At 73.2% G+C, this 115,343-nt stretch carries 97 protein-coding genes and 6 pseudogenes (1 of these 103 running past the window's edge); 53 read left to right on the top strand and 50 right to left on the bottom strand.

Annotated elements, in window-relative coordinates; all coding sequences use genetic code 11:
* From GL259_RS06265 to GL259_RS06245, 5 genes are all read left to right on the top strand, one after another.
* Positions 1-56: the 3' portion of a hypothetical protein gene (locus GL259_RS06265; RefSeq protein ID WP_159529957.1), read on the top strand. 178 nt of this gene lie to the left of the window's left edge; 56 of the gene's 234 nt are visible here — the last part of the coding sequence; the start codon falls outside the window, past its left edge; it ends in the stop codon at positions 54-56.
* Positions 57-148: 92 nt separating this feature from the next.
* On the top strand, positions 149-2,965 hold the full coding sequence (locus GL259_RS06260) for a SpoIIE family protein phosphatase (protein WP_159529955.1): 2,817 nt from the start codon (positions 149-151) through the stop codon (positions 2,963-2,965).
* Between the two features lie 290 nt (positions 2,966-3,255).
* Complete coding sequence (locus GL259_RS06255) at positions 3,256-3,861, top strand: LysE family translocator (RefSeq protein ID WP_159529953.1); 606 nt, start codon at positions 3,256-3,258, stop codon at positions 3,859-3,861.
* Position 3,862: 1 nt separating this feature from the next.
* Positions 3,863-4,603 carry a phenylalanine--tRNA ligase beta subunit-related protein gene (locus GL259_RS06250; RefSeq protein ID WP_159529951.1) on the top strand — a complete coding sequence of 247 codons (741 nt, stop codon included), beginning with the start codon at positions 3,863-3,865 and terminating at the stop codon, positions 4,601-4,603.
* A 58-nt stretch (positions 4,604-4,661) separates the two neighbouring features.
* The gene (locus GL259_RS06245; protein ID WP_159538421.1) at positions 4,662-6,173 is read left to right on the top strand and encodes a PLP-dependent aminotransferase family protein; all 1,512 of its coding nucleotides are present in this window, start codon (positions 4,662-4,664) and stop codon (positions 6,171-6,173) included.
* Positions 6,174-6,302: 129 nt separating this feature from the next.
* Here GL259_RS06245 and GL259_RS06240 read toward each other — a convergent pair whose 3' ends face one another.
* The 3 genes from GL259_RS06240 to GL259_RS06230 are packed head-to-tail and all read right to left on the bottom strand — an operon-like array spanning position 6,303 to position 10,629.
* Positions 6,303-8,366: a cupin domain-containing protein gene (locus GL259_RS06240; RefSeq protein WP_159529949.1), complete on the bottom strand. Its 2,064-nt coding sequence runs from the start codon at positions 8,364-8,366 to the stop codon at positions 6,303-6,305.
* Positions 8,363-9,307, bottom strand: a complete 945-nt coding sequence (locus GL259_RS06235; RefSeq protein WP_159529947.1) for a metallopeptidase TldD-related protein — start codon at positions 9,305-9,307, stop codon at positions 8,363-8,365. The genes GL259_RS06240 and GL259_RS06235 overlap by 4 nt, the downstream gene beginning before the upstream one ends.
* Before the next feature lie 23 nt (positions 9,308-9,330).
* Entirely contained in the window at positions 9,331-10,629 is a 1,299-nt protein-coding gene (locus GL259_RS06230; protein ID WP_159529945.1) for an MFS transporter, read from the bottom strand.
* A 738-nt stretch (positions 10,630-11,367) separates the two neighbouring features.
* Between GL259_RS06230 and GL259_RS39300 the strand changes: the two genes are divergently transcribed.
* The 6 genes from GL259_RS39300 to GL259_RS06205 all read left to right on the top strand — a co-directional run bounded on the left by GL259_RS39300 (position 11,368) and on the right by GL259_RS06205 (position 18,439).
* On the top strand, positions 11,368-11,496 hold the full coding sequence (locus tag GL259_RS39300; RefSeq protein ID WP_279578620.1) for a hypothetical protein: 129 nt from the start codon (positions 11,368-11,370) through the stop codon (positions 11,494-11,496).
* A gap of 96 nt (positions 11,497-11,592) precedes the next feature.
* Positions 11,593-13,452, top strand: coding sequence for a radical SAM protein (locus tag GL259_RS06225; protein ID WP_159529943.1), 1,860 nt, complete (start codon positions 11,593-11,595; stop codon positions 13,450-13,452).
* On the top strand, positions 13,439-14,416 hold the full coding sequence (locus GL259_RS06220; RefSeq protein WP_243762262.1) for a DUF692 family multinuclear iron-containing protein: 978 nt from the start codon (positions 13,439-13,441) through the stop codon (positions 14,414-14,416). Before GL259_RS06225 ends, GL259_RS06220 begins: the two co-directional genes overlap by 14 nt.
* On the top strand, positions 14,389-15,153 hold the full coding sequence (locus GL259_RS06215; RefSeq protein ID WP_159529939.1) for a hypothetical protein: 765 nt from the start codon (positions 14,389-14,391) through the stop codon (positions 15,151-15,153). The genes GL259_RS06220 and GL259_RS06215 overlap by 28 nt, the downstream gene beginning before the upstream one ends.
* The gene (locus GL259_RS06210; RefSeq protein WP_159529936.1) at positions 15,150-16,373 is read left to right on the top strand and encodes a hypothetical protein; all 1,224 of its coding nucleotides are present in this window, start codon (positions 15,150-15,152) and stop codon (positions 16,371-16,373) included. Before GL259_RS06215 ends, GL259_RS06210 begins: the two co-directional genes overlap by 4 nt.
* Positions 16,370-18,439, top strand: a complete 2,070-nt coding sequence (locus tag GL259_RS06205) for an HEXXH motif-containing putative peptide modification protein (protein WP_159529934.1) — start codon at positions 16,370-16,372, stop codon at positions 18,437-18,439. The genes GL259_RS06210 and GL259_RS06205 overlap by 4 nt, the downstream gene beginning before the upstream one ends.
* Positions 18,440-18,641: 202 nt before the next feature.
* Here GL259_RS06205 and GL259_RS06200 read toward each other — a convergent pair whose 3' ends face one another.
* The 3 genes from GL259_RS06200 to GL259_RS06190 form a co-directional block, all read right to left on the bottom strand.
* Positions 18,642-19,646 carry a MerR family transcriptional regulator gene (locus GL259_RS06200; RefSeq protein ID WP_159529932.1) on the bottom strand — a complete coding sequence of 335 codons (1,005 nt, stop codon included), beginning with the start codon at positions 19,644-19,646 and terminating at the stop codon, positions 18,642-18,644.
* A gap of 6 nt (positions 19,647-19,652) precedes the next feature.
* Positions 19,653-20,321 carry a HEAT repeat domain-containing protein gene (locus GL259_RS06195; protein ID WP_159538419.1) on the bottom strand — a complete coding sequence of 223 codons (669 nt, stop codon included), beginning with the start codon at positions 20,319-20,321 and terminating at the stop codon, positions 19,653-19,655.
* A gap of 308 nt (positions 20,322-20,629) precedes the next feature.
* Positions 20,630-21,391 carry an SDR family NAD(P)-dependent oxidoreductase gene (locus tag GL259_RS06190; RefSeq protein WP_159529930.1) on the bottom strand — a complete coding sequence of 254 codons (762 nt, stop codon included), beginning with the start codon at positions 21,389-21,391 and terminating at the stop codon, positions 20,630-20,632.
* A gap of 140 nt (positions 21,392-21,531) precedes the next feature.
* Between GL259_RS06190 and GL259_RS06185 the strand changes: the two genes are divergently transcribed.
* Both GL259_RS06185 and GL259_RS06180 read left to right on the top strand, forming a co-directional pair.
* Positions 21,532-22,191, top strand: a complete 660-nt coding sequence (locus GL259_RS06185; protein WP_159529928.1) for a TetR/AcrR family transcriptional regulator — start codon at positions 21,532-21,534, stop codon at positions 22,189-22,191.
* A gap of 129 nt (positions 22,192-22,320) precedes the next feature.
* Positions 22,321-22,920 carry a TetR/AcrR family transcriptional regulator gene (locus GL259_RS06180; protein ID WP_159529926.1) on the top strand — a complete coding sequence of 200 codons (600 nt, stop codon included), beginning with the start codon at positions 22,321-22,323 and terminating at the stop codon, positions 22,918-22,920.
* A 13-nt stretch (positions 22,921-22,933) separates the two neighbouring features.
* Here the strand turns inward: GL259_RS06180 and GL259_RS06175 are convergent, their stop codons facing one another.
* Complete coding sequence (locus tag GL259_RS06175) at positions 22,934-23,953, bottom strand: SMP-30/gluconolactonase/LRE family protein (RefSeq protein WP_159529924.1); 1,020 nt, start codon at positions 23,951-23,953, stop codon at positions 22,934-22,936.
* Positions 23,954-24,122: 169 nt separating this feature from the next.
* Here GL259_RS06175 and GL259_RS06170 point away from each other — a divergent pair, with 169 nt between their 5' ends.
* Positions 24,123-25,910 (top strand): NAD(P)/FAD-dependent oxidoreductase, encoded by a 1,788-nt coding sequence (locus GL259_RS06170; protein ID WP_159529922.1) that lies wholly within the window; start codon positions 24,123-24,125, stop codon positions 25,908-25,910.
* Positions 25,911-25,999: 89 nt separating this feature from the next.
* Here GL259_RS06170 and GL259_RS06165 read toward each other — a convergent pair whose 3' ends face one another.
* Entirely contained in the window at positions 26,000-27,202 is a 1,203-nt protein-coding gene (locus GL259_RS06165) for an MFS transporter (protein WP_159529920.1), read from the bottom strand.
* Between the two features lie 92 nt (positions 27,203-27,294).
* Here GL259_RS06165 and GL259_RS06160 point away from each other — a divergent pair, with 92 nt between their 5' ends.
* From GL259_RS06160 to GL259_RS06150, 3 genes are all read left to right on the top strand, one after another.
* Positions 27,295-27,900 carry a TetR/AcrR family transcriptional regulator gene (locus tag GL259_RS06160; RefSeq protein ID WP_159529918.1) on the top strand — a complete coding sequence of 202 codons (606 nt, stop codon included), beginning with the start codon at positions 27,295-27,297 and terminating at the stop codon, positions 27,898-27,900.
* A gap of 62 nt (positions 27,901-27,962) precedes the next feature.
* Entirely contained in the window at positions 27,963-28,838 is an 876-nt protein-coding gene (locus GL259_RS06155; RefSeq protein WP_159529916.1) for an IS5 family transposase, read from the top strand.
* Between the two features lie 84 nt (positions 28,839-28,922).
* Positions 28,923-30,107, top strand: a complete 1,185-nt coding sequence (locus tag GL259_RS06150; protein WP_159528761.1) for an IS701 family transposase — start codon at positions 28,923-28,925, stop codon at positions 30,105-30,107.
* Between the two features lie 286 nt (positions 30,108-30,393).
* On the opposite strand, the gene GL259_RS06145 is transcribed toward GL259_RS06150, so the two are convergent.
* Complete coding sequence (locus tag GL259_RS06145; RefSeq protein WP_159529914.1) at positions 30,394-30,903, bottom strand: DinB family protein; 510 nt, start codon at positions 30,901-30,903, stop codon at positions 30,394-30,396.
* Positions 30,904-31,408: 505 nt separating this feature from the next.
* Between GL259_RS06145 and GL259_RS06140 the strand changes: the two genes are divergently transcribed.
* A complete protein-coding gene (locus GL259_RS06140) occupies positions 31,409-32,146 on the top strand; it encodes a hypothetical protein (RefSeq protein ID WP_159529912.1) in 738 nt (245 codons plus the stop codon).
* A 434-nt stretch (positions 32,147-32,580) separates the two neighbouring features.
* On the opposite strand, the gene GL259_RS06135 is transcribed toward GL259_RS06140, so the two are convergent.
* The gene (locus GL259_RS06135) at positions 32,581-33,549 is read right to left on the bottom strand and encodes a WYL domain-containing protein (protein WP_159529911.1); all 969 of its coding nucleotides are present in this window, start codon (positions 33,547-33,549) and stop codon (positions 32,581-32,583) included.
* 97 nt (positions 33,550-33,646) lie between these two features.
* Here GL259_RS06135 and GL259_RS06130 point away from each other — a divergent pair, with 97 nt between their 5' ends.
* The gene (locus tag GL259_RS06130) at positions 33,647-34,006 is read left to right on the top strand and encodes a VOC family protein (RefSeq protein WP_159529910.1); all 360 of its coding nucleotides are present in this window, start codon (positions 33,647-33,649) and stop codon (positions 34,004-34,006) included.
* 361 nt (positions 34,007-34,367) lie between these two features.
* Here GL259_RS06130 and GL259_RS06125 read toward each other — a convergent pair whose 3' ends face one another.
* Positions 34,368-35,171, bottom strand: a complete 804-nt coding sequence (locus GL259_RS06125; protein WP_159529909.1) for an SDR family oxidoreductase — start codon at positions 35,169-35,171, stop codon at positions 34,368-34,370.
* Between the two features lie 593 nt (positions 35,172-35,764).
* Between GL259_RS06125 and GL259_RS06120 the strand changes: the two genes are divergently transcribed.
* Positions 35,765-36,292 (top strand): DUF6228 family protein, encoded by a 528-nt coding sequence (locus tag GL259_RS06120; protein ID WP_243762261.1) that lies wholly within the window; start codon positions 35,765-35,767, stop codon positions 36,290-36,292.
* A 155-nt stretch (positions 36,293-36,447) separates the two neighbouring features.
* On the opposite strand, the gene GL259_RS06115 is transcribed toward GL259_RS06120, so the two are convergent.
* Both GL259_RS06115 and GL259_RS06110 read right to left on the bottom strand, forming a co-directional pair.
* Positions 36,448-37,080 carry a response regulator gene (locus GL259_RS06115; protein ID WP_159529908.1) on the bottom strand — a complete coding sequence of 211 codons (633 nt, stop codon included), beginning with the start codon at positions 37,078-37,080 and terminating at the stop codon, positions 36,448-36,450.
* 448 nt (positions 37,081-37,528) lie between these two features.
* The gene (locus tag GL259_RS06110) at positions 37,529-37,870 is read right to left on the bottom strand and encodes a transposase (protein ID WP_159529907.1); all 342 of its coding nucleotides are present in this window, start codon (positions 37,868-37,870) and stop codon (positions 37,529-37,531) included.
* Positions 37,871-38,270: 400 nt separating this feature from the next.
* Between GL259_RS06110 and GL259_RS06105 the strand changes: the two genes are divergently transcribed.
* From GL259_RS06105 to GL259_RS06095, 3 genes are all read left to right on the top strand, one after another.
* Positions 38,271-38,597 carry a CU044_2847 family protein gene (locus GL259_RS06105; RefSeq protein WP_159529906.1) on the top strand — a complete coding sequence of 109 codons (327 nt, stop codon included), beginning with the start codon at positions 38,271-38,273 and terminating at the stop codon, positions 38,595-38,597.
* Positions 38,594-42,910, top strand: a complete 4,317-nt coding sequence (locus tag GL259_RS06100) for a trypsin-like peptidase domain-containing protein (protein WP_159529905.1) — start codon at positions 38,594-38,596, stop codon at positions 42,908-42,910. Before GL259_RS06105 ends, GL259_RS06100 begins: the two co-directional genes overlap by 4 nt.
* 121 nt (positions 42,911-43,031) lie before the next feature.
* Positions 43,032-43,565 (top strand): 2'-5' RNA ligase family protein, encoded by a 534-nt coding sequence (locus GL259_RS06095; RefSeq protein WP_159529904.1) that lies wholly within the window; start codon positions 43,032-43,034, stop codon positions 43,563-43,565.
* Here the strand turns inward: GL259_RS06095 and GL259_RS39515 are convergent.
* Positions 43,517-44,617, bottom strand: coding sequence for a hypothetical protein (locus GL259_RS39515; protein ID WP_347814616.1), 1,101 nt, complete (start codon positions 44,615-44,617; stop codon positions 43,517-43,519). The genes GL259_RS06095 and GL259_RS39515 overlap by 49 nt on opposite strands.
* Positions 44,618-44,679: 62 nt before the next feature.
* On the opposite strand from GL259_RS39515, the gene GL259_RS06080 reads away from it, so the two are divergent.
* A complete protein-coding gene (locus tag GL259_RS06080; RefSeq protein WP_347814615.1) occupies positions 44,680-44,919 on the top strand; it encodes a hypothetical protein in 240 nt (79 codons plus the stop codon).
* An 84-nt stretch (positions 44,920-45,003) separates the two neighbouring features.
* Here the strand turns inward: GL259_RS06080 and GL259_RS06075 are convergent, their stop codons facing one another.
* Complete coding sequence (locus GL259_RS06075; protein ID WP_159529902.1) at positions 45,004-45,552, bottom strand: RICIN domain-containing protein; 549 nt, start codon at positions 45,550-45,552, stop codon at positions 45,004-45,006.
* 687 nt (positions 45,553-46,239) lie between these two features.
* On the opposite strand from GL259_RS06075, the gene istB reads away from it, so the two are divergent.
* The gene (istB, locus tag GL259_RS06070) at positions 46,240-47,466 is read left to right on the top strand and encodes an IS21-like element helper ATPase IstB (protein WP_159529900.1); all 1,227 of its coding nucleotides are present in this window, start codon (positions 46,240-46,242) and stop codon (positions 47,464-47,466) included.
* 816 nt (positions 47,467-48,282) lie between these two features.
* Here istB and GL259_RS06065 read toward each other — a convergent pair.
* On the bottom strand, positions 48,283-50,412 hold the full coding sequence (locus tag GL259_RS06065) for an MMPL family transporter (RefSeq protein WP_159529898.1): 2,130 nt from the start codon (positions 50,410-50,412) through the stop codon (positions 48,283-48,285).
* A gap of 268 nt (positions 50,413-50,680) precedes the next feature.
* Between GL259_RS06065 and GL259_RS06060 the strand changes: the two genes are divergently transcribed.
* Positions 50,681-51,256 carry a DUF4383 domain-containing protein gene (locus GL259_RS06060; RefSeq protein ID WP_159529896.1) on the top strand — a complete coding sequence of 192 codons (576 nt, stop codon included), beginning with the start codon at positions 50,681-50,683 and terminating at the stop codon, positions 51,254-51,256.
* A gap of 24 nt (positions 51,257-51,280) precedes the next feature.
* Positions 51,281-51,418 (top strand): annotated as a pseudogene (locus tag GL259_RS38600) (IS5/IS1182 family transposase); the annotation flags it as partial.
* Between the two features lie 192 nt (positions 51,419-51,610).
* Here GL259_RS38600 and GL259_RS06055 read toward each other — a convergent pair.
* Positions 51,611-52,273 (bottom strand): response regulator transcription factor, encoded by a 663-nt coding sequence (locus tag GL259_RS06055; protein WP_159529894.1) that lies wholly within the window; start codon positions 52,271-52,273, stop codon positions 51,611-51,613.
* Entirely contained in the window at positions 52,270-53,397 is a 1,128-nt protein-coding gene (locus GL259_RS06050) for a sensor histidine kinase (protein ID WP_159529892.1), read from the bottom strand. The genes GL259_RS06055 and GL259_RS06050 overlap by 4 nt, the downstream gene beginning before the upstream one ends.
* Positions 53,398-53,626: 229 nt before the next feature.
* Between GL259_RS06050 and GL259_RS06045 the strand changes: the two genes are divergently transcribed.
* The gene (locus GL259_RS06045) at positions 53,627-54,004 is read left to right on the top strand and encodes a DUF6223 family protein (protein ID WP_159529890.1); all 378 of its coding nucleotides are present in this window, start codon (positions 53,627-53,629) and stop codon (positions 54,002-54,004) included.
* Positions 54,005-54,266: 262 nt separating this feature from the next.
* Here the strand turns inward: GL259_RS06045 and GL259_RS06040 are convergent, their stop codons facing one another.
* From GL259_RS06040 to GL259_RS06020, 5 genes are all read right to left on the bottom strand, one after another.
* Entirely contained in the window at positions 54,267-54,875 is a 609-nt protein-coding gene (locus GL259_RS06040; RefSeq protein ID WP_159529888.1) for a dihydrofolate reductase family protein, read from the bottom strand.
* Positions 54,876-54,957: 82 nt separating this feature from the next.
* The gene (locus GL259_RS06035; protein ID WP_159529886.1) at positions 54,958-56,511 is read right to left on the bottom strand and encodes a transporter; all 1,554 of its coding nucleotides are present in this window, start codon (positions 56,509-56,511) and stop codon (positions 54,958-54,960) included.
* Positions 56,508-56,846: a hypothetical protein gene (locus GL259_RS06030; protein ID WP_159529884.1), complete on the bottom strand. Its 339-nt coding sequence runs from the start codon at positions 56,844-56,846 to the stop codon at positions 56,508-56,510. The genes GL259_RS06035 and GL259_RS06030 overlap by 4 nt, the downstream gene beginning before the upstream one ends.
* 418 nt (positions 56,847-57,264) lie before the next feature.
* Positions 57,265-57,849, bottom strand: coding sequence for a DinB family protein (locus GL259_RS06025; protein ID WP_159529882.1), 585 nt, complete (start codon positions 57,847-57,849; stop codon positions 57,265-57,267).
* 261 nt (positions 57,850-58,110) lie between these two features.
* Entirely contained in the window at positions 58,111-60,906 is a 2,796-nt protein-coding gene (locus tag GL259_RS06020; protein WP_159529880.1) for a LuxR family transcriptional regulator, read from the bottom strand.
* Between the two features lie 178 nt (positions 60,907-61,084).
* Here GL259_RS06020 and GL259_RS06015 point away from each other — a divergent pair, with 178 nt between their 5' ends.
* Both GL259_RS06015 and GL259_RS06010 read left to right on the top strand, forming a co-directional pair.
* A complete protein-coding gene (locus GL259_RS06015) occupies positions 61,085-61,999 on the top strand; it encodes an MBL fold metallo-hydrolase (RefSeq protein ID WP_159529878.1) in 915 nt (304 codons plus the stop codon).
* A 22-nt stretch (positions 62,000-62,021) separates the two neighbouring features.
* Entirely contained in the window at positions 62,022-63,512 is a 1,491-nt protein-coding gene (locus GL259_RS06010) for a carboxylesterase family protein (protein ID WP_159529876.1), read from the top strand.
* 267 nt (positions 63,513-63,779) lie between these two features.
* Here GL259_RS06010 and GL259_RS38595 read toward each other — a convergent pair.
* Positions 63,780-63,875 (bottom strand): annotated as a pseudogene (locus GL259_RS38595) (IS6 family transposase); the annotation flags it as partial.
* Between the two features lie 234 nt (positions 63,876-64,109).
* Here GL259_RS38595 and GL259_RS37595 point away from each other — a divergent pair.
* The 5 genes from GL259_RS37595 (at position 64,110) to GL259_RS05990 (ending at position 68,851) form a co-directional block, all read left to right on the top strand.
* Positions 64,110-64,271, top strand: coding sequence for a hypothetical protein (locus GL259_RS37595; RefSeq protein ID WP_166461432.1), 162 nt, complete (start codon positions 64,110-64,112; stop codon positions 64,269-64,271).
* A 462-nt stretch (positions 64,272-64,733) separates the two neighbouring features.
* Positions 64,734-66,224, top strand: coding sequence for a serine/threonine-protein kinase (locus tag GL259_RS06005; protein ID WP_208026441.1), 1,491 nt, complete (start codon positions 64,734-64,736; stop codon positions 66,222-66,224).
* Between the two features lie 280 nt (positions 66,225-66,504).
* Positions 66,505-66,969 (top strand): hypothetical protein, encoded by a 465-nt coding sequence (locus GL259_RS06000; protein WP_159529874.1) that lies wholly within the window; start codon positions 66,505-66,507, stop codon positions 66,967-66,969.
* Complete coding sequence (locus GL259_RS05995) at positions 66,966-68,141, top strand: zinc-dependent alcohol dehydrogenase (RefSeq protein ID WP_159529872.1); 1,176 nt, start codon at positions 66,966-66,968, stop codon at positions 68,139-68,141. The genes GL259_RS06000 and GL259_RS05995 overlap by 4 nt, the downstream gene beginning before the upstream one ends.
* 11 nt (positions 68,142-68,152) lie before the next feature.
* Positions 68,153-68,851 carry a phosphodiesterase gene (locus GL259_RS05990; protein ID WP_159529870.1) on the top strand — a complete coding sequence of 233 codons (699 nt, stop codon included), beginning with the start codon at positions 68,153-68,155 and terminating at the stop codon, positions 68,849-68,851.
* Positions 68,852-68,907: 56 nt separating this feature from the next.
* On the opposite strand, the gene GL259_RS38590 is transcribed toward GL259_RS05990, so the two are convergent.
* A complete protein-coding gene (locus GL259_RS38590; protein WP_243762260.1) occupies positions 68,908-69,315 on the bottom strand; it encodes a hypothetical protein in 408 nt (135 codons plus the stop codon).
* 91 nt (positions 69,316-69,406) lie between these two features.
* Positions 69,407-70,453: pseudogene (locus tag GL259_RS05985) on the bottom strand (MFS transporter); the annotation flags it as partial.
* A gap of 35 nt (positions 70,454-70,488) precedes the next feature.
* On the opposite strand from GL259_RS05985, the gene GL259_RS05980 reads away from it, so the two are divergent.
* The 3 genes from GL259_RS05980 to GL259_RS05970 all read left to right on the top strand — a co-directional run bounded on the left by GL259_RS05980 (position 70,489) and on the right by GL259_RS05970 (position 74,781).
* A complete protein-coding gene (locus GL259_RS05980; RefSeq protein ID WP_243762259.1) occupies positions 70,489-72,087 on the top strand; it encodes a CocE/NonD family hydrolase in 1,599 nt (532 codons plus the stop codon).
* A gap of 234 nt (positions 72,088-72,321) precedes the next feature.
* On the top strand, positions 72,322-72,990 hold the full coding sequence (locus GL259_RS05975) for a TetR family transcriptional regulator (protein ID WP_159529868.1): 669 nt from the start codon (positions 72,322-72,324) through the stop codon (positions 72,988-72,990).
* Between the two features lie 186 nt (positions 72,991-73,176).
* Complete coding sequence (locus GL259_RS05970; RefSeq protein ID WP_166461625.1) at positions 73,177-74,781, top strand: MDR family MFS transporter; 1,605 nt, start codon at positions 73,177-73,179, stop codon at positions 74,779-74,781.
* 125 nt (positions 74,782-74,906) lie between these two features.
* On the opposite strand, the gene GL259_RS05965 is transcribed toward GL259_RS05970, so the two are convergent.
* The 3 genes from GL259_RS05965 to GL259_RS05955 all read right to left on the bottom strand — a co-directional run bounded on the left by GL259_RS05965 (position 74,907) and on the right by GL259_RS05955 (position 78,958).
* Positions 74,907-75,338, bottom strand: coding sequence for a TIGR03618 family F420-dependent PPOX class oxidoreductase (locus GL259_RS05965; protein WP_159529866.1), 432 nt, complete (start codon positions 75,336-75,338; stop codon positions 74,907-74,909).
* Positions 75,339-75,469: 131 nt separating this feature from the next.
* Positions 75,470-77,659 carry an RNA polymerase recycling motor ATPase HelR gene (helR, locus tag GL259_RS05960; protein ID WP_159529864.1) on the bottom strand — a complete coding sequence of 730 codons (2,190 nt, stop codon included), beginning with the start codon at positions 77,657-77,659 and terminating at the stop codon, positions 75,470-75,472.
* 69 nt (positions 77,660-77,728) lie between these two features.
* Positions 77,729-78,958 carry a glycosyltransferase gene (locus GL259_RS05955; protein WP_208026600.1) on the bottom strand — a complete coding sequence of 410 codons (1,230 nt, stop codon included), beginning with the start codon at positions 78,956-78,958 and terminating at the stop codon, positions 77,729-77,731.
* 275 nt (positions 78,959-79,233) lie between these two features.
* On the opposite strand from GL259_RS05955, the gene GL259_RS05950 reads away from it, so the two are divergent.
* Positions 79,234-79,452 (top strand): EF-hand domain-containing protein, encoded by a 219-nt coding sequence (locus tag GL259_RS05950; protein WP_159529860.1) that lies wholly within the window; start codon positions 79,234-79,236, stop codon positions 79,450-79,452.
* Positions 79,453-79,629: 177 nt separating this feature from the next.
* Here the strand turns inward: GL259_RS05950 and GL259_RS05945 are convergent, their stop codons facing one another.
* Positions 79,630-81,054: a Gfo/Idh/MocA family oxidoreductase gene (locus GL259_RS05945; RefSeq protein WP_159529858.1), complete on the bottom strand. Its 1,425-nt coding sequence runs from the start codon at positions 81,052-81,054 to the stop codon at positions 79,630-79,632.
* 342 nt (positions 81,055-81,396) lie between these two features.
* Between GL259_RS05945 and GL259_RS05940 the strand changes: the two genes are divergently transcribed.
* Entirely contained in the window at positions 81,397-82,455 is a 1,059-nt protein-coding gene (locus tag GL259_RS05940; RefSeq protein ID WP_159529856.1) for a right-handed parallel beta-helix repeat-containing protein, read from the top strand.
* A gap of 47 nt (positions 82,456-82,502) precedes the next feature.
* Positions 82,503-83,531, top strand: a complete 1,029-nt coding sequence (locus GL259_RS05935; protein WP_159529854.1) for a methyltransferase — start codon at positions 82,503-82,505, stop codon at positions 83,529-83,531.
* A gap of 87 nt (positions 83,532-83,618) precedes the next feature.
* On the opposite strand, the gene GL259_RS05930 is transcribed toward GL259_RS05935, so the two are convergent.
* The 7 genes and pseudogenes from GL259_RS05930 to GL259_RS05900 all read right to left on the bottom strand — a co-directional run bounded on the left by GL259_RS05930 (position 83,619) and on the right by GL259_RS05900 (position 88,924).
* Positions 83,619-83,954, bottom strand: coding sequence for a TcmI family type II polyketide cyclase (locus GL259_RS05930; protein WP_159529852.1), 336 nt, complete (start codon positions 83,952-83,954; stop codon positions 83,619-83,621).
* A 28-nt stretch (positions 83,955-83,982) separates the two neighbouring features.
* Complete coding sequence (locus GL259_RS05925) at positions 83,983-84,465, bottom strand: SRPBCC family protein (protein ID WP_159529850.1); 483 nt, start codon at positions 84,463-84,465, stop codon at positions 83,983-83,985.
* Between the two features lie 2 nt (positions 84,466-84,467).
* Positions 84,468-84,727, bottom strand: a pseudogene (locus GL259_RS05920) (acyl carrier protein).
* A gap of 25 nt (positions 84,728-84,752) precedes the next feature.
* The gene (locus tag GL259_RS05915; protein ID WP_159529848.1) at positions 84,753-86,000 is read right to left on the bottom strand and encodes a ketosynthase chain-length factor; all 1,248 of its coding nucleotides are present in this window, start codon (positions 85,998-86,000) and stop codon (positions 84,753-84,755) included.
* Positions 85,997-87,265: a beta-ketoacyl-[acyl-carrier-protein] synthase family protein gene (locus GL259_RS05910; RefSeq protein ID WP_159529846.1), complete on the bottom strand. Its 1,269-nt coding sequence runs from the start codon at positions 87,263-87,265 to the stop codon at positions 85,997-85,999. Before GL259_RS05910 ends, GL259_RS05915 begins: the two co-directional genes overlap by 4 nt.
* Positions 87,262-87,729: a cupin domain-containing protein gene (locus GL259_RS05905; protein WP_159529844.1), complete on the bottom strand. Its 468-nt coding sequence runs from the start codon at positions 87,727-87,729 to the stop codon at positions 87,262-87,264. The genes GL259_RS05910 and GL259_RS05905 overlap by 4 nt, the downstream gene beginning before the upstream one ends.
* 70 nt (positions 87,730-87,799) lie before the next feature.
* Positions 87,800-88,924, bottom strand: coding sequence for a SchA/CurD-like domain-containing protein (locus tag GL259_RS05900; protein WP_159529842.1), 1,125 nt, complete (start codon positions 88,922-88,924; stop codon positions 87,800-87,802).
* Between the two features lie 232 nt (positions 88,925-89,156).
* On the opposite strand from GL259_RS05900, the pseudogene GL259_RS05895 reads away from it, so the two are divergent.
* Positions 89,157-90,898: pseudogene (locus GL259_RS05895) on the top strand (FAD-dependent monooxygenase).
* Positions 90,899-90,922: 24 nt separating this feature from the next.
* Here the strand turns inward: GL259_RS05895 and GL259_RS05890 are convergent.
* Both GL259_RS05890 and GL259_RS05885 read right to left on the bottom strand, forming a co-directional pair.
* On the bottom strand, positions 90,923-91,891 hold the full coding sequence (locus GL259_RS05890; protein ID WP_159529840.1) for a hypothetical protein: 969 nt from the start codon (positions 91,889-91,891) through the stop codon (positions 90,923-90,925).
* A 161-nt stretch (positions 91,892-92,052) separates the two neighbouring features.
* Positions 92,053-93,498, bottom strand: a complete 1,446-nt coding sequence (locus tag GL259_RS05885; protein WP_159529838.1) for a glyceraldehyde-3-phosphate dehydrogenase — start codon at positions 93,496-93,498, stop codon at positions 92,053-92,055.
* Positions 93,499-93,986: 488 nt separating this feature from the next.
* On the opposite strand from GL259_RS05885, the gene GL259_RS05880 reads away from it, so the two are divergent.
* Both GL259_RS05880 and GL259_RS05875 read left to right on the top strand, forming a co-directional pair.
* The gene (locus GL259_RS05880; protein WP_159529836.1) at positions 93,987-95,165 is read left to right on the top strand and encodes a Cmx/CmrA family chloramphenicol efflux MFS transporter; all 1,179 of its coding nucleotides are present in this window, start codon (positions 93,987-93,989) and stop codon (positions 95,163-95,165) included.
* Positions 95,166-95,442: 277 nt separating this feature from the next.
* Positions 95,443-95,847 (top strand): SseB family protein, encoded by a 405-nt coding sequence (locus GL259_RS05875; RefSeq protein WP_159529834.1) that lies wholly within the window; start codon positions 95,443-95,445, stop codon positions 95,845-95,847.
* 35 nt (positions 95,848-95,882) lie between these two features.
* Here GL259_RS05875 and GL259_RS05870 read toward each other — a convergent pair.
* From GL259_RS05870 to GL259_RS05850, 5 genes and pseudogenes are all read right to left on the bottom strand, one after another.
* Positions 95,883-96,271, bottom strand: a pseudogene (locus tag GL259_RS05870) (MarR family transcriptional regulator).
* A 281-nt stretch (positions 96,272-96,552) separates the two neighbouring features.
* Positions 96,553-97,584, bottom strand: a complete 1,032-nt coding sequence (locus tag GL259_RS05865) for a LacI family DNA-binding transcriptional regulator (protein WP_159529832.1) — start codon at positions 97,582-97,584, stop codon at positions 96,553-96,555.
* Positions 97,581-98,486 (bottom strand): carbohydrate ABC transporter permease, encoded by a 906-nt coding sequence (locus GL259_RS05860; RefSeq protein WP_159529830.1) that lies wholly within the window; start codon positions 98,484-98,486, stop codon positions 97,581-97,583. Before GL259_RS05860 ends, GL259_RS05865 begins: the two co-directional genes overlap by 4 nt.
* A complete protein-coding gene (locus GL259_RS05855) occupies positions 98,483-99,469 on the bottom strand; it encodes a sugar ABC transporter permease (RefSeq protein ID WP_159529828.1) in 987 nt (328 codons plus the stop codon). The genes GL259_RS05860 and GL259_RS05855 overlap by 4 nt, the downstream gene beginning before the upstream one ends.
* Entirely contained in the window at positions 99,466-100,782 is a 1,317-nt protein-coding gene (locus GL259_RS05850) for an extracellular solute-binding protein (RefSeq protein ID WP_159529826.1), read from the bottom strand. The genes GL259_RS05855 and GL259_RS05850 overlap by 4 nt, the downstream gene beginning before the upstream one ends.
* A gap of 181 nt (positions 100,783-100,963) precedes the next feature.
* On the opposite strand from GL259_RS05850, the gene GL259_RS05845 reads away from it, so the two are divergent.
* From GL259_RS05845 to crcB (GL259_RS05820), 6 genes are all read left to right on the top strand, one after another.
* A complete protein-coding gene (locus tag GL259_RS05845; protein ID WP_159529824.1) occupies positions 100,964-102,985 on the top strand; it encodes a beta-galactosidase in 2,022 nt (673 codons plus the stop codon).
* Between the two features lie 114 nt (positions 102,986-103,099).
* Positions 103,100-104,662: an arabinogalactan endo-1,4-beta-galactosidase gene (locus tag GL259_RS05840; protein WP_159529822.1), complete on the top strand. Its 1,563-nt coding sequence runs from the start codon at positions 103,100-103,102 to the stop codon at positions 104,660-104,662.
* A gap of 261 nt (positions 104,663-104,923) precedes the next feature.
* Entirely contained in the window at positions 104,924-105,181 is a 258-nt protein-coding gene (locus GL259_RS05835) for a winged helix-turn-helix domain-containing protein (RefSeq protein ID WP_166461431.1), read from the top strand.
* 193 nt (positions 105,182-105,374) lie between these two features.
* Positions 105,375-105,818: a fluoride efflux transporter CrcB gene (gene crcB / locus GL259_RS05830; RefSeq protein ID WP_159529818.1), complete on the top strand. Its 444-nt coding sequence runs from the start codon at positions 105,375-105,377 to the stop codon at positions 105,816-105,818.
* Positions 105,815-106,195, top strand: coding sequence for a DUF190 domain-containing protein (locus tag GL259_RS05825; RefSeq protein WP_159529816.1), 381 nt, complete (start codon positions 105,815-105,817; stop codon positions 106,193-106,195). The genes crcB (GL259_RS05830) and GL259_RS05825 overlap by 4 nt, the downstream gene beginning before the upstream one ends.
* Complete coding sequence (gene crcB, locus GL259_RS05820) at positions 106,192-106,566, top strand: fluoride efflux transporter CrcB (protein WP_159529814.1); 375 nt, start codon at positions 106,192-106,194, stop codon at positions 106,564-106,566. The genes GL259_RS05825 and crcB (GL259_RS05820) overlap by 4 nt, the downstream gene beginning before the upstream one ends.
* A gap of 58 nt (positions 106,567-106,624) precedes the next feature.
* Here crcB (GL259_RS05820) and GL259_RS05815 read toward each other — a convergent pair whose 3' ends face one another.
* The 3 genes from GL259_RS05815 to GL259_RS05805 form a co-directional block, all read right to left on the bottom strand.
* Positions 106,625-107,806, bottom strand: coding sequence for a serine hydrolase (locus GL259_RS05815; protein ID WP_159529812.1), 1,182 nt, complete (start codon positions 107,804-107,806; stop codon positions 106,625-106,627).
* Positions 107,807-107,897: 91 nt separating this feature from the next.
* Positions 107,898-109,043, bottom strand: a complete 1,146-nt coding sequence (gene rho / locus GL259_RS05810; protein WP_159529810.1) for a transcription termination factor Rho — start codon at positions 109,041-109,043, stop codon at positions 107,898-107,900.
* 413 nt (positions 109,044-109,456) lie between these two features.
* Positions 109,457-109,855, bottom strand: coding sequence for a nuclear transport factor 2 family protein (locus GL259_RS05805; RefSeq protein WP_159529809.1), 399 nt, complete (start codon positions 109,853-109,855; stop codon positions 109,457-109,459).
* Between the two features lie 69 nt (positions 109,856-109,924).
* On the opposite strand from GL259_RS05805, the gene GL259_RS05800 reads away from it, so the two are divergent.
* The 3 genes from GL259_RS05800 to GL259_RS05790 all read left to right on the top strand — a co-directional run bounded on the left by GL259_RS05800 (position 109,925) and on the right by GL259_RS05790 (position 112,119).
* Entirely contained in the window at positions 109,925-110,488 is a 564-nt protein-coding gene (locus tag GL259_RS05800) for a PadR family transcriptional regulator (RefSeq protein WP_159529808.1), read from the top strand.
* Between the two features lie 4 nt (positions 110,489-110,492).
* Positions 110,493-111,221 carry a class I SAM-dependent methyltransferase gene (locus GL259_RS05795; protein ID WP_159529807.1) on the top strand — a complete coding sequence of 243 codons (729 nt, stop codon included), beginning with the start codon at positions 110,493-110,495 and terminating at the stop codon, positions 111,219-111,221.
* A 76-nt stretch (positions 111,222-111,297) separates the two neighbouring features.
* Positions 111,298-112,119, top strand: a complete 822-nt coding sequence (locus GL259_RS05790; RefSeq protein ID WP_159538415.1) for a thioesterase family protein — start codon at positions 111,298-111,300, stop codon at positions 112,117-112,119.
* Here the strand turns inward: GL259_RS05790 and GL259_RS05785 are convergent.
* The 3 genes from GL259_RS05785 to GL259_RS05775 form a co-directional block, all read right to left on the bottom strand.
* Positions 112,026-112,820: a GntR family transcriptional regulator gene (locus tag GL259_RS05785; protein WP_159529806.1), complete on the bottom strand. Its 795-nt coding sequence runs from the start codon at positions 112,818-112,820 to the stop codon at positions 112,026-112,028. The two genes, GL259_RS05790 and GL259_RS05785, sit on opposite strands and share 94 nt — an antisense overlap.
* Positions 112,821-112,951: 131 nt before the next feature.
* Entirely contained in the window at positions 112,952-114,118 is a 1,167-nt protein-coding gene (locus tag GL259_RS05780; protein ID WP_159529805.1) for a serine hydrolase domain-containing protein, read from the bottom strand.
* Positions 114,119-114,233: 115 nt separating this feature from the next.
* Positions 114,234-115,202 carry an acetylxylan esterase gene (locus GL259_RS05775; protein ID WP_159529804.1) on the bottom strand — a complete coding sequence of 323 codons (969 nt, stop codon included), beginning with the start codon at positions 115,200-115,202 and terminating at the stop codon, positions 114,234-114,236.
* Between the last annotated feature and the right edge of the window lie 141 nt (positions 115,203-115,343).

Genomic DNA, 115,343 nt, shown 5'->3' with positions numbered 1-115,343 from the left:
TCCACGTGGTCTCCGTGCCGAGGGAACGCGAGGACGTCCGGCACGCGTCGGCATGACGGTCCCGGCGGTCCCGGCGGTCGTGGCGGTGCCGGTCCGGTTTCGGCTCCGGCTGTCGCTTCCGGCGTGCAAAGCGATGTAGAAAGTGGCCATGGAAGGAAAGCGGTCATTCCGCCCGAAACGACGGTCGCGAGACCGCTTCGACCCGCGCGAAACCGGCGGCTCGCGTCGCGGTTCGAGGCTGGGGCCGCGTTCCCTGCTGAGCCCGCGCACCACGGCGGGGCAAGCGTTCCTGTTGCAGATCGCGACCGTGTTGCTGCTGGTCGGAGCCGCGACGGCGGCCTTGGTGATCCAGGCCGACGGTGACAGTGAGAGAGAGGCCGAGCGCGTGTCGGTGACGGCGGCCGCATCCTTCGCGAACGCCCCGGGCACCGCCGAGGCGCTGGACGCCCGGAATCCGACGGCCGTCCTGCAGCCGCGCGCCGAAGCCGCCCGTCAGAGAGCGGGCGTGGACTTCATCGTGGTCCTGGACACCGAGGGTGTCCGCATCACCTACCCCGACCCGAAGCAGATCGGGAAGAAGTTCGTCGGCACCATCGAACCGGCGCTGGAGGGCCGCACCGTCGTCGAGGAGGCCGGCGGACCGATGCTGCCCGCCGGCGGGGGAACGGCCGTGCAGGCCGTGGTCCCGGTGACCGGCGCCGACGGTTCCGTGGTCGGCCTGGTGTCCGCCGGGATCACGGTGGAGAACGTGGGCGACATGGTCGAACGGCAGCTGCCGATCATCCTCGCCGCCGGCGCGGCCGCGCTCGTGCTGTCCACCGCGGGGGCGGCCCTGGTGTCGAGCCGGCTGTGGCGGCAGACGCGCGGCATGGGCCCGGCGGAGATGACCCGGATGTACGAGCACCACGACGCGGTGCTGCACGCCGTGCGGGAGGGCGTGCTGATCACCGAGGCGGAAGGGCGGGTGCTGCTGGCCAATGACGAGGCCCGACGGCTGCTGGACCTCCCGGCGAACACGGAGCGGCGCCGGGTGGCGGACCTGGGGCTGGACGAGGAGATGACGCGGCTGCTGGCGTCGGACGAGCCGGTCACGGACGCGGTGCGTCTGGTCGGGGACCGGCTGCTGGCGGTGAACAAGCGGTCCACGGCCCCGCACGGGGGACAGGCGGGCAGCGTGGTGACGCTGCGGGACAGCACGGAGCTGGCGACCGTGACCGGGCGGGCGGAGGTGGCACGGGAGCGGCTGAAGCTGCTGTACGACGCGGGGGTGCGGGTGGGCACCACGCTGAATGTGACGCGTACCGCTCAGGAACTGGCGGAGGTGTCCGTGCCGAGGTTCGCCGACGTCGTCACCGTGGAGCTGTCGGACTCCGTCCTGCGGGGCGAGGAGCCGCCCGGCGCGGTCACGGAGTTGCGCCGTACCGCCGTCCACGGCCGGGAGGGCGACTACGGCCTCTCTCCCGTCGGCGAGCTGATCCGGCTCTCGCCCGCCGGCCCCGGCGCCGCCGCGGCGGCCAGCCACCGGGCGGTCCTGGAGACGGATCTGAGGGCGTCCGACGACTGGCGGGCACGGGACCCCGAGCGCGGGCGACGGGTGCTGGAACGGGGCGTCCACTCCCTCGTCGTGGCGCCGATGCGGGCGCGGGAGGCACTGCTGGGAGTGGCGCACTTCTGGCGGGCGGGCTCCTCCGCACCGTTCGAGGAGGAGGACAAGTCCTTCGCCGAGGAGCTGACCGCCCGTGCGGCGATCGCCATCGACAACGCCCGCCGCTACACCCGCGAGCACGCCATGGCCGTCACCCTGCAGCGCAGCCTCCTGCCCCGGGGCCTGCCCGAGCAGAACGCGCTGGAGGCGGCCTCCCGGTACCTGCCGGCCCGGGCGGGGGTGGGGGGCGACTGGTTCGACGTCATCCCCCTGTCCGGCGCCCGTGTGGCGCTGGTGGTCGGCGACGTCGTCGGCCACGGCCTGCACGCCGCGGCCACCATGGGCCGGCTGCGTACCGCCGTGTACAACTTCTCCACCCTGGACATGCCGCCCGACGAGCTGCTGGGCCATCTGGACGAGCTGGTGGCCCACATCGACACCCACGAGGCCGCCGCCGAGGAACAGGACGGACAGGAGATCACCGGGGCCACGTGCCTGTACGCCGTCTACGATCCCGTCTCCGGGCAGGTGACCGCCGCCACCGCCGGCCACCCGGGGCCCGCTGTCGTCCACCCGGACGGGAGCGTGACCTTCCCCCACCTGCCGGTCTCCCCGCCGCTGGGCCTGGGCGCGGCCCTGCCCTTCGAGGCCGCGGAGCTGACCCTGCCCGAGGACTCGAAACTGGTGCTCTACACCGACGGGCTGATCCACGACCGGAACCGCTACCGCGACCTGGACACCGGCCTGGAGGCACTGCGCGCCGCCCTGACGGGGTCCGACCGCACCCCGGAGGCCACCTGCACGGCGGTGATCGAGGCCATGCTGCCCGCCCAGCCGAGCGACGACATCGCGTTGCTCGTGGCCCGCACGCGGCGCCTCGACCCCTCGGACTTCGCCGAGTGGGAGGTGGCCCGCGACCCCGCGGCGGTGGCGCCGGTCCGCGCCGCCTGCGCCCGGCAACTGGCGGACTGGGGTCTGGACGACATCAGCTTCACCACCGAGCTGATCCTCAGCGAGCTCATCACCAACGCCATCCGCTACGGAGGCGCCCCGATCACGGTGCGGCTGATGCGCGGCCGGAGCCTGATCTGCGAGGTGTCCGACGGCAGCAGCACCTCGCCCCGCCTGCGCCGGGCCAAAACCACCGACGAGGGCGGCCGCGGCCTGTTCCTCGTCGCCCAGTACGCCGAGCGCTGGGGCACCCGCTACGTCCCCGCGGGCAAGGTCATCTGGACCGAGCAGTCCCTTCACGACGGTGCGGCGGAACCCGGGAACCTCGGCGACGCCCTGCTCGACCAGTGGGACGACGAAGCCTTCTGACGAGGACGGTGCCCGGGCCGGAACCCGGTGGCGGAACGCGCGCGAGGGGCTGCTCCGCCCTCCCGAGGTGTCCGCGCCGCCGCTTCCCGGCCGCGACGCCCTCGGGACGCCCCTCGCACCGGGGACCCGGGAACGGCGAGCCGGTCCGGCCGCGGGCGGTGCGTGCGACGGGGCGTACCGCGCCCGCCGGCCCGGCCCTTATGGACCAGTCGGCCCGGCACGCTTTGGCCCTGTCCACCGGACCACGACCGGGACAGGGTGGGAGGACCCCGAATCTCGCGGAGGTCTCCTTGAGCATCGCATTCCTGCTGACCACCTTGGCCGTGGTGGTCACCCCCGGCACCGGCGTGGTGTACACCCTGGCCGCCGGACTGTCCCACGGCCGCCGGGCGAGCGTGGCCGCCGCGCTCGGCTGCACCCTCGGCATCGTGCCGCACCTGGCGGCGACGGTCACCGGACTCGCCGCGCTGCTGCACACCAGCGTCCTCGCCTACGAGGTGGTGAAGTACCTCGGCGTCGGCTACCTCCTGTACATGGCGTGGGCGACGCTTCGCGACGAGGAGGCCCTGGCCCCCTCAGGGGAGGCCGAGCCGCGGCCGGCGGCCCGTGTGATCGCCTCCGGGGTACTGGTCAACCTCCTCAACCCGAAGCTCACGGTGTTCTTCGTCGCGTTCCTGCCGCAGTTCGTGCCCGCCGAGGAGTCCGGCTCCCTCGGCGTGATGCTCGAGCTCGGCGCCGTCTTCATGGCGCTGACCTTCGTCGTCTTCGCCGCGTACGGGACGTGTGCCGCCGCCGTACGCCACCGTGTCCTGGCCCGGCCGAGGGTGATGACCGGCATCCGCCGTGCGTTCGCCGCGTGCTTCGTGGGCCTGAGCGCGTGGCTGGCGGTGGCGTGAGATGCGCTTCCGGCACGCGGACGCGATCTGGTCCGACCACCCCGCACTCGTCGCCGGCGCGCTCCGGGCCAGCGGCGTCGACGCCGCCGCCGACGTCGGCCCACGCGTCGCCGAGTACACCGCCCGTGCCGCGGCCCGGCTGGCCGGTTCCGGCGAGAGCCGGTTCCCCGAAGTGCTGGCCTGGCGGCGGGCCTTCTCCCGGATGGGGCTCAGACCGACGCAGTACCGCTGCGCCTCGGAGTCGCTGCTGCGGAGGTTGAGGAAGGAGGGGGAACTGCCCCGCATCCATCCGGTGGTCGACCTGTGCAACGCGATCTCGGTCGCCTACGCGGTCCCGGTGGCGGTCCTCGACGCCGACCGCATCACCGGCCCCCTGCTCGAGGTGCGCCACGCCCGCGGCGACGAGCACTACACGACCTTCGGCGGCGCCACCGAACACCCCGCACCCGGCGAGGTGACCTTCGTCGACTCCGCCGGACGGGCGCACGCGCGCCGCTGGACCAACCGGCAGAGCGGCCACTCCGCCGTCGGTGAGCGCACCCGCCGGATCCTGGTGGTGGCGGAGGCCCTGCACGACGGCGGAGCCGAGGCCGTGCCGGAGCTGTTGGGGACCGTGGCCGAGGAGCTGGCGGCGCACTGGCCGGCCGACCCCGTGGCGGCCGTCCTCACCCCGTCCGCACCGGAGTTCGTCTTCGGCGGTGAGGAGCCCGGGCGGGCGCGCCCGGGCCGCCGTGGCCTGTGACACCATCGGCCCGGTGGACGAGGGAGGACGGGCAGCGGGCGCGACGGCCGCCGTGCCCATGACGGCAGCCGAGTCGCCGGGCCGCGGATCCCCGGCCCACGGCTCCGATTTCCTGCAGCTCGGCGCCGGCGACGTACCCGCCGACGGCAAGGCGGACTGGCTGGTCCGGCGGCTGCGGCAGGCGATAGCCGACGGCCGGCTGGGGGTGGGCAGCAGGCTGCCGCCCACCCGGGTGCTGGCCGCCGAACTGCGCGTCTCGCGCGGGGTGGTCACCGAGGCGTACCGGCGGCTGGCCGAGGACGGCCACGTCGAGGGGCGCCGGCGCGGTGGGACGGTGGTGGTCGCGGCACCTCCCCCGCGGCCGGTGGCGCCCTCCGGGACCGGACCGTCCCGGGGCCCGGCGCCGGTCGCCGCCGACCGGGCCGTGCCGGGCACGCTGTTCGCCGGCGAGCCCGGCGCCGGCGTCTTCGACGCGCTGCGCGCCGCCCCCGCGCGCATCGACTTCACCCCCGGCCGGCCCGACCTCACGGTGTTCCCCCGCGCGGCCTGGCTGCGCGCCGAACGGGCCGTGCTCGCCGGGCTGTCCGCCGAGGACCTCGGCTACGGCGACCCCCGCGGCGCCCCACGGCTGCGCCGCGCCGTCGCCGACTGGCTGGCGTCCGGCCGCGGCATCCGGGTGGAGCCGGACGACGTGCTGATCGTCGCCGGCATCGCGCAGGCGCTCACGCTGCTGCACCCCGCGCTGCGGGCGGACGGCATCGACGGCGTCGCGCTCGAGGACCCCGGTTCGCTCGGCACCCGCCAGCACCTGCGGAACGGCGCCCTGGCCACCCCGCCGGTGCCGGTCGACGACGGCGGCGTGCGCGTCGACGCACTGCGCGCCACCGGCGCCCGCGCGGTGCTGCTCACGCCCGCCCACCAGTTCCCCACCGGCGTGGTGACCAGCGGCGAGCGCCGCCGCGAGCTGCTGCTCTGGGCGAGGGACGGCGGGCTGATCGTGGAGGACGACTACGACGCGGAGCACCGCTACGACCGGCCGCCGGTGCCCGCGCTGCGCGCGTTGCTGGCCGACCGGGTGTGCTACATGGGCAGCGTGTCCAAGCTGCTCGCGCCCGCGCTGCGGATCGGCTGGGTGGTGCCGCCGCCCCGTTACCGCGACGCGCTGACCGACGCGAAACGCTTCGCCGACCTGGGCAGTGCCGTGCTGCCGCAGCTGGTGCTCGCCCAACTGATGCGGTCCGGCGACCTGGAGCGGCATCTGCGGCTGCTCCGCGGCCGTCACCGGCGGCGCCGCGACGCGATGATCGGCGCCGTCGCCGAGCACCTGCCGGGCGCGGTCGTGCACGGCGCGGCGGCCGGCCTGCACCTGACCGTCACGTACGCGCCGGAGGTGCCCGACACCGAACTCGCCGCCGCCGCGCTCGCCCGGGGCGTGAAGTGCCAGCCGCTGTCGTGGCACCGGCAGCTCCCCGGCCGCCCCGGCCTCGTCCTCGGCTACGCGGCCACCCCGCCCGGGGTCATCGCCGAAGGGGTGGCGACGCTCGGCGAGGCGCTGCGCGGCCTGGCCTGACACCGCGCTCGGACGGGAGGCCACCGACGCTGTCCGCCGGCCCGGGCGGGGACATCCCCGGGCCACGGGGCGGTCGGACCACGCGGGGGCGCGGCGGCCGGCCCACGGACATGCTGCCGGGCCTCCCCGTCACCCGGGCCGGTGGGACTGCGCGGACAACCCGGCGAGCAGCGTACGACCGTGGGAGGTGAGACGCCCGTCGCGCCGCAGGGCGGCGAGGGACCCGGCGACCCGTCCGGCCAGGTCCGGGGCGGACGCCGGCGAGTCGTGACGCCGCAGGAACTCCAGCTCGTTCACCGCCGCGTACGTGTCCCGCAGCAAGGCGGCGGCCGGCACGCCGGCCCCGGCGGAGGAAGGGTGCACGAGGGCACCCGGCTCCTCGCTCAGGCGGTACAGGTCGGTGAGCGCGTCGTGGCGCGCGCACGCCGCGGCCCGGCACAGGTGCCGGGCGGCCTGCACGGGGTCGCTGCCGCCCACGACGGCCGCGCCGCGGAAGGCGGGCGCGCTCTCGGGCAGCGGGGCGTTCGCCGGGGCGAGCCGGCGCAGGGAGTCGCGGATGTCCTCGGCGGCCGGCGCCCAGACCTTCTCGACCAGGGCCAGGGCCTGCGTCACCGTTGCCAGGAACGCGTCCAGGGGCTCCCCGGCCGGCGGGTGCGGATACCGGTGGCCGGCCGGGTGGAAGGCGGTGTACCAGGAGTGCGCGGGCAGCACGTAGGGACCGTCGTCCGCGAGGGCCGGCATCGCGCGCACCCGCGGGCCCGCGGTCTCACCGGTCAGGTCCGTCAACGGCAGCCGCACTCCACCGACTTCGGCGTGGAGTGCGTCCACCCGCACCGTGACCGTCCCGTCCGTCCCGTCCGGCGCGACCGTCCCGTCCGCCGCCTCCGGCAGCCCGATCACCCGGCCGGCCGACGGAAGGGCCAGTTCCTCCGGGCCGCTGAGGGCGGCCACCAGCGACGCGCCCGGTTCGAGCACCCGGTGCCGGATCAGTTCGGGCAGGCAGAACGCCGTGAGGTGACCGAGCAGTGTGTCCGGGGTGCGCCGGTAGCCGGCCGTGCGCTCGCGCTCCGCCTGCCGCACCCAGGACGTGACCTCGGGGTTGCGGCACCAGGCCAGGAGAACCGGGTGCGGCAGCCGCGTGAGCCCGTTCACCACCGCCTGGACGGACGCGGCGAGCCGGGCGTCCCCGCACACGCCCGCCCGGTCCCGCGCCAGTACGAGCAGCCGTTTGAGGTACCGCTTGGCGACGAGGGGGCCCAGCCGGGCGGTCGCCTCTCCGGGCAGCGCCGCGTCCTCGAGGCCGACCGGGGGCCCGGCGGTGGAGAACAGCGGCTTGATCGGTGTGACGTCGACCGTCACGGGGTCGACCCGGGCGGGCTCCGGGCGGGCCGGGCGCAGTTCGGGACGGTGGTGGGCCACCGCGTGCCGGCGGGCCTCCCGCCACCGGGCCAGGACGCGCCGGCGCACCGCCGGGTCCGCGAGCGTGTCGAGGAGTTCGTCGAGGGCCCGCTCGTCCGGGACGGCCGGCAACGGTGCGGGGTGCCACCACTGCCGGAGTCCGGACAGTTCCTCACGGAGCACCGGCCAGAGTTCGGTGAGCGGGGTGAGCAGGTTGCAGGTCATCGTCAGGGAGAGGGAACGGCCGGTCGAGGTGCCCCAGTGCGGGTGGAAGAGCGGGATGTACAGCAGGTCGCCGGCCTCGACGACGAACTCCTCGTAGTCGTCGGTCAGGTAGAACTGCCCCGAGATCGTCGGATCCTCCAGGACGCGCCGGCGCCGGTCCGCCTCCGGGACGGCCGCGGGCGAGCCGACGCGCCAGACCTTGCTCCCGTCCTGCTGGAGGGTGAAGTTGTCGTCGTAGTCGAAGTGACAGCCGATGCTGCCGGGCGCGTGGGTGCGCGAGACGTCGAAGGTGACCCTCGGCCATCCCAGCCTGGCCTGCAGTTCACCGGCGCGCCCGGCCAGCTCGGGGCTCACCGCGTCGGCCCCCTTGACGAACTCGATGCGCCCCGGGTCGCAGGCGAGCCGGTCGGGTGCCCGCTCACGGACCTGCGCGACGATCGCGTCCGCCTCCTCGTAGCTCAGCGTCCGCTCCAGGAGGTCGTGCGCGCCGCCCTTGACGAACAGCGGCTTCCGGCGCCAGTACTCGGCCAGGAACCGTTCGTAGCTCAAGCCCCTCACGAACTCCGTCATGGTGTTCCTCCGTCCGGATAGAGCAGCAGGTCGTCGAAGAGCAGGTACGGGGCTTCCAGGGAGACCGGGACCTCCTGGCCCTTCTTGGCGCAGCGGTGGTACGGGTCGTTCATCACCACGCGGTCGCCGATGCCGCGCAGCCTTCTCATGAGCTGCGCCTTGCGGCCGCGTATCACCAGGTCGGTGTACACCTCCCCGGTGACGCGGCCGTCGCGGATCCGCCGGGCCCAGGCGGGTTTGAGCAGGACGTACTCGCGCACCGAGCCGCCCTCGCGCGGGGCGCCGAGCAGGAACCCGTCCGCGACCGACGCGATGAGGTCCTCGGCGCGGTGTTCGCCCGGTCCCACGCTCAGCACGCCCATCCGGGGGAGCGCGTCGCGGGCCCCGGGGGCGCGCCGGCCGTGACCGTTGCCGCCGGCCGGGCCCGGGTGGGCGCGGCTGGTCAGCAGCCCGCTCCAGCGGCCGTCCTCGACGAGCCGGACGGGGACCGCCGCCACGCCCTCGTCGTCCCGGACGTAGGATCCGCAGTGCCCCGGCCGGGTGGGGTCGTCGGTCACCGTCAGCGGGACCCCGGTCCAGCGGTCCCCGAGGGCGACACCCAACCGGTGCCCGTACTCGGCGTAGTTGTCGGCCTCGCTGGTGTGCCCGATGCACTCGTGCACGGCGATGGCGGCCATCAGCGGCGTCATCACCACGGGGGCGGCCGTCCGGGCGGGCAACGGGCTGGACGCCCGGACGGCGGCCAGGTCGGTGCGGAGCGAGTCCAGCCCCTCGGACAGCAGCACCGCGCGCAGACCGGCCGCGTCCGGCGAGCGGGCGCCCCACTGGACGAGGCCCTTGCCCTCGTGGGTCACCAGCACGGCCCAGCCCGTGGTGTCCTTCTCCACCTTGACCCGCATCCCGGGCAACGCCTCGCACAACGCGGTCAGTCCGGCGGTCACGGACCGCGTCCCGGCCGTGGTGCTCATTCGGCCGCGCCGGTCCCGGCGGCGGGAGCCACCTGGCCGGCGGCCTGCTTCGCGCCGTCTGCCGGGGGCGGCTCGGCGCCGGGTCCGCCCAGGGTCGCCACGTCACGCACGGCCAGGGGCAGCAAGGCGGTCACGAAGACGACGGCGCCGGCGACGGCCATCGCGGTGACGGCCTGCTGCGCGCCCACCACCAGCAGACCGGCCAGCATCTGCCCGGCCGGCATCCCGACGAAGGAGGCGAAGAAGTCGAGGGCGAAGACGCGGCCCAGGAGCGCACGGGGGACGTGCCGCTGGATGGCGCTCGTCTTGAGCACGTCGAAGAACTGCACCCCCGCGCCCCCGAGGGCGAACAGCGCGACGAGCAGGGGGAGGGACGAGGTCACCGAGAAGGCGAGGCAGGCCACGCCGAAGAGGCCGATCGCGGCCAGCGCCCACAGGCCCGGCCGCCGGAACAGCTTCTGCAGCAGGCCCGCCGCCGCCGCGCCGCCGATGCCGCCGAGGGCGAAGGCGGACAGCACGAACCCGTATCCGGCCGGGCCGCCGAGCCGGTCGTCGGCGATCAGCGGGACCAGGACGAACCAGGGGCCGACGGCGAACAGCACGTGGACGACGGCCATCGTCTCGAGCGCCATCAGCCAGCGCATCCGGACCACCACCCGGATGCCGGCGACGGCCTCGGCGAACATCGACTCCTCGCGCCGGCCGGCGGGCTGGCGCCGCGCGCCCATCCGCCGGCCGACCATGAGCAGGGTGAGCGAGGAGACGGCGAAGGTCGCGGCGTCGACCCACAGGGCGTTGCGGGGGCCGACCGCCGCCACCAGCAGACCGGCACCGGCCGGGCCGACGACCTGGCCGATGTTCTTCAGCATGTTCGTGGCGGCGTTGGCCTGCTCCAGCACCTGTTCGGGCACGAGGGAGGGCACGACGGAGTCGTAGGCCGGCTGGAAGATCGACTCGCCGGCGCCCATCAGGAAGGTGATGAGGGCCAGCGTCCACAACGGGGCGCCGTTGCCCAGGGCGATGAGCAGCAGCACCGCGGCGAGCCGGACCACGTCGCTGGACATCATCAGGCGGAGCTTGTCCATCCGGTCGGCGAGCACGCCGCCCACCAGGATGAGCAGCGCGAGCGCGCAGAACCGGGAGCCGAAGACCACGCCGAGCGAGAAGGCGGACTCCTCCCGGCCCAGCGCCAGGGCGACGACGGCCATGGGGAACAGCTGATCACCGATGATGCTGACCAGCTGGCCGGACCACAGCCAGCGGTAACCAGGATGCGAGAAGGGCCCACGCCCCACGATTCCCCCTCGATGGATCGCCTCGGTGACCGGCGCGGCTCGCGTCGCGCCGGCATTCCCAGGGCCGCGTCAGAACTGTTTTCGGCCGACACGTTCAGGACAGTCGCTCCGTGATGGTGCCGGCCGAGCTTACGGGGCGGTGCACGCGTCTGTCACGGCATTCCGTGTTCGGCCCCCGTGGTGCGGCGGGCATTTTCACCCATCACGGTGCAAGGGAGTTCCCGTAATTGTTGAATTCTGTTCCACTGGCGGATAGTGGTCGTTGACAGTCCCGAAAAGCCTATCTAGCGTCTTCGTCCCAGGAGCTCGTCCGCCGGGCTTCGACGGGGGCGTCGTACGTGGTGCGATGCGAGACCATGGGGGGCTTTCCTGTGATTCCTGCTGCTCCACGGCGTGCGAAGACGCGGCGCCGACTGCGCGAACCGCGGGTCCGGCCGGGTCTTCACGCCGGGTCGTGAGCGCGGCGCTCCAACGGCTCCTTTCCGCGCGCCGCCGCACCGGTGCGGCCGGACCTTCACCGATCGCATCCCTCATTGAAATCGCCGGACGGCTGCACGGCCGGGAGTGGGAACACCCGCGGTGCCGGCAGTCCGACGGCGTCTCGAACCTCTTCGGGATTCTCCGGAAACGGAATTAGGGATTCTCCGAACGCGGAGTTTCACCGGGGAGAGGAAATACTCCGTTGTGGGGTCCGGTGTGTCCGCACGCTGTCCCTCGCCTGTCGAGAAAGGAATTGCCATGAACGAAGAGCAGATCCAGCAGGACGTGAACGAGGACCTGCTGACCGAGCTGGACGGCCTCGAGGTCGTCGAGGCCGCCGAGCTCCAGGACGGCGCGGCGTTCCACGCCTTCCGTTTCGCCGTCTGATCCACGGCCGCGGCCGGCGAGCGGGTCCCCGGAAAGGGCCCGGCTCGCCGGCCACGGCGCCCGGACCGAACCCCGCCGGCCCGACGAGGAGGAGCGGTGCGTCAGCGGACACCTCAGGCAGCGGTGCACCTGGTCTTCCCCGGGGTGACCGAGGCACGTCTGTTCCCCTACCTCAGCCTGCCCATGCTGGTCGCCTACCTGCGCCGGCACGGAGTGACGGCGCTCCAGAGCGATCTCAACATCGCGCTGACGCACCGGCTCCTGGACCCCGCGGTGCTGGGAGAACGGCTGCGGCTGGGCGGACTGGACGAGTTCGACGAGGCGCTGCTGTCCTTCGCGGTGGAACGGCAGGAGCTGCTGCACCGGACCGTCGTCCGCAAGCAGAGCACGTCGTTGCCGTTCGAGGTCGGTTTCCGGCTGGTCAACAACGTGCTGGACATCATGCTGCGGGGGAGCGTGCTGACCCGGCAGGCGACGAGCCTGTCCGAGGTGTTCCGCCTCGCCGAGTCGCAGGCCCCGGCCGGTGACCTCGCCGCCCACGAGCACGACGAGCTGACCCTCGGCCTGCTCCCGGACGACCCGCCACGCGTCCTCGGTGTCTCCGTCGCGTACTTCAGCCAGCTCGTGCCCGCCTTCCGCATGGCGCGGCTGGTGAAACAGCGGGCTCCCGGGACGATCGTCGTCCTCGGCGGACAGCAGCTGATGATGCGCGGCGCGGAACTGGCCGCCATGCCCGAGACGTTCGGCCACGTCGACGCCCTCGTCACCACCCAGGGCGAAGCGGTGCTGCACCGGCTGGCCGAAGCGGTCGAGGCGGGCCGCCCGATCCACGAAGTGCCCGGACTGGTGACCGCGCGCGGCAGTTCTCCCGCGCCGGAGCACCACATCGCGGACAACCCGCCGCCCGAGTTCGACGGCCTGCCCTTCTCCTCCTACCTGAGCCCCGAGCCGCAGCTCCCCCTCATCTCCTGCGTGGGCTGCTACTGGGGACGCTGCACGTTCTGCTCCTACGGCAACCGCAGCCGAGGCCGGTACCAGCAGCTCACCCAGGAGCAACTCGCCGACCACGTGGAGCACGCCCTGCGCCGGACGGGCGCACGCTTCGTGGCGTTCGTGGACGAGAACTGCAACCTGCGCCTCGTGCTCGGCGCGGCCGAGCTGGTGCGCGCCCGCGGTCACACCTTCACCTGGTCGACCCGGAACCGGCTGGAGCCCCTGCTCGCCGACCGCGCCTTCGTGCGGCGCATGCACGACGCCGGGTGCCGGCTGATGAGCGTCGGCTACGAGACCAACTCCCAGCGGCTGCTCGACCTCGTCGACAAGGGCGTGCGGGCGGACCTGTACCAGCGGATCGTCGAGGTGCTCGACGAGTCGGGCATCGTGCTGCGGCTCAGCGTCATGGGCGGCCTGCCGGGCGAGACGGCGGAGGAGGCCCGGGCGAGCAGGGAGTTCCTCGTCCGCAACTCGGCCCGGCTCGGCATCGACGCCGCACAGATGATGATCGCCGAACCGACGTCGCTGCTGGCCGCCGAGCCCGGTCACCGCACCGGACTGACGCTGGCGGACGGTGACGAGCTCCAGTCCAACAGCGGCTTCAGCTATCTGGCCGGGCGGCACGGCAGGGTGATCGACTACGAGGGCCCCACCCGCGAGGAACGGGCCGACTGGCTGCGCGAGACGGTGCGCGTGGTGCTGCCGGGCAAGAACGACGAGAAGCACCCGCGGTGGAAGAAGGCCGACGGTGCGAAGCCGGCCGACGAACTGGTGCTGCACCCCTGGGTCGTGCCCGTGCGGGGACGCCTGATCGACCTGCGCTGGCGCATGCGGTACGGCATCGGGCCCGGACACGTCACCCTCCGGGCGTCCGGCGCGTCGCGCCGGCTGACGGCGCGCACCGAACTCGGCCGCAGACTGCTGGGCCTGCTGAAGGAGGCGGATGTCGGTGACCACAGCTGAACCCACGGCGCACCCGGGCAGGGCGGGCCGCCCCGAACGCCGGGGACTGGGCGCCGGGATGGACCTTCCCTGGGGAGCGCCGATCGGTTTCGACCCGGACGACCCCGGCCCCAACGAACGCGTCCGCAACTTCCTCGCCCGTCACGGCGCCGACTACGCCTACTACGCCTTCGCCTTCCAGCCCCGCGGGCCGGTGCCGCTGCTGGCCGGGCACTACCTGGAGCCCTACCGGCGCCTGATGGAGCAGCTTCCCGCCGGCACCCCGGTCGCCCTGCACCAGACCATGCTCAACCTGGGCACCGTCGAGCCCTACGACCGCGGCCCGGTCTACGAGTTCACCAACGAGCTGCACCGGCACTTCGACTGGCAGTGGGTCGTCGAGGACCTGGGGATGTGGTCCCTCGGCGGCATACCGATGCCCTACCCCCTGCCGCCCTACCTGGTGGAGGAGAACGTCCCCCACGTCGCGGCCGGCATCCGCGAGGCGATGCGGGAACTCGACCCGGTCCTGCGGGTCGAGTTCCCGGGCTTCACCGACGGTGTCACGGTGGTGGTGGGCGACATGGACGCCTACGACTTCTTCCGCCGGGTCGCCGAACTCAGCGGCACCGACGTCACCCTGGACGTGGGGCACCTGCTGAGCTGGCGGTGGTGGCGGGGCGAGCGGGGAGCCGGTCTGTACGCGGACCTGGACAGGCTGCCGCTGGCGCAGTGCACCGAACTCCACCTGTCCGGCTCGGCGATCAGCCGCGACCGCTTCCTGGACCTGCACCACGGTGTCCTGCTGGACGAGCAACTGGTCCTGGCGGAACGGCTCCTGGAGCTGTGCCCCCGGCTGGAAGCGGTCACCTACGAGGACCCCAACTACGACAGGTCGGGCCGGATGGTGCCGAAGAGCCTTCCCAACCTCGAACGCCTGAGGAAGTTGGTGAACCAGTGGGCAGCGGCGAACTCGTCGAACTGAACCGTGCGTTCAAGCACCGGCTCAGCTACCCGAGCCCGCGGCGCACCGGAGGAGTCGACGGCGTCGGCCCGGTGGACCCGGCCGCCCCGGCCGCACTGCGCGAGGTGGACGTCGAGCAACTGGCCAGGGTCTCGCACGAACTCACCCAGGGCATCGCACAGGGCGCGATCGGCGGTGTACCGCTGCGCGAGCACTTCGAGCACAGCCTGCGGGCGCTGTACCCGGACCGGCACAACGCGGGGCAGCGCGCGGTGGCGGAGTTCCTGCGCGGGCACCACTGCTCCGACGTCGACATGCTCGGCCTCCGGCGCGGCCGGTCGGTGACCGAGGCGTTCGGGGAATTCCTGCTCGACCGGGCCGGCCGCGGCACGGACACCGCCCTCCTGGTCGAGCGGGAACTGCTGGCCTCGCTGGTCAAGACCCTGGCCAGGCACCCGGAGCCGGGTTTCCTCATCCGCCACCCGCACCTGCGCCGCACCGGCGAACGGTCCTGGGCCGCCTGGACGGACGGCGTCCGGCTGCTGCGCGACCCGGACCGTGAGCCGACGGCACCGACCGTGTTCGTGGCCTGCGGGGGCCGGTACTTCACCGGCGGGCTGAGCGTCCCCCTGGTCGCCGCCCTGCTGTGGGGCACCGAACCCCGGCCGGGCTGGCTGCGGGCCTGGACGGCCGGTGAACGCGCCGAGCGGGTCGGCCGGGCCCGTGCGGTGCTCCGAGGGAAAGGACTCGTCCCGTGATCGCACTGCACGAGGAACACGGCGAGGTGGTGGCGAGCTGGGTGCGGCTGGGCTACCGCTCGGAGTCGGTCGTCTGCTTCGACCGGCACCTCGATCTCAAGCCGCTCGCCCGGGCGGCGGCCGCACGGCTGGAACACCTGGACGGCGAGGGGCCGATCGGGGCCGAGAACCGCCGACTGCCCATCAGGGAAGTGGCGGGCAGCTACGGCCTGGACGACTTCTACGCGGCCGGCGCCGCGCTCGGCCTGGTGTCGAGGCTCACGTGGGTGCGGGCCACCCGGGAGGCGGACTCGCCGGCCGCCAGGCGCAGACTGCTCGGTGCGCTCAGTGCGATCGCGGCCGAGCCCGACGTCCTCGACGCCACCCGCTTCGACGAACTGGGCGCGCTGCACACCCGCGTCTGCGGCCTCGACCTGGTGATCCACACCCCCGCCACCTTCGGCGCCGGCGCCCAGGACCCGCACAGCCGGGTCGACCTCGACCTGGACTGGTTCGCCGACGTGCGCACCGGGCAGGACCACCAGCCGGACGAACTCCTGGACCTGCTGGACCGGCACGGCCTGCTCGGCAACGTCGACTCCATGACGTACTCGGTGCGCAGCGGCTTCCTGCCGGAGGCCCGGCGCGATCTCGCCCCGGCCCTCGCCGGCGCACTGGGACGCGGGACGCTGCAGCGCGAGCGGGACGCGATCCCCCTGCCGGAGGCCACCTTCACCGCCCTGCGGGGCGAAGGCGGCGGCCCCGTGCCGCTCGACCGGTACGAGGCCGAGCTGTCGCCGCTCGGCCCGGTCGGCACGGCCCTGCTGGGCCTGCTGCACCTGCGCACGTCGGGCGACGTCGACCAGGCGGGCCGGTGCTGGCACGAGGCGGCGGAAGCGGGCTGCCGCTCTTCCTGGCTGGCGTACGGAATCGGCCTGTCCCACTACCGGACGGAGTCCTTCGCGGCGGCCGGGGAGTGGTTCTGCCGTGCCACCGGGGAGCGGACGGACACCATCGAGGTCAAGTCCTCCTTCCTGGCGGCGCTGTGCACCCTGCGGACCGGGGCGTACGAAGAGGCCCATCGCGCCCTCCTCGAGTTCGCCGGCAGCCATCCGCTCCACGCCGACGCGGCCCGGCTGGCGGCCGGTCTCGGCGACCGTCTGGGAATCGAGCGGCAGCCGTGGCTGTCGCGGCAGATCGACGCGCAGCAGCAGCTGCTCGGGAAAGGAGCGGCAGGATGAACGCAACCGCGGCGCAGCGGCCGCAACCGCTGGCAGTGCTCGACGAGGAGTTCTTCGACGCCCGGTGGCGCCGTGAACCCGTCGTCCTCCGCGGCGCGGCGGGGATGTTCCTCGCCCCGGCGCCCGGCCGCGAGGAGGTCAGGGCGCTGGCCACCGCCACCACCGGGGTGCGGACGGACGGCCGGTCCATCTGGTTCCTCGAAGCGCTGCGCGAGGGACTGCCGGGTGTGGCCGCACTGTGCGCGGCGGCCCGGGAGAAGTTCGACTGGGACGACGTGTGGTGCGACGTGTTCCTCACCGAGGGCAGCTCCTCGATCGGCTCGCACATCGACAACAGCGACAACTTCACCATCCAGCTGGAGGGCGAGAAGCGGTGGCGGCTGGCCTCGCCCGCCACCCTGGACCCGGAGCAGCGGCGGCTGCGCATGCTCGGTGAACCCGGCGTGGGCGACGCCCCGATGCCGCAGGACGGTCCGTCGCGGGACACGCTGGAGTTCACCCTCGGTCCCGGTGACGTCCTCTACATCCCGCTGCTGTGGCGGCACTGGGGCGTCTCGGCGGGCGACAGCCTCAGCGCCAGCCTGGTGGTGAACGCCAGGACGGTCTGGCAGGCGCTGCACCGCACGCTGAGCGCCGAACTGCGGCACGAGGAGCCGTGGCACCGGCCGCTGCCGGTCGGGCCCGGAACCGCCGAGCTGAGGAAGGCACGGCTGACCGAGGCCGTCACGGCGCTCGGCAGCAGCGGCGCACTCGAGCGGACCAGGAGAAAGGCGGAGAGGGAAGTGGCGATGCGCGCGGCACGGGGACCGGTCGACAGGCTCGACATCGACATGACGACGGTGAAGCGGTTCATCGCCTCGGCGCCCGAACCCCCGGTGGACGGGTTCGTCCTGCCCGGCGGCCCGCCGGACAGCGCCGCGCCGCTCAACGCGCTGCTCGCCCGGAAGAACCTGAGGGACCTGCTGAAGCTGATGCTGCGGCGCTTCACCCTGGCCGCCGGCGAGACGGAGCGCGAGCTGTACCAGGCCTGCGCGCGGGCGCTCACCGCTTCCTCCGGGACCGCTCCGGAGGCGTTGCTGGCCGGCCCCGACATCACCTCGTGGATCGCGGTGGCCAAGCAGGGCCCGAGCGACCTGCCCGTCGCCCGGCAGGAGGACCCGCTCGCCCACCGGCTCGCGTTCTTCCTGCTGCCCGAACTGGCGGCGGTCGCCGGCGCGGTGCCGGTCCCCGAGATCCGGGTCCTCGCGGACCGCGACGGGGGACTGGCCGTCCCCCGGCTGGGCCGTGCGGTCACCGCGCGCTCGGCGACCGGCACCTGGTCGCTGAGCGTCGCGGCGGACGGTGCCGTCATCGCCCGGGACGGCGGCGGCACCACCGTCGCCCTGTCCGAGGACGGGCCCGGCACGGGGGCGTTGGGACGCGTCCTCGACGGCCCCTGGATCGTGCCCGCCCCCTCCCACTGGCTGGACGAGCACCTGCCGCCGACCGAGGTGCTGCCCTCCGTCGAGCCGGCGGACGTGGCCCGCTTCCACGACGAGTTCACCGAGGCCGCGGAACTGCTGCGCGCGGTGTGGCCGGAGGCCTGGGAGGAGACGCGGTCGTGCGTCGAGCGCCTGCTGCCCATGCCGTGGGCCGGGCTGCGGCCGCACAACTACAGCATCCACGCCTTCCGCGGCCAGATCGTCAGCAGTCCCCGTCCGGCGCTGATGGCGGCGCAGACGCTGGTCCACGAGACGGGCCACAACCGGATGAGCACGCTGATCGACCTGATGCCCCTGTGCTCCAATCCCGAGGACCGGGCCGTCAGCCCCGTGGTGAACGCCGACCGGCCGCTGACCGCCGTCTTCCACGGCTGCTACTCCTTCGCCCGGGAGATCCACCTCACCTCACTGCTGATCGACAAGGGCGTCCCCGAGGTGCCCACCACCGACATCCGCGGGTACCTCGCGCACCGCACCGAGATCGTCCGGGCCGCGTGGGCCCTGCTGCACGAGCGAGCGCGGCTGGAACCGGTCGGCGCGGCGATCCTCGCGGAAGTGGAGCGGATCCTGGACCGACTGGCCTGATCCGATGCCGCCGGGCCGCGCGCGGCCCGGCGGCACCGGCGCCCGCCGTCGCGGCGGAAGGGGACGACCGCCGCTCACCGAGCACTTCGGGGCGCCGGCGGGGCGGGTGGTCCGCCGGCCGGGGGTGGGACGCAGGTCCTGGGCCGCGGGCGGCGAGGGCAGCACGGCCCCGTCCCCCACCCGGCACCCCGGGAAAGGCCCGTCACCGTGTGCCGCGCAGCTCGAGGACGTAGGCCGCGGTGAGCGCGACGACACGGTCGTCGTCGTGGGACAGGTCCGCCAGGGCGCGGGACGCCGTGTCCCCCGGAACGTCGGCGAGCGCCTGTGTCAGCCGTCGGCGGGCGGGCGCGGCGAGGGTGCCGTCGGCCAGGCGGTCGACGAGCCCGGTGGCGATCCGGTCCGCCGACCCGGGATCACCCGCCAGCGTGCTCAGCGCGTCGGCCGCGTCGACGTCGTTCACCTCCTCGACGATCATGTCGATGAGCGTCGGGACCGCGTCGGCCACGTGGCGTGCCCCGAGCGCCAGGGCCGCGCTCCTGCGGACCGCGACGTCGGAGTTCGCGAGGGCGTCCCGCAGCACCGCGGTCGCCTCGTCGTGGGGGAGCTCGGCGATGGACCGGACGGCACGTTCCCGCACCTCGGCCAGGGGCGAGCCGAGGCCCTCCGCCAGCAGTGCCAGTCCGCCGTCGCCCGAGCGCGCCAGGGCCCAGCGAAGGGCCCCGGCGACGTTCGGGTCCGTCTCGCTCAACACCGCCTCGACCAGGGCCTCCACCGGCACCGGTACTTCCGCGGCCGAGGACAGGGCCGCGCGCTGGCGCTTCCCGGTGCTCTCCGAGTTCAGGGCCTGGAGGAGAGCGACGGTCTGGAGGACGTCCTTCCAGTCGGCGGGTTCCGCCGCACCGATCCGGCGGAGCCGCGTGAGCAGCTCCGTCTCACGCGCGATGCGTTCCCGCGTCCGGCGGACGAGGTCACCGACCAGCTCCGAGGGCGTGAAGCCGGGATCGTCCAGCGCGCGCCCGACCTCACGCAGCGACAGCCCCAGCGACCGCAGGCTCTCGATGTGGAAGATCCGCCGGATGTCCTCCCCGGAGTACTCCCGGTAGCCGGCCTCGGTACGGCCCGTCGGGCGCACCAGGCCGAGCGAGTCGTAGTGCCTGAGCATGCGGGCGCTGACCCCGGACCGCCGTGCCACCTCACCGATCAACACCGCCCGTCAACCCTCCTGGCCGGCCGGCCCGAGGGCGACGATGCGCTTCGCCTCCTCGATCGCGAACCCGGATCCGGCATCCGGGTCGCGCAACAGCCGCTCCGTGGCGATCGCGTGTTCGCGCACGCGGGGGTCGGAAGCCGTCATCGCGGTCTCCAGGACCTGCGTGATCACCTCGCCGAGCGCGGTCAGCGCCCGGCTGAGGCTCAGCCACGTCTCGCGTTCGCCGCGCCCGAGCTGTGTCGCCAGCACTCCGGCCAGTCGCGGTTTCTCCTCCTCGGGCACGAGTACGACCGCCGCCCGCCAGGCGCTCCGCGCCACCTCGTCGTCGGGGTCGGTCAGAAGCGCCCGTGTGATCGCCGGCCACGCTCGCCGGTCCCCGATCTTGGACAGCGTGTGCAGGGCCTGGCTTCGTGCCTGCGCGCGCTCCGAGCGGAGTTCCTCGAGGAGCTTCGGGACCGTCGTCGACGACGCGTGGCGGGTGAGTGCCCAGGTGAGCATGTCGCGCACGTGGAAGTCGGGCTCGACCGCGCATCGTCCGACGAGCGTGCCGACGGACCGCGGGTCCGCGGCCGTGCCGACCGCCAGCGCCGCTCTCAGCCGTACCGCCGGGTCGCCGTGCTCCAGCCCCTCCAGCGCCCGCACCGTGTTCGTGTGCTCCCTCGCCATGGCCATCGCGACCACCTCCTCGGCTGCAGTCAAGACCTTGTCACCGTGTCAAGGTCAAGCCGGCCGCACCGGGGACGGCCGGCCGCACCCGGACGGGCGAGGACGCGGACGCGCGTCTTGCGCACCTCGCGCACCCGCGGCGGTCTCACGGAGCGGTCCGGCCGGTTCGGGGACCCCCCGGCCGACAGGGGGGCCGTCCGGTCGGCCAGGAGACCGCCCGGCCGGCCAGGAGACCGCCCGGCCGGCCAGGGAACCCCCCGGCCGGCTGGTCAGGAACCGCCCGGCCGGCCAGGGAACCGGCCGCCCGGGAGCGGTCAGACCGCCGCCCAGCCGTCGTCCACCGGCAGGATCGCTCCGTTGATGTTGCTCGCCGCGTCCGAGGCGAGGAACAGGATCGCGGCGGCCTGCTCCTCGGGCTGGGCCAGGCGGCCGAGGTTGACGAAGTGGGGGCCGAGCGCCGCGGGACCGTGCCCGGCCGGGTCGGCGTCGACGACGATGCCGGTGGCGGTGCCTCCCGGGGCGATGGCGTTCGCGCGGATGCCCTGCTTGCGGTACATCACCGCGAGGTTCCTGGTCAGCCCGACCACGCCGTGCTTCGAGGCCGTGTAGGCGGCGCCCGCCGCGCTGCCCCGCAGGCCGGCCTCGGAGGCGGTGTTGACGATGGCGCCCCTGCCGGCCGCCAGCATGTGCGGCAGCACGGCGCGGGTGAGCAGGAAGGGCGCGGTCAGGTTGACCCGCAGGACACGCTCCCACTGCGCGTCGGTCACGTCCGCCAGCGCCGTCATCCCGTCCATGATCCCGGCGTTGTTCACCAGGACGTCCACGCCGCCGAAGCGCTCGACGGCGGTCCGGGTCACCCGGTCCACGACGTCCCGGTCGCCGAGGTCGCCGGTGACGGCGACCCCGGTGCCACCGGACTTCTCCACCGCCTCGACCGTCGACGCGGCGCCCTCGGCGTCGATGTCCGCGACCAGGACCCGGGCGCCCTCGGCGGCGAAGGCCAGGGCGGCGGCACGGCCTATCCCCGACCCGGCCCCGGTGACGATGACGCCGCGTCCGTCGAATGCGCCGGCCATGAAGCTCTCCTGTTCGTCGTGCGGGGCCCCGGTCACCCCGGGCGCCATCACCGTACGACTTATTGTCGCTGAGTGACATGAACTCGTGGTGGAAGATTCCCGAGAGCTCGATCACACGATCAACGCAGCCGGAGGAACCGATGACCGCACCCCGTGGCCGCACGGGACGGCCGCCCCTGACCGAAGCGCGCAGGACCGAGATCCGGCGGGAGATCGCCCGGGCCGCGGTGGACCTGTTCGTCACCCAGGGCGTCGCGTCCACGACCGGCGAACAGATCGGCCGGGCCGTCGGCCTGTCGGCGCGCACCGTGTGGCGCTACTTCCCGAGCAAGGAGAGCTGCGTGAGGCCGCTGTTCTCGGAGGGCATCGACACGATCGCCGCCTTCCTGCGGGAGTGGCCGCCCGGCCGGCCCCTGGAGAAGGCCCTGGACCGGTGGCTGACGACGGGGCAGGGCATCGCCGGCGGCCCGGACCGGGCCACCGTCGGCGCCCTGGTCCGGCTCACCCGGACCGAGCCCGGGCTGCGCGCCGTCTGGCTCCAGACCTACGACGAGGCGGAGCCGGCCTTCGCCCGCGCCCTGGCCGAACGGGCCGGGCTGCCGGCCGACGACCTGAGCGTGAGGATCCGTGCGGCGATGTTCAACGCGGCCCTGCGCGCGGCGGTCGAGCACTATGCCTGGCGCGGCGATCCCGCCGAGGGCGAGTACGCGGCGGAGGAGGGCGAAGGCGCCGCCGCCGCGGCCGTGTTGGAAGCGACCCTGCGCCAGGCCCTCGCGGTCGCCGCGGAGGGGGTCGGGTAGGACCGCGGGGCGGGAGGGCAGCGGCTCGTACCGGGTGCTGCCTGCCGGGTACGTGAGTGCGGGGTGCCGGAGGCCGGGTGCCGCGCACCGGGTACCGGGCCCCCGGCGTCCCCCCGTTACCCTGTCCGGATGACCCAACGCCCCACGTCGGACGAGCCGAGGCCCGCGAACCGGGGACCGGGGGCCGCCGCCGGCAACCGGGCCGCTCTGGTCACCGCCGCCCGGGAGATCTACGCGGTGCACGGTCTGGACGCTCCACTGTCCGGGATCGCGCGCAGGGCCGGGGTCGGGCAGGGCGTGCTGTACCGGCACTTCCCCGATCGCAACGCCATCGCGGCCGCGGTCCTGGAGGAGAACGTGCGCCAGATCGAGCAGGCGGCGGACGCCGAGGACGCGACCCTCGCCGGGGTTCTGGGAGTGGTGACCTGGCACCTGACGCAGTCGGCGGCTTTCATCGGCCTCCTGCACGCCGACGGGGTCAGCGGCCGTTTCCACGCCCACGCGTTCGCCCGGGACCTGTCCGAGCGGGTCGAGCGCGCCCTGCGGCGGTGCCTGCCGGACGGGCACCGCCTGGGTGCTCCGGACGCGCCGGACGACCTCATGCTCGCCGTCGCCATGGTCTCCGGAGCCGCCACCGGCCCCACTCGCGAGGAGCGCGAGCACCGGGCGCTGGCGGCCTGGCGGCTGCTCGGCGTCACGGTGGGACCGGTGCGGCCCTTCGAGGGGTGAGGGCCGGGCGGCGTCAGCCGCCGTTGGACTGCCGTACGCCCTCCGCGAGTGCGTCGAAGGTGTACAGGTACCCGCCGGCGGGTCCGCTGACGGTCATGTACGCCCTGGTCCCGCCGGGCGTGATCGCCACGTTGGTCGCCGACTCGAGTCCTTCGGCGCGGGCCGGGACCTCCACCGTCGCGAGGCGTTTGCCGTACCGGTCGTACACGGCCATCGCGGGCCGGCCGTGCAGCGCCTGGTACAGGTTGCCGTCCGCGTCCACGGCGATCGAGTCGGCCTGGGCGACGCCGCCGTCGACGCGGACGGCGGTGTGCCGGCCGGTCGCCCCGGCCCGCTTGCCGACGGGAAGGTAGGAGATCCGGTTCTCCGTCAGCTCGCTGATCCACAGCCCGCGGTAGCCGATGTCGAACGAGATGCCGTTCGTGGCGGCGAGACCGTCGGCCAGGACGGTGGCGTCCCCGCCGTCGCGGTCGATGCGCACCACGCGGCCGCGCGCCTCGCCCTCGGACAGGCCGAGGGAGTCGCTGACGTACAGGTCGCCGTCCCGGTCGAAGGCGATGTCGTCGGGCTGCATCCGGGCGCCGTCGACCTCGCCGGTGAAGAAGGTGCGCCGGTCGCCGCCGCCGGGGGCCAGGGAGACGATCTCGCCGTGGGCGAAGTCGGACAGGTAGAGCCGGCCGTCGTGCGGGCTGAACTGGGCCGAGGTGTAGGCCCCCCGGCTGTCGGTGAAGACCTTCCGCACCGTCTTCTTCCGGACGTCGACGCGCATCACCTTCGGCTCTCCGGCGGGTGCGGTGACGTCGACGACGACCAGCCGGCCGTCCTCGCCGAAGACCGGGCCCTCCAGCAGGGTCATTCCGGTCTCCTCGTGGACCGTGGTCAGTCGCATGAACCGGTGGGCGGTGACGGTCCCGTCCGGGCCGGGGGACGTCGCCCCGTCGCCGGGAGTGCGCGTGTCGGTGCCGCATCCGGCCAGGGCCAGGGTGCCGAGCGTGGCGAGCACGGCCAGGGACCGGTTCCGGAGTCGTCGCATGGGGGTCGCTCTTCCTGTCCGAAGGTCGTCGTGCCCCCGCACTCTAACCGGACAACACTGTCCGGTTGTTGCTACGGTGCGTCAAGGCCGTCCGGTTCCAAGGCGGTTCGGCAGCTCACGGACGGACCGGTCCGCGCACGGCAGACGGAGAGAAGTGAGGTCCCCCCACATGACGTCCCCCCAGGCGCCGGCCCCCGACGAACTCGCGGTGCTGCGGCAGCGCTACCGCCGCGAGCGTGAGCGGCGCATACGGCCCGACGGCCCGCGCCAGTACCTCGACGCCGACGCCGAGTCCGGCTTCTGCGCCGCCGACCCGTACGTGGGCGAGGTGGCAGGGCGCGAGCCGCTGCGCGACACCGTCGACGTGGCTGTCATCGGCGGCGGGTTCGGCGGCATCCTCGCCGGGGCGCGGTTGCGCCGGCAGGGCGTGGAACGCGTCCGCGTCGTCGACAAGGGCGGTGACTTCGGCGGCACCTGGTACTGGAACCGGTACCCGGGCGTCCACTGCGACATCGAGTCCCACGTGTACCTGCCGATGCTCGACGAGACCGGATACGTACCGGAGTGGAAGTACTCCCCGGGCGAGGAGATCCGGCAGCACGCGGTGCGGATCGCGCAGGAGTCCGGCCTCTACGCGGACGCCCTGTTCTCCACCACCGTCACCGAGCTGACCTGGGAGGAGAGCTCCCGCACGTGGATCGTGGCCACCGACCGCGGCGACGCGTTCCGGGCGACGTACGTCATCACCGCCACCGGCACCATGACCGAGCCGAAACTGCCGGGGATACCCGGCATCGGGGACTTCGGGGGGCGCACCTTCCACACGTCCCGCTGGGACTACGCCTACACCGGCGGCGGCCCGGGCGGCGGCCTGACCGGGCTCGCGGACAAGCGCGTGGGCGTCGTCGGCACCGGCGCCACCGGCGTGCAGGTCATTCCGATGCTGGCCGAGGACGCGGGACACGTCTACGTCTTCCAGCGCACCCCCTCCACGGTGGACGTGCGCGCCAACCGCCGCACCACGGCCGGGGACGTCGGCGCGGACCGCGAGGGCTGGGCCCGCGAGCGCCGCGAGAACTTCCTGCGCGTCGTCTCGGGCGGGGCGTTCGACGAGGACCTCGTGGCGGACGGATGGACGTCGTCGGCACCCCTCCTGGAGAAGCTGCTGCCGAGCTTCCGGCGCACCGGTGACCGGGAGGCCTTCGAGGCCGCCTACGAGGTCGCCGACGCCGCCAAGATGAACGAGGTGCGCGCCCGCGTCGAGCGGACGGTCACGGACCCGGCGACGGCGGAGAAGCTCAAGCCCTGGTACCGGTACGCCTGCAAGCGCCCCACCTTCTCCGACACGTACTACCCGGCGTTCAACCGGAGCAACGTCACCCTGGTCGACACCGCCGACACCCACGGCATCGAACGCGTCACCGGGAACGGCGTCGTGGTCGGCGGGACCGTGTACGAACTCGACTGCCTGATCTTCGCCACCGGATTCTCCGTCGGCGTCTCCGGCGTCCACTCCGGCAAGCTGCCCGTCCACGGCCGGGGAGGAACCCGGCTGCTCGACGCGTGGGCACGGCACGGCGTCCGCACCCTCCACGGCTTCACCAGCAACGGCTTCCCGAACCTGATCCGGATGGGTTCCCTGCAGAACGCCAGCAGCGTCAACTTCACCCACGTCCTGGACGAGCAGGCCGTGCACGCCGCCGCCCTCGTCGCGGCAGCCGAGGCCGGGGGCGCCCTCGTCGAACCGTCCCGCGAGGCCGAGGACGCCTGGCTCGCCACCCTGGCCGAGGGCGCCCCCGACCACGAGTGGTTCCACGCCGAGTGCACTCCCGGCTACTACAACCGCGAAGGACGCGGGCGCCCGAACGGCCCGGCCGCCTACCCGCACGGCGCCCCCGCCTTCCACGAACTCCTGCGCCGCTGGCGGGAGGAGTCCATGGACGAGGCGCTCTCCTAGGGCCTGTTTGGAATGTTGCATTGGGGAGTGCGGGCTGCCCGGGCGCCGGATTCCTTCTCCGGTGCCCGGGCAGCCTGAGTGGCTCTCGGTCAGCGCACGGCGTCATTGGTACGGGCGGTCCGGATCGCCAGGGCGGCGAGCAGGGCGCAGGCGCCACCGAGCCAGAGCGAGCCTTGGAGCGTGAGCGTGTCGACGATGATGCCGCCGGCCAGCGCGCCGAAACCGATGGACAGGTTGAACACCGCCACCCACAGCGAGGAGGCCGCTTCCACCGCTTGCGGAGCGGCCTTGATCATCCAGGTCTGGAGGCCCACGGACACACCACCGAAGGCCAGACCCCAGATGATCAGCAGGATGGCGCCGCCGATTGCGGTCCGGCCCAGGAGCAGGAAGAGCGGCATCGCGGCCGTCATGGCCACGGCGATGGCCAGCACGCTGCGGTGCACGTGGCGAGAGAGCGCCGCACCTGCGACAAAGTTGCCGATCATGCCGGCCGCACCGAACCCGAACAGCAGCGGACCGACATAGCGCTCATCGATCCCCGACAGATCCTGCAGCGCCGGGCTGACGAATGTGTAAGCGGCAAAGTGGCCGAACACGAGGAGCACCGTCGCGATGACGCCGACGCGCACGCCCGGGTTGCGGAGCTGCTCCATCAGTAGGTTGGGGCGGATGTTCTGGGAGGCGACCAGCCGCGGCAGTACCGCGAGCAGGGCGATCAGGGTCACCAGCGCCAGGGCGCTGAGCGCGCAGAAGGCGATGCGCCAACCGGTCAGGTCGCCGACCAGGGTGCCGAGCGGGACGCCGAACACGTTCGCGGCTCCGACGCCGCCGAAGATGATCGCGGTGGCGCGTGGCACGTCCGCAGACGCAACGAGCCGGACCGCCAGGCCGGCGGCGACCGCCCAGAAGCCGCCTACCGCGATGCCGACCAGCACTCGGGAGCCCACCAGCACTGCGAAGTTCGGCGCCAGGGCGGAGCCCAGGTTCGCGACGGTCATCAGGGCCATCAGCCCGAGCAGCAGGATGCGTCGGTCCAGCGCCCCGACGACCATCGGGACCAGCGGTGCCGCGAACCCGGCGACGATGCTGGGCACCGTCACCATTAGTCCTGCCGTCCCCTCGGAGACCGACAGTGCGGACCCCACTGAGGTCAGCAGACCGATCGGCAGTTGCTCGGCGGTCACCAGCAGGAAGGTGCCCAGCGCCACCACGGCCACCGCCATCCAGCGGCTCTGATCCGGCGTCCCTGGTTCCTGTGTCCGGGTGGGGGTCTGTTCTGCGGTCGTCAACGGATCCTCCTCCAGCAATTCGGGAGCGATCGCTCCCGAACTGGGACCCTAGTATGGGAGCGAACGCTCCACAAGTCGGGTAAGGTGAAGTCATGGCACGCCCACGACAGTTCGACGAGCAGGAGGCGGTCACCGCAGCGACCGAGCTGTTCTGGCGGCGCGGTTACCACGCCACTTCGGTCCGCGACCTGGGTGACGAACTGAAGCTCACGCCCAGCAGCCTGTATCGGACGTTCACGGACAAGCACACGCTCTTCCTGCGCGCGCTCGACCACTACCGGGCCACCGAGTCCGCGGAGGCCCGCCGACGTCTGGACGCGAGTGACCGCCCGGTTCGTGAGGTGCTGCGGGAATGGATGCTGTGGCTGGTGACCTGCCCAGCCGCCGGCGAGTCCGGCCGCGGCTGCTTCGTAATTAACACCGCCACCGAACTCGGCACCACTGACGCCCAGGTCCAAGAGCGGACCGAGGCTGCGTTCGCGGTCACCCGGCAGGCCCTGCATGCGGTACTGGCCGAGGGGCGGGAGCGAGGCGAACTGTCCACCGATTTCGACATCGACGGAGCCGTGGAGTCGCTGTTCACGACAGTACTCGGCCTGCGGGTGCGGGAGCGCGCCGGTCACGACCTGGGGCGCCTGACCACCGCAATTGATCTTGCGATCCGAGCTCTGGGGGCCGAACCCGCGCAACCCGCCTGACGGCAGCGGGAGATGCGAGAGCCAGTTCGGAGCGCTGATCACCCCCGGTGCATCATCACCCGGTGAGCCGTGGAGACCTGACAGACCAGCAGTGGGGGCGTCTGGAGCCGCTGCTACCGCCGCTACCGTCGAGGGGACGCCCGCCCAGGGGGCGCCGCCAGGTGTTCAACGCGATCTGGTGGCGGTCCAGGACCGGCTCGCCGTTGCGGGACATCCCCGAGCGGTACGGACCGTGGGCGACGGCGTACGCAGTCTTTCGCCGCTGGCAGCGAGACGGCGCCTGGGCCCGGATCCTGGCAGCGTTGAACGCTACCGCCGATGCCGACGGGATCCTGGATTGGGAGGTGTCGATCGACTCCACCGTCTGCCGGGCCCACCAGCACGCTGCAGGAGCCCGCAAGAAAGGGGCTTGCGTGCCCGCGATGCCGGAATCGCTGGTGAGCGTCGAGCCCGACGACCATGGTCTCGGCCGCTCCCGCGGTGGCCTGACCAGCAAGGTCCACCTGGCGGTCACCGCCTCGATGCACGTGCTGGCCGTCATCGTCACTGCCGGACAGCGCGGGGACGCCCCACAGTTTCCACCGCTGATGCAACGCATCCGTGTGGACCGCCCGGCCGGTGGACGCCCACGCACCCGGCCCGACCATGTGTTGGCTGACCGCGCCTCTTCCTCACGCGCGATCCGCTCTGACCTGCGCCGCCGCGGCATCGCGCACACGATCCCGGAGAAGCAGGGCCAGGCCGGACACCGCCTCCGACGCGGTTCGGCCGGTGGACGACCTCCAGGCTTCGACGCGGAGCGATACAAAGCCCGGCACGAGGTCGAGTGCCGGATTGGGCTGTTGAAGCAGGCCCGAGGCGTAGCGACGCGCCACGACAAGCTCGCCTGCCGATACGAGGCCACCATCCAGGTCACCTTGATACGCCAGTACCTGTGAGCGGACCGAACACATCTCAAACAGGCCCTAGTACTGCAACGGTGCTTGCCGTGACTGTTGGCCAGGTGGGTCGTTGGTGTGGTTATGGGTGGGGACCTTGCTGATGTCAGGTTGTGGGCAGGTGAGCTGGACGCTCTGCATGAGCGGTTCGTGCACCGGTTCAGCAGGTCGGAGCCGCGGGAGTCGGCGCTGGCCTATATGCGGGGGCTGATCGCTCCGCTGCAGCGCAAGAACGGCTGGACGCTGGCGGAGGAGGCCGGTCATGAGGGTCCGGACCGTATCCAGCGGATGCTGAACCGGATCGAGTGGGACGCCGATGAGGTCCTCGACGACGTGCGGGACTACGTCGTCGAGCATCTCGGCGACCAGGACGCGGTGCTGATCGTGGACGACACCGGCTTCCTGAAGAAGGGGACGCGCTCGGCCGGGGTCCAGCGGCAGTACTCCGGCGCGGCCGGGCGGACGGAGAACTGCCAGGTCGGCGTCTTCCTCGGCTATGCGACCGCTCGCGGCAGGACGTTGATCGACCGCCGGTTGTATCTGCCCACGTCCTGGACGGAGGACCGGGAACGGTGCCGGCGGGCCGGCATCGGCGACGAGGTGGCCTTCGCCACCAAGGTGGCCATGGCCAAGGCGATGGTCCGCCGCGCGATCGCCGATCGCATCCCGTTCCGGTGGGTGACCGCGGACGCCGCCTACGGCTTCTCCAAGGGCTGGCGCTCCGAGCTGGAGCAGGCGGACGTCTTCCACGTCATGGCCACCACCCGCCACGACACCGTCGTCACCCGGTGGTCCATCGATCACTCCGTCCACGAGTTGTTTCCCGGCCTGCCGCGGCAGAAGTGGAAGCGCCGTTCCTGCGGCGAGGGCGCCCACGGCCGGCGGATCTACGACTGGGCCCGCGTCGAGGTGAGGCCCTGGCACCGCGAGGACCGCCGGCACTGGGTGCTGGCCCGCCGCAGCGTCAGCCGCCCCGAGGAGATCTCCTACTACATCGCCTACTGCCCGGCCGGCACGACCCTGGACGAGCTGATCCGCATCGCGGGCAGCCGCTGGGCGATCGAGGAGTGCTTCCAGAGCGCGAAGCAGGAGTGCGGCCTGGACGACTACCAGGTCCGCCGTTATCCCGGCTGGCACCGCCACATGACCCTGGCCATGGCCGCCCACGCCTGCCTGACCGTCCTGCGCGCCCGCCAGCTGGATGCGGAGAAAGCAGAAACGGATCCTCCCAGCTCATCCACCTCAGCCTCGCCGAGATCCGACGCCTGATCACCCGCCTCACCAATCGCCGGCCCACCCCGGTCGATCACATCCTGCACTGGTCGACCTGGCGACGACGACGCCAGCACCAAGCCCGCGTCAGTCACTACAAGCGACGCGGACACAGTCCCTGAACTGGTCAGCAATCAACACAAACACCGTTGCAGTACTAGTACCGCGACGGTGCCCGCTCCGACTGCCGGCCGCTTCCAGGGGCGGCGCCCGCGCCCATCGGGTGCGCGGGCGCACAGGACGGCCGGACGGACCCGGGCCGCCGTGGCCGGGGGCGGCGGACTCAGGCGCCCACGGTCCCGTCGACGCCCTCACGCAGGAAGTCCGCGTGCCCGTTGTGGCGGCCGTACTCCAGGAGCACGTGCATCATCACCATCCGCAGCGATACCTCCCGGCCCCATCGCGGCTGATGTCCCACCTGGTCCAGGGACTCCGCCTCGCGCTCGATACGGCGCGAGTTCTCCACCTCGGCCTCCCAGGCTCCGAACGCCTCGTCCCTGGTCGACGCGCTCGCGTCGTACGCCGCCTGGAAGTCGATCTCGTCGGACCAGACCATGGGCGCGTCGTGGTCCTCGAACACCCGACGGAACCAAGCACGCTCCACCTCCGCCATGTGCCGCACCAGGCCGAGCAGCGAAAGCGTGGACGGCGGCATCGGCCGCCGTCGCAACTCCTCGTCGGTGAGACCTTCGCACTTCATGGCGAGGGTCGCGCGGTGGTAGTCGAGGAAGGCCCGCAGCGTGTCGCGTTCGCTGCCACAAGTGGGCGGTGCTGTGCGGTTGTCGGTGGTCACTGCTTGTGCTCCTCACCCGTGCCTGCGTCGAGGGCCGGTACCCGCTCCCGTCGGCTGTCCCCTGCGAGGGCCGCAACCGGACCTGATTGTCCCCACAGAGGCCGCCGAACGCAGCCACCGGAAAGGCCCATTGGCCCCCGCAGCCGCACCTCCTGCTCGGAATCGAGCATTCGGGCGTCACCGCACCCGTACGGGCCGCCGCCCGGCCGGCCGAGGAAGCACGTGGGCGGTTGCACCGCGCGGACGCCGGATCAACCGGCCTCGCACGTCCACTGCCGGGCGACCGCGCCGGTCGCAGCCTCGACGAGTGGCGGTGGCCGGAGGTGCCGGCATGCTGACGTCTCCCCGGATGCCCTGCCCCGCGGCCCGGCCGGAGGTAGGGTGCGGATGTGCGTTGATCTCCCGGGCGGCGGCCCCGTGCAGCCGCGGACGGTGCGGGGCGCCTCTCGAAGAAGGGGCCGCTCCGGCAGGCACACCTGTCGTCACCTCAGCGGAGATCCCCACCATGACTGCTCAGCAGCCTCTCACCTACGACGCGCTCGTCGAACTCGCCACCGCTGATCCAGCCGTCGTCGGCCTCGTCCTCAAGGGTTCCCGAGCCCACGACGGCATGATCACCCGGCACTCCGACCACGATCTGTACGTGGTCGTCGCCGATGACGCCACGACCGGCCTCACCCGGTTCGCGGGCCACCGCACCACCGAGCTGGACCTCGTCATCGTCTCCCTCACCGGGTTCCGCGCAGCCGGAATGCCCGGTTTCGAGCGCTACGCCCTCGCCCGAGCCCGGATCGTGCTCGACCGGCTCGACGGAGGCATCGCCCGGATCCTCGCCGACAAGGCCCGCCTGGGCGCCGATGAGGCGTTCCAGAACGCCAGTGGCTGGCTCGACGCCTACGCCAACTCGCTCTACCGCTCCGTCAAGAACCACCGGGACGGCCAGGTCCTCGCCGCCCGCCTCGACGCCGCCGACAGCATCCGGTTCCTGCTCGAGCTGCTCTTCGCGCTCGACCGCCGCCCCCGCCCCTACAACAAGTACCTCGAGTGGGAGCTTGACCGGCACCCGCTTCCGGGCTGGGACACCGAGGTGCTGCTCCGCGCCGTGGACCGCGTCTCGGCAACGGGCGACGTGTCCCTGCAGCGACACCTGTTCACCTCCGTCGAGGCGGCGGTCCGAGAGGCCGGGCACGGCGAGGTACTGGATGCATGGGGCGAGGACCTGGACCTCATGCGGCCGCAGTGAGGGGGCGGGGAGGCTCCCCGCGGCCGGGCTCGCAACCGGTACCCGGGTACGGGCTTACCGTCGGAGGTGTCCCCGCCCGCACCGGGCGCGGAGATGACGACGGGAGTGGTCACCATGACGGATCCGGACCGGGTGCCGCGGTCCTGCAGGCTGTCCACCACCGAGCGGCCGCTGCGGGTCGGGGAATTCGACGCGTTGTTCGCCGGCCGGCTGGCCGGTGCGGACCGGCCGGCGAGGTCCTCGCTGTCACGGGCAGGGGCGGCGTCCGCGAGGTGGGTCCACCGGCAGGCTCCACCTGAGTGCGGACGGCCGCTGCCGCCCGCTCTCCCTGATCGTCCGACCGCTCGAAGCCGTCCCGGGCGGTCGCCGCTCGCCACGACGAGCGCGGCCACGTCTTCGCCGGCACAGCCGCAACAGCAGCACTCGCCCTTCGGCTAGGAACCCGACCGCCCGGACGGATCCTGGGCGTACCGGTGAAGGATCCGTGCCGCGAGCTCGCGGATCCGGTCGCGGGCTTCGGGGGGATCGGTCACGGTGAGGTCGTCCGCGAAGGGCAGCAACTGGCGCACGTCCTCGATCTCCCGGCACGCCACCGTGATCGTGACCTCCTCGCCCTCACGGGACCGCACGGTCAGACGGGAGCCGAGGATGCGCCCGGCACGATCGAGCTGGCGGGCGGCGAGCCGTGCGTGTACCCGCACGGCATCGACCGTCTCCCAGCGCGAGGTCAGTTCCGTCACCACGTCGGCGAGGGTCGTCCCGGGGCGCAGCCGGCGCGGGGCGCGCATCGGCCGCCAGTCGACGAGCCGTTCGAGGGCGTACAGCCGGGGGACTCCCGAGCGGTCGGCGACGAGGTACCACCGGCCCGCTTTGGCCAGGAGACCGTACGGATCGACGACCTGCCAGGCCGGCTCGACCTCTTCGGAGCGCCGGTAGCGGATGCGCAGCCGCACGCCGCGGCGTACGTCACCGACGACGGCGCTCGGATCGGCCCCCTCGGCGTCCCGGCCGAACCAGGGTCTGTTGTCGGTGGTGACGACGGCGCTGATCGGCAGGCGAGACGTCGCCGGCTGTGGTCGTGCGGCGACCTTCGCGCGGGCCCGGCGGCTCTCGGCACCGGCGCCCAGCTGGTGTCGCTGCTCGTCGTCCAGGCCGTGGAGCGCGAGGTGGTCGCGCTCGGCCGGAGTGAGCCGCGAGGTGTCGAGTGCGCCGCCGGGCAGCAGCGTCACCCCGCCCCAGCGGCCGCGCTCGACCAGTACCGGAAACCCCGCCTCCTGCAGCCACCGCAGGTCTCTCAGCACGGTGCGCACCGAGACCCCGAGCCGGTCCGCGAGATCGGCCGCGGTGACGGCCTCTCGGGTCTGGAGGGCCAGCAGCAGGGAGAAGAAGCGATCCGGGGTCATGACGCCGAGCGTCTCACGGGAACACGACAGGATCTGTCATGTATGACCGGCAGACTCCTCTCGTCCGGATCGACCGGAAGAACCGGAGGAGCCGCTCATGGCAGTCCCGAACATGGTCATCGTCTACGTCTCCGACGCACCGGCGTCCGCCCGCTTCTACGCGGAACTGTTCGACATCGAGCCGAGTTTCGAAACACCCCGGTTCGTCTCGTTCCGCCTCACCGACGGGTTCGACCTGGCCCTGTGGAGCGGGGTCCCGGACCGTTTGACGGCGCCGCGCACCAGTGAACTGTGCGTGACCGTGGACGGCGGTCCCGAACAGGTCGACCAGCAGTTCCAGGACTGGACCGCGAAGGGCGTCAGGACGGTGGAGGAACCCCACGACGAGGTGTTCGGCCGCACCTTCGTCGTCGCCGACCCCGACGGCAACCTGATCAGGGTGGCACCCGTCGACTGACGCGTCGGGCCCGCCAGGGCGAGGCGCCGCCGCAGCCGGGGGAGCACGACGGGACGAGACGGATGCCGTCCGGCCGCACCCGGATGCGTACGGGCTCGGGCCGGGCGGCCGCCGCGCGGTCAGGAGGGCACACTCGCCGGCCCCGGGGATCCACGAAGCCCACGCCCGCCCCGGCCCGTTCCCCTGGGCCCGGCGAAGCGCCCCGGAACCGGCGGAGGCCCGGATGCGCCCCGAGCCGAGGAGAAGCCCGGGGCACGACGGAAACGGGCCGGGGCGGCTCCAGGGCGGTTCTCCACGCCCTGCGGCTCAGGGGCACGCCGGGCTCGACGGCAGCCGTCCGCGGGGGTGGGTGCGGGGCCGGTCAGCCGCCTCCCCGGCGGGCCGCCGTGCGGATCGCCAGTTCCGCCTCCGCCAGGGCGGTGATCGGGGCCGGGTCCTCGAGCCCCGGTACGCACACCACCTCTCCGGCGTCCAGAGCGGCCAGCGAGGCGTCGACCACCTGGTCCACGGGCATGCCGCCCTCCTCGTGCACGGACTGCTCACGCCCCCGGACCGGCTCGTCACCGCGCGAGCGGTGGAACTCGGTGGCGGTCAGACCGGGACACAGCACCTGGACGCGCAACGGGGTGCCGGCCAGTTCGGCGGCGAGGGTGCGGGTGAAGGTGACCACGTAGCCCTTGGTGCCGCCGTACACCGCGCGCTCGGGCAGCGGATGCGGCGGCAGCGCCCCGGCGAAGGCCAACTGCGAGGCCACGTTGACCAGGGTGCCGTGCCCGCGTTCCAGCATGGCCGGGACCGCCGCCCGCGTCAGCGCGGTGACGGCGAGGACGTTGACGCCGAGGACCTTCGTCATGAGTTCCGGTTCGAGTCCGGCGAACGGACCGTAGCCGTTGATCCCCGCGTTGTTGAGGAGGAACCCGATGTCGTCGCCCGCCGCACGCCGCGCCACCCGTGCCAGGTCGTCGGGCTCGGACAGGTCGGCCACGAGGGTCTCCACCGTGGTGGCGGTCTCCTCGCGCAGCCGCTGTGCCAGGTCGTCGAGCCGTTGCGCCCTCCTGGCCACGAGGACGGTGTCCCATCCCCGGACGGCCAGTCGTCGCGCGTAGGCCGCGCCGATACCGGAGGAGGCCCCCGTCACCAGGGCCGTGTCACGTCGTGTGCTCACTTGTCCGTCGCCTCCCACCCCGCCCCCTGCGAATGCCGTGCCCGCCGACGAGTACCCGGCCCGGCACGACCACCAACCGGAGTATCCCGCCGGGGCGCCCGAGGCGGCGCCCGCGGCGCGAGCGCACGGTGGGGACGGCCGTGACCAGCAGCTTGAGGACAAGGCCGTCGCGGGCGTCGGCGGCGGAGACCGCGGTGACCAGCGGCAGGCCCTGGGCGTCGGTCAGGATGCGGAACGGAGCCCGGCGCCGGTTTGTCCTGGTCGACCGGATTCGACCCGAGGAGCCGGCCCCCTTTTCGCCCGGACCGAGGCAGAGTCGACCGGGGCGGCGGACCAGTCGATCGCTCCTGCGGCGCCGAGCCGGCCGAGAACCTCAGTGTGGAGGCGTCGCCACAAGCCGGTGCTCCGCCGGCGCGGCTGAAGCGGCGGTATCAGCGGTACTGCTGTCTTCCACGGCCCATCAGGAACCGGATCACACTCAAGATCCACAGCTGCAGTGGACGATCATGCCTCAAGGCGGCCGCGCCCGATGCCTGCCCTGCCCGTCCGAGAAAGGGGGTTGGCTGCCCAGCCCGCTCTTCTGATCTGTTCGCGTGATCGACTACGACGATTCCGGTCGCCCTGTGGTCCGGGTGGGAGACCCCGGTTCCGCCCGCCTACTGCTCTCCGAGCCGATACGACCGTTCGAGGACGAACCAACGCTCGACTTCCTCGTCAGGGCCTGCGGGCCATGGGGAAATGTCGAGACCTCGGTGCAGACCTGGGACGGCGACGGCCTCGACACCTTCCTCGCGTCGCTTGCCGAAGACTTCCGGGGCCGGGAAGGAGTGCGCACCTGGCACTCCCTTTGCTGCGACCTGACTCTCTCGGCGGAGCACCGTCCCGGTGGCCACGTCCAACTGACCTGGGGCATCCACGACCGAGCGCCCTCCGAGGAATGGCATTCCGCGACCACCACGGTGCACGCGGCAGGCGAAGACGTGCGCAACCTTGCCGCCGAGATTCATACGCTCATCGCGAGCGTCGCGAAGTGGCCGAAAGGGCCCCAAGGCGGCGCCCCACCACGTGAGATGACGTCTCAGGGCAAAGGGCCCGGACCGATCATGATCCGAGGCCTTTGACGTCCACTTCTGACATCAACGTGAGCGGTCACTGATGACCTGGGTCCCTCTTCCTGAGCGGTCGGCCCATATGGCTTATGGCTTCGCTCTGCGTGTCCTGGACGACACGGGTATAGGTGTCCAAGCCGACCTGGGCGAACCGTGCGACCACGAGATCAGAGGGACCCCAACCGTGCCCGCTCCATAAGATCAATCACGTAATGGACCAGTTCGACCGGCGTGGTGGTGGCAGCGAAGATTCTTCGATCAACGCCCCTCTCGGGATCGAACCGCCCTGTATAGATCAACACGGGCACGTCAATTCCGTACTGGTCCAACACGCGCAGCATCTTGATGCCTGCCTGCCGATCGCCGTCCCGATCCAGATCGCTGATGAGGATGTCGTATGGCCTCCGGCGGAACAGGGGCGTGGCTTCCTCCGTCGACAGAGCTACGTCGATGTGCATGCCGGCCGTCCGGAAGAGCTCAACAAGCGGAGCATTTCCTTCCGGGTGATCGTCAACCCACAGCATCCTCCCGCCCTGCAATACATCGGCAGCGTGCTCCAGCCTGCCCAGTGCTGTGCGCCTGGCGGTCGCGGTGACAGTCGTCCGGCTCTCATCCTGAGCGCGATCGAGCAACTCGGCAGCGAGTTCGATCTCGACACCCAGGGCTCGTACAGCAGTCAGCCGTGGCACCATCCGTTGGATGAGCGTCCCTCGCAGGGTGAAGTACACGGTGGCGGCGAAGGCCACCCAGAGTATTGCAGGGACCGTTCCGATGAGCTTGATCCATAAGGCGTCGGACATCCCTATATGGTCGGGGACAGGACCCTCGCGGCGTGGCCACTTCGCTGAACATCGTCGATGACGAAGCGCTGAGCCGGGGCGGGGCGTGCCGGCAGACGTCACGACACTGCCCAAAGCGGGCAGCAGAACCGAACTCGAGATGTCAGGGCACGGACCTGTGACGACATCGGCCCACTGCCCAAAGCAGCCAAGCAACACATCCGAGGCCCTTGCAGGCGCGCCAGTTCGCGGGGACCAAGCCGATGGTGCCCGCCCCGCGAGCGCGCCAGATGGAGTGGGGAACAGCGGGGAATCACGGGGAAAGCAGCCGAGCCGCAGGGACCGTGAAGCGGCTGTTCGAGCAGGTCAGCCCTTACTGCACCCCCTGGTGTCCACAGCTTGTGAAGCTTCGGCCTTGTCCGGTCGAATCGGGGCCTGCCGAACGAGCCGTGTGACTGGGATGGCGGGGTTACTGGCGGACTGCTGAGAGCCGGCTATCGAAGGTGATGTCGAAGGCGTTCAGCATGGTCTTCCAGCGCATGGTCCAGCAGGCCTGGACCTCACCGGTGGTCGGGTCCTTCCCGGACGGCGAGATCACCGTCTCGTCGACACCGGTCGGACGCCTCTGCCGCTTCCTGACGGTCTTGGGCTCGAACGAGCCGTCCCGGGCGCGGGCCCCGCGAGCTCCACCGGTCCGACGTCGGTCAGTACGGTCCTGGAGCGTTTGCCGCTCATGGGAGTTGCCGCCGTCCTTGCCGGCCGGATCATGCTCGTCATAGCCGAGGTGGTCGGTGATCTCGCCTTCCAGCACGGACTCCGGCAGCCGTTCGGGCAGCCGCTGCCGGCTCGCCGACCTCGTCCTCGGACATGTTCTCACTGGTCATCGATGCATCCTCCATGATCGGGAGTTGCACCGAACGATTCACAGTTCCCCATCGAGCTCGCCCTCGGCGATCTTGGTCGATTACCTGGTGCGGTCGTCGGCGTGCACGGCCGCGATGAACGCGATCTGCGGGTGCTTCTGGCCGATCGCACCCTCACGACCAGCGAATTCATGCTGCGCGAAGCCCGCAGGGATTCGTCGGACATGACTCGGGAGCGCCCGGGAAAGGGCCGCAGCCGGAGATCGAAGCTACTGTGCCAGGCCGGGCAGAACTGATTAACTTCCCTGACTACCAAGAAACCTGACGGACCGGCAGAGAGGTCATTGCGTGTACCTGAGTGTCCCCTTCGAAGACGGTGAGGTCTTCGTAGTCGAGTTGTCCGACGAGCAGGGTTCCGGGGTGATCCGGGCGAGTCGCGGTGAGGAGCTCTTCGAGACGTCCGCCGATACGTTCGAATCGGGCATGGCCCGGGTGCAGCGGGTGGCCGCGACCATGCTGGAGCGGCTGGCGGATCTGCCGCGCAGTCCTGATCACGTCCGTGCGGAGTTCGGACTCCGGGTCACGGCGGAGGCGGGCCTGGTCGTGGCGAAGGGATCCGGGGACGCGCACATCAGGCTGGAGCTGGAGTGGAACCGCCCAGAAGGCGGCACGTGACGTCGGCGGGCGAGCCGGGTTCCGCGTGGGAGCGCGGAACGGCCCGGGTACTGGACGACGGCCGTCCGGTCGGGGTGGCGTTCCTGATCCCCGGACGGATGCTGCTCACGTGCGCCCACGTCGTCGCCTCCACCGCGAACCTCCCGGAGGACGAACCGCTGCCGGATTCCCTTCCGGTCACCCTTGATTTTCCGCTGCTGCCCGGGCGGTCCGAGGTCACGGCCCACGTGCACTTCAGCGTGCCCGTGGCCGGTGACAGCAGCGGCGATGTCGCCGTCCTGCAGCTGAGTGGCGAGCCCCCGGTGGGTGCCGTGCCCCTGCGGATCGTGGAGGCGGAGGATCTGGCCGGGCACCGCTGGCGGGCCTTCGGCTTTCCGAGATACCCGGGGCGAGGCGGCAGCAGGGACGCCGGGATCTGGACCCGCGGCATCGTCGAGGGCCGCGAGGGTACCGGCTGGTGGCAGCTGACCTGCGACGAAAACGCACCGTTTTCACTGGCAGGAGGCTTCAGCGGGGCGCCGGTCTGGGACGAGGAACACGGCGGTGTCATCGGCGTCGTCGTCGCCGTCGAGGGGGACCAGCGGCGCCGGACCGGCTACGCCCTCACCGTGGAGTCCCTCACCCGGGAGTGGCCCCAGCTGCGCAGAAGGCTGCTGGCGGACACCCCGTACCGCGAACTGCTGTCGTTCACCGAGCGCGACCGCGCCGTTTTCCACGGCCGTACGAACGAGACGCAGCGGCTGATCGAACTCATCGAGCAGCAGCAGGTACCTGTCCTGCCCGTGCTCGGACCCTCCGGAGTCGGCAAGTCCTCGCTGGTCGGCGCCGGCCTGCTCGGACACCTCGACAGCGACCGGTATGTGATCGCCCGCCTGCCCCACGGGCTGCGCCTCACCGCCGAGGAGTTGCTGGCCTGGGCCCTGGCCTCGGCGGGAGATGCGGACACCATGCAGCCGGGCTGGCACGACCGCTGGTCGGCACTGGCCCGGCAGCTCACCGACGAGCAGGGCATCCGTGCCGCCGTGGAGCAGACACTGGCCCGCCACGGTGGACGATCCCGGCTGGTGCTGGTGGCCGACCAGTTCGAAACGCTGCTCGCGGACGCGCCCGACACCGCCCGCCGGCTGGACGCCGTGCTCGGGGTCCTGACGGCCCGCCGCACGGACGGCAGCCGTCCCGCCCAGGCCGTGGTCGTCACCCGGATCGACTACCTCTCGCACATCGAGCAGCTCCCCCAGCTCCGTACAGCATGGGAAGCCACCTCCGCAGTGGTCCAGCCGATGACGCGGGCGCAACTGCGGGAGGTGATCACCCGCCCGCTGGAGGGGCACGCTGGGGTCCGGTTCGCCGACGGCCTGGTCGAGCGACTGCTGCAGGACACCCCGCCCGGCCCGGCCGCGCTGCCGATGCTGGAGTACGCCCTGAGCCGACTGTGGGAGCGACAGGAACGCGGGTGGCTGACCACCACCGCGTACCAGGAGCTCGGCGGCGTGGAGGGGGCCCTGGCGAAAGACGCCGAGAGCAGGCTGTGGGCCTGGGCGGACGAGACCGAGCGGCAGGCACTGGAGCGGATCTTCATCCAGCTCGTGCGTCCCGGCGAGCAACTGGACGCCGGGGAACGCGGCCCGGACACCCGTCGGGTCGCCGCCGGCACCGAGTTTTCCGCGGGCGACTGGGCGTTGATCCACCGCCTGGCGAGCACGCGGCTGATCGTGGTGACGCGCCGCCCGACGGGGCGGGACACCGCTGAGCTCGCGCACCAGGCACTGGTGGAGAAGTGGCCGCAGCTGCAACGCTGGGTCGAGGAGAACCGGGAGTTCCGCAGCTGGCAGGAGGGCCTGCGCCGTTCCTTGCAGGCATGGCAGGAGCAGGGCCGCCCGCAGGCACGGGTTCTCAGCCAGGAACAGGTCACGGAGGCGCGGCGGTGGATCGGCCGACGCGCCGCCGAAATACCCGTCGAAGAGGCCGAGTTCGTCGAGGCCAGTGCTCAGGTCCAGCAGCGTCGCGCCCGTCGGCGCCGCCTGCTCCTCGCGAGCTTCGCCGTGCTCACCGCACTGGTCCTCGTCGCGGTCTTTCTGGCCACCCGCAGCGCCCGCAGCAGCAGTGAGCAGCGGGCCCTGGCCGCCAGCCGGAGCCTGACGGAGCAGAGCCGGCAGCAGACCAGCGCCGACCCGGCCCTGGCGGCTCGCCTCGCCCTGGCCGCTCAGCACATCTCCCCGACTCCGCAGACCCGCGCGCAGCTCCTGTCCGCGGTGTACTCACCCGTACAGGCCACCCTCACGGGGCATACCAAAGCGGTGGAGTCGGTCGCCTTCAGCCCGGATGGCAAGGCTCTCGTGACCAGCGGAAACGACGGCACGGCACGGCTGTGGGACGTGGCGGGGCACCGGCAGCTGGCTTCGCTCGACGGCCGCAGCAGCCAGGTGCACACGGCGGTGTTCAGCCCCGACGGCAGGACCCTCGTCACCAGTCACAACGGGTGGGAGGTACGACTGTGGGACGTCCGCACCCGAAAGCAGACCGCTGTCCTGACCGGCGCCGGAAGCCCGGCCCTCTTCAGTCCGGACGGAGACACGATCGTCACCGGAGGTGAGCAGGGCAAGGTCCTGCTGTGGGACGCCCGTACCCATCAGAAGGTCGACGAACTCCGGGTCCACCGCAGCGACGAGGGGGCCTGGCCCTCCCACCTGGCATTCACTCCGGACGGCACGACCCTCGCCGTCACCGTCATCGGCTTCCGCGCCAGCAAGAGCGACCAGTCCAGGGTGCAGCTCTGGGACGTGCGGGAGGGGCGGCGCACGGCCATCCTGAAAGGCCATACGGGGCAGGTGGCTTCGCTGGCGTTCAGCCCGGACGGCGAGACGCTGGCCACGGGGGCGAGTGACGCCACGGCGCGCCTGTGGGACGTGCGCGGGCACCGCCCACTGGCCACGCTCCCAGGACACAGTGGCACCGTGTGGGCCGTGGCGTTCAGCCCGGACGGCCGGATCCTGGCGAGTGGATCCCAGGACCGTTCCATCTGGCTGTGGGACGTGGGGGAGCGCACGGCCGTGACCGCGCTGAACAGCCATACCGGGGATGTGGACGCACTCGCGTTCAGTCCGGACGGCGCAATGCTGGCCAGCGGGTCCACGGACGCCACGGTCCGGCTGTGGGACATGCGGGTCGGGCAGCCGCTCGCCACGATCGCCGTGGACAGTTCGGTACCACAGACCGTGATCTCGACCCCCCGAGCCGAGTACAGCCCCGACGGGAAGGTACTGGCGGTCAGCGACGACACCGGGGCCGTCCGCCTGTACGACGCCCGTACGCGGCGCACGCTGGGCCGGCTGACCGGGCACAGGGGCAAGGTGAACTCGGTACGGTTCAGCCCGGACGGCAGGTTGGTCGCCGCGAGCAGCAACGACAGTCCGGCGGTCGTGCTGTGGGACGCGCGCACCCGCCGTCGCCTCGCCACCCTCGACGGCCACCGCAGGCCCGTGCAGTCCGTCCTCTTCAGCCCGGACGGCCGGACCCTCGCCACCAGCAGCTACATCGACGGAACGACCCGCCTGTGGAGCGTACGGAGGCACGAGCAGCTGGCGTCCATCGCCGCCGGGGCCGGCTGGACGGTCTTCAGTCCGGACGGCCGGACCCTCGTGACCGGCGGCTTCCAGTCCTCGTCCGTGCAGCTGGTGGATGTCCGGACCCGCCGTCGCCTCGGCACTCTCGACGCGGTCAACAAGATGGTCCACTCCGTCACCTTCAGCCCGGACGGCAGCACCCTGGCCATGGCGAGCGGGGACGGAAAGCTGAGGCTGTGGGAGGTGAGCCGCCGCCGCCTCACCGCCACACTCGTGGGGCACACCGACACGGCGCAGTCGGTTTCCTTCACCCCGGACGGGAAGACCCTCGTCAGCAGCGGCCGGGACAGCGCGGTGAGACTGTGGGACGCGCGCACCCACCGTCGGCTCGCCACCCTCACGGGCCACACCGGCATCGTCTGGTCGGCCGTCGTCAGCCCGGACGGGAAGACCCTGGCAACGTTCGGCGACGACCGCACCATTCGCCTCTGGGACATCGAGTCCCACCGGCAGTTGGCCCTGTACACCGGGCACACCAGTCCCGTGAACTCGGCCCTCTTCTCCCCGGACGGGAACACCCTCGTCACCAGCAGCTCCGATCTGACCGTACGGCTGTGGGACACCCGCGCCTTGCGTGACCTCGCCACCCTCACCGACCGGGCATGCACGCTCGCGGGCCGGTCCCTGACAGAACAGGAATGGGACCGCTACGTCCCCGACGGAGTCGCGTACCACCGGATATGCCCCTGAGCCGTGGCCCGCACCACCGAGCCTCCGGCCTGACGGCGCGGCCCTCCGGCCGCGCTCCCGGGTCGACGGTCCTGCCGGTGGGGCGGCGGGATTGCCGGGCCCACATGGGTAGGCTGCGCCGGTGCGCACAGTCGAGCTCTTGTTGGACGAGGCGGCAGACCTCGCGGTCCGGGAGGCCTGGCGGCGGCTCGCGGACGCGGGACTGCCCAGCCAGGCGCGTCATCGCTCACCGACCAACAGCCCGCACCTGACCCTGGCCGCTTGCCCGGAGCTGACCGCTCCGATCCGCTGGGAGCTTGCCGAGGTGGCCGCCGCCCTGCCGCTGCCGGTACGGGTCACCGGCGTGGTCCGCTTCGAGCGGCCGACCTCGGTGCTGGCCTGGGCGCTGCATCTCGACTCCGCTCTGGCAGCCCTGCACGGCCGGGTGTGGGACGCGGTGGTCTCGGACAGTCCGCCCGATACCCTCAACCCCCTCCACGCCCCCGCGCGCTGGAGCCCTCACATCACCCTCGGCCGTTCCCGGCGGGCCGGTGCCTTCGCCGGCCGGCGGGTCCTCGAACTGCTGCCGGCGCCGCCGTTGTCGGTCCGGCTCACCACCCTGCGCAGCTACGACACGGAAACGGGCGCCCTGGAAGTGCTGGAGCCCCGTCCCTGAAAGCAAGCGCGCGTGCGGGCGGCTGCCGGAGGCGCTCGCCGACCGGTGCTGTCAGGCGTCCGGGGTCGCGTCCATGACGAGGACCACGCCCCCGCGCCCCCTCGACGTCGAGGCGTTCTTCCCGGAACTGGCCGCCTTTCGCGGGACGACGACTCGACTCCCGCCGCGGCCGGGCGGACCAGACCTGTCGGCCGGTTCCGTGGACGGTCCCATGCTGTGGCCGGCGGACGAGCCGTGGACGCGGGCGACGACCTGCCGACATCCGCCGCTGTCGGCAGGTTCCGGCTTCCGCGTGGGCCCGCGAGCAGGCTCCCGGCCCGACGGACGAGGAACGGGAGCTCCTGGGCGAGCTGCGCCGGGAGCATCGGATCCCCGGGGTGTCCGAGACCGACCCGCTGCCGATGACCGGTCTCGCGCAGCTGTACCGGCGGGATGTGCCCGACCTGCCGGCGGGGCCGGGTGACCGCGATCTGCTCCAGGTGTTCCGGTGTCCCTTCCACGCGCACGGGCCGGGCCGGTACGGCCTGGAGCTGCACCTGCGCTGGCGGCGGCCGTGGGAGGTCGGCGAGGTGCTGACCACGCCGCCGCATCCGCTGGTCGTCGGGTCCGGCGGCTTCGTGCCCGAGCCCTGTGCGCTGCACCCGGAGCAGGTGGTCACCTACCCGTTCGCCGACCTGCTGCCCGAGGAACTGTGCGCCCGGATCGACGCCTGGGAAGAAGCCCTCGAGGAGGGAGCCGAACCGTCGGCGGGCGGGAGCACGACAGAGCCGCTCGGCTACCAGCACACCCTGGCACCTCGTCGGACGCACATACCGGACCACGTGACAGTGCGTCCGCGAACGCTCACCCGAGGAATTGCCCCATCCCGCGGGCGGCTTGGGCGGGGGATCAGGGTTGTGTGCGTGGTGGGTGGCGTCGTAGCGGCGTCGGTTGTCGTTGATCTCCTGTCGGTGCAGGGTGGCCCGTTCAGCGAGGGCGGCGACGGAGTCCAGCAGCGTCGCACCGAGTGGGGTGAGGGCGTAGTCGACGCGCGGGGGAACGCTGGGGGGCACGGTCCGGGTGAGGAGGCCGTCGCGCTCGAGTTGCCGCGTTCCTGGCCAACGTGGGCCTGGCCATGGCCGGCTTGCGCAACTGGGCGCACGCCCTGCACGCCGAACTCGGCCCCGAGGGAATCCACGTGGCCACGGTGACGATCGCCTCCGGCGTCGTCCCCGGCGACGAAGTGGCCGACCCCGACGCCATCGGCGCCCGCTACTACAGCCTGTACCGGCAACGGGACCGCGCGGAAGAGGTCATCGGCGACCTGGAGGCGTTCCACGCCCTCGTCGCCGGGCGGGCCGGCGGGCACGGCTGACCGGCTTCGCCGGCGGCGGGCCGGGCGTCGTCGACGTCACGGCCGCCGACGACGCCACCGCGCTGTGTCGTTCGGTCCGGCTCCCTACTCGGCTTCCTGCTCGGCGGACGGGACGGGGATGAGGGTCCATCCGTGATAGAGGGTGGGCTGGTTGTTCCACATGCGGATGAGGCGCATCTCGGCGTCGAGGCTGAGGGCGTTGTCCACCATGCCGATGGCGTAGGACGTGCCGTGGGCGACGATGGCGCGCACCGGCGCCTGTCCGGGCGTGTCGGTGAGGCCGGGGACGGGCACCAGGTCCCAGTGCTGGCTGGAGGAGCCGTCCTCCTTGGGGTGCAGGCGGACCGGGGTGTTGCGGGCGGCTTCGCCGACGCGTGTGACGTGCTTCCTGTCGTGGGTGCTGCTGATGCGGTAGGCGCCGTTCCGCAGGTGGGTGAAGCGCCACAGCACCGCCGCGTTGTCCCACAGGGGGTCGGCGGTGAAGTTCTGCAGTTCGTCCTTGTCGTTGACGTCCTCGTCGTTGACGCGGTCGGGCATCCAGTAGGAGTTCGTCACGGCGTGGACCACCATGACCTGTCCGGTGGGCACCGGGATCGGTGCGGGGTGTTCTGCTTCCTGGCTGGGTGTGGACATGACAGATCTCTCCGTGTGTGCGAGTCGCGTGTGCGGAAACGGGATCGGCGATCGTCCGCCGGCGGGGAGCGGCCACTGGGCGGGACGGACGGGTCGGGCCGCTGCCCGACCTCTCCCCGATGCAACTCGAAGTATTGAAACGAGTACTTTGAGTTGCTGGTGGTCTGCCCGGCCTCGCGTACTGACACTCGCACCCCACCCTTATGAGGGACAAAAGGCAGATCATCACTTCACTCACCGCCCGCCCGGCACCCTGCGCACGGCACTGCCCCGGTCTGCCCGGTGTGTTGAACCGCGGGGTCCGGGGGAGTGCCGGCCTTCGGTGGTGGCTGCCCGTGTTTCCCGGTCGCGGAGAGGCATCTCGCAGGCCTTGCCGCGCTCTTCGGGCCCGGCCCGGCGAAGGGGGGACGCGACGGCCCGACGGCAGGCGTCCGCGCGCTCGTGGTCGGTCTCGAGGAGCGGAGTCCTGTCGGACCGGACGGTCGACGGGTCATTCGCGCGGGCACCCTCCCCGTCCGGCCCGGAACGGCCGGACGACGGTACGGCCGGATGTCCGGTGCGCCTGGTCGATCCTTGATCGGTTCCTGGCCGCGAGGGGGCGCGCGTCCCGTCCGACAGGATGTCTATTCATCCGTGCGAGTGGCGCGGTTTCGCCTGTCCGGCGGTCCCGGCGAAGAATGGCGAACCGTGCAGCCCATCCGCAGTGCCTCGTCCCCGCCGACCACGACTCTCGGGTACGCCCTGTTCGCCACCCGCTGGTTGCAGGCCCCGCTGTACTTCGGCCTCGTGGCCGCCCAGGGGGTGTACGTCTACAAGTTCTTCAACGAACTGTGGGCCTTAATCCTCCGGTGCGTCACCGGGCAGGCGACGGAGACGTACGTCATGCTCGCCGTCCTCAAACTCGTCGACGTCGTCATGATCGCCAACCTGCTGATCATGGTGATCGTCGGCGGCTACGAGACCTTCGTCTCGCGCATCGGCCTCCAGGGCCACCGCGACCAGCCGGAGTGGCTCTCGCACGTCAACTCCAACGTCCTGAAGGTCAAGCTCGCCACCGCGATCGTGGGCATCTCCTCCGTCCATCTGCTCCAGATGTTCGTCGACGTGCACCACACCTCCCGGCACTCCCTGCTGTGGGGCACGGTGATCCACATGGCGTTCATCGTGTCGGCGGCGATCCTGGCGTACATGTCGGGCCCGATGGCGGCCCAGCACGAGCGCGCGCCGCACCGCGAGGAGCCCGAGCACCGGCCGCCGCCCGCCGAGGCCCCGCGCCCCAAGGCGGCCATTCCGGCGCAGGCGACGGCGCCCACCACGGAGACCGGGGCCCACGAGCGGATCCGGGCCGCCGGGTTCCCGGCGCGCAAGCTGCTGGAGGACTTCGACGCGGAGCACCCCCGGACCTTCGACCGGGAGGCGGTGGCCCGGCTCGGCAAGACGGACTTCGTCACCGCCGGCGAGAACGCGGTGTTCTTCGGCCCGCCCGGCACCGGCAAGACCCATCTCGCCGTCGGTCTCGGCGTGCGCGCCTGCGAGGCCGGCCACCGGGTGCTGTTCGCGACCGCCGCCGAGTGGGCGGTCCGGCTGACCGAGGCGGAGGCGGCGGGCCGGCTCACGGCGGAGCTGACCGCCCTCGACTCCTACCCGCTGCTGATCATCGACGAGTTGGGGTACGTCCCCTTCGACGCGGACACCTCCCGGCTCTTCTTCCGGCTGGTCGCGCACCGCTACGAGCGGGCGTCCCTGATCGTGACGGCCGACCGGCCGCCGGCCCGCTGGGACGAGGTCTTCCGCGGCGCGGCCGCCCCGGCGCTCGTGGACCGGCTGGCCCACCACGCCGAGGTCGTACGGCTCGACGGGGACAGCTACCGGCAGCGGCGCGCTACGCCACCCTGGGCAGACCTGGGCTGCTGACCGGCGGCCCCCGACGGCGGGCCCTTCGGTGATCAGGGACCCGGGGTCCGGCAGAGGCGGGGCCGGAACGCATCTCGCGCGGCACGCGTACGGGAGTCGTCGTGGGACACTCCGCTGTCGGACAGCCGCGGACGCGGGGTCACCGTCACGTCCTGCCCCGTGCGACGGACGACGGAGACGAGCGGGTGACCGGATGCCGCGCCCGACGGCCGGCGGGCCGACGACGCGGGCGGTCCCGGCCGGGCCTGGATCCGGGGCCGCCCGGGGGAACCCGCCGCTCCGCAGGGCGGCACGCTTCGCCGCCGTGCGTGCGGCGAAGCGCGGTCCGGCCGCGATCTGCGGGAACGAGGCCGTCATTTCGGTGTCGCGCCTCGAACGCGGCGCCACCCGGCCCGCGTCCACGGGGATCAGGGACCTGAGTCCGTCCCGTCGTGGCTCCGCGGCCCACCTTGCGGGCAGTGCGGGCCTGTTCACGGCCCGGCGGCACGGACGCCACGTCCGGCACACCCCCGATCCGACCGCCCTGACGGTGCCGGGGGCCGACCCGCCGGCGGCCGTACCGCGCTGAGCGGCTTCGGCCTGCCAGGACGCGGGCAGCCGCCGCCTTCGCGGTGTCGTCCGACCGTGCGGGAGGTGGGGTCGGTCCCGCGGCCCGCGGCCCGCTCCCGCACCACGGCCACGACCCCGACGCCTCACCGCCACGACGTCCCCGGCGAAACCAGGGCGGACGCCCCCGCCACGAGCGCGATCCCCGCGACCACCCGGCCTTTCCCGCCCCGTAGCAGCACGGGGCTGCTACGGGGCGGTTCCTCCGCCTCACCCCATGGGCGCGGTGCGAGCCGGGTCCTGGGACCGCGTCGCGCGCTCGGTGCCGCGGCGGGCCAGGGCACTGGGCCACCACGCCCGCGGACCGATGTCGATCATCAGCGCGGGCACCAGGAGCGAGCGGACCACGAGGGTGTCCAGCAGGACGCCGAAGGCCACGATGAAGGCGATCTGCACCAGGAAGGCCAGCGGAATCACCATCAGGGCCGCGAACGTCGCGGCGAGCACCACACCGGCCGAGGTGATCACTCCTCCGGTGGTGGTCAGCCCGCGCAGCACGCCCTGCCGGGTCCCGTGCACGAGGGCCTCCTCCCGTACCCGGGACATCAGGAAGATGTTGTAGTCGACGCCGAGCGCCACCAGGAACACGAACCCGTACAGCGGTACCGAGGCGTCCGTACCGCTGAACCCGAGGAGGTGCTCGAAGACGAGCGCCGAGACGCCGAGCGTCGCCAGGAAGTTGAGCGCGACGGTCGCGACCAGCAGGACCGGTACCAACACCGAGCGCAACAGCAGGACCAGGATCAGCAGAATGATGCCGAGCACGACCGGAACGATCAGGGCGCGGTCCCGGGCGGCGGTCTGCTGGGTGTCGTACTGCTGCGCCGTGTAACCGCCCACCAGCGCGTCCGCCCCGGGCACCGCATGCACGTTCTCACGCAGCCGCTCGACGGTTTCCTTGGCCGCGTCGCTGTCGGCCGCGGACTCCAGGGTGGCGTCGATACGCACGCGCCCGCCGACCACGAGCGGCTCGCCGGTCCCCGGCCGTCCTGAGGCGGAGACGCTGCCGGCCGCCGCCACGCCCTCGGTCTTCCTCGCGGCGGCCGTCACCTGCGCGGCACGGTCGGCGTCGGCGATGATGACGGCCGGGTTGCCGGATCCGCCGGGAAAGTGCTCGCCGAGCGTCTCCTGGGCGGCGACGGAGGGGGCGTCGTTCACGAAGATCTCGTCGAGCGGCACGCCCTTGGAGGACAGGGAGGGGGAGAAGGCCGCGAAGACCGCGAGGACCAGTGCGGTCACCACCCACGTCCGACGTGGCCGGCCGTCCACCCGCGCGGCGACCCGGCGCCACACTCCGTGCCCCTCCACGGACGCGTCCGATGCCCTCGGCCGGGAGGGCCAGTAGGCCGTCCGTCCCAGCAGGGCCAGCACGGCGGGCAGGAAGGTGAGCGTGGAAAGGACGGCGCACACGATGCCGATGGCGCCGACCGGCCCGAGGGCCCGGTTGTTGGTCAGGTCACTGGCGAGCAGGGCGAGCAGTCCGAGCGCCACGGTGGCGGCGCTGGCCGTGATGGCGCCGAACGAGCGGCGTACCGCCGCCACCGCGGCCGCGGCCCGGTCCCCGCGCAGGGCGAGTTCCTCGCGGAAGCGTGCGGCCAGCAGCAGCGCGTAGTCGGTCGCGGCGCCGATCACGAGGATGGAGAGGATGCCCTGTACCTGGCCGTCGACCCGGACCACGTCCCGCTCCGCCAGTGCGTAGACGACGGCGCAGGCGAGGCCCAGGGCGAACACCGAACCGAGGATGATCACGAGCGGCAGCAGGACGCTCCGGTAGACGAGCAGCAGGATCAGCAGCACGGCACCGAGCGCCACGCCCAGCAGCAGTCCGTCGATGCCCGCGAACGCGTCCGACAGATCGGCCTGGCTCGCCGCCGGGCCGGCGATCCGGGCCGTGGTGCCCGGCACGCTCTCCGCCGCCCGGCGTACCTCGTCGAGGACTGTGGGCAGTTCCTCGCCCAGGTCGGGCCGCAGTGGGACGACGGCCTGCGCGGCCTCCCCGTCCTCGGAGGCCAGAGCGGGTGACGGACTGCCGGCGACCCCGGTCGTCCCGGCGAGCGCACCGACGGCGTCGGTGGCGGCCGCCTGCTGGGCCTCGGTGACCCGGTTCCCGTCCGCCGTCCAGACCACGACGGCGGGCAGGGTCTCCGACTGGTCGAACGCCTCTTGAGCCTTGAGCACCTTGGTGGACTCGGCGCTCTGCGGGAGGAAGGCGGCCTGGTCGTTGGTGGCGACCTCCCCCAGCTTGCCCGCATAGGGCCCGAGCGTTCCCCCCACCCCCAACCAGACGAGCAGCAGAACGAGAGGGACGAGCCACCGGGCCCAACGCGATGCGGTTCTCATGAGCATTCCAAACGGAAGGGGAAACAAGTCATCGATTAAGTATCTCAATGATTAAGTTACCTTGTGCCGGGGGGCGTGAGCGGCTCCGGCACGCCCCCGGCATCTCTTCTGGGAGACCGCCCGGTGCGGTTGCAGTCCTCCGCCGTCCCGCTGCGCCGAATGAACGGCGAGTCCGACCGCCTCACCCGCGGGTTCGCCCGGGCACCACCGTGAACCGCCAAGGGCGCGAAACCGCATCCGTTCACCTCGTGTCCGGCGAAACACGGGCATGAAGCTGAAAGACGAGCTCCCGGTCGACCACCACCTGGCGACCGTCTACCGTTACGGCGCCGGTTTCTGCGGCCTTGTCCTGCTCACCTTCGCGGGCCTCGGCTTCGCCGACGCCCTGAGCCCCTTCGACACGGCGGGCGACACGATCGCGGGCATGAGCACCAACATCGCGCTCAGCGTCATCTCCACCGTGGTGGGTCTGGCGCTGATCGCCGGAGCCGTGATCGGCGGCAACTTCGCCTCCACCCTCAACATGACGGTGGGCGCGCTGTTCGTCCTGAGCGGCTTGGCTCACCTCTTCGTGCTGGACCGCCCCGCCAACATCCTCGACTTCGGCATGACCAACGTGATCTTCAGTTTCGTCATGGGACTGGTCATCGCGACGTTCGGCATGTACGGCCGGGTCTCCAGCAAGCTCTCGCACGACAATCCCTACTGGCGACACAGGCATCCCGAGCGGGCGGCACGGGAACGCGAGGCGGCCACCGCACTGCCCGGCACGGGGCGGGGGATGCACCCGCTCCCCGTGGCGAAGCCGGGAGACGGCACGGGCGCACGGCGAGTGCCGGAGTGACACCCACGCGATCCGACCGTGCGCCGGCCGCGTCGCGGGCCCGGGACGGTCATCGCGGACAAGGCGTACTCCCCGCGGGTCGTCCGGTCCGGCTCGCGGCGCCGCGGCCTCCGGGCGGGCGCCCCTGAACGGGCCGGCCGGGCGGCGGGCCGACGGCGTCGGCCGACCCGACCCGGCGACCTGCCCCTCCGGCGGCGACCGGACCGAACAGTACCTGCAGCCTCCGGCCGACGCCCTTGGCGAGTGCGTACGCGAGTTCGTGCGCACCGGCGCCGGGGCCACCGGTTTCCGCACCGGGGCGATCGAGCACGACGGCAACGGCTGCCTCGTGTTCGTCGTCGACGGCGTGCGGGGTCAGGAAGTGCGCGGGGTCACCAGGCCGGACTCGTAGGCCAGGACGACGAGCTGGGCGCGGTCGCGGGCGTGGAGCTTGGCCATGGCCCGGTTGATGTGGGTTTTGGCGGTCAACGGGCTGATGACCAGGCGGTCGGCGATCTCGTCGTTGGACAGGCCCCGTGCGGCCAGGGCCACTGCCTCGCGCTCGCGGCCGGTCAGCTCCTCGAGGCCGCTGCCGGTACGGGAGGGGGGCGGCTGGGTGACGTACCGGTCGATGAGCTTGCGGGTGATCGCGGGCGCGAGCAGGGCGTCACCACGGGCGGCGACGCGTACGGCGTGCAGGAGGTCCTCCGGCACGATGTCCTTGACGAGGAAGCCGGCGGCGCCGGCGCGCAGCGCGTCGAAGACGTGCTCGTCCATGCCGTAGTTGGTCAGCATGACGACGTGTACGCAGGCCAGGGCCGGGTCCGCGGCGATACGCCGGGTCGCTTCGATGCCGTCCACGACCGGCATTCGGATGTCGATGAGCGCGACGTCGGGCAGCTGCTCCCTGGCGAGCGCCAAACCCTCTCGGCCGTCGGCGGCCTCGGCCACCACCTCGATGTCGTCCTCGAGGTCGAGCAGCGCGCGGAAGCCGCTGCGGATGAGCGGCTGGTCGTCGACGAGCAGGACACGGATCACGGTGCTCCGTTCGTGGGGAGTTCGGCCTGGACGGTGAAGCCGCCCGCGCCGCGCGGCCCGGTGCGCAGCCGGCCGCCCAGGGCCGTGACGCGTTCGCGCATGCCGAGCAGCCCGAGGCCGGGCGTCGGCGCGGCGTGCGGGGCGGCCCTTCCGTCGTCGTCGACACGGATGGCGAGGGCGTCCGTCCGGTAGGCGATGAGCACGGAGGCGGTGGTCGCGGCGGCGTGCCGGGTGACGTTGGTGAGCGACTCCTGAACGATCCGGTAGGCGGTGCGGCCCACCGCCGCCGGCACGGCGTGCGGCTGTCCTTCTGTCGTGAGCGTCGTTTCCAGGCCGGTCGCCCGGAACCGTTCGACCAGGTCCGGGATGTGGTCGAGTCCGGGCGGCGGAGTGGTGTCGTCGTCGCGCAGCGCCTCCAGGGTCGCGCGCAGCTCCCGGCTCGCCTCCCGTCCGGCTTCCTGGATCGCCAGCAGGGCCTCCGGCACCTGCTCGCCCCGCCGCCGGGCCACGTGGACGGCGACCTCGGACTGCACCTTGATGACCGAGATCTGGTGGGTGAGCGAGTCGTGCAGCTCCCGCGCGATGCGCAGCCGCTCCTCGTCGGCCCGGCGGCGCGCCGTCTCCTCACGGGTGCGTTCGGCTTCGTCCGCCCGCCGTTCGGCCTGCCGCACCGCCTCCCCGGCGGCGAACGCGGCGATCAGCCAGGCGAGCTCGAGGGTGCTCCGGGCCTGTGCCACGACCTCGCGCGCGGATCCGTCCTGGAAGACCAGGGCGGTGAGGTGGAGCACGGCCAGCAGGCCCGAGGACGCCGCCAGTGCGACCGTGCGGTGCCCGGCGCGCACCGCGCCGTAGACCGCGACCAGGTAGGAGACGGCGAGCACGTCGAAACCGGCTGCCTGGTGGCCCACCGCGCACAGGCCGGTGACGGCCAGGACCACGAGCGGTGACCTCCGGCGCGCGGCCAGCGCCAGCCCGCCGGCCGCCAGCAGCGCGGAGCCGAGCGACTCGCGCACCCCGGCCGGGTGCGGCCCGGACAGCCCGGTGCCCAGCAGCAGCGCCGTCACGCCCACGGCGATCACCCAGTCGGTGACTCCGGCCGGGACAGCGAACCGTCCTTTGCCCATGGGTGCACCGTAGCCGGATGCGGTGGCGGGCGAGTCCGGCTCATGGACGAGCGGTCGGCTACCACATGTGCGGTACCGGAACGCCGTCTGCGGCATCCGCGGTATCCGGGTGCCGCAGCGGCGGCAGCGGGAAGTGCCTGCGCCTGCCGGACGACCGGCAGGAGGACCGGCGCGCATGCTCGAGGCACATCGGACCCCGGAAGCAGCGGGGGAGAAGGAGGAGAGCGGCATGAGCGTTTCAGCAGCACTGATGGCGGCGGCCGCCGAGGGCGGAATCATCGGCGACGGGCGGACCGGCGCCAATCTGGCCCTCGGAGCAGGGGCGCTCGGACTGGTCATCGGCCGGCTGGCCCTGACCCGCGCCGACCGCCGGACCGGCACGGGCAACGCGCGCACCGGCGGGGCGGCGGCCATCGCGGTGGGGCTGGCCGGCACGGTCCTCGCGGTGCTGCACGTGGCCACCTCCAGTGGTGGTCCCGGCACCGGCAACGGGATCGTCGGCGCCGTCGTGGCCGTCCCGCTGGGGCTGGGCGCCGTGCTCCTCGGCCGCCGGGCTCTGGCCCGCTGCCGCCACGCCGGGCGGCGGACCGGCCGGATGAGCGTCTGACCGTCACCGGGGCACGGCGTACGTGCGGCCACCGCGCGCCGGCCGGCACCTCGGCACCGCCCGGCTCCGGTGGCACCCGGCCGGCGAGGGGTTCCGCCGCGCACGGGACGTCCCGGGGCCCGGCCGCGGTCCCGGCGACGTCCGGTACGGGAACGGGCGGCACCACGGTGACCGGCGGGTGCCGCGCGGCCGTTCACACCGTGCGGGGCGGCGCCGGGGGAGGGGCTCCGGGGCGGCCGGGCCCCGGTTCCCCGCGTGGCCCTCACTCCCCGAGCGTGGCGACGGCCTCCTCGTAACCGCCCGTCGGCGGCGCGGTGTCGGGCCCGTACACGAGGTTCAGCACGCCCGTGGTGAACGTCTCCGACTTCAGCAGCTTCAGCGGGATCGACGGCTCGCCCTCGTCGAACAGGCGCATGCCCTTGCGCACGGCGATCGGGTGGACCAGGAGGTGCAGTTCGTCGAGGAGGCCCGCGGCCAGCAGCTGCCGGACGACGGAGACCGAGCCGCTCAGCGCGATGTCACCGCCCGGTTCGCTCTTCAGCGCGGCGGCGACCTCGGCGACGTCACCCTGCGCCTGCTCGGAGTTCCGCCAGTCCAGGTCGAGCCGCCGGCGTGAGAACACGATCTTCCGCATGTCGCCGAGCTGCTGGGCGAAGCCCGCGTCCTCGCCGCCCGCCGCCTCCCGTCCGGGCCAGGCGCCGGCGAAACCGTCGTACGTCCTGCGGCCGAAGAGCAGGACCTCCGCGGTGTTCAGGCCCGCGCCGACGGCGGCTCCCATCTCGTCGTTGAAGTACGGGAAATGCCACTGATCGGGCGCCTCGACGACGCCGTCGAGCGAGATGAACAGACTGGCGATGATCTTCCGCGTCATGGTGTCCTCCGCATCCGGGTGCGTGTACCGGATATGACCGTGCCACCCACCGAAAACCATCGGTGGGCGGCGCGCGGACGGTTCAGACGGTGTCCGGTTCCCTGCGGCGCCCGGAACCCGGTACGTCGCCCGCCGCCCGGCGGGGATCCGTGACGCTGCCCAGCCAGCCCAGCAGGAATCCGGCCGGCACCGTCACCAGGCCCGGGATCGTCACGTCCCAGACCCGGAAGTCGTGCTCCGGGAAGATCGACTCGGGTGTGCCGGACGCGTACGGCGACAGCGCGAGCGCCACGATGCTCAGCACGGTGGCCCCCCACAGGCACCACAGTGCACCGCGGGCGGTGAATCCGGGCCAGTACAGGGCGTACAGCAGCACGGGCGCGAGGGCGGCGCCGCAGACGGCGAGCCAGAGCGTCGAGACGACCACCAGGTTCCAGTCGGCGGCGACGACCGCCGCGACCGCGGAGACCGCCCCCGTCAGCGCCGCCGACCACCGCGACGCGGCGCCGTCCGCCTTGCCGGAGGCACCCAGCACGTCCCGTCCCAGGGCGATGCCGGCGGCGAGGGTCACATCCACCACGGCCGCGAGCGCGGTGAGGAAGAGGACGCAGGCCAGGGCCGCGACCAGGACGCCGCCGCTGTCGAGCGCCCGCCCGAACACCAGCGGCGTGAACACCTGCGCCGCCGGACCCGCCTCGCGCAGCGCCTCGCCGGCGAGGGCCGCCGCGCCGACGCCGACGACGGCGAGCGTGCCGTACAGCAGGGTGAGCTCGCCGAGCATCCAGCGGCCGACGGTGCGGGCGCCGCGCGGGCTCTTCGTCGAGATCGCCCGCATCAGCACGGCGGGCATCGCCAGCGTGGCCATCGACATGCCGAAGGTCTGCCCGATCCGGTTCACGGCCCCCACCCACCCCTCACCGGTGTAGCCGCCCGGACGCAGATACGCCTCGCCCATCCGCGAACCGTGCGCGGCGGCGTCGAGCAGCCGCCCGGGGTCCCCGCCGAAGCGGACGAGCACGAGCACGGCGGCGACCACCAGCACGGGCAGGGCGATCGCCGACTTCGCGATCATCACCACGCCCGTGCCCCGGATCCCGCCACTGACGGCCAGCGCCGTCATCACGCAGCCGATCACCACGATGCAGCCGGTCCGCACGCCGGGCTGTCCGACCAGGGCGGCGGCGACGTTGCCGACCACCACCAGCTGCACGACCAGCAGCGGGAAGCAGACGAGCAGGGTCACCACGCCCCACGAGACGCGCACGGCGGGCCCGCCGCTGCCGCGCGCGTCCAGCATGTCCGCGGCCGTCAGCGAGGCGTGCCCGCGCAGCGGCTCGATGATCAGCACGAGGAGCAGCATGACCCCGATCAGGCTGCCCAGCATGACGCCGAGGCCGTCGAAGCCGAACGCGGCGACCATGCCCACCAGTACGGTGACGGTCGCGACCGTGGTGGTGTCGCCGCCCATCGCGATGCCCTGCTGCCAGGAGCGCAGCCGGCGGCTGTCGGACCGTACGAGGGCCCGGTCGTCCTCGTCGGCGCCGGTGACGATGCACAGCATCAGGCAGATCACGACGAACACCGAGAACACGGCGAAGACGAGGGACCGGGACGAGGGATCGAGCAGCGTGGTCACGACCACCTCCGGGCGCCCGGCTGCGGCTCGAGCCGGTCGACCCGCCGCCCGTGCACCACCAGCGCGTGCACGCCGACGGCGAAGGGCACCGCGGCCAGGACCACGCCGAGGCTCACCGGTCCGGCGATCCGCGTGCCGTACACGGCCGGCATGACGGCGGCGGGCAGCACGTAGAGCAGCCAGGCGACGGCGATCCGGACGCCGAGCCGCAGCCCGACGGCCAGCCGCGCCGCCTCCTCGGCGTCGCGTCGCTCGTGCTCCGCCGGAGGCCGCGCGCCGGCTGCGGGCTCGTCATGGGGCGGCGGCCCGTGCCAGGGCTGCGGTCCGAAGGACATGGGGGCGGCTCCGCTCACGTTGATCCGGCACCCGGAACGGGTGCGCGTACGGGTGGGGGTGGTGGGCGCGGAGTCAATCAGAGACGCGCGCGAACCCGCACGCCCCGGGCACAGATCTTGTTCTCCCGCCCAATCCGCAGTCGTGCGGACGGTGAACGGGCACTCCGCGACCGGGAGCCGGGGCGGCCGCGCCGGCGCCGCTCGAACCGCGACCCTCCGCGGGCGGCGAGGCGTGCGTGTGCGACCTCTCCGGCGTCGCAGTGTCCCGGCCGGCCGTCCCCCTCACCTGAAGAGGCCCGGGGAAGCGGGGCTCCTCACCTCCGGGCGGCGCGGCGCCCGGGACCGCTGCTGACTCGAGCCGTCCGTGCCGGCCGCTGTGGGCAAGCCACTGACCGTCGCGCCGGCCCGCCGGGACGGGTCACGCACAGGGCCGGGGACCGGCCGGAGCGGGATCCCGCACTCGGCGGCCGTCGTCGGCCAGCGTGAGCTGCCGGCGATGGAAGTCGAAGTGCCGGACCGGGTAACGGTAGAGGTCCGCGACGGTCATGACGTCCTGGAAGAGCGGGTCCCAGCGGGTCGGGTAGTGCATGGCGAGCCTCAGGTCCGCCTCCCGCTCGGCGTCGAGACGGCGGTGCAGCCAGGCGATCACGCGGTCGAACGCCGTTCCCGTCCGGCTCCGGCCCAGGACTCTGGCGCCGCCGACCGGGACCAGGTAGTTGATGACGTCGAACGGCCCGGTCCCGGCGTTCAGGACCCGGGCGAAGGCCCGGCCGGCGCCGGGCGGCAGCCGCCCGAACACCCGCAGCAGTGCCAGCAGCGGCCGGATCAGGACGTAGCCGAAGAGCATGTGGAACAGCAGTTGCTCATTGGTCCAGCGGGTGCCCTCGGTGCCGCGGCGCAGGTCGGTGTCGCCGGCGCTGTCGAGGAGTCGGTGGAACGTCGTGCGGGCCCGCTCCAGTTCCTCGTGGACCGCCCGGCGGTCCACTGCTGCCGCGTCGTCCATGAGGCCCACCTGTCCTCCCGGCGTCCTGGGCGTACCGCCGGGAGCGGCCCGCGCTCGCGGCGGCACGGTCCGGACGACCTCGCCACCTCCATGATGACGGCCGTCCCCGCCCGGCCGCAGGGCACGCGGGGACAGGCGGAGGGCTTCGGGACGCCGGGGCCGAGGGGCCACCCGGCGGGTGCCTGTTTCCTCCCCCTGCGGCCGGTGCGGGCCCGGCGGGCGGTGTGCGTCGGGTGACTGCTTCCGTGACCGGGCGTGCCCTCATTCCCGGCGGCCGGCCGGCGCGAGGGCGCCGTCGACGAGGTCACGCAGCTGGGAGCGGGCGGTGATGCCCAGCTTGGGGAAGCTGCGGTAGAGGTGCGAACTGACTGTGCGCGGGGAGAGGAAGAGCCTCTCGCCGATCTCGCGGTTGGTCAGCCCGCGGGCGGCGAGCCTGATGATCTGCTGCTGTCGCGGGGAGAGTTCGGCGAGCGCGTCGGGGGCCGTGTCCGTGACGTCGAGGCCGGCAGCGCGCGATTCGGCCCGCGCGCGCTCGATCCACGGGCGGGCGCCCAGGCGGCGGAAGGTCTCCAGGGCGTCGGTGAGCGGCGCCCGCGCCTGCGCGATGCGCCGACGGCGCCGCAGCCACTCGGCGAGGTCGAGCAGGGTCTGGGCGCGTTCGAAGGGCCAGTGCTCGAGGACCGGGTCGGCCAGGGCGGCCCGGAAGTACGGCTCGGCGTCCTCGGGCCCGGCCAGCAGGCCACGGGCTCGGCTGATCAGCGCGTACAGGCGGGGTGAGGCTCTGTCCGCGAGCACGCGTGCGCAGCGCTCGACGATCGCGGCGGCGTCCTCGCGGCGGCCGCTGCGCACGGCGGCGGCGGCCAGATCCGCGAGGACCGGGAAGGAGGCGTGGTAGTGCACGGGCGCGCCGTCTGCCGTGAAAGCCATGCGCAGTTGGTCGTAGGCGGTCTCGTACGCGCCGTCCGCGGCCGCCGCGGCGCCGAGCGCACGACGGGCATGGACCGAGACCGAACGGCTCTCCAGCGGATCGATCAGGGCGAGCGCCTCGCCGGCCCGGGCGCGGGCCGCCGGCGCGTCCCCCTGGTAGGCCAGCACGACGGCATCCACGGTGGCCGCGCAGGCCGCGGCGTGGTCGAGGCCGGCTGCCTGGGCGACCGCGGTGGTACGGGCGCAGGCCTCCCGGGCCTGGTCCCACCGTCCTCGTTCCACACAGGCCCAGGCGACCGCGCCGCCCAGGCCCTCCGGCAGCGATCCCTGCACCCGCCAGCGGTCGAAGGCCTCGTCGAAGGCGCGGACGGCCTGCGGGGTCTCGTCCAGCAACCACGCCATGATCCCGACGGCGGTGAGCCGCTCCGGCCGGGCTTCCGCCTCGGCGACCGACTGCGCGAGCAGGGAGAGGGATGCGTCCCTGCCGCCGAAGGGGTCCGACACGACCCTGACCCAGGTGCGCAGGCCCGCGGACGAGGCGTCCTCGGGAAGGCGTCCCAGAATGTCCCGGATGCGGCGGAGCTGGGTTTCCTCCCCGGAGTAGAAGCGGACTACGGCGGCGCCGGCCAGGAGGTCCAGCGCGGCGGCGGGCCGGGAGACCGCCAATTCCTCGGCGGCGTCGGTCAGCCGGGAGAAAACCGCGGTGTGGTGCGGGGTCAGGATCGCCAGCCGGCCGGCCTGCACGGTGGCGGAAGCCAGCAGCGACGGGTCGTCCGTGCGCGCGCGGGCCGCGGCGGCCAGTTCCTCGACCCAAGCGAGGTCACCGGTGAACACGGCCGCTGAGGCGGCTTCGACCAGCAGCCGGGCGCTGTCCCCGCGCCGTGGCGCGAGCTCCGCTGCACGCTGGAGGGCCCTGGCCGCCGCCGCGTGACCGCCGCGGCGGCGGGCCCGGTCGGCGGTCCGCTCCAGCTCCGCCGACACGGCGGCGTCCGGGCCCGGGCAGGCGGCGGCCTGGTGCCAGGCGCGCCGGTCCGGTTCGTCCCGCAGCAGTTCGGCGAGCGTGAGATGAGCCTCGCGCCGGGCGCCCGCGGGCGCGGCGTGATACACGGCGGACCGGACCAGCGGGTGACGGAAGCGGATGTTCCGGCCGGTTCGCCGAACCAGCCCGGCCCGCTCGGCCGGCAGCCAGGCCTCGTCCTCGGCGTCCGGCAGCCCGGCCGGGACGGCGATCGGGGAGTCGGCGCTGTCCATGGCGGCCAGGACCAGCAGGGCCCGCGTCGTGCCGGCGGGGAGGCCGTCGAGGCAAGCGGCGAAGATCCCCTCCAGGCGGTCGGCGAGGGGAAGCGGACCTGCGGACGGCAGCGCTGCGGCCGAGTCCTGGGCGGCGGCCGCCCTCGCGAGTTCCACCAGCGCCAGGGGGTTGCCGCCTGCTTGGTCGAGGATGCGCGTCCTGGTGTGGCCGGTGGGACTCTCCGGTTGCCGGTCCAGCAGCCGGTTCGACGCGGCGTTGTCGAGCGGTTCGAGGACGAGCGTGGGCACGTGCCGGTCGAATCCCGCGAGGCGGTCGCCGTCACGGGCCGCGATCAGCATCGTGACCGGTTCACCTTCCAGACGCCTGGCGACGAAGAGCAGCGCGTCCAGGGAAGCGCGGTCGAACCACTGCGCATCGTCGAGCACCACGAGGACGGGCTGCCGGTCGCCCAGGGACGAGAGCAGGCTCAGCACGGCGACCCCGATCAACAGCGGATCGGGCGCGTGCGCAGGCCGGGGCGTGGCCGGTCCCGTGCCGAAGGCGTCCCGTATCGCGGTGCGCTGCCTCTCCGGCAGTCCGTCCACCTGCGCCGGCAGCGGCCGCAGCAGCTGATGCAGGGCGGCGAACGTCAGGTTCGCCTCCGACTCGCTGCCCTCGGCGCGCAGTACTCGGGCACCTCTCACCTCGGCCCGACGCACCGCACGGTCCAGCAGGGCGCTCTTCCCCACGCCCATGCCACCGACGAGCATCACCACGCGGTCGGCCGACGCCGACTCCACCGCACGAAGGAGGCGTCCCAGCTCCGCGTCCCGGCCGACGAACGGCTCCTCCGGATCCGGTTTCGTGACCGCACCGAGGTCGCCTGTGTGCTCGTCCACGAGGCCTCCGCGAACCGTGGCCCACGAACGGGAGCCGCCTTGCCCTGCCCGCCCAGGCTACAAGCGGCCGCGCCCCGTGCCCGGGGCGTGCGCACAGATGCAGTCACGTTACGGATACCCCGGCCGCCGGGGCCGCCCGTACGGTTCGGGAAATCCCCCGAACTCCCAAGGACGCCTCATGGACCACATCACGCTCGGCAAGGTCAGCGTCACCCGGGTGCGGGAATACTTCGGCTCCGTCGAGATGACGCCCGACACCTTCTTCCCGGACATCCCGAAGGGAGTGTGGGAGGACGGCGAACCGTGGCTGACCCCTCATTTCCTGGATCCCGAGACCAACACCGTGAATTCCGCGATCCAGACCTGGCTGCTGCGCAGCGAGGGAAGGACCATCCTCGTCGACACCGGCGTGGGCAACCACAAGGAGCGCCCGTACGCGCCGGTCTGGAGCCACCTCGAGACGGACTTCCTGACCGATCTCGCCCGGGCCGGAGTCGAGCCCGAGGACGTGGACATCGTGATCAACACGCATCTCCACATCGATCACGTCGGCTGGAACACATACCTGGACGGCCGGCAATGGGTGCCCACTTTCCCCAACGCCACCTATCTGGTGCCGAAGGACGACTTCGACTTCTGGAATCCCGAGAACGGCCACGAACCGCTGCTCGGCCGAGGCAACCAGAACGTCTTCGAGGACAGCGTGGCTCCGGTGCACCGGGCCGGCCGGACACTGCTGTGGGAGGGCAGCCACCAGATCGACGCCGGTCTGCGCCTGGACGCGGCTCCCGGACACACCCCCGGCTCCTGCGTCCTGACCCTCACCTCCGGGACGGACCGCGCGGTGTTCGTCGGCGACATGCTGCACAGCCCGGTGCAGATCCTCGAACCGGACGCCAACAGCTGCTTCTGCGAGGACCCCGCGGGCGCCCGCGCCACCCGCCGCAAGGTACTCGGCTGGGCGGCGGACAACAACGCACTCGTGATCCCCGCGCACCTGGGCGGCCACGGCGCCGCCGAAGTGGTGCGGGAGGGAAGCAGGTTCGCCATCAAGGGCTGGGCCCCCTTCGCCCCGTACACCGAGCAGGCCTGAGACCCCACGGAAAGGCACCGCCGTGAACCACCACCCCGACCCCGTCGTGACCACCGCGCAGGGAGCCGTCCGTGGCCTGTGCCGGGGCGGCACCACCGCCTTCCTGAACATCCCCTACGCCGCCGCGCCCCGCGGCGCCGGCCGGTTCGCGCCGCCGCAGCCCCACGAGCGGTGGGACGGTGTACGGGACGCCACCGTGCCCGGGCCGAACGCGCCGCAGTCCGAGCGCAGGCTCGGCCACGTGGACATGTCGCCCTACTTCGGAGCCGGCTGGAGCCGCGGCGAGGACTACCTCACCGTCAACGTCTTCACGCCCGCAGCGGCGAAGCGCGACCTGCCCGTCATGGTGTTCGTCCACGGTGGCGGATTCGTCGCCGGATCGACGCGGTCCGCGCTCCACGACGGCTCCGCCTTCGCCCGCGACGGCGTCGTCCTCGTCACCCTCAACTACCGGCTCGGCGTCGCGGGATTCCTCGACCTCCCCGACGCGCCCGCCAACCGCGGCCTGCTCGACGTCGTCGCCGCGCTGCGCTGGGTGCGGGAGAACATCGCGGCCTTCGGCGGTGACCCGCACCACGTCACCCTCTTCGGCCAGTCGGCGGGGGCGACCATCGTCGGCGGCGTCCTCGCCACCCCCGAAGCCGCGGGCCTCTTCCGCCGGGCGATCGTCCAAAGCGGCAGCGGCCTGGGCGCGTTCACCACCGAGCAGGCCGCCCGCGTCACCCGGGCGGCGACCGAGATCCTGGGCATCGAGCCCCGGGTCGACGCCTTCGCGGAGCTCTCCGACGAGCGCCTGGTCGAGGCCGCCTCCCGCCTCGCGGGCATCGATCTGAGGACCGGGACCCACCGCGACCCGCTGATCGGCCTCAGCCCTTTCAGCCTGGTCCTCGACACACAGCCCGCCGAATCCGTCGCCGCCGGTTTGAGCGCCGGTGTCGACCTGCTCATCGGGACCAACACCGAGGAAGGAAACCTTTACCTGGTCCCCGTGGGCAAGTACGCCACCTCGACCGCCGAGGACGTCGACGACGCGGCGGCACGCTCGCACCCCGATCCGGTGCGACTCGTCGAGACCTACCGCAAGACACGCCCCGAGGCGTCCTTCGGTGAGCTGCGCTCCGCCATCATGGGCGACGCGCTGTTCGGCGCGGGCAGCTGGGCCCTGGCCGGGGCGCACGCCGCCCATGCCCGGTCCGCCACGTACGCCTACGAGTTCGCCTGGCGTTCCCAGGCCCTGGACGGAGAGCTCGGCGCCGCCCACGCGGTCGAGCTGCCCTTCGTCTTCGACCTCTCGCGTCTTCCCCGGCTGCACGGCCGCGCCGCCCTGCTCGGACCCGAGGAGCCACCCGCGGACCTCGCCGCCCGCATGCACGCCACCTGGATCCGGTTCGCCAGGACGGGCGACCCCGGCTGGGACCCGTACGACACCGAGCGCAGGCCGACCATGCGCATCGACGCCGAGTGGACCCAGGTCGACGACCCTCGCAGCCAGGAACGACAGGCCTGGCGCTGACCCTCGTACAGGTCCCTGCGCACCCCCTCGGAGGGCACGCCGTGCCCAGAACCGTCACCACCGAGGACGCCCTCGCCCTGACGGCCCCGCTGTCCCGAGGGATCCGCGGGGGCCCCGTCCCGCGGGTCTCCGGGCGGCGTTGTCACGGTGTGGGGTGCAGGGGTGTCTGGCGGTGTGCCGGGGCGCGGTGGAGCCGGGTTCCGGCCGTGTGGTCACGGCGCGGTGGACACGCCGGCGGCGCAGCGCGCCCGCGCACCGCTGCCGGACTCGGCGCACCGTCTCACGGGAGACGACGGTCCCGCGCTCGAGCATGGGCTCCTCGGCCTCGCGGGACGGCAGCGGGAAGCGGAGGCACAGCCACACAGTGGGGGGATGACCTCGACCGGACAGCCGGTGCCCCTCGTACGACGCGGCCGGACGGGCGGACATCGGCCGGTTTTGGCCGGGAATGTCGTCGACCGGCCACGGCGGATCGGCTCGGTTTGCCGTACTCCGAGTAACAAGATCACAGTTGACGTGTGCGCCTCAGGCAACCGATTGAGGTGCCCTCCCCCGTGCCCGTGATCCGTGGCACCCGGCCGACCATCAGGAAAACCCATGCAGCCGTCATACGACCGCCTCGAGCAGGCGCGCCAGGACTACGAACACCACCTGCGGGCCTGTCGTCAATGTGACGCGGACGGTGCGCAGTGCCCCGTGGCCAAGCACCTGAGGCGCCTGTACAACAACCTCGCCAGAACGGCCCGTTCCGCCCGGTGACCGCACCGGTGCCGTCGCTCTCCGGACGGTGACGCACCGTCCGGAGGGCGACGGCGCACGCGGGCCCCCGCGGCCGGACGCGCCTCGCGCCGGGCACGCGCGCCCGGCTCCGGACCACCGGGGGAGAAAGGCGGGCAGCGCCTCGCCGACCTCTTCGGCGTGAGCCGACGGCGTGCCGTGCGGGGCGCCTTCGCTCTCGACGGAGCCGGCCGGGGGGCACCGCCCCGCGGACGGGCCGGGCGGTGGCGCGGACGGGAAGTACGCAGGCCGGACGCCCTGCGCGTCGCGGGTGCGTCCTGTCCCTGCCACCGATCCCCGCGTGACGGTCTCCCCGGGACGCGAACAGGCCCCGGCTTCCCGAACCCCTTCCGGGACGGATAGCCCGGCCTCTCGCGGGTACGTGGGACCGGCGCCGTCGGTGACGAGCGCCTGCACGAACCCCTCGAGGCGTTGGGAGACGGAATGAGGCTCCGTGAGTCGGCTCTGGCACTGGCCTCCCGGTGCTCCGCCGAAGTGCTCGCCGGACGGTACCGCCTGGACGCGCTCATCGGCTCGGGCGGTGCCGCCGACGTCCACCGCGGACTCGACCTGCGGCTGCGGCGGCCGGTGGCGGTCAAGGTCTTCCGCACCGGCGCCGACGCCGACATGGAGGAGCGCTTCCGGAGCGAGGGGGTGATCCTGGCCCGGCTGCAGCATCCGGGGCTGGTCACCGCGTACGACACCGGACTGCACAACGGCCGTGCCTACCTGGTCATGCAGCTGATCGAGGGCCCCACGCTGAAGGGCCGCATCGCCGCGGGCCCCCTGCCGCCCGAAGAGACCGCCGCCCTCGGCGCCGGCCTGGCCCGGGCCCTGGCCCACGCCCACGAGGCGTCGGTCGTTCATCGCGACGTCAAGCCGTCCAACATCATCCTGGACCGGTCCGGCACCCCCCACCTGACCGATTTCGGTGTCTCCCGGCTGCTCGACGCCACCACCCGCACCGACACCGGCGCACTCATCGGCACGGCGGCCTACCTCGCACCCGAGCAGGTGCTCGGCCGGCCCGTCGGCCGGCCCGCCGACATCTACGCCCTCGGTCTCGTGCTCCTCGAATGTCTCACGGGCAGGCTGGAGTACGAGGGCGCCCCGCTCGAGGCCGCGATCGCGCGGCTCCACCGCCGGCCCGTCCTGCCCGACTCCCTGCCGGAAGAACTCCGGTCCCTGCTGAGGGACATGACGGCCCTGGACGATCAGTCCCGTCCGACGGCGACCGACTGCGCCCGGAGACTGGCAGCCCTGGCGGGAACGGCCGGCCCCGTGCCGTTTCCGTCCCCGGCTGCCGCAACGGCCGCGGCCACGAGCCTCGTTCCGAGCCGGACGCCGGTGCGGGACGCCGGCCCCACCCACCGGGACCCGCCGCCCACCGCGGGCACGGCCGGACCGAAGACCGCGTCCGCACGCGGCCGGGCCCTGATCGCCGGTGGAACCGCCACGCTCGCCGCCGTCATGGCCGCCGCCTTCGTCGTCCCCGACGGTTCCCCGAGCCAAGGGAGCGACGCCCGTGCGCCCCGGGCCGTCGACCGCCCCTCCACGCAGGCCGAACCCCCGCATGCCTCCTCCACGACGAGGAACGGGACGACACCGGCGACTCCGCCGTCCTCCCCCCGCGACACCTCCGCCGGACCGCCGCGCGACACCTCCGCCGGACCGCTCGGTGACACCGCCACCGAACGCATCACCCGTGCCGTCCCCACCGTCCCGGGCCGGACACCGGACACCGGCGCCGCAGACACCGGCGCCGCCCCGGCACCGGACTCCGGCTCGCGCGTGACCCCGAGCGGCCGGACGCCGGACGGGCCGGGTACGGAGGCGGGCGCCTCGTCGAGGACGAAGACCCCCGACGCACGGCCCGGCACGCCCGGGAGGACCGAGAAGACCCGGACCGGGCCCCAGGCGGAGAACAAGCGGTGAGCGGTGAGACGCACACCGGGCCCTGCACCCGTACCGGTGCGCGAACCCGTACGGAACGATCGAGCGCCGCAAGGCCGCGGTCACCTGGTGGCGCCGGAAGGCCGCGGTCGCCCGGTGGACCGTTGCACGGCGTGCCGCCCGGGCACCCGGACCACCGGGCGGACACCCCCCGGCGCGTTCCGGACGGCTCGGCTGGTCACCGCCGTTTCACTCCGGCGGTCGCGGAAACCCGCCGCAGGACGGCGACGGCCACGTGCCGAGGCGGAAGGCGGCTCATCTCATGAAGAAGGCGTTGTGGATGGTCCCGGCGGTCGCCGCCGGGACCGTGGCGGTGCGCAGGGCCCGGTCGGGAAACCGGGCCGACGACCGGGCGGGCGACCGGTGGCTCACGGTGACGGTCAACCGCCCGATGACGGACGTGCGGCCGGACGGGAGGCTGCCCGCTTCCCTGCAGAGGCTCGAGGACAGGATCGACGTGCGGGTCCGTCCGGCACCGGGCGACCGCGGCACGGAACTGGCGGCGCGGCTGAAGGAACCGCCGTCCGACCTGTCGTCCTCCCTGCCCGCGCGCCTGGCCGGACAGGATCCGCGCCAGGAGGTCCGGGTCGCGCTGCGCGAGGCCAAGGCCCTCCTGGAGGCGGGTGAGGTGCTGCGGCCCGACGCGCCGCCGACGACCCGTCCGACCGCGGGCGGCCGGCTGGTCGGCCTGATCGGCCGACGCTCCGGCGGGGAGGGAGTGCTGTGAAGGCCCTGTGCTGGGAAGGCGTGAACAAGCTGTCCGTCGAGAACGTCCCCGACCCGGAACTGCGCAACGACCAGGACGTCATCGTGCGTCTGATCGCGGGCACCACCTGCGGCTCCGACCTGCACCTCATCGGCGGCTACATCCCGGCGATGCGCGCCGGTGACGTGATCGGCCACGAGTTCGTCGGCGAGGTCGTGGAGACCGGGTCCGCCGTGCGCAAGCACAAGGTCGGCGACCGGGTCGTCGTCTGCTCCTTCGTCGGGTGCGGGCGCTGCTGGTACTGCGCCAACGACCTGTGGTCCCTGTGCGACAACACCAACACCAACCCCGGCGCCGGCCAGGCACTGTTCGGCTACGAGACCGCCGGCATCTTCGGCTACTCCCACGCCATGGGCGGCCTGCGCGGCAGCCACGCCGAGTACGTGCGCGTCCCCTTCGCCGACTACGGTGCCTTCTCCGTCCCCGACGGCATCGACGACACCAGTGCCCTGTTCGTCTCCGACTCCGTGCCGACCGGATGGATGGGCGCCGATCTCGGGGGCGTCAAGCCCGGCGACGTGGTCGCGGTCTGGGGCTGCGGCGCCGTGGGGCAGATGGCCGCCAGGGCGGCGCTGCTGCTCGGCGCCGAACGGGTCATCTCCATCGACCGCGTTCCCGAGCGGCTGGCCATGGCCGAGCGGTACGCCGGCTCCGAGACCATCGACTACACCACCACGGACGTAGCCGCCGAACTGCGCGAACGCACCGGCGGACGCGGTCCCGACGTGTGCATCGAAGCGGTCGGCATGGAAGCGCACAGCGACGGCCCGATGCACCTGTACGACCAGGCCAAGCAGCAGCTCCGGCTCCAGACCGACCGGCCCACCGCCGTACGCCAGGCCATCCACGCCTGCCGCAAGGCCGGCACCGTCTTCGTCCTGGGCGTCTTCGCGGGCGCGGTCGACAAGTTCCCGCTCGGCGCCGTGATCAACAAGGGGCTCACCGTGCGCGGCGCGCAGATGCACGGGCAGCGCTACATCCCCATGCTCCTGGAGCGGCTCGCCGCCGGCGAGATCGAGACGGCCCACCTGGCGACCCACACCGTTTCGCTCGACGAGGCACCCACGGCCTACGACCTGTTCAAGCACAAGACCGACGGCTGCGTCCGCGCCGTCATCCGTCCCGGCTCCTGAGGCGCCCCGTGATGCTCGAGAGGGCCGCGCACCGAGTCGCCGGCCGGCTGGCGCGGTGGCGCTCGGCCCCGGCCCTGCACCCTTACGGAGTGCTGTGCTCCGGAACGCTGGACGTGCCCGGCCGCACCGGCGCGGGATGGGGCGTGCCGTGGCTGGACCGGCCCGGATCCTACCTGGTGACCGTGCGCTGGTCCCGTGCGCTCGGCCTGCCCGGACGGCTGCCGGACGGACTGGGCCTGGCCGTACGGGTCACGGATGCCGACGGTCCCGGCACGGTCCTCGACATGCTGCTCACGTCGAGCGGCTCCGGCCGCCTCGGCCGCCGGCTGCCGCTGCTGCGGCCCAGGGCCCTGGCGGGACCGTACTCCACCCTGCTGTCCTACCGGGTGGGCGACCGCGCACGCGTGCTGGCGGCCTTCCCCGTCCCCGGCACCGCCGGCCCGACCGGGGGCTCCGTGCCGGCGCTGCGCCGGGCGGTCGTCGACCGGCCCGTCCGCTTCGACCTGCGCGCGGCCGCCGCCGGCGAACCCTGGCGCACCTTCGCCTCGCTGACCCTGGAAGAGGTGCGCAACGCCCCGGTCACCGACACGGTGTCCTACGACCCCTACGCCCACAGCCTGCCCGGACTGCGCCCCACCGGACGCCTGCGCCGACTGCGCGACGCCGCGTACGCGGGCTCCCGCCGCGGGCGAACCGCAGGGCGCGCGTGACCGACGGCGGGAGGTCGGCCCCGGGGCGCGGCAGCCCCGGACCCGGGCCCGACCGCCTACATGGGGGCCGGTTCCGGTGTGCCGTCGCGCCCGGACGGCAGGGGCGCGGACACCTCGTCCCCGGCGGAGTCCCCGGCGGAACGGCGGGTGTGGGTCCCGGTCATGCCGAAGGAGGTCAGCGCCGCGGCGACGGCGGCCGCCGCGGCGCACACCAGGAACGCGGTGCTGAAGCCGCTGCCCAGGGCGTCCAGGGCCAGACCGTGCGCCGCGGATCCCGGCGCGCCCGGCGGCAGGCTGTTCACGGCGATGGGCCCTCCGGCCTCGGCGGTCTCGCGTGCCGCCGCCACCTGACCGGCCGGCAGGCCGGTGCCGGACAGGTTCGCCGCGAACGCGGACCCGGCGCCGCTGAGGGCGACCGCGCCGACGACGACGGGGCCGAGCGCGAAGCCGAGGTCGCGCAGCATGTTGGCGGTGGCGCTGGCCGTGCCCGCCAGGTGCGGGGGGGGGCACGCTGTTCAGCGCCACGGCCGTCACCGAGCTGACGGTCAGGGCGAAACCGGTGCCGACCAGCAGGGCGGGCGCGACGAACGCGCCGAGCCCCGGGTCGGTGACGTCCAGCCGGGCGCACAGCAGGCAGCCGATCGCCATCAGGGCGGATCCGGAGGTCAGCAGCCAGGAGGCGGCGACCCGGTGGAGGAGCCGCGAGACGACCGGGACGAGGAGGAAGGCGGGCCCCTGCAGGAGCAGGAAGGGGATCGCGACGCGGATCGGGTCCTGGTGCTGCACGGGGCCCAGCCACATGCTCGTCGCGAAGCAGGCGCCGAGGAAGGCGAGCATGCCGATGACGGCGACGGCGGACGACACGGTGAAGGCCCGGTTGCGGAACAGCCCCAGGTCGAGGATCGGGGACTCGGCGCCCAGTTCCACCAGCACGAACCCGGCGAGGAAGCACGCGCCGAGGGCGAAGGCGAGCATGACGGGAAGGGTGGTCCAGCCCGACTCGGGCCCCTCGACGGCGCCGTACGGCACCAGGACGAGGCCGACGGCGAAGGTGATCTGACCGGGCACGTCGAGCCCGCGGCCCTCGGGTGCCTTCGACTCCGCGGCCAGTGTCAGGGTGAGCACCGTGCAGGCCAGGGCGAGTCCGACGAGCACCCAGGAGGAACCGCGCCACGACCCGATCCCGGCGAACATGCCGACGAACAGGGGTGAGACGGCGGCGCCGGCGGACAGGAAGCCGCTCCAGAGCGCCACCGCGTGCGCCCGTTCCCGCATGGTGCGGGTGACGGCGGTGATCGCGGTGAGCGAGCCGGGGAACATGGCGCCGGCGCCCAGTCCGTTCAGGGCGGCGCCGATCCACAGCACCTGGACGGTGGGGGCGAGCGCGGACACGGTGCTGCCCGCGGCGACCAGGGCCGTGCCGGACGCGACGAGCCTTCGCCGTCCGAAGAGGTCGCCGAGGACCCCGAAGGTGAACTCGAAGCAGACCACGGCGATCATGAACGCGGCGGTGATCCACGTGAGCTGGGAGCCGTGGGTGTCCAGGTCCTCCTGGAAGAGGCCGTTGAGCGAGGCGGGCAGTGCGTTCGCGACCTGGGCCACGAGGACCGCGCCGCGGGCGGCGGCCAGTGTTCCCGGTGGCCCTGAGCCCGTACGGCAAGGAGCCGCAGGCCCTCGCGCTCACCACGCCGCCGCAGCGCCGGCCCAGCCCGATGCGGGACGGCTGCATCGAGGCGGGCGACATCGCGCGCGTCGTCGAGGAGGGCTACGTCCACGTCATCGGCGACCTGCGCGGCTCGGGCGCCTCCGGGGGCGAGCACATCGGCAACTACAACGCCGGCGGCGTCCCTCTCGGCCAGGACGCGTACGACTTCATCGAGTGGGTCGCGGCGCAGCCGTGGTGCGACGGCAACGTCGGCATGATCGGCATCTCCTGCTTCGGCTCGATGCAGGTGCTGGCGGCGGCCGAGCGGCCGCCGAGCCTCAAGGCGATCTTCGTCAGCGGCGGCCACTACGACTTCTACGAGACCACCTACCACGGCGGCGTCATGTGGTTCATGCCGCGTGCCGCCCGTGAGGGACGCGGCGGCGACTCCGGCTGGGCCTTCACCGACGGCGTCAAGTCCCGCATGCTGGAGACCTGCTCGCCCGGGGAGATCGAGAGGCGCGTCGCCGAGCGCCTGCGGGACCCGGACGTGGCCGCCTGGCCCAACCTGGTCCATGTGCTCAACCACCCGAAGAACCACGAGGCCCGGTTCGACATCGTGATGAACGAGGTCGACGGCGAGTGGTACGAGGAGCGCAACCCGATCACGCTCGCGCCGAACATCGACATCCCGGTCTGGCTCCAGATCGACCAGGGCCGCGGCTGGACGATGGACGGCACCATCGAGCCGTACAAGGCGCTGAAGGGCTCGAAGAAGCTCGACATCGGCCCCTACCCGCCGATGCAGTCGCGCCCCTTCGTCGAGGAGCACGACAAGATGTTCCGCTGGTACGACTACTGGATCAAGGGCATCGACAACGGGGTCATGGACGAGCCCGCCGTCACCGTCCACGTCGAGGGCTCGCGCGAGACCGTCACCGGCGCGCAGTGGCCGCCGAAGGACGTCGAGTACAGGTCGCTCCACTTCCGCCCGCGCCGGGGCCTCTCCTTCGAGCCCGAGCCGATGGGCGCCGAACACGCCGCCCCCGACGGCTTCTACCGGGCGCCGCTGACGGTGACCGACAAGGTGGAGATCCTCAGCTGGAGCACCGCCCCGTTCACCGAGCCCACCGAGATGATCGGTCAGGGCGCGGCGCACCTCTTCGCCGAGATCGACCAGCCCGACACCAATTTCATCCTGCGCCTGTGGGACGAGGCTCCGGACGGCAGGCGCCGGCTCGTCACCACCGCCTACCTCAAGGCCTCGCACCGCGCGCTCGACGAGGAGCGCACCACCGGGGGCGACCCCCACCACCCGCCCATCCGCGCGGTGCCGGTCGAGCCGGGGCGGATCGAGGAGTACGTGCTGCGCGTCTGCCCCTCCGCGGCGACGTTCCTGCCGGGCCACAGGCTGGTCGTGGAGCCCTCCGACGGCGAACCGCTCGCCGACGAGCACAACGCCCTGCTGCCGCCGGACGCCTTCCACCTGCCGGTGGGCCGTCCCGTCACCCACACGACCTACCGCGATGCCGCGCACCGCTCCCGGCTCGTGCTGCCCTTCACGACGCGCGAGGCGGCGGAGAAGGAGTAGCGGGCAGCCGCGTGCCGCACCCGGCGCCCGTCGCGCCCGCCGCATCCGTGCGGCGGGCGCGACGGGCGCCGTGGGCTTCGTGACGGTGCCGTCCCCGGGTCGACCACGGACAGGGCGCCCGCGGTCCGGTCGGCGGCGCGGACCGTCCCGCCGTTCCGGACGGCGACACCGGGAGGAGACCGCCGGGCCGCCGGATCCGCCGCTAATTTTGCACGACGTGCATCTTTGCATACCATGCAAAACATGTCGGAGAAGAGCGCCTCGGGGGGCGGACTGCGGGAGCGGAAGAAGCGGGCGACGCGTGCCGCGCTCGCCGAGGCCGCGGTGCGGCTGGCCGCCGAGCACGGCGTGGAGAAGGTCACCGTCGAGGCGATCAGCGCGGCGGCCGGGGTGTCCGTGCGGACCTTCTTCAACTACTTCGACACACGCGACGACGCCTTCGTCGTGATCGACGCGGACACGGGCGCCCGGATACGGCGGGCGGTGCTCGATGCGCCGGCCGCGCTCTCCCCGCTGGAGGCCCTGCGCGAGGCCATGGTGGCGGAGCTCGCCGAGGCCGAGCAGCAGCACGAGCTGTGGCGGCTGCACGCCCGGGTGCTGCACGCCTCGCCGCACCTGCTGGTGCGCAGTCTCGGCGCGCACATGGCGGACGAGACCGGACTGGCCGAGGCCATCGCCGCCCGCATCCGCTCCGGCGGCCGGCCGGCGTCCGGGTCCGGGACCGACGAGGAGCGGCGCGAGGCGCTCGACCTGTACCCGCGGCTGCTGGCCGCGGTGGCGGGCACCGCGGTGCGCACCAGCGTGGAGCACTGGTGCGCCCGGCAGGAGGAAGTGGCCTTCCTCGAGGTCTTCCAGGAGGTGTTCGCCCTCCTCGCCGCCGGTCTCCCCGCCCCCTCCGCCTGAGTCACCGCGCAGGCCGCCCGGCCCCCGGCCCCCGGCCGCGGCCGTCACCCCCGCTGTCCGTCCGCGCCCCGAGTGCGCCGACGCGCCGACACGCGCCGGCGCCCGGCCCGCGCGGACCGTCCGACCACCACCGAAAGAGATCTCGTGACCTCACCCCCGGCGCCCGACGACGCGCCTCCCGCCGCCATGACCCACCGGCAGATACTCCAGGCCATGTCCGGTCTGATGGCCGGCATGTTCGTCGCGATCCTGGCCGGCACCGTCGTGTCCAACGCGCTGCCCACGATCATCACCGACCTGGGCGCCAGCCAGTCCTCCTACACCTGGGTCGTCACCTCCGAACTGCTGGCCATGACCGCGACGGTGCCCCTGTGGGGGAAACTGTCCGACCTCTTCAACAAGAAGCTGCTGCTCCAGCTCTCGCTGGGCATGTTCGTGATCGGCTCGCTGCTGGCGGGCTTCTCCCACGGCGTCGGCCTGCTGATCTTCAGCCGGGTCGTGCAGGGCATCGGCGCGGGCGGCCTGACCGCCCTCGCGCAGGTCGTGATGGCCGCCATCATCCCGCCCCGTCAGCTGGGCAAGTACGCCGGCATCTTCGGCGCCGTCTTCGCGGTGGGCACCGTGGCCGGGCCGCTGGTCGGCGGTGTGCTGGTGGACACCTCCTGGCTGGGCTGGCGCTGGTGCTTCTTCATCGGCGTGCCGTTCGCCCTGCTCGCCATCGCCCTGCTGCAGCGCACGCTGCGGCTGCCCACCACGCGGCGCGAGGTGCGGATCGACTGGCTCGGCGCCTTCCTGATCGTCGCCGGTGTCTGCGCGCTGCTCATCTGGGTGTCGCTGGCCGGCAACGAGTTCGACTGGGCGTCCTGGCAGACCGCCGCGCTCGCGGGCGGCGGCGTGCTGCTGCTGGCCGCCGCGGTCCTCGTGGAGGCCCGCACCCCCGAGCCGGTCATCCCGCTCGACATCTTCCGCAACCGCACGGTGACGCTGACCACCGTCGCCAGCCTGCTGGTCGGTGTCGCCATGTTCGGCGGGACCGTCTTCCTCTCGCAGTACTTCCAGGTCTCCCTGGGCAAGTCGCCGACCGTCGCCGGTCTGATGAGCCTGCCCATGATCCTGGGCCTGCTGGTGTCGTCGACCGTCGCCGGGCAGGTGATCAGCCGGACCGGCAGGTGGAAGCGGTACCTGGTGGCGGGCGCGGTCGTCATGACCGCCGGTCTCGGCCTGCTCTCCACGATCGACGCGGACACCTCCTTCGCCCTGCTCAGCCTCTACATGGCGGTGCTCGGCGCCGGCGTCGGCATGCTGATGCAGAACCTGGTGCTCGCCGCCCAGAACGACGTGCCCGCCGCCGAACTGGGCGCCGCGACCTCCGTGCTGTCCTTCTTCCGCAGCATGGGCGGCACCATCGGCACCAGCGTCCTCGGCGCGATCCTCGCCAACCGGGTCACCAGCGAGATGACCGAGGGGCTCAGGGAAGCGGGCGTCACCGCGCCGGCCGGTGAGGGCTCGGGCGAGGGCAGCGTCCCGGACATGTCCGCGCTGCCCGCCCCGATGCGGTCCGTCGTCGAGCACGCCTACGGCGTCGCCACGGCCGACCTGTTCCTCATCGCCACGCCGTTCGCGCTGCTCGCGCTGGTCGCCGTCGTGTTCCTGAGGGAGAAGCCGCTGAAGACCACCAGTGGCATGGAGCGCCTCGCCGAGGAGTCCGGCGGCTCGGACGCCGCCCCGGAGCGGGGACCCGGGCACAGCCCGTCGCCGGCGGGCAAGGACCCGGCGACGCCGGTCGGCTGAGCCGGAACCCGGCAGGCGGGGACGCAGAACCGGACGGGGCCTCCCGCCCACCGCATGGTGGGCGGGAGGCCCCGTCCGGTGAGTGACCGTTCCCCCCGTCGCCGGACCCCGGGAGGCCCGCGGCGTCACCAGCCGGGCGGCTTGGCGGTGCCCAGGGCGCGGGTGACGGTGATCTCGATGACCACCCGGTTCGGGTTGACGCGCGGCTGCCTGTAGCGCTCGGCGTAGCGGCGCTCGGCCTCGGCCACGGACTCGGCGTCGTCCCTGACGACGGCGGTGCCCTCCAGGGTGCACCAGCGCCGGCCGTCGACCTGGCTGACGGCGACCACGGCCCCCGGGGCGGCCCGGCGCACGTTGCGGACCTTCTTGCTCCCGGCGTCGCTGATGACCCGGGCGACACGGGTCTCGGGGTCGTACGTGACCCCGACGGGCACCAGGTGCGGGGTGCCGTCCTCGGGGCGCAGGGTGGTCAGGAAGCACACCCGGCGCTCCTGCCAGAAGCCGGCGTCGGTCTTCGCTCCGGCTTCGGTGCCGGCCGGCGGGGTGTCGGGGGACAACGCTTCTCCTCGGTGCGAACGGCGGCCGTGCGGGAGGGCCCCGTCACGTCCGGGCGGTGCGGGCCCGGGACCCGCACGCCGACCGTACGCCGTGGGCCGCCCCGCCCGCACGCGGGGTCCGCCGGCCGGCCTCAGGGGCTGGTGAGGACGACGAGCTGCCGGGTCGCCCGGGTCATCGCGACATAGCGGTCGACCGCTCCTGCGACGCCCTCGCCGAACGTCTCCGGATCGACGAGGACGACCAGGTCGAACTCGAGTCCCTTCGACAGTTCCGGGGTCAGCGATCGGACGCGTGGCCTCTCCCGGAACGCGGGACCGCCGATGACGCAGGCGATCCCGTCGGCATGCGCGGCGAGCCAGGTGCCGAGGACCGAGTCCAGATCCGCGACGGACCCGTGGACGACGGGAACGCCGCCGCTGCGGATCGAGGTCGGCACGTTGGCGTCCGGGAGCACGGCCCGGACGACCGGCTCGGCTTCCGCCATGATCTCTTCCGGCGTCCGGTAGTTGATGCTCAGGGAGGTCAGCTCGATCCGGTCGAAACCGACCCGCTCGAGCCGTTCCCGCCACGACTCCGTGAACCCGTGCCGGGCCTGGGCGCGGTCCCCGACGACGGTGAAGCTCCGGGACGGGCACCGCAGCAGCAGCATCTGCCACCCCGCGTCGGTCAGTTCCTGGGCCTCGTCCACGACGACGTGGGCGAACGGGCCGGCGAGCAGGTCCGGATCGGCGGCGGGCAGTTCGGACTCGTCGGCCAGGCTGACCCGGGCGTCCTCGCCGCGCAGCATCGTCACCAGGCCCTCGCCCTCGTCACCGTCGGCGCCGGAGTCGGCCGCGGCCTCGATCAGGTCGTCGACCACCTGCGCCATGCGCTCGCGCTGGGCGGCCATGACGGCCTCGTGCCGACGCCTGCGCCGGGCCGACTCCGGGTCGCCGAGCCGCTGCCGGGCCGCGTCCAGGAACGGCAGGTCGGACACCGTCCAGGCACGGGGGTCCGCGCGCTGCAGCCTGCGCACCTCGTCGGGGCCGAGCCAGGGAGCGCACATCCGCAGGTAGGCGGGGACCGACCACAGGTCTGCGACCAGGTCGGCCGCTTCGAGCAGCGGCCACGCGCGGTGGAAGGCCGTGACCAGCTCCCTGTTCCGCGACAGCGACTCACGGAGCAGACCGGCAGGTACGTCGCCGTCCCGCGCCGCGGCCTCGTCGTCGTGCCGGTCCATCAGGATCGTGAGCAGCTCCTCCCAGACCTGCTCGCGCGCCTCGTTGTGCGGCGTACCGGGTTCCGCCGCCCCGAACGCCGCAGCCCAGTCGTCGGGGCCCAGCCGGATGTCGCACCAGGGGGTCGTGACCGTCACCTCCTCGGCGGGCGGCTCCTCGTAGAACCTGACGGCCGTCTCGATCGCCTTCACCAGGTCCGCGGACGACTTCAGGCGGGCCACGTCCGGGTCGGCCTCGGTCCCCGCCGCGGCCCCCTCGGCGACGAGGTCACGCAGGACGCAGGTCTGCACGCCCTCCTCCCCGAGGCTCGGGAGGACGTCGGAGACGTAGGCCAGGTAGGGCCGGTGCGGACCGACGAACAGCACGCCGCCCCGGCGGTGACCGAGGCGGGGGTCGGAGTGGAGGAGGTAGGCGGCGCGGTGCAGGGCGACGACGGTCTTCCCGGTGCCCGGGCCGCCGTCGACGACGAGGGCGCCGCGGGATCCCGCGCGGATGACGGAGTCCTGGTCGGCCTGGATGGTGCCGAGCACGTCCCGCATCCGCGGCGACCGGCCGGCGCCCAGGCCGGCGATGAAGGCGGACTGGGCGTCGAGCGCGGCGTGCCCGACCAGGCCGTCCGAGGTGAACGGTTCGTCCCAGTAGTCGCTGATCCGGCCGTCGGTCCAGCGGTACCTGCGGCGGCTCGCCAGACCCATCGGGTGGGCGTGGGTGGCTCCGAAGAACGGCTCGGCCGCGGGGGAGCGCCAGTCGACCAGCAGCCGGCGGCCCGTGCTGTCCGTGAGGCCGAGCCGTCCGATGTACACGGGCTCGGGGTCGTCCGCGCCGACCGTGCGTCCCAGGCACAGGTCCAGGCCGAAGCGGCGCAGCGTGCGCAGCCGGGCGGTCAGCCGGTGGATCTCGAGGTCCCGGTCCATCGCCTGCCGGCCCAGGCCGCCGGGCGCCCTGCGCGCGGCGTCGAGGCGGCCGGACACCTCGGCGATCGACCGCTCGAGGCACTCCGCGACGGCCGCGAAGTGCTGCTCGTCACCGGCGATCAGCGCCGGGTCGGCCTTGGGGGAGAGGTGGTCGGGAAGGTCGAAGACGCTGGTGGTCGAGGGGTTCACGTCATTGGCTCCGATGTGAGGCCGCGCGGTCGGGGCGCGCGGCGGCCCGGTTCACTGATCCCGCGTGGTTCACGCGGTCACCGACGGCCCGTGTCCGCCGGTCGCGTCGGTCAGCAGCCGCGCGGCCACCGCCGCCCCGTCGGTGCGGACCGCGGCGGCCACGGCGGCCGCCCGGGCGCGGGTCCCGGGGGCCAGGGCCGTACCGAGCGCGGCCGACAGGGACGCGACGGTCGGGACCGGGCCGTCGTGCGCCGCGCCGATGCCCAGCCCGGCCACGCGGCCGGCCCAGTACGGCTGGTCCGCGGCCTGGGCCACCACCACCTGGGGCGCGCCGGCCCGGGCGGCCGTCGTGGTGGTGCCCGCGCCGCCGTGGTGCACGACGGCGGCCACCCGGCCGAACAGCGCCCGGTGGTCGGCCTCGCCGACGACGAAGCAGTCGTCCCGGTCGTCGACCGGGGCCAGGCCGGCCCAGCCGCGGGAGAGGAGGACGCGGCGGCCCTGCGCGCGGACCGCCTCGACGGCCACCCGGCCGATGTCGCGCGAGGCGTGCAGGGGCATGCTGCCGAAGCCCACGTACACCGGCGGCGGGCCGGCGTCCAGGAAGGCCTCCACCTCGGCCGGCAGCGGCCGTTCGCCGGGCGGGAACCACGCGCCGGTCTGCACGACGTCGAGGTCCCGCGTCCTTCGCCACGGGTCCAGGAACGGATCCGTCGCCAGCCACGGCCGGTCGCCGACGACGTAGCCGCGGACGTCGTCCACCGGTGGCAGGCCGATCGCCGCCCGGTTCGTGTCGAGCGCCTCGCCGAACAGCGCGTTCACGTTCCGGGCGTCCAGGTCCCACAGCGCCCGGTTGTCACTCACTCCCGGCGGCAACGGCCGGCCCGGATACGCCAGGGGAGGGCGGTGCGGTGACGGAAGGGTGAGCTGCTGGAAGGTCACGGACACGGCGGGGACGCCCAGTTTCTCCGCCACCGAGAGCGCGCCGGCCGCCGCCGGCAGCATGCCGGTCGCCACCAGCGCGTCGCATCCCTCCGCCGCCGCGGTGACCGCGTCGAACTGATCGGCGATCAGCTCGGCCGCGCGCCGGGGCAGGGACGAGGGCGCCGGCGCCTCGGTCGTCAGCGCGCGCGCCGACCGGCCGACCGGCACCAGCGGCACGCCGGCACCGGCCAGCCGCTGCGCGAAGTCGTCGTCGGGCGGTGCGCACACCCGCGCCTGCGCGCCGAGTTCCCGCAGGCGCACCGCGAGTCCCACCAGCGGTTCGACGTCCCCGCGCGACCCGTACGTCGATAGCAGCACACGCACTGAGCGGCCCCCGTTTTCGTGGATTTCGGTCAAGGCCGGCCATTCTGCGGGAGGACCGGGGCCTTGCCGCAAGCCCCCCGGTGCGCTATACGTTGAGAGTGGCAAGGAGAGGGTCGTCCCTCCTTGCCTTCGTTTTTCTGTGCTTGCCGTCCGCAGGGGGCGGGCGAGCTCCTCGCGAGGCGCCGCGGCAGGGCGTACGGTGACCGCGTCGCCGCGGACCGGGCGGATAGTGTGGCCCCGTCAGCGAAGATCACAGAAGGACGGAGCACATGGCGGACATCATCGAGGCGGCGGCGCGCAAGGTCTTCGAGCGCTACGACGTGGACGGGGACGGCCTGGTCACCGCGGACGAGTACCGGGAGGCCGTGGCCGAGCTGGAGGGCTCCGAGATCACCGCGTCGCAGGCCCGGGAGCTGATAGACGCGCTCGACACCGACGGTGACGGCCGGATGTCCTTCGAGGAGTTCTGGGCGGCCATGAACCGTTGACGCCACCGGCCCGGCCCGGCACGCGGGTGCGCCGGGCCGGGCCGCGGGGACGGACACCGGCCCCGGCCGGTCCCCGGTTCCCGAGCGGGCGGACCGGTGGCCGGGCAGCCGCCGGGACCCGGCGGTCCCGTGCCCGCGAGGTCCGGGCGACGGCGGCCCGGGGGCTCCCGGCCACGTTCAGCCGACGGGCGGCATCCCGGTGGGGCGCGAGTCGAGTCCGGGCCGCCGCGCGTCGGCCCAGGCGCCCCGGGTGAAGTCGGGGACCTCGACCGGGCGGCCCTTCCTGGCCAGGGACGCCGCGCTCAGCGGGATCGCCGCGCACCAGGCCGCCGAGTCGTAGACGTCGATGTCGGGCACCAGCCCGGCGCGCATCAGCTGGACCGTGCGCCACTGCAGGACGTAGTCCATGCCGCCGTGGCCGCCGTTGTTGGCGGCGTCGTCGCCGACCTTCCGCCACAGCCAGTGGTCGAACTCCTTGCGGTAGGCGTCGAAGTCGCGCCACGCGTGGCCGCCGTGGTCCGGTTCGAGGTAGACGCGCGCACCGGTCGGGGCGGGCCCCGCGTAGTCCTCGACGATCCCGCGGCTGCCGGCGAGGGTGTTGATCCGGCTGTACGGCCGGGGCGAACTCACGTCGTGCTCGGCCCGGATGACCCGCCCCTTCTCCGTCTCGATCAGACAGGTGATCAGGTCACCGTTGACGTACGTCTCCTTCCAGGACGGGTGGTCCCGGGGGACGAAGCGCTCGCGGTAGTCGGCCAGTCCCCTCGGGGCGGTCGCGGTGGCGCGCAGCGTGGTCATCCGGTCGCCGCGGTTGACGTCCATGGCCGCCGCGATCGGGGCCAGCCCGTGCATGGGGTAGAGGGAGGCGGTGCTGCGGGTGTGCCACAGCCGCCGCCAGGAGTCGGTGTAGTAGGTGTCGGAGAAGAGCAGTTCGCGCAGGTCGTGCAGATAGCCGCCGTGGCCGTCGGTGATGTCTCCGAACAGACCGGCGTGCGCCATCCTGAGCATGGCCAGTTCGTTGCGGCCGTAGCTGCAGTTCTCCGCGAGGAGCAGGTGCCTGCGGGTGCGCTCGGAGGTGTCGACGAGGTCCCACAGCTCGCGCAGTTCGGTCGCGACGGGGAGCTCCACCACGGCGTGCCGGCCGCTCAGCAGCGCCGCCCTGCCGTGCTCGTGGTGGAACTCCCACGGAGTGGCGACGTACACCAGGTCGATGTCGTCGCGCTCGAGCATCCGGACGTAGGAGTCGGCGGAGCCGCCGTACTCGGCGGGGCGCGGCTCGCCCTTGCCCGCCAGCCGGTCGGCGGCGCGTCTCGCCCGGTCGGCGCGGATGTCGCAGACGGCGGTCACGGTGCAGCCGGGCACGGCCGCCCAGCCCGTGACCATGCCACCGCCCCGGTTGCCCAGGCCGATCACGCCGACGCGGACGGTTCTGTGGACGTCGAACGGCACGCCGGTCATCGGCTTCTGCCCGGGTCTGCGGCGGGGCGCCTGCCCGGACGCGGCCGACGCGGCCGGGGCGGCGGTCATCCCGGCCGCGAGGGCGCCGGTGGCGACGGCTCCGCCCAGGAGCAGCCGGCGGGAGACAGCGGGGTTTTCGGACATGACGGCAACACTCCTCGATGGGGTGGCTTGCATCACTGCCGGTGCACTGTCGGGACTGCGGGGACTGTCGGGGCATGACTCTGCGGGTTCGGCGCATGCATGTCAATATGTGCTCGATAGGAGGCACTTCCGAGCAGGATCGAGCATCCGTGGATGCCGTCACGGTGCGATCACGGTGTCCGCCGGCCGGTCCGGCCGGCGGACGGTGCCGTGCCACCCCGCCCGCCCCGACGCGGACGCGCTCCGCCCCCGCGCGACGGCCACCACCCCGCGCCCCCGTGCCCCTGCCCACCTGGGTGATCACCGGTGGCGGGGCGCAATCCCCGCTCATAGCTTCGGCACATGACCAGACGACACATCGCGTACCTCGCGTGCGCCGCCGCCGTGGCCGCGGGACTGGGCGCCGCCCCTCCGGCCGACACCCCGACCGTGCACCGCGTGCAGCCCGGGGAATCGATCCAGAAAGCCGTGGACGCCGCGGAGCCGGGGGACACCGTCCTCCTCTCGCCCGGCACCTACAAGGAGAGCGTCGACATCACCGTGCCGAGGCTGACCCTGCGCGGCCACGGCGCCCACCGCACCGTCCTGGTGCCCGGCCCGGACTCCGCCAAGGGCGCCTGCGCCGAGGCGGGCAACGGCATCTGCGTGACCGGCACCGACAAGAAGCCCGTCGAGCGCGTCACCGTGAGCGCGCTGACGCTGCGGGGCTTCCGGAAGAACGGGCTGTGGGCCACCGGGACCGACCGGCTGAAGGTCCAGCAGGTGACCGCCGAGAAGAACGGCCAGTGGGGCATCGCCGAGGAACGCTCCGTCCGCAGCGTGCTCAGCCACAACGTGGTCGAGAAGAACGGCGACGCCGGACTGTTCGTGGCCAACACCGTCGACACCGAGGAAGGCGCCCGGGACGCCGGGAAGACGGTGATCCGGTACAACCGGACGGCCGGCAACCGGGTCGGCGTCACCGTGCGGCGGCTGCGGAACCTGACCGTCGACCGCAACGAGGCCACCGGCAACTGCGCCGCCGTGTTCGTGGTGGGCGACGAGACCGAGCCGCGGACCGGCGACCTGAGCGTGACGCGCAACCACATCCACGCCAACAACAAGTACTGCCCCAAGACGCCGCGGCTGCCCTTCCTGCAGGGCTCGGGCATCGTCCTCACCGGCGCCGAGGAGACGCTGGTGGCCTGGAACCTGGTCCAGGGCAACAAGGGCACGTCCCCGCTGTCCGGCGGCATCGTGCTCTTCAAGAGCCTGGTCGGCGTCCCCGGCGAGCGCAACGCGGTCCGCGACAACCTGGTGACGGGCAACGGCCCGGCCGACCTGGTCGACCGGGACACCACCGGGACCAACACGTTCAGCCGCAACACCTGCACGCTCTCCGAACCCGCCGGAATGTGCTGACCGGCCCGCCCCCCACAGACCGCACGACAGCAGAAGCGAGGCAACGGATGACGACCGTTGATCCGGCTCCCCCGCCGCCCATGCGGCTGCGGGAGCTCGTCTTCGGGGCGGCGTGCGCCGCCGCCGTACGCGCGGCCGTCCGCCTGGGCGTGGCGGACGCGCTGGGCGACACCCCCATGACCGTGGACGACCTGGCGGCGGCGGTGAAGACCCAGCCGCACACCCTGCGGCGGCTGCTGCGCGCGCTGGCCTGCCAGGGTGTCTTCGCCGAGAACCCCGACGACACGTTCGAGCACACCGAGACGTCCCGGCTGCTGCGCGAGGACGACCCGCACAGCCTGCGGTACATCGCCCTGTGGTGCACCGAGCCGTGGACCTGGAACGTCTGGCCGCTGCTCGACGAGGCCGTGCGCTCCGGCCGCAGCGTCTTCGAGGACGTGTACGAGCGGGAGTTCTTCGAGTACCTCAACGAGGCGGCCCCCGAGTCCGCGCACGTGTTCAACCGGGCCATGACGACGTCCAGCGAGCAGTCGGCGCGCGACGTCGCCCGGCTGCTCGACCTCGGCGACGCCTCCTCGGTGGTGGACATCGGGGGCGGCCAGGGGCACGTCCTGGCCAGCCTCCTGGAGAAGCACCCCCACCTCCACGGCACCCTGCTCGACCTGCCGGGCGTCGTCGAGAACGCCGATCCGCGGCTGTGCGAGGGCGGTGCGCTCGCCGACCGCGCCGAGGTCGTGGCCGGGGACTGCCGTGAGTCCATTCCCGTCCGGGCGGACGTGTACGTCATCAAGAACGTCCTGGAGTGGGACGACGACAGCACCCGCAGGGCCCTGGCCAACGTCCGCCGGGCGGCGCGGCCCGGGGCCCGGGTCGTCGTCATCGAGAACCTGGTGGACGACACCCCGTCGATGCGGTTCACCACCGCCATGGACCTGCTGCTGCTCCTCAACGTCGGCGGTGCGAAGCACACCCGGCAGAGCATGACCGACCGCCTGACCGACGCGGGCCTGGAGATCCACGAGGTCCAGCCGGTCAACGCCTATCTCCACGCCTTCGAGTGCACCGTCCCCGGCTGAACCGCCCGCGCGACCCGACCCCGAGGCCGCCGGCTCCGCGTCAGACGCGGGACCGGCGGCCTCGGGGTCGGTTCACCGAGCCGGCGCTCAGGAGCCGGCGCCGCGCTCCCAGCGGTAGAAGCACTGCGCCATGGCGTCCTTCGGGCTGCGCCAGGTGGCGGGGTCGTACGCGCTGACGTACGCCTCCAGCCGCTGGCTGATGCCGCGGAACTCGGGGTGCGAGGCCACCTTCGCGATGGCGGGCGCCGGGTCCTGCTCGGCCTCGATGAGGTGCAGGTACACGTCGTCGCCGAACTGGAAGAGGCTGCGCCGGCTGACGCCGATCAGGTGGGGGAGTTCACCGCGGTCGGAGGCGGCGAACACCTCGGCGATCTTCGGAGCCGAACCGGGCTTCATCCGGGCGACGATGAGGGCGTGGTGCATCGGGTGCGTCCTTCCTCTGGTCCGGCGCTCAGCGGGAGGACGCGACGGACGCGCCCTCGCGCTCGCGGGCGGCCTGCTCGATCCGGTCCCGGATGAGGGCCATCTGCGTACGGGAGTTGCGGTTGATGTTGTCCGTCATCCACGCGTCGTCGACCGGGGCGTCGGGCTTCATCGCGAAGTCCTGGACCCAGCGCATCTGGACGCCGCCCGGCAGCTCCGCGTACTCCCACAGGATGTCCATGTGGGCGAAGGGACCCGTCTCGACGCGGCGGGCGCGGACGGTCCGCGCCCGGCGGTCCGGGGTGCGCTCCGAGACCCAGCTCCACACCTTCCCGTTCTCGTCGGGGTGCATGGTCAGCCGGAACGTCGTGGTGTCGCCCTCGCGGGAGAGCACCTCGACCGAGGCGTACTCGCTGAACAGGTTCGGCCAGTTCTCGAGGTCGTTGGTCATCTCCCAGACGAGGTCGAAGGGAGCGTCGATGGTGATGCTGTTCTCGGTGTGTCCGGCCACTTTCAGGCTCCAGCCGTGAGGGTGCTGTTGACGAGGTCCAGGAACTCCCGGGGCGTCCTGCAGCGCTCCGAGTCGGGGGAAGCGACCGGCCGTACCGGTTCTCCAGCTCGCCGACGATGCCGAGCAGGCCGAGCGAGTCGAGTCCGAAGGAGTCGAAGGGGGACTGCGCGGACTGCTTGAGCTCCTGGGGGTCGACGGTGATGCCGGCCGCCTTCTTCATCAGGGCGGCCAGTTCGTCGAAGGTCACTTCGGTGGTGATCATGGGGACTGCTCCTTCCCTGCCCGTCCTACCGGGCGGATTGGCCACCGCGGCGCACGACCAGCGCCGCGTTGGAGCCCATCAGTCCTCGGCTGAGGACGAGGGCGGTGCGCAGCTCGGCGGGGCGAGCGCGCGACGTCACCAGGTCGAGGTCGTGGCAGACGTCGGACACGTTGGGCGTGGGCGGCACCTGACCGTGTTCCATGGCGAGCACGGCGGCCACCGTGTCCAGCACGGGCGCCGCGCAGTGGGCGCGCCCGATGCCGGTCTTGGGCGCGGTGACGGGCACCCGGGTGCCGTGCGCGCCCAGGGCGTCGGCGATCGCCAGCGCCTCGGCGCGGTCCGCCTCCGGGACGCCCAGGGCGTCCGCGAACACGACGTCGACCTCCTCCGGGGCGCAGCCCGCCTCGTCGAGGGCGCCGCGGATCGCGCGGGCGAGGCCCTCCCGGGACTCCTCCCAGCGGGAGGCCCCGGTGAAGGTGGCGGCGTGCCCGGCCACGGTGGCCCGGACCTGCACCCCGCGCTCCCGGGCCCGGTCCTCGTCCTCGACGACGAGCAGGGCGCCGCCCTCGGCGGGCACGAAACCGCAGGCCTGCGAGGTGAACGGGCGGTAGGCGCGCTCGGGGTCGTCGACGGTGCTGAGCTCGGGGTAGCCGAGCTGGCACACCATCGAGTACGGGGCGAGGGGCGCCTCCGCGGCGCCCACGACCATCGTGCCGGTGCCGCGCCGCACCGCGCGGGCCGCGTGCGCGAGGGAGTCGAGACCGCCGGCCTCGTCGCTCGCCACCACCCCGCACGGCCCCTTGAAGCCGCCGCGGATGGAGATCTGGCCGGTGCTCGCCGCGTAGAACCAGGCGATGGACTGGTACGGGCCGACGAACTTCGAGCCCTGTCCCCACAGCTTCTGCAGCTCGCGCTGGCCGAACTCGCCGCCGCCCGAACCGGCGGCGGTCACCACGCCGACGGAGAACGGCTCCGAAGGATCACCGCCGCCGAGGCCCGCGTCGTCGAGGGCGAGGGCGGCCGCGGCCATCGCGAAGTGGCTGAACCGGTCGGTCTGGACCAGGAACCTCTCCTCGACGAGGGCCGCCGCGTCGAATCCCCGGACCTCGCCCGCGACGCGGAGCGGCAGGTGGTCGCAGCCCTCGCGGGTGATCCGGTCCAGTACGGGGACGCCTTCGCTGACGGACTTCCAGTAGGCGTCGGTCCGCAGTCCGTTGGGCGCGATCACACCCATGCCGGTGACGGCCGCGCCCGGGGAGCGCTGATTGCTCATCGTGTCCTCCCGCCCGGCCCGGTCAGCAGCACCGCGGACTGGAAACCGCCGAAACCGCTGCCGACGGAGAGCACGTTGTTCAGCTTCCGCGGGCGGGCGGTGCGCGGCACGTAGTCCAGGTCGCACTCCGGGTCGGGGGTCTCGTAGTTCGCCGTCGGCGGCACGACCTGGTGCCGCAGCGCGAGGACGCAGGCGACCACCTCGATGGCGCCGATCGCGCCCAGCGAGTGCCCCACCATCGACTTGATGGAGCTCATGGGCGTGTCGTAGGCGTGCGCGCCCAGGGACCGCTTCACCGCGGCCGTCTCGTGCCGGTCGTTCTGCCGGGTGCCGGAGCCGTGCGCGTTGACGTAGTCGATCAGCGTGGGATCGATCCGGGCCTGGTCGAGCGTGGTGTCGATCGCCCGGGCCATCTCCAGTCCCTCACTGGTCAGACCGGTCATGTGGTAGGCGTTGCCGTAGGTGGCGTAGCCGCCGATCTCGCAGAGGATCTCCGCGCCGCGGGCCCGGGCGTGCTCGTACTCCTCCAGGACGAGCACCGCCGCGCCCTCGCCCATCACGAAGCCGTCGCGGCGGGCGTCGAACGGCCGGGAGGCGTGCTCGGGGTCGTCGTTGTTGGACGAGGTCGCCTTGATGGCGTCGAAGCACGCCATCGTGATCGGTGAGATCGGCGAGTCCGACGCCCCCGCTATGCAGACGTCGGCCCGGCCCTCGGCGATGGTGTGGAAGGCGTAGCCGACCGCGTCGAGCCCGGAGGTGCAGCCGGTGGAGACCGTCTGCACCGGGCCCCGGGCGCCGAACTGCTCGGCGACGACCGAGGCGAGCGTGCTCGGCTGGAACGCCAGGTGGAGCTTCGGCTCGGCCGCCCGGTGGTCCACGTCCCAGCGCTTGCCGTGCTCGCTGACCAGGACGTAGTCGTGCTCCAGACGGGTGGTGCCGCCGACCGCGCTGCCCAGGGAGACGGCGGTGCGCCACGGGTCCCGGGCCTCGACGTCGAGCCCGGCCTCGCGGACGGCCTCCCGGGCGGCGACCACGGCGAACTGGACGTACCGGTCCGCGTGCTGGCACAGGTCCACGTCCAGGCCGTGCTCGTAGGGGTCGAAGTCGCACTCGGCGGCTATGCGCGAGCGCAGTCCCGCCGGATCGAACAGGGAGATGCCGCGCGTCGCGGTACGGCCGGCCGCGAGGAGGTCCCAGAAGGCCGGCGCACCGATGCCGCCGGGAGCGACCACACCCGTACCGGTGACGGCCACTCGCCGGGTCATTTTATGGCCCCACTGGGCTCGGACGGCCGGCCGTGCTCCGGTCCGCCGACCGTCAACTGCGGCCCGGACGCCGCTTCTTCGTTCTCCTCCGTGTCGACGTGACCGAGGCTCGGATGCGGGGCGAGCGGACCCAGGTGGAAGACCATGCGGGCCTCCTGGTCGCCGACGTTGCGGAAGCGGTGCCGCATGTCGACCGGGATCATCAGCCCCTGGTCGGACCGGAGCGCGAACGGCTCGCCGTCCAGGTCCACCTCGAGCGCACCGCTGACGACGTACACGAACTCCTCGGAGTACGGGTGGTAGTGCTCGCCGATGCGCTCGCCGGGCTGGATGATGGCCAGGCCCATGAAACCGCTGGTGGATCCCACGGTGGCCGGCGTGAGCAGGGTCCTGAGGTCACCTCCGCGCCTTCGGTTGGGTTCCGTCTCGCTCAGGTCCACGATGCGTGGATGCTGTTTGGACATGGTTGATACCTCCGGATGGGAGCGGTGACGTCCGGGCGGACACGGCCGCGGACGTCACCACGGTCGGCCGTCAGGAATCCGCCGAGATGCGGTCGGTGACGGGCATCATGTCGGCGTGCGCCAGGAGCCGGTGCAGGGTGCGCTCCGAGTCCAGGGAGCCCTCGACGCCGATGGCGGCGCCGTCCAGGAGACGCTCCAGCTCGGCCGCCTTGCCCGGGCCCTTGATGCCGAGGGCGGCGGCGGGGTCGCGATCGAGCTCGCCGGTGACGTCGATCATGCGGGTCACGACGTCGTCGCGCTGGAAGACGGTGCTCGCGTACACCGGGGAGTCCGGGTCGTTCGCCGCGGCCTCGTCCTGCCGGGCGAGGAACCGGGCCAGCTCCAGGCCCCGGCCCGCCAGGGCCGGGTAGTACAGCATGTGCCGCCGCAGGCCGGCGGGTTCCGGGCGGCCTGCCATCACGTGCTGCATGGCCGGGAGCGCCGCCCGGGTGAAGAACACTCGCGCGGAGTCGTAGTCGGACAGGTCCCGGTCCTGCTCCAGATGGGGGTTGATGGCCTCCTCCACCGCCTGGACCTCGGGCTGGCCGGCCACGTGGCACAGCGTGGCCAGCAGGTCGCCCTCCACCTCCACGGCCCGCACGACGCGGTTGCCGTGCATGAAGAGCGAGGTGCGGTGCAATCGCGTGATGTCGTTGATCCGCGTCTCGGGGGCGTCGTAGTTGGCCAGGATGTCCACGACCTTGGACTCGGATCCCGGCTTGACGGTGAAGGTGAGGGCGTGGCGGGTCACACTGGCGCCCACGCGGGCCACCTTCTGGAGGCCCGCCTCCGCGGCCTCGGGGGTGAGCGGCCGTTCCGGGTGGGTCTCGTGCAGGACGCTGTAGCGCATCGACCGGGTGTCCCGGACGCAGCTGTGCATCGGCCTGACGATCTGGATGTGCTCCTCGCTGTTCACCCACGCGAGGAACGGCAGGGCGCTCTCCCACTCGCTGGTGATCAGCCACTGCGAGGGGTTCTCGATCGACTGGCACAGTTGGTCACTGATGTGACCGGGTACGGACGCGACCTTGTTGCGCATGTGCTCGTACGCCTCGAGGAACTGCTCCTGGGCGCCCTCGTGCAGGTCGAGCAGCAGGATCACCCGCAGCCTCGAGCCGTCGAACGCCGACTGCGATATACGTGCCGACATGGTCATCCGGCGCACCTCTCCTCTTCTTCGGAAGGTCAGGAACGACCGCCGTGTCCGAAGGGCCGGGGTCGCCATGAGTCGATCGTTGACGGGACTTTCCGGAGTGCGCGAGCGACACGGGGCAGGTGGGTGAACCCCGTGTCATACGGGTGCCGCCCCGACGCGAACCGGCCCGCACCGGGCATGAAAAGTGCGTCCCTTTCCACAGCCCGTCGAGGGCGACGCTGGAGGCGTTTCAATGAATCGATCGGATACGGCCGGCCGGGCGGACCACCGCACGCCGGTCCTCATCGTCGGCGGCTCTCTGGTGGGCCTGTCCATGTCCCTGTTCCTGGGGCGCCTCGGCGTGCCGCACACGCTCGTCGAACGCCACGCGGGCACCTCGATCCATCCGCGCGGCCGGGGGAACAACGTGCGCACCATGGAGCTGTTCCGGACGGCCGGCCTCGAGCAGCGCATCGGCCGGGCCGCGTCGGTCCTCGCGGACAACCACGGCATCCTGCAGACCCCGAGCCTGGTGGGCGACGAGGGGGAGTGGCTGCTCCAGGAGATCGACCCCGGCGGCGGGATCGCCCGCTTCAGCCCCAGCGGGTGGTGCCTGTGCAGCCAGAACGACCTGGAGCCGGTGCTCCTCGAGGGGGCCCGCGAGCTCGGCGGGGACCTGCGCTTCGGGACGGAGATGATGTCCTTCGAGCAGGACGCCGAGGGGGTGACGGCGCTGGTCAAGAGCCGGGAGACCGGTGAGCACACCAGGATCCGGGCGGACTACCTCGTCGCCGCCGACGGCCCGCGCAGCCCCGTCCGCGAGTCGCTGGGCATCGGGCAGAAGGGCCCGGGCGACCTGTTCCACAACGTGAGCCTCACGTTCACCTCCCGCGACCTCGCCGGCGTCGTCGGGGACCGGCGGTTCATCGTCTGCTACCTGACCAACCCGGACGCCGACGGAGCCCTGCTGCCGGTCGACAACCGGGAGCAGTGGGTGTTCCACGCCCCCTGGCACCCCGAACACGGCGAGACCCTCGAGGAGTTCACCGACGAACGGTGCGTCGCCCACATCCGCGGGGCCGTCGGCGTGCCGGACCTCGACGTGAAGATCACCGGCCGGGCCGCCTGGCACGCCGCCGAGCGGGTCGCCGAGCGGTACGCCGACGGCCGGGTGTTCCTGGCCGGCGACTCGGCCCACGAGATGTCGCCCACGGGGGCGTTCGGCTCCAACACCGGTATCCAGGACGCCCACAACCTCGCCTGGAAGCTGGCCGCCGTGCTCGGCGGCTGGGCCGCGCCCGGACTGCTGGAGTCCTACGACGCCGAACGGCGGCCCGTCGCGGAGGCGACCAGCGCCCGCGCCTCCTCCCGGTCGAGCGAACACAGCCACCCCGGGTACACCCCGCCCCCGGGGCCCCCGCCCTCGGCGCTCCCGCGCCCGGCGGTCCCGGTGGTCCCGGCGGTCCCGGTGGTCCCGGAGCCGGCGGCCCCGGCGGTCCCGGCGGTCCCGGGATGAAGCCGGGCGGCATCCTCAACGTGGCGCTGTGCTACCGCTACCCGCGCGGCGCGGTCCTGGGCACCGACCCGGCGACGCCGGTCATCCCCGACGGGGTGATGCTGACCGGTGAACCCGGCAGCCGCGCCCCGCACGTGTGGCTGGACCGCGCCGGCACCCGGATCTCCACGCTCGACCTGTACGAGCGGTCGTGCGTGCTGCTGAGCTCCGCGGACAGCGCCTGCGACTGGCACACCGCGGCGGCGAAGGTCGCGGGCGACCTGTCCGTACCGCTCGACGCGTACCGGGTGGGCGAGGGCCCCGACGCGGAACTGACCCCCGAGGACGGCGCAGACTGGGCCCGGGCGCACGGGATCACCGCGGACGGCGCGGTGCTGGTCCGTCCCGACGGCTTCGTCGCCTGGCGCTCCGAAGGGGCCGTGCCGAACCCGTCGGCGGTGCTGCGGGAGGCCGTGGCCGCCGTCCTGGCGCTGAACTGACGGGGGAGCGGCGGCCGGTGGGCGTCACGCTCCGCCGACGCCGCCCTGCCGTCCCCGCTCCGCCTTGGCCTGGTGCTGCTCGAACCGCTGGATCGCGGGTCCGTCGGCGTTCCACGGCCAGGGCGTGACCATGCCCTGCAGCGTCTGGAACACGTGGTGCGCCTCGGCGGCGCGTCCGGCCGCGCACAGCGCGTACGCCAGCACGTTCAGATCGGCCGGCGCCGCCGCGTGCTGGAAGAAGCCCGGCTTCGCCCACAGCGCGGCGGCCTGGTCCAGCGCGGCCGCGACCTGGCCGCCGTCCCACAGCTGACCGGCCGTCATGGCGCGGACGCCGCCCTGCGCCACCAGCCCCTGGTACTGCCGGACGGCCGCGGTCAGTTCGACCGCGGCGCACGGAGCGTTGGCCGGGATGCGGGTGCGCACCACGTCGACGAAGTCGAGGACGGCCGCGCTCGAACCGCCCTCCTCCGGTGACAGGTAGGCGAGCATCTGCAGGTACGCCTCGCGGTGCCAGCGGTCGCGTCCGGTCGCCTCCCGCCAGATGGCGTTGACCTCGTTCTGCGCGTACCGCTCGACCCGCGCCACGCCGAGCAGGACCACCCACGGCAGCGGGTCCTCCGGTCTCAGCTCGGCGGCGCGACGGCACTGGGAGATCACCTGCCCGGCGTCCTCGAGCCGTCCGTCCCGCAGACCGCGCGCCAGGCAGGTCCACGCGTGCAGCACCAGGGCGTCGGCGTGCTCCGGCTCCCGGGCCAGCCAGGCGGCCGCGATCCCCGTGTCGGCCGTCGCCTCGGCCAGCACGGACGCCCGATGGGCGCGGCGGTCCCAGTCGTCCCCGGCCTCCTCCAGCGCCGAGGAGACGAGCGCCACGTCCTGGGCCCGGCCGCCCCCGCTCCGCTTGCTCAACCGCCCCAGTACGCGCGCCAGCCCGGCGTCGTCGAGTTCCGGGGCGATACGGGGACGTCTGCTGGTGCGACTGCTGAAGAGGGGCATGTCCGAAGACTAGGAACCACGGGCGGCCGGGCAACCCGTTGAAGACGATCGTTACCGATCCGCCCCTTACCGGCCGGTCGCCCGGCCCGCCGCCGCGCACGACGGGGCGGGGCCGGGCGTCCCGCCCCGGCCCCGCCTTCGTGTCCCCCTGTGTCCCCGGATCAGACCGCCGGGGCCGGGTACGTCGGGTACTCCACTCCGGAGACGTGCTGCACGACGCGGACGACCTGGCAGGAGTAGCCGAACTCGTTGTCGTACCAGAGGTAGAGGATCGCGTTGTCGCCCTCGACCTTCAGGGCGCCGGCGTCGACGATCGAGGCGTGGCGCGAGCCGATGAAGTCGCTGGAGACCGCGTCGGGGGCGCTGATGAAGTCGATCTGGCGCTTCAGCGGCGAGGTCAGCGACACGTTGCGGAGGTAGTCGAGGACCTCCTGGCGGTCGGTCGCCCGGCCCAGCCGGAGGTTGAGGATCGCGATCGAGACGTCCGGCACGGGGACCCGGATCGAGCTGCCGGTGATCGTCGCCTTGAGGTCGGGCAGCGCCTTGGCGACGGCCGAGGCGGCACCGGTCTCGGTGATCACCATGTTGAGCGGCGCCGAACGGCCGCGGCGCTCGGACTTGTGGTAGTTGTCCAGCAGGTTCTGGTCGTTGGTGAACGAGTGGACGGTCTCCACGTGGCCGCTCAGCACGCCGTACTCGTCCGCCATCGCCTTCAGCGGCGGGACGATCGCGTTGGTGGTGCAGGACGCGCAGGACAGGACCCGCTCGTCCGGCTTCAGGGTGTCGTGGTTGACGCCGTGCACGATGTTGGGCACGTCGCCCTTGCCGGGCGCGGTCAGCACCACCTTGTCGATGCCCGGACGCAGGTGCTGCGAGAGGCCCTCGCGGTCGCGCCACTTGCCGGTGTTGTCGATGAGGATGGCGTTCTTGATGCCGTACGCCGTGTAGTCGATCTCCGTCGGGTCGCCCGCGTAGATCACCTTGACGGTGTTGCCGTTGGCGACGATCGTGCTGTTCGCCTCGTCGACGGTGATCGTGCCCTGGAACTGGCCGTGCACGGAGTCGCGGCGCAGCAGCGAGGCCCGCTTGACGATGTCCTGGGCGCCGCCCTGGCGGACCACGATGGCGCGCAGCCTGAGGCCGTTGCCGGAGCCGGCCTTCTCGATGAGCAGGCGGGCGAGGAGCCGGCCGATGCGGCCGAAGCCGTAGAGGACGACGTCGCGCGGCTCACGCCGGTCGATCTTGTTGGCGCCGGTGGCGCCGGCGACGGCCTCGGCGGTGAACTCCGCGACCGACAGGCCCCGGTCGTCGGCGCGGTAGGTCGCGGCGAGCATGCCGATGTCGATCTGGGACGGCCCGAGATCGAGCGTGGTGAGCGCCTGCAGGAAGGGCAGCGTCTCGGTGACCGAGAGCTCCTCGCCGGCGATCTGCCGGGCGAAGCGGTGGGTCTTGAGGATGCTGACCACCGACTTGTTCACCAAGGAGCGGCTGTGCAGCAGGACGGTGACGTCCCGCTCGCGGTGCAGCTTCCCGATGATCGGGATCATCGACTCCGCGATCTCCTCGCGGTGCTTCCAGTTGGTGAACGAGTCTTCGTTGACAGTCACAGGATCATCTTTCGAGCTAGACGGCGCTCATATGATAGCCACGGTGTCGGCGGGGTTCGGAGGGGGTGCCGTTCCGGCCGTGCGGACCCCCGCACCCCCGGGTGGCCACGACCGCGACACCCCCGGAAGCAGGCGGGCCGCAGGTGACGGGCACCGCGCGTTCCCCCGACGGCTCGCCGCCATCGGCGCGCGGCACGTGTTCGCGGCCCCGGGAGCCCCGGCTGTTGCGGGACATGACGCGGTGACACGGGCCGGCGCCCGGCGACACCGAGGTGCCTCGACGGGCGCCGGTCCGGTAGCGTGCGGGCCATGTCGAGTCCTGAGTCGGACGATGCGGGGGCCTCCGGTCACGCCGTCGGCCCCCTGAACCACTGAGTTCGCAGTCCTGTCGTCGCGCCGCGTTCCGCGGCGGGACGGCGTGTGCCTCCGGGGCCGGCCGCGGTGACGAGATGACCTTCTCGTGCTTCTCCTCACCTCGGAGCCACTCGATGCCCCTCCCCTTGTACCTCCTCGCCCTGGCCGCCTTCGCCATGGGCACCTCGGAGTTCATGCTCGCCGGCCTCCTGCCGGACATCGCCTCGGATCTCGGCGTCACCGTCGCGACGGCAGGCGTTCTCACCTCGGCCTTCGCGATCGGCATGGCCGTCGGCGCCCCCCTCGTGGCCGCGCTCGCCCGTGACTGGCCCAGGCGCCCCTGTCTTCTCGGTTTCGTCCTCGCCTTCGCGGCGGCTCACGTCACGGGCGCCGTCACCACGAGCTTCCCGGTCATGTTCGCCACCCGGGTCGTCGCCGCGCTCGCGAACGCCGGCTTCCTCGCCGTCGCCCTGACGGCTGCCGCCGCGCTGGTCCCGCCCGACAGGAAGGGACGCGCCCTGGCCGTGCTGCTGTCGGGCACGACGGTGGCCACGATCGCCGGTGTCCCCGGTGGGGCGGTGCTCGGCACGTCGCTCGGCTGGCGGGCCGTGTTCTGGGCGGTCGCCGCCCTCTGCCTGCCCGCCGCTCTCGGCATCCTGAAGGGGATTCCAGCGGGACGCGTGAAGCAGGAGGCAACGGGCGGGCCGGCCCTGCGGGCGGAACTCGCCCAGCTCACGAGGCGGCGGCTGATCCTGGCGATGCTGCTCGGCGCGCTGGTGAACGCGGCGACGTTCGCGAGCTTCACCTTCCTCGCCCCCGTGGTGACCGGTACCGCCGGGCTGGGCGAGTGGTGGGTCTCCGTGGTCCTGGTGCTCTTCGGTGCCGGTTCCTTCATCGGCGTCACCGTCGCCGGCCGGCTGTCCGACCGGCGTCCCGGTCCGGTCCTCGCGGTCGGCGGTCCGCTGCTGGCCGCCGGCTGGCCGGCCCTGGCGGTGCTGGCCGACGAGCCGGCCGCCCTGCTCGTCCTCGCGTTCGTGCAGGGCGCGCTGTCGTTCGCGCTGGGCAGCACCCTGATCACGCGGGTCCTCCACGAGGCCGCGGGCGCCCCCACCATGGCCGGCGCGTACGCGACGGCGGCGCTCAACGTCGGCGCCGCCGTCGGCCCCCTCCTCGCCGCGACCACCCTCGGCGCCGGGCTCGGGAACCTCGGGCCGTTGTGGGCGAGCGGCCTGCTCGTCGCGCTCGCGCTGCTCCTCGCGTTCCCCCTGCGCACCGCGGTCGCGGCCGGCCGGAGCACCGAGGTGCTCCGGTGAGGCGTGCGGACGCTCCCGGGACATCGACGGACGGCGTACGACGGCCGCCGCCCGACTCCGGCGGGCGCCTCGCCCCCGCCCGTTCCGTGCCGCCCGCCGAACCCGCCGGAGCCCGGCGCGCCCGCCACGCGCGGTGGACCTCCACCCGTCCGCTGCCCCGGAACACCCCGGGGCCCGCAGGATTGTGCCCCGTGCGATCGGGTACGCGTCCAGCACCGTGCTGGGGCGGATCTTGTCCCGGGCGGGCCGCACGACCGCCGCTACCAGGGAATCTGTCATGGAAACACCCGCGCACGAGAACAACGTCCCCACACTCGCCCAGCGGGCGCTGGACGCCCTCGTGGAGAACACCGAGGACACGGCGGCGCTGGACGCCCTCGCGAACAGCGACGTCCTGATCCCGGTCCCCGACGACACCGGTGACGAGGAGGCGGCCGACCCGGGCGCGGTGGCGCTTCCGGTGCTGGAGCAGCCGGGCGGTACGCAGGTGGTGCCCGTGTTCACCTCCGAACTGGAGATGGCCGGGCTGCTGCCGTTCGTGTCCCGCTACCGCCTGGTCCCGCTCGGCGCGCTCGCCGCGCAGTGGCCGGCCGAGGACCTGTCCCTCACCATCGACGGCAGCTCCGAGCACCGTCTGACGCTCACCTCGGAGGGAGTGCGCACCCTGCTGGCCCGGCCGTAGCCCGGCGGAACCCCGAGGACCGACGACCTGTACGCCTACTCGCCCAGCGCACGGGCCAGGGCGGCGCGCTGCACCGGCAGCACCTCGGCGTGCAGGTCACGGCCCTTCTGCGTGAGCGCCACGTACACGCCGCGCCGGTCCTCCACGCACACGCTGCGCTCGACCAGGCCGTCCTTCTCCAGCCGGGCGATGAGGCGGGACAGCGCGCTCTGGCTGAGGTGGACCCGGCCCACCAGGTTCTGCACCCGGCACTGCTCGCCCCCCGGGGCAGCGCGGTCGCGAGCAGGTCGAGCACCTCGAAGTCGGAGGCGCCGAGACCGTGCGGGTGCAGCGCGCGGTCGATCTCGCCCAGGGTGCGCGCGTGCACCGCGAGGATGTCCCGCCACCGCTCCTCGAGCCCGGCCCCGGCCGTGTTCGCTGCCATACTCGAACGGTAACACTCGTTTGATATTCAATGAACGTGCGACGACGGTGCAGCGGCACGGCCGTCGAGGAGCGTCGGCGCAGGTCAGACGGGTGGTTCCCGGATGGGACCGGCGAGGTCGCCGGCCGGGTCCCGCACGGAGGCGCCCGGCTTGCCGCCGCCGGCGCCCCGGAACCCGGCGGTCGCCGGTGCGGTGCGCCGAGGCCCGCGGAGACCGGGAAGCCTCCCCGCCGCTGCGGCCACGAGAACCGGGAAGGTCCCTCGCCGTTCCGGCCACGTCGCTATGTCGACTCCCGCTTCACCAGCTCCGTCGGCAGGATCACCGCCGCCGGGTCCTCGCCCCCGATCTGGGCCAGCAGCACCCGCACCATCTCCGTGCTGATGCGGTCCCAGGGCTGGCGGATGGTGGTGAGCTCCGGGCTGGCGGCGACGGCCGCGGGGGAGTCGTCGAAGCCGCCGACCGCGACGTCCTCCGGGATCCGGCGCCCCGCCCGGTGCAGTGCCGTCAGCACGCCCTGGGCCATCAGGTCGGAGGCGACGAACACGGCGTCCACGTCCGGCGCCTGCGCCAGCAGCCGCTCCGCGCCCGCCTCACCGCTGGCGCGGCTGTAGTCGCCGGAGACGACGAGCCGCTCGTCGATCTCCACGCCCGCCTCGGAGAGCACCTCCTCGTAACCGGCGAGCCGCTCCACACCGCCCGGGGTGTCGAGCGGGCCGGTCACCACGCCGATCCGCCGCCGCCCCAGCGCCAGCAGGTGCCGCACCATGTCGCGGGCGCCGTCCCGGTCGTCCGCGGCCACGTAACTCACCTTCGAGCCCAGCCCGATCGGCTTGCCGCAGGCGACCAGCGGCACGCCCGCCGCCCGCAGTTCCTCGGCCACGGGGTCGCCGGAGTGGCTGGAGACCAGCAGCACCCCGTCGACGTGCCCGGCGGTGATGTACCGCGTGATGCGCCGCCGCTCGTCGTCCGTGCCGGCCAGCATCAGCAGCAGCGGGATGTCGTGCGCGGCCAGCGCCTGGGTGCAACCGCGCAGCAGGACGTTGAAGTTGGGGTCCTCGAAGAACCGCTCCTGGGGCTCGGTGAGCAGGAAGCCCACCGAGTCCGAACGGCCGGTGATCAGCGAGCGGGCGTGCCGGTTGACGACGTACCCCGTCCTGCGGATCGCGGCGTTGACGGCTTCCGCGGCCGCCGGGCTGACGTAGTGGCCGCCGTTGAGCACGCGCGAGACGGTGCCGCGCGAGACACCGGCCTCGCGCGCCACGTCGTGGATCGTCGGCGGCTTGCGCCTGCCCCCCGTGTTGCTCATGGTCATGACTTTACGGCCCCGGAGAGCAGGTCGAGGCTCCAGAACCGCTGGATCACCAGGAACAGCGCGACCAGCGGGAACACCGCGAGGAACGCGCCCGTGACCACCAGCGTGTACAGCGCCGGGGTGTTGGCGCCCTGTTCGAGCAGGGTGTACAGGCCGAGCGTGATCGGGAACTTCTCGTCGTCGCTGAGCATGACGTACGGCAGCAGGAAGTTGTTCCAGACGGCCACGAACTGGAACAGGAACACCGTCACCAGACCGGGCACCATCATCGGCAGCGCGATCCGGGTGAAGATCCGCCACTCGCCCGCGCCGTCCATCCGCCCGGCCTCCACCACGTCGGAGGGGACCGCGGCGGCCGCGTAGATCCGCGAGAGGTAGACGCCGTACGGCGACAGGATCTGCGGCAGCAGCACCGACAGACGGGAGTCGGTGAGGTCGGCCTGCGCCAGCAGCAGGTACTGCGGGACGGCGAGGATCACCGGCGGCATCAGCACGCCCGCGAGCAGCACGTTGAACAGGGTCTCGCGCCCGCGGAAGCGGTAGGTCGCCAGCGCGTAGCCGCTGAACGCCGACACGGCCGTCGACAGCAGGGCGCCGACGACGGCGTAGAGGGCGGAGTTGCCCATCCACTGCCAGTACACGCCGTCGCGGTAGGCGCTGAGGTCCGACAGGTTCTCGGCGAACCCGGTGCCCGGCAGGAAGGTGAACGTGGAGAACAGCTCGCTGCCCGACTTCGTGGACGCGATCACCACCCAGGCCACCGGCAGCAGGCAGTACAGGGCGCCGATCAGCAGCGTCACCGTCGGGATCAGCGCGATCCTCCGGCGCGGCGGGGGGGCCTGGGCGGTGCCCGGCGCGGTGCCGGCCGCCGGGGCGGACTTGCGGACGGCGAGAGAACTCATCGTACGGCTCCTTGACTGGCGTCCCGCTTGTTCCGCCGGTTCGCGGCCCGCAGGAAGCCGAAGGACAACACGAGGGTGACCAGCGCGATGATCGTGGCCTGCGCGGCGGCGGCGTGGATGTCGCCCTTGCCGAAGGCGTCCTGGTACACCTTCATCAGCGGACTCCACGTCGTCGACACGGAGTTGGTGAGCGGCTTGAGGGTGGTCGGCTCGTTGAACACCTGGAGCGTCGCGATGATCGAGAAGAAGAAGGTCAGCACCAGCGAGGGCGCCACCATCGGGATCTTGATCCGCAGCGCGATCTGCAGCGGGCCGGCGCCGTCCAGCCTGGCCGCCTCGTACACCTCGGCGGGGATGGCCCGGAGCGCGGTGTAGATGACGATCATGTTGAAGCCGGTGCCGCCCCACACCGCGATGTTCGACAGGGCGAGGTACAGCGGACCGCCGTCCAGCAGGTCCGGCTGCGGCAGGCCCAGCCTGTCGAGCACGAAGTAGAAGGGGCTGACGTCCGGCAGGTACAGGAAGCCCCACAGCAGCGCCGCGACGACGCCCGGGACGGCGTACGGCAGGAAGATCGCGAGCCGGGTGAAGGGGGCGAGCCCGACCCTGTCCGAGTCGAGCATCAGCGCGAGGACCAGGGCGAGGCCGAGCATCACCGGGACGACGATGCAGCCGTAGCCGAGCACGCGCAGCGCCCCGTCCAGCAGCTCGCTGTCGGTGAGGGCGTCGGCGTAGTTCTCCAGGCCGGCCCAGACCTCCTTGCGGGCGCCGGAGCCCAGGCCGAGGCCGGAGACCCGCACCTTGCGGAAGCTGAGCCAGACCGCGTACCCGATGGGCAGCGCGAAGAAGAGCGTGAAGAGGACCGCGGCGGGGAGGAGGAAGAAGTAGGGGGCGCTGCGCGCCCGCCGGAGGACGGTGGGGGACGGGCGGCCGTACGGGGCCTCCTCGGCCCCGTACGGCTTCCGGTGTGCCGTGCTGGTCACTCCGCGACCTCGAAGCCCTGCTTCTTCATGTCGGCGACCGTGTCGTCCTGCATCTTCTCCAGGGCGGCGGTGAAGCCCGACTTGTTCTTCGCGGCGGCGCCGAAGGCGTCCTTGAAGGTCGTGTAGGCGACGTTCACGTTCGGGCCCCACGCGGACGGCGCGGTGGTGCCCGCGATCTCCGCGGCCTTGCGGTAGAAGTCGGGCTGGTTGGAGAAGTACTCCGGCGGGTTGGTGAAGGCGCCGCTGAGCTGGGCGGACGTGGAGGCCGGGTAGATGCCGCTCTCCTTGGCCAGCGCGTTCAGGGCCTCGCCGTCGGTGTTCAGCCAGGCGGCGAACCTGGCGGCGGCCTCCTTGTTCTCCGAGTCCGTCGTCACGGCGGTGGAGGAGCCGCCCCAGCTGCCGGTGACGTTCTCGCCCGCGGACCACTGGGGGAGCGGGGCCATGGCCCACTTGCCCCTGGTGTCGGGCGCGGCCGTGTTCAGCGTGCCCGGCGCCCACACGGCGCTGATCCAGGCGATCTGCTTGCCGGTGTTGAGCGCCTTGTTCCAGGCCGGGGTGTACATCGGCTGGTTGTCGACGGCGCCCTCCTCGACGAGGCCGCCCCAGAACTCGGCGACCTTCCGGGTCGCCTCGTCGTCGATGCCGACCTTCCAGCGGTCGCCGGAGGCCGTCCACCACCGGGCGCCGGCCTGCTGGGCGAGGCCCGCGAAGAGACCGGAGTCGTTGGCGGAGAAGGTGGTGAGGTCCGTGCCGGGCGCCGCCTTCTTCAGCTTGCGCGCGGTCTCGGCGAACTCCTCCCAGGTCGCCGGGACCTCCAGGCCGTACTTCTCGAACAGGTCCTCGCGGTAGTAGAACATCATCGGCCCGATGTCCTGCGGCACCGCGTAGACGGCGTCCGTGCCGAGCGTGGTCTGCTGCCAGACGCCGTCGGCGAACTTGCTCTTCGCGTCGCCCACCTCCTGCGCTATGTCGGCGAGCGCGTCGTTGCTGACCAGGGTGGGCAGCGCCTGGTACTCCGCCTGCACCAGGTCGGGCGCCTTGCCGGCCTTGTGCGCGGTGAGGATCTTGGTGACCAGCGTGTCGCCGGACGCCTGCTTCTTCACCGTGACGGTGATCTGCTCCTTCTTGCCCGGCCCCTTGTTCCACAGGTCGACGACCTTGTCCATGCCGGGTGCCCAGCTCCAGTACGTGAGCGAGACGGGACCGGACCGGGCCTCGTCGTCCTCGGACGAGCCGCAGGCGGCGAGGGCGGTCGCGCCGAGGGCGGTGGCGACCGCGGCGGCCACGAGGCGACGGCGCTTCGTGTGTGGCATGGAACTCTCCCCTGACCAGGGCCCCCGCCTGCTGCGAGGACCTGCCATGCTTCTGTGAGCGTTCACAGTAGAGAAACATCCCGGACACTTGTCAATGGTTGTTGCTGTGCGGTTATGTTGGGCTCACATCGCTGATGATGTGTGTGCACGTTCCCAAATGATCGATTACCGGGAGACACCCATGCCGGACACCACCCCCAGGGGCCTCACCAGGCTCGCCTTCGGCGGGGACTACAACCCCGAGCAGTGGCCGGAAGACGTCTGGCGGGAGGACGTCCGGCTGATGCGCGAGGCCGGCGTCTCGATGGTGAGTGTCGGGATCTTCTCCTGGGCCCTGCTGGAGCCTGCGCCGGGGGAGTACGACTTCGGCTGGCTCGACCGCGTCCTCGACCTGCTGCACGAGGGCGGCGTCCGCGTCGACCTGGGCACCCCCACCGTGGTGCCGCCCGTGTGGTTCTACCGGGCGCACCCCGAGGCGCTGCCGGTGCGGGAGGACGGCACCCGCTACGAGTTCGGCTCGCGCGGCGCCATCTGCCACAGCAACGCCGACTACCGCGCCGCCGCCGCGAACATCACCACCCGGCTCGCCGAACGCTACGGCGACCACCCGGCACTGGCGATGTGGCACGTCCACAACGAGTACGGCGTGCCCGTCTCGGCCTGTTACTGCGACTCCTGCGCCGCGCACTTCCGCCGCTGGCTGGCGACGGCGTACGGCACCGTCGACGCGGTCAACGAGGCCTGGGGCACGGCCTTCTGGGGCCAGCGGTACACGGACCTGGAGCAGATCAACCCGCCGCGCGTGACGCCCACGGTCGGCAACCCGGGGCAGGCGCTGGACTACCGGCGGTTCGCCGACGCCACCGCCCGGGAGAACTTCCGCATGGAACGGGACATCCTGCACCGCCTGTCACCGGGCGTTCCGGTCACCACGAACTTCATGACCGCGCTCAGCCAGTGCGACTCCCTCGACTACTGGGCCTGGGGCCGCGAGGTCGACCTGGTCACCAACGACCACTACCTGATCACCGACGGCCGCCGCACCCACGTCAACCTGGCGATGGCCGCCGACCTCACCCGGTCCGTCGCGGGCGGCGCCCCCTGGCTGCTGCTGGAGCACTCCCCCTCGGGCGTCAACTGGCAGCCCCGCAACCCGGCCAAGGCCCCCGGGCAGATGGCCCGCAACTCGCTGGCGCACGTGGCCCGCGGCTCCGAGGGCGCGATGTTCTTCCAGTGGCGGCAGTCCCGGCGGGGCGCCGAGAAGTTCCACTCGGCGATGGTGCCGCACGGCGGCACCGGGACCCGCGTGTGGCGCGAGGTGGTCGAACTCGGCGGCTCCCTGGACGCGCTGAACGAGATCCGCGGCACCCGCACCGTCGCCGACGTGGCCGTCCTGTGGGACTGGCAGTCCTGGTGGGCGCAGAACCTCGACTGGCGCCCCAGCGAGGACCACAACGCCCGCGAGCGCGCCGACGCCTTCTACGAGGCCCTCTACGACCGCCACCTCACGGTCGACTTCGTCCACCCGGAAGCCGACTTGTCGGCTTGTCCCCTCGTCGTCGTGCCCGCGCTGTACCTGATGACGGAGGCGGCCGGCCGCAACGTCACCCGGTACGTGGAGAACGGCGGCACCCTGGTGGTGTCGTACTTCTCCGGCATCGTCGACGAGCACGACGCGGTGCACGACGGCGCCTACCCGGGGCCGCTGCGGGACGCGCTGGGCCTGACCGTGGAGGAGTTCTCACCGCTGCTCCAGGGCGAGCGGGTCCGCGTCACCGGCCCCGGCGGAGCGGAGTTCGACGCCGACGTGTGGACGGAGTTCGTGGTGCCGCACGGCGCCGAGACGGTGTGGACGTACGCCGACGGCCTCACCGCCGGCCGCCCCGCCGTCACCCGCCACCGCCTCGGCGAGGGCACCGCCTGGTACGTCTCCACCCGCCTCGGGCAGGCCGGCCTCGACGCGCTGCTCGGCCGGGCCGCCGAGGACGCGGGCATCGCCCCGCGCGACGGCCTGCCCCGCGACGTCGAAGTGGTGCGCCGGACGGGCGAGTCGGGCACCTTCCTGTTCGCGATCAACCACACCGCCACCGACGCCAAGGTGCCGCTGGAGGCGCCCGGCACCGAGCTGCTGACCGGAGAGCGGGCGGCGGGCCGCCTCGCGCTGCCCGCCGGAGCCGTGCGGGTCGTCCGGCTCGACGGCTGAGCCGACTCCCCTCCGCCCGCGCGCGCCACGAGAGCCGCGGGCGGAGGGGGCCGCCCCCCGCCGCCCGCGGACAGGGGCACCCTCATCCCCCTCACGTCGAAGGGACGACGGACGATGAAGTTCCATCCCAGACGCACCCTCAGGGCCCTGCTGCCGCCGCTGGCGGCCGGGCTCGCCCTCACCGCCCTGCCCGCCCAGACCGCGCAGGCCGCGAGCACGCTCACCAACGGCGGTTTCGAGACCGACGGCACCGGCACCGCCACGCCGAGCGGCTGGTCCGAGTACGGCTCGGCCGCCGCCTCCTTCGTGGAGTCCGGCGGCCGCGGCGGCGGTCACCGGCTGAGCCACTGGGCGTCCACCGCCTACAAGGTGGAGACGTACCAGTACCTGTCGGGGCTCGCCAACGGCGACTACCGGCTGACCGCGTGGGTCCGCTCCGGCGGCGGCCAGAAGTCGGCCCACATAGCCCTGAAGAACTGCGGCGGAGCCGAGCAGCGCACCGACATCCCGGTCTCCTCCAGCGGGTGGATCAGGATCGTCGTGCCGGTCAGGGTGACCGCCAACCAGTGCACCGTCAGCGTCAACAGCGACGCGAACGCCGGCAACTGGATCAACGTCGACGACCTGACCCTCACGCCGGGCACGTCCGGCACGACGATCAGGGGCGCCGACATCTCCTCCCTGCCCAAGAGCGAGGCCATGGGCGGGGTCTACCGGAACGCCTCCGGCGGCACCGGCGACGGGGTCGCCCTCCTGAGGTCCGCCGGCATGAACTACGCCCGCCTGAAGGTCTGGGTGGACCCGGCCGACGGCTACAACGACAAGGCGCGTGTGCTCGCCATGGCCAAGCGCGTCAAGGCGCAGGGCATGAAACTGCTGGTCGACTTCCACTACTCGGACTCCTGGGCCGACCCGGGCAAGCAGAACAAGCCCGCCGCCTGGGCCGGACACGGCTACGGGCAGCTGAAGGAGGACGTGTACGACCACACCTACGACGTGCTCGGCGCGCTCAAGGCCCAGGGCACCACCGCCGACATGGTCCAGATCGGCAACGAGATCAACGGCGGCATGCTGTGGAGCGAGGGCTCCACCGACAACTGGCCCCAGCTCGCCGGCCTGCTCAACTCCGGCTACGCCGCGGTCAAGGCGGTCAGCCCGTCCACCGTGGCCGCGCTGCACCTCGCCGAGGGCGGAGACCTCGAGGGCACCCGCTGGTGGTTCGACAACGCGGTGTCCCACGGCGTGAGGTTCGACGCCATCGGCCTGTCGTACTACGGCTACTGGCACGGCACGCTGCACGACTTCCAGACCACCCTGGACGACGCGGCCGCCCGCTACGGCAAGCCCGTCTTCGTCGCCGAGACGGCCTACCCGTTCCGGCTGGACAGCGAGGACGCGCTCGAGAACATCATCGACCTCGACGGCGAACTGGTGCCCGGCTACCCGGCGTCCCCGGCGGGCCAGACCCGCTGGATGAACGATGTGACGAGCATCGTGGAGGCCGTCCCGAACGGCCGCGGTCTCGGCGTCTTCTACTGGGAGGCGACCTGGACCGCCCGCACCGGCAACGGCTGGGACCCGGCCGACCCGTCCTCCGGCAACGGCTGGGAGAACCAGGCGCTGTTCGGCTACGACGACCGCGTGCTGCCCGCGACGGCGTGGTTCCGCCACCGGTGAGACCGGCGGGCCGGCGGGACCGCGAGGTCCCGCCGTGGCCGGGCCCGTGCCACCGGGGCCCGGCCGCGCCCGCGTCACCAGGGACCCGGCCGCGCGGGCGCGGCCGGGTCCGTCCGCCGGGCCGGCGACGGCGCCGGGCCGCGCCGCCGCCCCGGGCCATCGGGTCCCGGACAAGCTGCCGGAGTCCGGGACACGGGAACCCCGGCAGGGGGACAGTGGAGGCGCCCCGGGGAGAGGAAGCCCGGGGCGGAGGTGGACACGATGCTGAGGAATCCCGTCGACGGGACACGGCTGCGCATCCTGGCGTGGCTGAAGGAGCCGGCCGTCGCGGAGCACGGCGCCACGGTGGACGCCGTGGCCACCCGGTTCGCCCTGCCCCGCCCGGTCGCCCTGACCCACCTCCGGCTGCTCACGGCCGTCGGCCTGCTGCGCGCCGACCACGCTGCCGGCCGCCCGCACTACCGGCGCGACGAGGTGCGGATCGCCGAGACGGCGCGGATGTTCGAGAAGGGCTGGTAGCCGGCACGGTCCCGAGGTGACCCGTCCGGCCCCCCGCGGTTACGCTGGTTCCCGGCCGCGGCCTCGCGATCGCGGCGCGGCGGTGGGGCCCGCGGTACCCGGACCGCGGCACCGGCGCCGCCGACGGTGCCCCTGTCCGGGGAGGCGCGCGCCCGCACATCCGGGCCGCCCGGCGAGCAGGAGACGTACGCCCATGACAGCCCCGCCCCTCGACGGCCACCGCGTCCGCCCCGCGGCACGGGGCCAGGCCCCCGTCGTCACCGTGGTCGCCCTCGGCGGGGGAGCGGGGGCGGCCGCCCGGTACGCGGCCTCCCTGTGGTGGCCGACACCGGCTGCCGGGTTCCCCTGGACGACCCTGTGGGTCAACGTCGCCGGCTGCGCCGTGATCGGTGTGTTCCTGGTGGTCGTCACCGAGGTCCGTCCGGCCCACCCGCTGGTCCGCCCCTTCTTCGGCACCGGTGTCCTCGGCGGGTTCACCACCTTCTCGACGTACGCCGTGGACGTCCAGAAGCTGCTCGACGGCGGCAGGACGGGCGCCGGACTCGCCTGTCTGGCGGTCACCCCGCTCGCGGCGCTCGCCGCCGTGTGGGCGGCCGCCTCGGCGACCCGCCGTGCGCTCAGGAGGCGGCGGCCGTGACGCGGCCGACCGGCAGGGCCCTGCGGCTGACCGTCCTCGTCGGGGAGCACGACACCTGGCACCACCGGCCCCTGTACGCGGAGATCGTCCACCGCGCCCACGCGGCGGGGCTCGCGGGCGCCAGTGCGTTCCGCGGGATCGAGGGCTTCGGCGCCTCCTCCCTCGTGCACACCTCCCGGCTGCTGTCCCTGAGCGAGGACCTTCCCGTGGCGATCGTCGTCGTCGACACCGAGGAGCGGGTACGGGCCTTCCTGCCGGAACTCGACGAGCTCGTCACCGGGGGACTGGTGGTCCTCGACGACTGCGAGGTCGTCCGGTGCCCCGGCGGTGACGGCGGGCCCGGTGCGACGGACACGAAGGGCGGGCAGCCGCGGTGAACTGGCTGTACGTGGTCCTCGGGGCCATGGTCGGCGCGCCCCTGCGCTACCTCACCGACCGCGCGGTGCAGTCCCGGCACGACTCGGTCTTCCCCTGGGGGACCTTCACGGTCAACGTCGCCGGCAGCCTGGTCCTCGGCCTGCTCACCGGCGCGGCGGCCGCCGGCGCCGCGGACCCCCGCCTCCAGTCGCTGCTCGGGACCGGTCTGTGCGGCGCCCTGACCACCTACTCCACCTTCTCCTACGAGACCCTCCGCCTGGCCGAGACCGGCGCCCGCGGCTACGCGGGCGCGAACGTCGCGGCGAGCGTGGCGGCCGGCCTGGGCGCGGCGTTCGCGGGCGTGGCGCTGGCCCGCGCGGTGCTGGGGTAGCGGACGGCCGGGACGGGGAGCAGGAGGGGCAGGGGGGCAGGGGGACAGGGGGATCGGGTCAATCCGTGGGGAGGGGGCCCCACCTGATGCGCATGTAGAGTGCCATCCCCGCGCCGCCCAGCAGCGCGGCGCCCGCGATCATCCAGGGCACGGGCCGGTCCGGGCGGCCGGCGTCGCGGGCCGCCGGCGCCGCTGCGGGCTCCGCCTGCTGTCCGGGCAGCGGCCGGGCCCGCAGGGCGTCCAGCGAGCCCACCGGCTCGACCCGCCCGGCCGCCTCGAACCCCCAGTCCAGGAGCGAGCGCGCCTCCTCGTAGACCGCGTGCGCGCCGCCCGAGCGGGGGTTCATGACCGTCACCACCAGGGTGCGCCCGTCCCGGCGCGCGGCGGCCACGAGTGTGTGGCCGGCCTCGCTGGTGTAGCCGTTCTTGACGCCGATCAGCCCCCGGTAGCGGTCGACGCCGTCCGCCCCGGTGAGCAGCCGGTTGGTGTTCCGGATCCCGTACGAGCCGCCGTCACGGTCCGGGAACCGCGTCTCGACGAGGGCGCAGTACCGCGCGAACTCGGGGTTGCGCAGCCCCGCCCGGCCGAACACCGCCAGGTCGAACGCCGACGACACCTGGCCGCGCGCGTCGTAGCCGTCGGGCGACTTCACCCGGGTGTCGCGGGCGCCCAGGGCGCGGGCCTTGGCCTGCATGCGCTCGGCCGTGGCGCGCCAGCCTCCGCTGAGCGCGGCCAGGACGTGCACGGCGTCGTTGCCGGAACTGAGGAAGACCCCGTTCCACAGGTCCGACACCCGGTAGGTGCGGTCCTCGGCGACTCCGACGAGGCTGCTGCCGGAACCGATGCCCCGCAGCTCCCGCTCGTCGACCCTGTGCCGGATACCGGCCGGCAGGGACGGCAGCACGGTGAGGGCGAACAGGGTCTTCAGCGTGCTGGCGGGCGGCAGTCTGCGGTGTGCGTCGTGCGCCGCGAGCACCGTGCCGGTGCCCGCGTCGGCCACCAGCCACGATCTGGCGGACAGGTCCGGGACCTCGGGCGCCCCCGCGCGCGGCCGGACGTGTGTGCCGGGCCGGTACAGCAGGGACGCCGGTGGCGCCCCCGCCCGGGGTCCGGCGCCGGGCGGCGGCCCGGGCAGCACGCCCGTGCCGGCGGTCGCCGTGGCGGGTGCGAGCGTCAGCAGGCCCGCCGCGCAGAGGACGCAGGAGGACGCGACAGCCCGCGAAGTAAATCCGATAGTCATACCGCAAACGTAGGAAGGGACGCCCGGAACACCGGGCTGCCCCGGCCGGAAGCCGTCCGGGAACACCCGGATGCCGCACGTCCGCGCGGTGTCAGCCGCCGGGCAGGGTCGGCCGGACGCGCTGCAGGAACGCCGCGTTGTCGGGGGTCTCGCGCATCCGCCCCAGCAGCGTCTCCAGGCCGGCCCGCCCGTCACGGGACGGGGCCCGCAGGGCGCGCCGCAGGCCCTGCACGGCGGCCGACTCCGCCGGAGTGAGCAGCAGTTCCTCGCGGCGGGTGCCGGAGAGGGCGATGTCGACGGCGGGGAACAGCCGGCGGGACGCGGCCTCGCGGCTGAGCCGGAGCTCCATGTTGCCGGTGCTCTTGAGCTCTTCGAAGTAGAACTCGTCGGCGCGGGAGCCGGTCTCCACCAGGGCCGAGGCGAGGATCGTGAGCGAGCCGCCCTCCTTGGCCCGGCGGGCCGCGCCGAAGAACCGCTTCGGCCCGGTCAGCGCGGACGCGTCGACGCCGCCGCTGAGGGTGCGGCCACCGGAGGCGGCCGCGTTGTTGTACGCCCGGCACAGCCGGGTCAGCGAGTCGAGCAGCACGACGACGTCCTCGCCCGCCTCGACGCGCCGCTTGGCCCGTTCGATCACCAGCTCGGCGAGGGCGATGTGCTCCTTGGCGGGCCGGTCGAAGGTCGAGGCGTACACCTCGCCGCGCACCGAGCGCCGCATGTCGGTGACCTCCTCGGGCCGTTCGTCGAGCAGCACCACCATCAGCCGGCACTCGGGGTGGTTGCCGGCGACGGCCGCCGCGAGCTGCTGGAGGAGGACGGTCTTGCCGGTCTTGGGCGGGGCCACCAGCAGCCCGCGCTGCCCCTTGCCGACCGGCGCGAGCAGGTCGACGACCCGCCCGGCCGTCCCGGACGCCGGGTGCTCCAGGCGCAGTCGCTCGTGGGGGTGAAGGGGCGTCAGGTCCCGGAAGTGCCGGCGGCCGTGCAGCGCGCCGGGCGCCCGGCCGTTGACCCGCGCGATGGCGGACAGGCCGTTCCGGTCGCCGAGGGCGCCCTCGACGTGGTCTCCCGCGCGCAGGCCGTACCGGTGCAGCAGCGCGGGGGAGACGGCGGGATCGGAGGGGGAGGGCAGGCAGTGCTCGGCGCGCAGGTGCCCCTTCCCGGCCGCGTCGACGTCGAGGACACCGGTGACGAGCCGGGGCTGCTGCCGGACGGGAGGGCCGGCGGGTGCGGTGATGGTCATGGGGGTCGGTCCTTTCGTGGACGACGGGCGGGAACACGCAGGGGGAAGGAGAGGGACCGCGCGGGGAGGGCGGACGCGCGCCTCCGGGCGGCGGGAACAGCACCTCGGTCACGGCGGGAGAGGCCCCTGGCCGACGAGGTGGTGGGGAGAGCCGATGCGCCGGCCGGAACGGCGGGCGGGTCGGCGAACCGAAGGGAAACCGGGAAGAAGGGCACCGGCGCCCGAACGGGGCGTACCACGGGTGCTCTTTGCACTGTACCACCCGGTGCGGTGGTGCGGGCGGAGGAACGGAGGAAGGGCCCGCCGGTGACGACCGGCGGGCCCGGAGCGCGGTGCGCGTGGCGTGCTGCGGTGTGCCGCGGTGTGCGGGCGTCGGCGCGCCCGCGGGCGGAAGCCCTCGCTCCCGCGCCCGTTCAGGCCGGGCGTCCCCCCTCCTCCCGCGCGATCCGTTCGAGCCGTGCCCCCATGGCCGCCGCCAGTGCCTGAGCACCCGACAGCGGGCGCACCATCACGGTGAGTTCGTCGATGAGCCCGTCGTCGCCGACGTGGACGAAGTCGCAGCCCTCGATCTCGCGGTCACCCACACGCGCGGTGAAGACCAGCGCGTGGTCGCGGCCGCCCGCGTCGTCGATCCCGCGCACGTAGCGGAAGTCCTCGAAGACCTCCGCGACCGTCCGCAGGATCACTTCGGTGACCGGCTTGCCGGTGTACGGCTTGAACACGACGGGACTGGTGAAGACGACGTCCTCCGCCAGCAGCGCCACGGCGGCGTCGAGGTCACCGGCCTCGACCGCCTTCCGGAATGCCTGCATCGCGACTCCCATAGTCAACTAATTGAATAGGTGCATAGGAGACTAGTCATCCGCTGTTAACGTGTCCACATGTCCCTCAAGTACGCCGTCCTGGCCGCCCTCCTGGAGGGCGAGGCCTCGGGATACGAGCTGTCCAAGATCTTCGACGTCTCGTTCGCCAACTTCTGGGCCTCCACCCCGCAGCAGCTCTACCGGGAACTGGAGCGGCTGACGGCGGACGGGCTCATCGAGGCCAGGGTGGTCCGGCAGGAACGGCGGCCGGACAAGAGGATGTTCACCCTCACCGGGGCCGGCCGCGAGGACCTGCGCGCCTTCGCCGCCGAGCCGCCCCGGCGGCCCACCGCCATCCGCGACGAACTGCTGATCAAGATCCAGGCCATGGACGGCGCGGACCCCGCGGCGACCCGCGCGCTGGTCGAGGAGCGGATGGCGTGGGCGCGCGGCAAACTCGCCCGCTACGCGCGGGTGCGCGAACGCCTGCTGGACGGCCGCTCGGAGGAGCGGTACCTGCGGGAGGCGGACCGGATCGGGCCGTACCTCACCCTGATGGGAGGGATCGCCTTCGAGGAGGAGAACCTGCGCTGGTGCGAGCGCGTCCTGGCGGTCCTGCGGCAGCGAACTCCCCTGGGGTGATCCGGTGTTCAGTCCCGAAGGACCCAGTCTGCGCGAGCTCGCCGTCCAGGCGCTGTCGTCGGTGGAGCGCGGCTACGACCTCCTCGCGCCGAAGTTCGACCACACCCCCTTCCGCACGTCCGAGTCGGTGCTCGACGCCACCGCCTCGGCGCTGCGGCGGATGGGCCCCTTCGACGCCGGGCTCGACCTGTGCTGCGGCACCGGCGCGGGCGTCGGCGTGCTGAGCCGGGTCTGCCGGGGCGGCGTCACCGGTGTGGACTTCAGCGCCGGCATGCTGGCCGTCGCCCGGGAGCGGACCCGGCCGGCCGGGCCGCCGGTCGCCTGGGTGCGGGCGGACGCGCGGGCCCTGCCGTTCCGGCCCGTCTTCGACCTGGTGGTGAGCTTCGGGGCGTTCGGGCACTTCCTGCCGCGTGAGGTGCCGGGGCTGTTCGCGCAGGTGCGCTCGGTGCTGCGGCCGGGGGGCCGCTTCGTCTTCCCGGTGGTCGCGCCGCCCCGGCCGGGATCCCCGGAGTACATGGTGCTGCTCGGGTTCGACGCGGTGATGCGGGTGCGCAACGCCGTGTGGCGTCCGCCGTTCGTCATGTACTACCGGGCGTTCCGCTTCGGCGCCGCCCGGCGCGAGCTGGCCCGGGCGGGCTTCCGGGTGGAGCTCCTGCCCCTGCCCGAGTTCGGACGGCGCCGGGACGGCAGTCCGCGCGTCCGCCTGGTCGTCGCGGAACGTCCGCGGGCGTAGCGGGGCGGAGTTCCGCACTCGGGCCCCGAGTGCGTTGGCTTTTCCAACTCACCTGGTTAGGGTGGGTCGCGTGACGATGACTCCGCATGTCGAGACCTCTGTCGACCCTCTGTGGCGGTCCTGGGAGGGAGCGCACGGCGGCTGGGTCGCCGGCGCGGCGCTGACCGCCGTGCGCGACGGGTTCGCCGGCGGCCGCCGGCCGGTCCGCTCGCTGACCACCCACTTCCTCGCCCCGGTCGGCGCCGGCCCGCTGCGCTTCTCCGGAACCGCCCCGGCGACCGGCCGCCGCACGGCCGCCTGCCTGTTCACCGGCCACCAGGACGGCGAGCCGGTCGTCCTCGGCTCCGCCCTGTTCGGGCCGGGGCGCGCCGGCCCCGCGTACGAGGGCCTCCCGGCCCCGGACGTGCCGGGACCGGACGACTGCGCCCCGCTGGACCTGCCCGTCGAGCTCGCCCTCTTCGCGCGGCAGCTGGAGATGCGCCCCGCCACGGCCGACCGCCCGCTCGCCGGCGGCCCCCGCGCCGAACTCGTCGCCTGGGTGCGCTTCCGCGACGGCCGGGCCCTCGACGCCGCCGCGGTCGCCACCCTCGCCGACGCCCTGCCGCCGGCCCTGTACGCCCGCTGGCGCGCACCCCGCCCGGTCCCCACCGCCGAACTGACCGTTCACTTCACCGACGCCCTCGACGACGGGGCCCCCGGGGGCTGGGGTCTGGTGCGCATCCGCACCGACCACGCGGGCGGCGGCTGGGCGGTCGACGACAGCGCGGTGTGGTCGGCCGGCCGGCGACTGCTGGCGACGGGCCGTCAGGCCCGCGTGGTGCGGGCGCGGCAGGACCGGGGGGCGTCCGGCGCCCGTCCCGGGTCCGGCCGGGCCGCGGCCGGCACGGTGAACTCGTAGACCAACGCGTCCTGCTGGGCGTCCACGAGCAGTTCCGTGATCTCCAGCGGCCGGGCGTGCTGGTCGTGCACCCGCCGGACGACCCGCACCGACGGGGTCCCCGCGATCCGCGTGATGGTGTCGCGGTGGTGCAGGGCCAGGCCCGCCCGGCGCATCCAGTCGTAGGCCCGCCGCAGCTCCGCGGCGGCGGTGCCGTCGGCGCGGTCGCGGTAGCGGGCCAGCTCCTCGACCTCCGCGAGGGCCACGGCGGAGAACGACGTCACGGCCGTCCGCACTTCCCGTCCGTCGGCCGACACGGACCAGTAGCGGTGCACCAGCGTCGGCCGGGCCGGGGCCACTCCCAGGGCCTCGGCGTGCCCGGGCGGCGGGATCTCCCAGGCGACGGTGGCCCGGGCGGCCGCGCCCCGGGCGCCGACCGGGAAGCCGAGGGAGGCCGGCGTCTCCCTCGGCGGGCCGGGCAGGGTGGCGTGGCTGCCCCGCCGGTCGGTGGCGACCAGCCCGTCGCGGCGCAGCACGCGCAGCGCCTGCCGCACGGTCTCCCGGCTGACCCCGAAGTGCTCGGCCAGCCGCCGTTCCCCGGGGAGCCGTTCGCCGGGCGGAATGGTCCCGTCGCGCAGTTCGTCGAGCAGTTCCGTCGCGATCCGCCGGTAGAGGGGACCTCCTTCGTCGAGCGGATGGTGGTGCGGGGTGGTGCGGGCCATGCCGCGCCTCCTGGTGGTGACGTTCCGTGTCCGTGCGGGCTCGTTGCGCCACCACATCTACCATTGGTCTAAACCAGCAGGGAAGGGCGGGCCGGCGGATCGGCCGGAACGCGTCCCGGCGCCACCCTCCGTCACAGCGCGCCGTACAGGGCGCCGACCAACGCCATCTTGCGCGGGTCGTCGGCGATGTGGGGCCCCATCCGGTTCATCGTGTAGCCCAGCGAGACACCCGCCTCCGGGTCGGACAGCCCGCAGGAGCCGCCGAACCCGTCGTGTCCGAAAGCCCGCGGGTTCGGTCCGTACGAGCCGTTCGGCCCGCTGAGCCACAGGCCGAGCCCGGCCTCGGTCTCGTGCCGGAAACCGGCGCCGAGCACCAGGTCCCGGCAGCTGCCCTGCCCCTCGCGCACCCGCTCGGCCGCCGACGGCGAGAGGAGGCGGCGGCCGCCGTACGCGCCGCGTCCGGCGAAGACCGCGTACAGCTCGGCGACGGCCCGCGCGGTGCCGTGGCCGTTCGCGGCCGGTATCTCGGCGGCCCGCCACTCCGGCGTGTTCGCCTCCGCCGCGCCCACCGCCGGATTGGTCAGCGCCGCGACGGCCGCGGGGTCCAGCCGCCTGAACAGGTCCGCCCGCCCGTCGCCGCCCGGGGCCGGGGGCGGCACCAGCTCGGCCTGCCGCCCGGCGTCCCCGGCCGGCAGGCCGATGGTGAAGCCGATGCCCAGCGGCCCGGTCACCTCCCGTGCCAGGAAGGCTCCGGGCAGCAGTCCCGACACCCGCCGCACCACCTCGCCGACCAGGTGGCCGTACGTCAGCGCGTGGTACCCGGACCGCGTGCCCGGCTCCCACCAGGGCGCCTCCGCCGCGAGCCGCCGGATGGTCAGCTCCCAGTCGCAGAGCTGCGCGAACGAGTGCGGCTCGCGCAGTCCGGGCAGTCCCGCGCGGTGCGAGAGCAGATGGCGCACGAGGACCTTCTCCTTGCCCGCCGCGGCGAACTCCGGCCAGTACGCGGCCACCGGCGCGTCGAGGTCGAGCAGCCCCCGGTCGGCGAGGACGTGGGCGCACAGGGCCACCGGACCCTTGGAGGTCGACCAGACGTTGACCGGCGTGTCCCGCTCCCAGGGCCGGGTGCGCGCCGCGTCGGCCCAGCCGCCCCACAGGTCCACCACCGTCCGGCCGTCCACGGTGACGGCCACCGCGGCGCCCAGCTCCCCCCGTTCCCGGAAGTTCTCCTCGAACGCCGCACGCACCGCCGCGAAGCGCGGCTCGCAGTGACCGTGGACTCGTACCCCGTGCTCGGACATGGACCCTCCGTCGGCCGTCGGAAAGCCCGGGCCGTGGTGCCGCGACCCGGGCAGCAGGAACGTACCGACTGGTCGGACCGGGCGGAAGGGCGCCGACGCGGCGCGGGCGGCCGCCTCAGGCGTACGAGCGCATCCAGCGCAGCCTGGCCGCCTCCTGGAACGGGCCGCCGCCCTCGTGGTCGTTGAAGTCGTACACCTCGATCGCCTTGTCCTCGTGCGCCCAGGCGTTGAAGGCCGCGAAGACGGTCGAGGGCGGGCAGGTCTGGTCCTCCAGGGCCGCGGAGAACAGCGCGGGCGCCCGGCCGCGGGCGGCGAAGTGCACGCCGTCGAAGTAGGACAGGGTGCGCAGGACCTCCTCGAAGCGGCCGCGGTGCGTCTTGAGGTAGAGGCCTATCTCCCGGTACGGGTGCCGGTCGGTGAGCGTCGTCGCGCGCGGGAAGTCGCACAGGAACGGCACGTCCGGCGCGACGCCCACCAGGTCCGGGACCAGGCCGCCCACCGCGAGGGCGATGCCGCCGCCCTGGCTGGCGCCCACGGCCACCGTGCGCCGCTCGTCGGCCAGCGGGTGCGACCGGGCCGCCTCCACCGCGCGCACGGCGTCCGTGAACACCCGGCGGTAGTAGTAGTTCTCGGGCGCGTCGATGCCGCGGGTCATGAACCCGGGGTACGCCGGAGCCCCGCCCACCGGGTCCGGGGTGCCGCCGCCGGCGCCCCAGGCGCTGCCCTGGCCGCGGGTGTCCATCACGAAGTGGGCCCGGCCCGTGGACGCCCACAACAGGTGCTCGTGGGGCAGCCCGCGGCCACCGCCGTAGCCGATGAACTCCACCACCAGCGGCAGCGGGGCGTCGGCGCCGGCGGGCAGCGTCAGCCAGCCCTTGACGGGGTGGCCGCCGAACCCGGCGAACGTCACGTCGAGGACCCGCACCGTGGACAGTCCCGTGTCGACCGGCTCGAAACGGGCGTCGAGGTCGTGCTCGCGCGCCTCCTGGAGCGTCTTGGACCAGAAAGCGTCGAAGTCCTCGGGCTCCGTGGACCCGCTGCGGTACTCGCGCAGTTCGTCGAGGGGGAGGTCGAACAGGGCCATCAGGAACCGCCTTTGCGAAGGGACAGTGCGCAGCGGTGACACCGTACGTGGATCATGGGCGGGACTGCCAGGGTTCCCGCGGTACTTCCCCGCCCGATCCCGGTGGAAGGACCCGCAGGTGGACGGTGCAGTAAGCGATTT

The organism is Streptomyces sp. Tu 3180 (genome assembly GCF_009852415.1).
GTDB lineage: Bacteria > Actinomycetota > Actinomycetes > Streptomycetales > Streptomycetaceae > Streptomyces.
Note: the sequence above shows the minus strand (reverse complement) of the source record. Positions and strands in the feature narration are given on the sequence as shown.

Bases quoted from the DNA above. Each gene is read 5' to 3' on its own strand.
- GL259_RS06260 (WP_159529955.1), top strand. From the start codon at position 149: ATGGAAGGAAAGCGGTCATTCCGCCCGAAACGACGGTCGCGAGACCGC.
- GL259_RS06250 (WP_159529951.1), top strand. From the start codon at position 3,863: ATGCGCTTCCGGCACGCGGACGCGATCTGGTCCGACCACCCCGCACTC.
- GL259_RS06245 (WP_159538421.1), top strand. From the start codon at position 4,662: ATGACGGCAGCCGAGTCGCCGGGCCGCGGATCCCCGGCCCACGGCTCC.
- GL259_RS06240 (WP_159529949.1), bottom strand. From the start codon at position 8,366: ATGACGGAGTTCGTGAGGGGCTTGAGCTACGAACGGTTCCTGGCCGAG.
- GL259_RS39300 (WP_279578620.1), top strand. From the start codon at position 11,368: ATGAACGAAGAGCAGATCCAGCAGGACGTGAACGAGGACCTGCTGACC.
- GL259_RS06205 (WP_159529934.1), top strand. From the start codon at position 16,370: ATGAACGCAACCGCGGCGCAGCGGCCGCAACCGCTGGCAGTGCTCGAC.
- GL259_RS06195 (WP_159538419.1), bottom strand. From the start codon at position 20,321: ATGGCCATGGCGAGGGAGCACACGAACACGGTGCGGGCGCTGGAGGGG.
- GL259_RS06190 (WP_159529930.1), bottom strand. From the start codon at position 21,391: ATGGCCGGCGCATTCGACGGACGCGGCGTCATCGTCACCGGGGCCGGG.
- GL259_RS06185 (WP_159529928.1), top strand. From the start codon at position 21,532: ATGACCGCACCCCGTGGCCGCACGGGACGGCCGCCCCTGACCGAAGCG.
- GL259_RS06180 (WP_159529926.1), top strand. From the start codon at position 22,321: ATGACCCAACGCCCCACGTCGGACGAGCCGAGGCCCGCGAACCGGGGA.
- GL259_RS06175 (WP_159529924.1), bottom strand. From the start codon at position 23,953: ATGCGACGACTCCGGAACCGGTCCCTGGCCGTGCTCGCCACGCTCGGC.
- GL259_RS06170 (WP_159529922.1), top strand. From the start codon at position 24,123: ATGACGTCCCCCCAGGCGCCGGCCCCCGACGAACTCGCGGTGCTGCGG.
- GL259_RS06160 (WP_159529918.1), top strand. From the start codon at position 27,295: ATGGCACGCCCACGACAGTTCGACGAGCAGGAGGCGGTCACCGCAGCG.
- GL259_RS06150 (WP_159528761.1), top strand. From the start codon at position 28,923: ATGGGTGGGGACCTTGCTGATGTCAGGTTGTGGGCAGGTGAGCTGGAC.
- GL259_RS06140 (WP_159529912.1), top strand. From the start codon at position 31,409: ATGACTGCTCAGCAGCCTCTCACCTACGACGCGCTCGTCGAACTCGCC.
- GL259_RS06135 (WP_159529911.1), bottom strand. From the start codon at position 33,549: ATGACCCCGGATCGCTTCTTCTCCCTGCTGCTGGCCCTCCAGACCCGA.
- GL259_RS06130 (WP_159529910.1), top strand. From the start codon at position 33,647: ATGGCAGTCCCGAACATGGTCATCGTCTACGTCTCCGACGCACCGGCG.
- GL259_RS06115 (WP_159529908.1), bottom strand. From the start codon at position 37,080: ATGTCCGACGCCTTATGGATCAAGCTCATCGGAACGGTCCCTGCAATA.
- GL259_RS06080 (WP_347814615.1), top strand. From the start codon at position 44,680: ATGGCCGGCTTGCGCAACTGGGCGCACGCCCTGCACGCCGAACTCGGC.
- GL259_RS06075 (WP_159529902.1), bottom strand. From the start codon at position 45,552: ATGTCCACACCCAGCCAGGAAGCAGAACACCCCGCACCGATCCCGGTG.
- GL259_RS06065 (WP_159529898.1), bottom strand. From the start codon at position 50,412: ATGAGAACCGCATCGCGTTGGGCCCGGTGGCTCGTCCCTCTCGTTCTG.
- GL259_RS06060 (WP_159529896.1), top strand. From the start codon at position 50,681: ATGAAGCTGAAAGACGAGCTCCCGGTCGACCACCACCTGGCGACCGTC.
- GL259_RS06050 (WP_159529892.1), bottom strand. From the start codon at position 53,397: ATGGGCAAAGGACGGTTCGCTGTCCCGGCCGGAGTCACCGACTGGGTG.
- GL259_RS06045 (WP_159529890.1), top strand. From the start codon at position 53,627: ATGAGCGTTTCAGCAGCACTGATGGCGGCGGCCGCCGAGGGCGGAATC.
- GL259_RS06040 (WP_159529888.1), bottom strand. From the start codon at position 54,875: ATGACGCGGAAGATCATCGCCAGTCTGTTCATCTCGCTCGACGGCGTC.
- GL259_RS06030 (WP_159529884.1), bottom strand. From the start codon at position 56,846: ATGTCCTTCGGACCGCAGCCCTGGCACGGGCCGCCGCCCCATGACGAG.
- GL259_RS06025 (WP_159529882.1), bottom strand. From the start codon at position 57,849: ATGGACGACGCGGCAGCAGTGGACCGCCGGGCGGTCCACGAGGAACTG.
- GL259_RS06015 (WP_159529878.1), top strand. From the start codon at position 61,085: ATGGACCACATCACGCTCGGCAAGGTCAGCGTCACCCGGGTGCGGGAA.
- GL259_RS37595 (WP_166461432.1), top strand. From the start codon at position 64,110: ATGCAGCCGTCATACGACCGCCTCGAGCAGGCGCGCCAGGACTACGAA.
- GL259_RS06005 (WP_208026441.1), top strand. From the start codon at position 64,734: ATGAGGCTCCGTGAGTCGGCTCTGGCACTGGCCTCCCGGTGCTCCGCC.
- GL259_RS06000 (WP_159529874.1), top strand. From the start codon at position 66,505: ATGAAGAAGGCGTTGTGGATGGTCCCGGCGGTCGCCGCCGGGACCGTG.
- GL259_RS05990 (WP_159529870.1), top strand. From the start codon at position 68,153: ATGCTCGAGAGGGCCGCGCACCGAGTCGCCGGCCGGCTGGCGCGGTGG.
- GL259_RS38590 (WP_243762260.1), bottom strand. From the start codon at position 69,315: ATGCTGCGCGACCTCGGCTTCGCGCTCGGCCCCGTCGTCGTCGGCGCG.
- GL259_RS05975 (WP_159529868.1), top strand. From the start codon at position 72,322: ATGCAAAACATGTCGGAGAAGAGCGCCTCGGGGGGCGGACTGCGGGAG.
- GL259_RS05970 (WP_166461625.1), top strand. From the start codon at position 73,177: ATGACCCACCGGCAGATACTCCAGGCCATGTCCGGTCTGATGGCCGGC.
- GL259_RS05950 (WP_159529860.1), top strand. From the start codon at position 79,234: ATGGCGGACATCATCGAGGCGGCGGCGCGCAAGGTCTTCGAGCGCTAC.
- GL259_RS05945 (WP_159529858.1), bottom strand. From the start codon at position 81,054: ATGTCCGAAAACCCCGCTGTCTCCCGCCGGCTGCTCCTGGGCGGAGCC.
- GL259_RS05940 (WP_159529856.1), top strand. From the start codon at position 81,397: ATGACCAGACGACACATCGCGTACCTCGCGTGCGCCGCCGCCGTGGCC.
- GL259_RS05935 (WP_159529854.1), top strand. From the start codon at position 82,503: ATGACGACCGTTGATCCGGCTCCCCCGCCGCCCATGCGGCTGCGGGAG.
- GL259_RS05930 (WP_159529852.1), bottom strand. From the start codon at position 83,954: ATGCACCACGCCCTCATCGTCGCCCGGATGAAGCCCGGTTCGGCTCCG.
- GL259_RS05915 (WP_159529848.1), bottom strand. From the start codon at position 86,000: ATGAGCAATCAGCGCTCCCCGGGCGCGGCCGTCACCGGCATGGGTGTG.
- GL259_RS05910 (WP_159529846.1), bottom strand. From the start codon at position 87,265: ATGACCCGGCGAGTGGCCGTCACCGGTACGGGTGTGGTCGCTCCCGGC.
- GL259_RS05905 (WP_159529844.1), bottom strand. From the start codon at position 87,729: ATGTCCAAACAGCATCCACGCATCGTGGACCTGAGCGAGACGGAACCC.
- GL259_RS05900 (WP_159529842.1), bottom strand. From the start codon at position 88,924: ATGACCATGTCGGCACGTATATCGCAGTCGGCGTTCGACGGCTCGAGG.
- GL259_RS05890 (WP_159529840.1), bottom strand. From the start codon at position 91,891: ATGCCCCTCTTCAGCAGTCGCACCAGCAGACGTCCCCGTATCGCCCCG.
- GL259_RS05880 (WP_159529836.1), top strand. From the start codon at position 93,987: ATGCCCCTCCCCTTGTACCTCCTCGCCCTGGCCGCCTTCGCCATGGGC.
- GL259_RS05875 (WP_159529834.1), top strand. From the start codon at position 95,443: ATGGAAACACCCGCGCACGAGAACAACGTCCCCACACTCGCCCAGCGG.
- GL259_RS05865 (WP_159529832.1), bottom strand. From the start codon at position 97,584: ATGACCATGAGCAACACGGGGGGCAGGCGCAAGCCGCCGACGATCCAC.
- GL259_RS05860 (WP_159529830.1), bottom strand. From the start codon at position 98,486: ATGAGTTCTCTCGCCGTCCGCAAGTCCGCCCCGGCGGCCGGCACCGCG.
- GL259_RS05850 (WP_159529826.1), bottom strand. From the start codon at position 100,782: ATGCCACACACGAAGCGCCGTCGCCTCGTGGCCGCCGCGGTCGCCACC.
- GL259_RS05845 (WP_159529824.1), top strand. From the start codon at position 100,964: ATGCCGGACACCACCCCCAGGGGCCTCACCAGGCTCGCCTTCGGCGGG.
- GL259_RS05840 (WP_159529822.1), top strand. From the start codon at position 103,100: ATGAAGTTCCATCCCAGACGCACCCTCAGGGCCCTGCTGCCGCCGCTG.
- GL259_RS05835 (WP_166461431.1), top strand. From the start codon at position 104,924: ATGCTGAGGAATCCCGTCGACGGGACACGGCTGCGCATCCTGGCGTGG.
- crcB (WP_159529818.1), top strand. From the start codon at position 105,375: ATGACAGCCCCGCCCCTCGACGGCCACCGCGTCCGCCCCGCGGCACGG.
- GL259_RS05815 (WP_159529812.1), bottom strand. From the start codon at position 107,806: ATGACTATCGGATTTACTTCGCGGGCTGTCGCGTCCTCCTGCGTCCTC.
- rho (WP_159529810.1), bottom strand. From the start codon at position 109,043: ATGACCATCACCGCACCCGCCGGCCCTCCCGTCCGGCAGCAGCCCCGG.
- GL259_RS05805 (WP_159529809.1), bottom strand. From the start codon at position 109,855: ATGCAGGCATTCCGGAAGGCGGTCGAGGCCGGTGACCTCGACGCCGCC.
- GL259_RS05800 (WP_159529808.1), top strand. From the start codon at position 109,925: ATGTCCCTCAAGTACGCCGTCCTGGCCGCCCTCCTGGAGGGCGAGGCC.
- GL259_RS05790 (WP_159538415.1), top strand. From the start codon at position 111,298: ATGACTCCGCATGTCGAGACCTCTGTCGACCCTCTGTGGCGGTCCTGG.
- GL259_RS05785 (WP_159529806.1), bottom strand. From the start codon at position 112,820: ATGGCCCGCACCACCCCGCACCACCATCCGCTCGACGAAGGAGGTCCC.
- GL259_RS05780 (WP_159529805.1), bottom strand. From the start codon at position 114,118: ATGTCCGAGCACGGGGTACGAGTCCACGGTCACTGCGAGCCGCGCTTC.
- GL259_RS05775 (WP_159529804.1), bottom strand. From the start codon at position 115,202: ATGGCCCTGTTCGACCTCCCCCTCGACGAACTGCGCGAGTACCGCAGC.